Source organism: uncultured Tenacibaculum sp., assembly GCF_947498805.1.
Classification (GTDB): Bacteria; Bacteroidota; Bacteroidia; order Flavobacteriales; family Flavobacteriaceae; genus Polaribacter.
This window is the reverse complement of sequence record NZ_CANMLT010000001.1, coordinates 403,701-519,043: the sequence shown is the minus strand read 5'-3', so window position 1 is coordinate 519,043 and position 115,343 is coordinate 403,701. Positions and strand designations below refer to the sequence as shown.

Below are 115,343 nucleotides of genomic sequence, written 5' to 3'. Positions count from 1 at the left end.
CAGATGACTCTGTTTGATTAATAACATCTTCTTTTGTTACCTCTGCTGTAGGTAAAGCGACATGTCCGCCAAAACCTGCTCCTGTAAGTTTTCCTGCTGTAAAAGATGCATGCAAATCCGTTACAGATATTCCCCAACCTGAAGCGATTCCTTCTTCAATAGAAAAAAGCTCTTCTATCGAAAATTGTCCTGTAAGGCCCTCCCCATCTATGAGTAAGTTTTCTGCAGAAATTTTCAGTCGATTATTCTCTGACCTTTTCATAAACTCAGGAGGTAAAACAACTTTTACTTTTTTAGCATAAACTCCCCTCCAAAGCTCTTCATTTCCAGGAATTAGATATTTTTCTTTATAATTTAGAGGAAATTGAACGCTTTCAGAATTTCTAAAATCACTAAAGTCAAAAACAGCTTTTTCCACTTCAAAGGCAATACCTAACTTACCTTTTTCAGTGTCTATCAAACTATTTGTTATTTGAAAAGGACGATCAAAATTAACTTCTGCCAAAATGTTATTCCAATCATTTACTTTTACTTCAAACGATCCTTTTACTTTCGTTTTCTTAGTTCGATCATCAGGAATTAACTTATAATTTGAATCTAAAGGTTCTATTAAATTTCTTGAAAAGATAACATCTGCTGCGACTCCTATTTCCTTTACCCCACTACAATCAATAGTGACATAGGTTTTATTCGCTACCTTCCCGGTTTTCATATTAAAACCTCCCTTTAACTCCAATAATGTTTTACTTCCTTGAATAGGAATTGGAACATCACCAAATAAAGAAATATTAGCATCACCATAAATACCTCCAGTATGTGATATCTTAACATTGTTTGCTCCAAAAAATAATTCTAGCTGCTTACCATTCGATCCTGATTGTGGAAGAATTATTTTAGCAAAAAGTGTTACCTCTGTATATTCTGGATAAAATTTAGCTTCACTAACTCCAAGTATTGTCGTTAAATTACCCCATTTCTTCTTTACACCAACAGGCAAGCTAATCATATCATCAGCTCCCAACAAAGCCGTATAACTTCCTTTTTCTTCAATAGCATTAAAAACATTTACCATTTTTGCTTTTAAGCTATCAATTTGAGGTGTTGGTTTATAATTTTCTTGAAGATACCTCTGCGTAAATTCCCCTTTATCTTGATAACCAAAATTAAAAACTTTAGAAACGTTTTCTTTGGTAGATAGAGAGTCTGCCGGTAAATTATTTGAAAGAGAATTGGCTTTTACACCATATATATAGATAAATAATGTAAAAAAGAAGAGTATCTTTTTTTTCATAGACTAAGGGGTTTTTAACATTATGCACAGCGGATGCAAAAATAAAATAATTTCTTGTTTTTCAAAGAAATAAATTAGATATATAGGTCAAGAAAACGTACAAGTTAGGTTTTATTGAAATCTTTTTATTAGCTTTAGCAAAACCTTTTTCTATGTTGAACTCCGCAAAGATTACACGCTTATTTGACTTCCCTTATTACCAACTAGATAAGTACCCACAACCACATTGCTTGGTACATAAAACAGACGAAAAATGGGTAAGTACTTCTACTGAAGAGTACATCGAAGAGATCAATAAGGTAAGTAGTTCTTTGTTAAAACTAGGCATTAAAAAAGGTGATAAAATAGCCGTAATTGTTTCGCAAAACTCTCCTAGATGGCATATGCTAGATATTGGTATTTTACAAATAGGAGCTATTAACGTTCCTTTATATCCTACTTTTTCAGAAAAAGATTATGCCTATATCTTAAATCATTCAGATAGTGTTTTTTGTTTTGTTTCTGATGATGAACTTTATCAAAAAGTAACTAAAGTAAAAGATCAAACCCAACTTCAAAAAGTATTTTCCTTTGAAAACTTAGATACAGCATATGATTGGGATTTTTTTGTAAATATTGGCATTCAAACTGATTTCTCTTCAGAAATAAACTCTTTAAAAAACTCTATTCAATCAGAAGATTTAGCCACCATTATCTACACTTCAGGAACTACCGGAACTCCCAAAGGGGTTATGCTAAGCCATAAAAACATTGTAGATAATATTTTTGCAGTTTCAAAACGAATCGATTTACATGACAACAAAAAAAGAGTAATCAGCTATTTACCCATTTGTCATATTTTCGAAAGAGCCTCAGCCTATTATTGTCAAGGAATGGGATTTGAAATTCATTTTGCTGAAAGCATTGATAAAATTGGAGATAATTTAAAAGAAATACAGCCTCACTATATGGCCGTGGTGCCTCGACTCTTAGAAAAGGTTTTTGATAAAATCGTAGACAAAGGAAGTAACTTATCTGGTATTAAAAAGTCATTATTTTACTGGTCTTTAAACCTTGGAGAGAGATACAAACCTTATAAAGAAAATGGCTGGTGGTATGAGTTTCAATTGGGAATTGCAAGAAAGTTGGTTTTTAAAAAATGGCGAGAAGCTTTAGGAAATCATTTACATTTTATGGTAGCTGGTAGTGCTCCAACACAAGCGCGTTTAATAAAAGTTTTTACTGCAGCTGGAATTCCAATTTTAGAAGGATATGGTATGACAGAAACTTCACCTGCAGTATCTGTTTCAGATATGCGTAATAACGGATTTAAAATCGGAACTGTCGGTAGAATCATAGAAGGTGTGGATGTAAAAATTGCTGAAGACGGAGAAATACTTGTAAAAGGCTCACTGGTAATGCAGGGGTATTATAAGAATGAAGCACTTACACAACAAACCATTCAAAACGGATATTTACATACAGGAGATATCGGAACTATTGATGATGATGGATTTCTAAAGATTACCGATCGTAAAAAGGAAATTTTTAAAACTTCTGGAGGTAAATACATAGCTCCGGCGGTATTAGAAAGTGAATTAAAAAAATCACGTTTTATAGAACAAGTTATGGTTATTGGAGAAGGACAAAAAATGCCTGCCGCATTGATCCAAATTGCTCCAGATTTTGTTAAAGAATGGGCGAATCGTCATAATCATACTATTGAAAACATTTCTACCGATGAGAATCTTATTGCTAGAATTCAAAAAGAAGTAGACTATTACAATAGAAAATTTGGTAAATGGGAGCAAATTAAGCGTTTCGAAATCACACCTGATGTTTGGACTATCGAAGATGGTCATCTTACCCCAACATTAAAAATGAAACGTAAAATTATTTTAGAAAAATACCAGAATCTACATAAAAAAATATACAATCCGCAATAAATCAGGCAATAAGATAAATCTTGTACAATCGACGTATTTTTCATACTTTGCAGAGCCCAAAATTTTGAATTTATGTCGATTGAAATTACGCGTCTTTTTGACTTTCCTTATTATCAACTAGAAAAATATAATTTAGAAAAATCTTTATCAACCAAATATGGTAATGATTGGATTTCTTTATCTACTAAAGAATACATTGATCAAGCCAATACTTTAAGTAGAGCTTTGATAAGATTAGGAGTACAAGCAAATGATAAAATAGCGGTTATTTCAACGAATAATAGAACAGAATGGAATGTTTGCGATATCGGTATCTTACAAGTAGGTGCTCAAAACGTTCCTATCTATCCTACCATTTCAAAAGAAGACTATCAGTATGTTTTAAATCATTCTGAAGCTACTTATTGTTTTGTTTCGGATACAACAATTCTTGAAAAGTTAAATCAAATTAAAGATCAAACACAACTTAAAGCTGTATATACCTTTGATGAAATTGATGGCGAGAATAACTGGAAAGAATTATTAGAGCAAGGTAAAGACGAAAGTAATCAGCCTGAAGTAGAAGAAAGAAAAAACAATGTAAAACCAAATGATTTAGCAACTTTAATATATACTTCTGGAACTACTGGAAGACCAAAAGGAGTTATGTTATCTCATAATAACATTGTAGCAAATGTGTTGAGTAGTGAAAAAAGAGTTCCTCTTACCTATGGTAACGAAAAAGGGTTAAGCTTTTTACCTGTATGTCACATTTTTGAGCGTATGATCTTATATCTATATCAATATTGTGGTGTTTCTATTTATTTTGCTGAATCTATTGAAAAATTAAGCGAAAATGCGCAGGAAATTAAGCCAAACGTAATGACTGCTGTTCCTCGATTGTATGAAAAGATTTACGACAAAATTTATGCAAAGGGAGCTGAATTAACAGGAATTAAAAAGAAGTTATTCTTCTGGGCAATTGAATTAGGTTTACAATACAAACCTTATGGTGCTAATGGATGGATGTATGAGCGTAAATTAAGAATAGCTCGTAAATTAATCTTTTCTAAGTGGCAAGCAGCACTTGGTGGTGAATTGAAATTAATGGTTTCGGGATCTGCAGCGTTACAATCTCGTTTAACTAGAGTTTTTGCCGCAGCCGGAATGCCTGTTATGGAAGGATATGGTTTAACAGAAACTTCTCCGGTAATTTCTGTAAATGATGTAAGAAATGGAGGATTTAGAGTGGGTACCGTTGGAAGAATTATAGATGGCGTAGAAATAAAACTTGCAGAGACAGGAGAAATCCTAGTAAAAGGGCCTAATATAATGCAAGGGTATTATAAAGACCCTGAAAAAACAGCAGAAGTTCTAAAAGATGGATATTTCCATACGGGTGATAAAGGAGAAATTAGCGAAGATGGTTTCTTAAAAATTACCGGACGTACTAAAGAAATGTTTAAAACCTCAGGTGGTAAATATGTAGTACCTCCATTATTAGAAGGAGAATTAAAACAATCTCGCTTTATCGAGCAAATTATGGTAGTAGGTGAAGGAGAAAAAATGCCAGCTGCATTAATTCAACCTAACTTCGAATTTGTTAGAGAATGGGCGGAAAGACATCAACTTGAATTAGGAGATAATGCTTCTATAGTAGCCAATGCAAAAGTAATTGAGCGTATTCAAGAAGAAGTAGATGCTTGTAATAAAAAGTTTGGTAAATGGGAGCAAATCAAGCGTTTTGAACTTACTCCAGACGAATGGTCAATTGATGGTGGCCATTTAACACCAACCATGAAAATGAAACGTAAAATTATAAAAGATATTTATAAAGATTTATACGATAAAATTTATAATTGTTAATATATAAAAAGTGTTGCTTAGGCAACACTTTTTCTTTCTCTAGACATGTCTAAATTACACTATTTCTCTTCTGATATTTCAAACCGTGAACTACCAAAGCAGTTTACTTTTCCTTTTAATTATACACCTCATCCCTTGGCTATAATTGCCAGTGAGAAGCTACAGTGTTATTTAAAAACCCAAAAGGACTTCAATCATGATTTTGGAATTGACGATCCAGATTCTCAGAATGCCTTAGGTAAAATGTTTGGAGTTTTAGTTGTTAAAGATCCTAATGGTAAATTAGGGTATATAGCTGCTTTCTCAGGAAAATTGGCAGAAAGCACGCAGCATTCATTTTTTGTACCTCCTATTTATGACATACTTGTAAAAGATGGCTTTTACCGTACTACGGAAAATGAACTAAATAATATCAATAAAGAGATAGAAAGCATTGAAAATAATAATAAATTCCTCACTATTCAAAAGCATTTCGAGCAACAATACCAAAAACACACTCAACTTTTAACTACTGAAAAACAACACATAAAAGCTAGACAGAAAGCCAGAAAACAAGCTTATAAAACATTGCAAGAAAACTTATCAAAGAGTGAAGTAATAAATTATCAGAACAAGCTCAATCAGCTTAAAATTAATGAAAATTTTTATTTAAGAGAGTATGAAGTTTATTTGAACGATAAATTGTCTACCTTAAAAACTGAATTGGATTCTTTTAAATCTCGACTGGAATTTCTTAAAAAAGAACGTGCGCAAAAATCAGCTTGGGTACAACAAGAAATCTTTAAACATTATTCTTTTTTAAATACATCACTTGGAGAAAAAAACCTTCTTGATATTTTTTCTAACACCAAACAAAACATCCCAGCTGGCGCAGGTGATTGTTGCGCTCCTAAGTTGTTACAATATGCTTTTCTAAACAAACTCACTCCCATTTGTATGGCTGAGTTTTGGTGGGGAAAGCCCTTAGTTACCTCTATAAGAAAACATGGTTATTTTTACCCCGCATGTGTAGGAAAATGCAAACCTATCCTAAGTCATATGCTCGAAGGATTGGATATTGAAGAAAACCCTATTTATGATGAGTTAAAAGCGGCAAAAGAGATTGAAGTTATATATGAAGATGATACTTTAGCTGTCATTAATAAACCTGCTGATTTACTTTCAGTCTCAGGGACGGAGATTGAAGATTCTGTATACACTCGTATGAGAAAAAGATTTCCAAATGCCACTGGACCACTTATTGTACATCGTTTGGATATGTCTACTTCTGGAGTTCTAGTAATTGTCAAGACAAAAGAAGCACATCATTTCTTACAAGATCAGTTTAAAGATAAAACCATTCAAAAACGCTATGTAGCTTTATTAGACGGACTTCTACCTGAAAAAACTGGAGAAATTTCTCTCCCTTTAAAAGTAGATTTTCATCATAGACCCAAACAAATGGTATGCTTTGATAAAGGAAAAAAGGCATTGACTAAATGGGAAACTATAGACGTTATTAATGGTAAAACCAAAGTCCATTTTTATCCAATTACTGGTAGAACTCATCAATTACGAATGCATGCTGCCCATCATTTAGGATTAAACACTCCTATTGTGGGTGATGATTTATATGGAAAAAAGACTAATAGACTTCATTTACATGCCGAGTATATTGCTTTTATACATCCAAAAACAAAACAACAAATTGAATTTACAGTGAAAAGTGAGTTTTAAAAACAAAAAATCTCTTAAAACCTCCAACAAACAATACGAGTAACTTTATTTCCTTGACTCATAGGAATTACCTTAAATTCTTTTACTCCTAACTTTTTACCAGAGCTTTGTAAACTTTCTACATTTTCCTTTTTAGAAACCAAGCTCGTAAACCAAGTACTTGCTTTAGGCAACAGTGAACTTTCGTATAAATAGGTATGTAAAAAGGCTTTTTCTCCTCCTACATACCACAATTCATTCGAATTTCCTGCAAAATTACGTACTGCGTTATTTCCTAAATTTCGAGATTTTCTTCTATTCGCTCCCCTCGCCTCTTCAGCTGATTTATAAAATGGTGGATTACACATGGTAACTGCAAACGAATCTTCTTCGCGTACAATTCCTTTTAGAATATGATTTTCATCCTTTTGATATCTCAGCTCTATCTTCTTAGATAAATCATTCTTGTCAATTATCTTTTGAGCATTTGCAAGAGATTTCGAATCTATATCAGAAGCAACAAAAGCCCATTGATATACCGCATTCCCCAACAACGGGTAAATACAGGTTGCTCCAGTACCAACATCTAGTACTTTTACCTGTTGTTCTCCTTTAACTAAATCAGCTATATGATGAATATAATCTACTCTTCCTGGTATAGGCGGACATAAGTTCTCATCAGAAAATTGCCAATATTCAATTCCGTAGTAAGCAAATAGTAAAGCTCTATTAAACTCCTTTACCGCAACTGGATTTGAAAAATCAATAGTAGCTTTTCCATATTTCTCAACAACATATCTTTCTAGCTTTGGGTATTTACTTATTAATACATCAAAATCATATCCCTTGTTATGTATGTTTTGAGAATGTAAACTCTTTTGCTTGCTCATTAAAGTGTTAGTATTGTAAATTCTAACTGCAAAGGTTGTAAATTATCTTTTAATACCGATATAAAATTAGCTCCGTACTCTAAATAATATTCAGAAAAGTTTCGCTGACGTTCTTCTAAGCTTTGATTCGGTAACAACTCATTTTGCAATTCCGTAATTCTAGTAACCAAATCTTGCTGCTTACGTTTTTCTGCTCTTAACAAACGTTTTTCTAAATTATCTAATCCCTTTAATTGCTTTTTTTCTTGAGCATTTACAGCTCCCACAAAGGAAACATCTGTTTGCGCAGCAACTTTACGTAGGTTATCAAACTGATCTTGTAAAAACTTCTTTTGATTTGTAAAATCAACCGTAACCTCAGCATTCTCCAGTACTTTTTTAGCTAACAAATCATTCTGCTTTAAGAACAGTTCTTGAGTAGATACATTTAACTTCTCTAGTTTTTTAGCCTGTTTTTCTGAAACTACTTGTACCGAGTTTCTTAATAATAGTATTGGAAATGGTATTTCAACTGTATTAAAATAATCTTGTAGTTCTAACCAGTATGCCATTTCACCTCCTCCTCCGATATAACAAAGGTTTGGCAAAATAACTTCTTGATATAACGGACGCATTATTACATTGGGTGAAAAGCGTTCTGAAGCACTTTCTACTTCTTCAAACAACGCTTCTTGAGTCCATTGTATATCCGTATTATTTACTTTATATACTCCATTTTCAAAAACAATGCGCTCTCTTAAAGTATCTGTTAAATAAAATAAGTTTATTTCTCTTGGATTTACTTGAACTTTATACTCCTTACCAAACTCTTCAATTGTTTTAGATACCTTTTTAAAAGAAATTTGTTCTTCTAATTCTCTTTTTACATACGGAATAAATTGATTCTTTAAGGTTCTATCATCCGCCTCGACCACAACTAATCCGTAAGTTCCAAATAACTCATTAGCAATAAAACGTGTAGCATCTGCTAAATTTGTGTGATCTACATATGCTTTTGAGAATAACTCTTTTAAATAGGTTGCATTTTTCGAAGTTCCAAGATGCTCAGCAAACACTTCTAAAACTTCTTTTAAACCTTCCGTAGAAAATCGTCCTACACCTCCTGTTTGCTCAGAATTCCATTGTACTTTTTTTCCTTTGAAATTAAAATAATTAATCTCGTCAAAGTCATGATCTTCTGTTGCCATCCAATAAATTGGCACAAAATTCTTTTCTGGAAATTGTGTTCTTAATTCCTCACATAGATTAATAACAGAAACAATTTTATATAAAAAATATAAAGGTCCTGTAAATAAATTTAATTGATGACCCGTGGTAATTGTAAAAGTATTTGAGGCTCTTATCAATTGAATATGCTCTCTTGTCAATTCAGATGCATTTACATCTTTATATTGTTTTTCTAAAGTAGAAACTAACGCCTCGCGCGTTTTTTTCTTAAAAGAACTCTCTTTAGCATTTATTTGCTTTTTAAACCCTTCTATAGAAGGAAACTCATTGTAAAAAGCTGCTATTTTCGGTGACTGTTCTAAATAATCAACCATTGTTTTAGAGAAGAATCCTGTGTCTTTAAAAGGTAATTGTTTTACTCCCATCTATTTTCTCCTTTTAAATAATGAATATACATATGGTCTTTCTCCTCCATAAGGGTTTACAAAAGTGTGATTAAAGCTTTTCTCTAAAGAAAAGTTTGCTCCCAATTTTTCTTGTAACATCTCTGTATTGTATCTCTGTAAATTTAATCCACAGCACTTTTCAGCTCCATCTGTAGCAAAAACAGCTATAATTACATAACCTCCCACTTTTACAAGCTTCTTTAATAAATTAAAATAGGCTTGTTGCTCCTCTTCCTTTAAAAAGAAATGAAGTACAGCTCTATCATTCCAAACATCTACTTTATCTACGTCATTTAAGGCTGTTGGATTCACTAAATCATCTACAATAAAATCAACCTTACTTGCATCTTCCTTTAATCGTTCTTTTATATCATTCAGTGCTTTCTCAGATAAATCATTGGCTATTAATTGTAAATAACCTTCTTGAACTAATTCATCAATCAACAAAGAAGACCCCGCTCCAACATTTAAGATTCTTGCGTCTTTTTCAACCTTAGTTTCTTTTATTAATTCAATGGTTTCTTTTGAACTCTCTTCATACCATCCTAACTTTTCTGTAGTGTTTTTGGTATATGCTGCATTCCAGTGATCTTTATAGTTAATACTTTCTGGAATCGTACAATCATTCTCTTTTGTAGTCATAGTTCAAAAATAGTAAAATTTGATACTCTGTCGTAGTTATAACAATCTTCTAACAGATTTTTAACTAGTTTCATTTTTTTAATCGTCTTTTTATCTATTTTTACATCTAGTTAAAAAATAACTATGCAATTTAAACATCCTGAAATTTTATACTTCTTAGGGCTCTTAATTATACCTATATTAGTTCATTTATTTCAATTGCAACGCTTTGTAAAGGTTCCTTTTACGAATGTGGCTTTTCTTCAAAAATTAGTATTACAAACACGTAAAAGCTCTCAATTAAAAAAATGGCTCATCTTGGCAAGTCGATTGCTATTATTAACTGGATTGATTGTTGCTTTTGCGCAGCCTTATTTTAGCAATCATAGTATTCAAAAAAAGAAAGAGTTTTTGATTTATCTTGACAATTCATTAAGCCTAACAGCCAAAGGGTCTAAAGGTGATTTATTACCAATTGCTAGCCAAGATATTATTGAAAACCTAGATAAAGAAGCAAGTTATTCATTACTAACAAATGATAATTTTTATAAGAACATTTCGGCATCAAGGCTACGAGAATTATTGTTAACCACCAAAGCAACAGGAAGTGTTTCTAGTTTAAAAAATACGTTATTAAAAGTTAATGATTATAGTAGAAACAGTGGCAGTCAAAACATTATCATATCAGATTTTCAAAATGCCAACTTATCAGACTTTGACAATATCACTACAACTACTTCTCTTACACAATTAACTCCTGAATTAAGAACTAATCTTAGAATTGATAGTGTAGTTGTAAATACAGAAAATTCTTCGGCTTTTAAAATTGATGTTTTTGTTCACAATGAAGGAAATTCTAAAGAGAATATTCCGATAAGTATTTCAGGCAACAATACCTTGATCAACAAACAGACTTTTGCTATTGATGAAAATGTCACTAAAAAAGTATCTTTTCAAGTTCAAAAAACTGAAAAATTCTTAGGTCAAGTTACTTTGAATGCAAACGACACCTATTCATTTGACAATACATTTCGATTTGTAATCGATTCTTCCAATAAAACAAATGTTCTTGCCATTGGAACGAATACCGATTTTTTAAAGAGAATATACACTTCTTCAGAGTTCAACTTTGAGAGTTCATCTTTAAATTCTGTAAATTATAATACAATTGACAAACAACAGTTAATTATACTTAATGAGCTAAAAACAATACCCAATGGATTGTTAAATACTCTTGTCAAATTTTCTAATAACGGAGGAAATATTGTTATCATACCAAATTCAGAAATTGATTTAAGTTCTTATAACCAATTGCTAAAAAGTACTCAATTAGGAAGCATTACACAGCAGAAAAAAGATACTTTAAAAATCACTACGATTAATTATGAACACCCAATATTTAAAGGTGTTTTTGAAAAAAGAGTTCGTAATTTTCAATATCCAAATACTACAAGCTACTTCGAAACAACACTTTCAAATGCTTCTAATTTAATAACCTTTGAAAACAATAAAGGGTTTATACAGCAGGTTAGTTTACCGAATTCAAAAATATTTTGGGTAGCATCTCCTTTAAATTCAGAAGTTACCAACTTTACCAATTCTCCCTTAATAGTTCCTACTTTTTATAATATTGGATTGTTAAGTTTACAACACCCTAAACTATTCTATAGAATCGGGAAAGAAAATAGTATTGAAGTATCGAAACAAATAGGAAAAGACGAAATTTTATCTATTAACAATGGACAAACTTCGTTTATTCCATTGCAACAAGCTTTTCAAAATAAAGTAAAAATCATTACTAAAGAACAGCCTTTAGTAGCAGATTTCTACACGATAAACCATAATGACATTAGTATTAAAAACACTGCTTTTAATTATGTAAAAGAAGAAAGTAATTTGTCTTTTTTTAATATTAATCAATTATCAGAAACTAATAATCAGATTAAGGTTTCAACGTCATTATCGGATACCTTGAAAAAAATTAACAATAAAAGTAAAGTTCATTGGCTTTGGAAATGGTTTTTAGCTTTAGCCATTGTATCTTTGCTTTTAGAAATTTTGATTTTAAAATTCTTCAAATCATGACAACGCTGCTAAAATCGGCAACAATTATAGACGCTTCAAGTCCGTATCACAAACAACAAAAAGACATTTTAATTGAAAATGGTATTATTAAGAAAATTGACAATATCATTTCTCCAGAAGAAAATACTACAATTATCGAATTAGATAATTTACATGTTTCTACTGGGTGGTTTGACACCAGTGTTTCTTTTGGTGAACCAGGATATGAAGAAAGAGAAACCATAATCAATGGACTAAATGTAGCCGGTAAGAGTGGTTTTACTGCAGTAGCCATAAACCCGAACACATACCCTATTGTAGATAATAAATCTGCTGTTGAGTTTATCATTAACAAAGCACACAATGCAGTAACTAATATATACCCTATTGGTGCTTTAACGCAAAAAAGTGAAGGTATTGAAATGGCGGAACTTTATGATATGCAACAGTCTGGAGCAATTGCCTTTGGAGACTATAACAAGCCCATAAGTAATGATAACCTTTTGAAAGTGGCTTTGTTATATGCACAAAACTTTGAAGGATTAGTAATGAGTTTTCCTAAAAATAAGTCTATTGCAGGAGAAGGTATTGCCAATGAAGGCGTGAACGCTACTCGTTTAGGTTTAAAAGGAATTCCTGCACTTGCTGAAGAAATTCAATTGTCTCGTGATTTATTTTTACTAGAGTACACCGGAGGAAAATTGCATATTCCAACCATTTCAACTAAGAAATCAGTAGAATTAATTCGACAAGCTAAAGCCAAAGGTTTGGATGTTTCTTGTAGTGTTGCTGTTCATAACGTAGTATTAAATGATGAGGAGTTGTTTGGATTTGATGCAAACACAAAAGTTACACCTCCTTTAAGAACTAAAGAAGACACCGATGCTCTTTTGGCTGGAATTAAAGATGGTACAATAGATATAATTACCTCTGATCACAACCCTATTGATGTAGAATATAAAAAAGTAGAATTTGCCATTGCTAAAAACGGAACTATTGGTTTAGAAACTGCATTTACTGCTTTAAACACCATCTTAGATACAGAAACAATAGTCAAATGTTTAAGTGAAAACCCGAAAAATAGATTCGGATTGGAGTATAATTCAATACAAGAAGATCAAAAAGCTGAGTTATCACTTTTCACTCCTAATGGAGATTATACGTTCGAAGAAGCAAATGTTTTATCTACTTCTAAAAACAGTATTTTCTTTGGAAAACAATTAAAAGGAAAAGTATATGGTAGCATTAACAATAACCAAATAATTTTAGCTTAAATGAAAAATCTATCTGCTCAAGGTGGTAAAACATTAGCAATAGTTAGCTATATTACCGTTATTGGTTGGTTAATTGCCTTTTTTTTAAACAGAGATAAACAGAACTATTTTTCTAAATTTCATATTCGTCAAGCTCTTGGTGTACATTTACTATTAATTCTTAATAGCTATGTTCCAAGAATTCACATTCTATTTTTTGACATTAGAAGTATCATTACAACAATAGGAATAGTTCTATTAGTAATTGGAATTCTATATGCTTCAAAAGAAGAAGAAAAGCCCTTGCCTTTTGTTGGTGAATATTTTCAAGATTGGTTTAAATCAATATAATTCATGAGTTTACATTATTTAATTAGAGAACCTAAAATAGCGAGTGAAAACCCGCCTTTATTAATATTATTGCATGGTTACGGTAGTAACGAACGTGATTTATTTTCTTTTGCAGAAGAACTACCTGATGAACTATTAATTATTAGTGCACAAGCTCCACACAGTATGGGGTTTGGTAGCTATGCTTGGTATGCTATTAATTTTGATGCTGTAAATGGTAAATTTTCAGATTTAAAACAAGCTCAAGAATCAATTGATAGTATTGCTTCATTTATAGATGACATAAAAGAAAAATACAATACTAATCCAGAAAAGACATTTTTACTAGGGTTTAGCCAAGGAGCCATCTTAAGTTATGCAACTAGTTTACAACACCCAAACAAAGTACAGCATGTTGTTGCACTTAGTGGGTATATTATTGAAGAATTGCTCCCGGAAAATGTTTCTTCTGAAATTACAACAGATTATTATATTTCGCACGGGACAGTAGATCAAGTATTACCAGTTGATTGGGCAAGAAAAGCTCCCTTAATACTCGATTCATATAACTTAAAAAGTCAGTATTCTGAATACCCTGTTGGACATGGAGTTGCTCCTCAAAACTTTTACAGTTTTAAAGATTGGATTCTTGAAAGGTTAAAATTATAATTAGTCATTCATAGATTTTAATTATCTCCTATCTTTGCACCCATAAATAGTTATCTATGGAAATTTTCACTCATGAAAACGCTTACCGATGGTTTGTACCTGTTTGTGCACTTGCCATTGCTGTTGAGATGTATTTTAGTTATAAAAGAAAAGCTAAAAACTACGAGTTTAAAGATGTTTCTACCAATGTATATTTTGCCCTTACAAATGTTCTTTTAGATGCTTTAATGTATGGTATTTCATTTATTGTAATGGACTTCTTTTATGATTATCGCTTCATTAACTGGGAAAATACAGGAGTTTTATATTGGATAATAGCTTTTGTTGGTCAAGATTTTCTTTATTATATCCACCATTATGTAGATCATCATTCGCGTTTTTTCTGGGCTGTCCATGTAACACATCACAATTCAGAGTATTATAACATCTCTACAGGATTCCGTTCACCTGTCTTACAACCCTTTTACCGTTTTATGTTTTTAATTCCTTTAATTCTTATAGGAATTGCCCCTTTACATATAATGTTTGCTTATGCAATGAATCAAAACTATGGTACTTTATGTCATACCAATTTCATTAAAAAGAATAAACGTAAAGACTTTATAGGTGTCTTATTAAACATTTGGGAATATATTTTTGTAACTCCTTCACATCACCGTGTACACCACGCTTCTAATATTAAATACTTAGATAAAAACATGGGAATGTTTTTAATTATATGGGATAGAATGTTTGGTACGTTTCAAGCAGAGGAAGATGAAGAAGATTATGAAAAGTTAAAATTTGGTTTAACCAAGTCCTTAGAAGATAAGGGCCCTATCAATATCATTTTTCACGAATGGAAAGATATATTTAAAGACTTTTTTCACAACAAAAAGGATCTACCTTTAGGAATACGATTAAAGTATGTATTTATGCCTCCAGGTTGGAGTCACGACGGAAGTTCTAAAACGAGTAGGCAATTGCAAAAAGAATTACGAGAACAACAAAAGAAAGTTGACAAAGCAGCATAAAAAAAACGAGCATTAAGCTCGTTTTTTTTATTTTAATATCTGAGCGGTGTGCTCTTTTGTTTTTACTTTGGCAATTACATCTTCGATTACTCCATTTTCATCAATTACAAAAGTAGTACGATGAATTCCATCATATTCTCTTCCCATAAATTTCTTAGGCCCCCAAACGCCAAATGCATTAATCACTTCTTTTTCTTCATCTGCTAATAAAGGAAATGGTAATTCGTGCTTGTTAATCCAGTTTTGCTGACGCTTTGCTGAATCTGCACTTACTCCTAAAATTTCGTACCCTTGCGCCAAGAATGATTCATAGTTATCTCTTAAGTTACATGCCTCTGCCGTACACCCTGGAGTACTTGCTTTTGGATAGAAAAATAACACTAGCTTTTTCCCTTTATAATCAGATAGTTTTCTAACTGCCCCCTTTTCATCTTTTGCTTCAAAATTAGGTGCAGTATCTCCTATTTTTAATGTTGTCATAATTTGTATTTTTGTTGAGATAAAGATACTGAAAATGACCAAAGCCGACAAAGTTCAATTTGTAATAGATACTCTAGAAAACCTATACCCTGAAACTCCAATTCCATTAGACCATACAGATCCTTATACATTATTAATAGCTGTATTAATGTCTGCACAAAGTACAGATGCTCGTGTAAACACAATTACTCCATTACTATTTGAAAAAGCTGATAACCCTTATGATATGGTTAAGTTATCGGTAGACGAAATAAGAGAAATCATAAAACCTGTTGGCTTATCTCCTATGAAATCTAAAGGAATTTATGGTTTATCAGAAATTTTGATTGAAAAACATGATGGTAAAGTTCCAGCAGACATGGAAGCTTTAGAGGAACTTCCTGCTGTAGGTCATAAAACCGCTAGTGTTGTAATGGCACAAGCATTTAATATACCTGCCTTTCCTGTAGATACACATATTCACCGACTTATGTATCGATGGAATTTGACCAATGGAAAAAACGTCGTTCAAACAGAAAAAGATGCAAAGCGTTTATTTCCTAAAAAACTTTGGAACAAACTTCATTTACAAATTATTTATTACGGAAGAGAATACTCTCCTGCAAGAGGTTGGAAGCTAGAGAATGATATTATTACCTCAACTATAGGTAGGAAAACAGTTATTGAGGATTATCTTAAATCTAAGAAATAAAAAAAGCCTTAACCAACGGTTAAAGCTTTTTCCACTCTTAATTCAAATTCAATTCAATGAGATAGTTTGATCTGGTTTTAACTACTTTTAGTGTTTTTGAATAATTAATCAAAAATTGAATTGTTTCTTTTCTTGGTTGCATCTGAAAATCAGATGACTTCTCTGAGTAAAGTTGCATCATATAAATTATTTTTCCCTTATTTTCAAGTATTTAACGCCAACTTTACATAAATATTGTTTAGTTGACTAAAATTATTTTATTTTTCTCAACAATCTTACGTAAATTGATTAAAGCATAACGCATTCTACCCAAAGCAGTATTTATACTCACTCCTGTATTTTCTGATATTTCATTAAAACTCATATCATTATACATACGCATAACTAATACTTCCTTTTGCTCTTCAGGCAACTCTTCTATGAGCTCCTTAACATCTTGTAAGATTTGTTCTTTAATAATCTTACTTTCAGCATTCAAACTACCATCACTTAACACAGAAAAAATATCAAATTCATCTGTATTATTAAAGGTTGGCATTCTATTGTTCTTTCTAAAATAATCAATGATTAAATTATGCGAAATACGCATTACCCAAGGTAAAAATTTACCTTCTTCATTGTAGTTTCCTCTTTTAAGAGTTCTAATAACTTTTATAAAAGTGTCTTGAAAAATATCCTCAGTAGTATCTCTGTCTTGGATTTTACTATATATAAAACTATATAGCCTATTTTGATGACGTTTGATTAAAATTTCTATAGCAATTTCTCTTCCGTTAATATAATCTTTTACTAAAGCGCTATCACTTACAAAATCTTTCTGTGCCATAATACATTACTATTTATACAAAAACACTAGGTTTTTGCGGGGTTAAGGGGAAATTATTTTAAATAGTAATTGTATTCTATAAGCTTTAGTATTGATTAATAACTAGTTACAAATATGAAGTTTTTTGTATACAAATACAAATATTCTTCTAAAATTTTCTAAAAAAATTAAGTATTGTATATTCCTTATAAACAATAGATTAAATTATTTTTTATAAAAGTTCTTTCATTTTTACATAAAAAAAACACCTAATCTTTTTTATATTTACTACTTAACTTATTAACCCCCGAAATTATGAATACTAGTGTAAATTCACCTGAATTAATCATTTTTCCTCCTGGAAAAAAAATTGCAACCCTTAAAAAATCTGAATCTGAAATAATTGAATCAGGACATATTCAATTTGAAAACAGGTTTAACCAACCACTCCCCACATTAGTTGAAGCTTTCTTTAACAAATCTAAATCAGCAATCACTGTTAAGGTATTATTTTTTGTCAACTCGAAAGAAGATCTAACCTCTGTAACAGTTAGGCAATTGTTTTCTATCAGTAATTTTGGAAATTACAAATTACAGTTCTTTCTGTCTTGTAAAGATGAAAAACAGGCAGTTACTTTAAGTGATCATTCTAGCGGCTTTCACTATAAGTCATATACTGCAGAGTTCACTACAAACAGTACAAAAGATTTTCCTGAACATATTTCTTTAAGTGATATCGAAATTGTTCAGACATTTATTTGGGATATTGATCCCAAAACATCAAGAGGCACAGAAACAACAGTTCAAACGACTGATTAATTTCTCAACTCTTTTAAATGAAACATATTCAAACGTTTATATGTATAACGTTGTTCTTCTTGTGCTCTCAATCTTTTTCTCAAAATGAGAAAGACAATAGATTTTCTTACTTTAAAAAGAAGATTGAATCGATTGAACAAAAAGAAATCAACTTTGTAAAATCATTCCATTTTTTCCTAAAAAACGAATGGGACTCTACACTGGTGTATACTTCCAAAGCACTTTTAGCAAAACCAAATGAGAATATTGCTAATTACACTCACTATATGAGAGGGTATAGTTTTATGAAGAAAAAATTATATGGTGAAACGATTCGAGAATATGAAAATATAAGTACCTCCTTTATTTTTTATTATAAAGTTTTACGGAATTTAGGGGGTATTTCTTTAGAACGACGAGAATACCAAAAAGCCATTTCCTACTTTGATAGATTTAATAATTCCATTACCTCCATTAGTAACTATAACAAAAGTTCGGTAATTCATGATCTAGGTATTGCTTACTTTCATCTTTCAAAGTATAACAAAGCCTCTGAATATTTAATACAAGCGGCTCAAATACAAGAAAAAAACAAAGACACGCTGAGATTAATTGGTTCTTATATGGATATTGCCAATGTATATTACGAGCAATATAAAGATGATATTGCCATTCCGTACTTTGAAAAAGCCTATCTTCTATCTAGAAAAACTACAGATTTTAATATCAAGAGAAAAGCTTCCTTAAATATGGCTGTGGTTGAAGAAAATAGAAAAGACCTAACGAAATCATTGGTATACAGAAAGGAATATGAAAAATGGAAAGACTCTCTTAACAATCAACAAAAAATATGGAACGTTGCCCAATTTGAAAAAAAACTCGCCATAAACGAAAAAGAAAAGCAAATAAAACTCTTAAAAACAGAAAATAAATTAAAATCTAGTCAAAGAAATAACTTAATCATATCCTCTTTTTTACTAACACTTCTTTTGATATCAGGTACCGTCTTTTATGTTCAAAAAAGTAAAAACCTTAAAACTATACATTCACAAAAAGAAGAACTTGACCTTCTAAACAAAACAAAAGACAAGCTATTTTCTATAGTGAGTCATGACCTAAGGTCTTCTGTTAACTTGATGCAAAAAAGCAATACAAAACTCATTAAAAACATTGAGAGTAAGGATTATGAAACCTTAAGTAGTATAGCCAACAAGAATGCTTCAACCGCAAGTGCAACTTATAATTTATTAGAAAACCTATTGAACTGGGCTACATTGCAAACAAATCAAATTTATTTTCATATTGAATCGGTTGAGCTTCATAATATCATTCAACAAATAGAGTTCAACTACCTTCCTTTGTTTGAAAACAAGAATATTACTTTTTCTAATGAAGTTCAACATCCCAGTTTTATTATGGCTGATATTGATTCTTTAAAAATAATCATAAGAAACTTATTGGACAATGCCATTAAGTTTACAGAACAGAATGGCACTATATCTTGTAAATCATTCGAAAAAGAGAATACTATTTATTTAGTCATAGAGGATAATGGTCTTGGTATGGATGAAAACACCATTGAACAGTTACTTAAAGAAAGTCCATTACTCAATAAAAAGAAGCACCAACAAGAAATAGGAACTGGTTTGGGTATACAATTGTGTAAAACACTTATTGCCAAAAACAATGCTTCTTTTAATATTAAAAGTGAGATTACTGTTGGTACTAAAATCATCATAGGATTCCCTAAATCATAACGTAAATAATGGAAAAGCTAAACATCCTTATTATTGAAGACAATTTAGAATTGGCATATGATATTTCTGAAACTTTAGAAAAAAACAACTATTCCGTTGTTGGTATTGCTAAAGACTATAAAGACGCGCTAACAAAATACTATCAATTCAATGTTGATTTAGTCATCATAGATATTTTTCTAGGAGAAAACCCTGACGGAATTGCTTTTGCAGAAACAATATCCACCGTTCCAAATGCCATTAAGCCATTCCTTTTCCTAACCTCTTCAAAAGATAGACAGATCTTTGAACGCGCTAAACTTACCAATCCTTTTCGTTTTTTATTAAAGCCTTTTAATGAGTTAGAACTATTGTATGCAATAGAAATGGCTATTGAAAAATTTTACAATCAATCCAATGTTTTTGCTAGCAAAGACGAAGATACCGTTATAGCAAACGAGTATTTATTTATTAAGAAAAAGAGTGTCTTAAAAAAAGTAAAACTACAAGACATTATCTATATTGAGGTAGAGAACAGATATTGTAATATTATTACTACTCAAGAAAAATTTGTTATACAAATATCATTGAGTAAAATTAATGAATACTTGGACGCACAATTATTTCAACAAATTCATAGAAGATACATTGTAAACGTTCATACTATTGAAGAAATAACACTATCTAAAGGGACCTTACTGCTCAAAAATGATCATCATATTTCTTTTAGTGATAGATATAAAGATATTATTAAAGGGTTTTCTATTTTAAAATAAACCTTAAACCACTTTAACATCTCGTTTTAAGTAGTACAATTCCTTTTTCACTACACAAAATCTCTGTTTTACTACATCTAACAAAAAATGTAACTGGGCTAAAAGTAACTTCACATCAGAAATAACGATAATTATGAATAAGATAAATTCTATCAAAAGATTTTTCCAAAGCCTCTTTTTAAATAGACAATTCTCTCTTATACTGTTTTTATCCCTTTACATATTCAAAAATTAATCGCTTAGAGCATACTTTTTAAGCCAAGCTTAACTAGTCTATATTTTTAACCTATAAACTTAAAACTATTTACTCATGGAAACCCCGACTATTCAAGACAACATCGACAAATTACTTAAAAACAATATCGACAATTTTTTAAAAGAGCTCGATAACTCCTCTATCTCTAAAAATCAAATTTCCACCAACTGGGGAAGTTTAGATAATGTGTATCAACATTACCAAAACAGTCGAATTTTTAACAGACGCTTACAGTTTAATCCTTTTGTGATTGTATACTGCACGAGCTTATCCGATGTGTATGATACTTTTAATGCTGCTAAAAACAATAAGCTCCCTTTTCGCGTAAGAGCTGGAGGGCATGATCATGAAGGTGAATGTACCGGAACTAATGTTGTATTGATCGATGTTTCGAAAATGAACAAGGTTGAAGTAATAGATACGATTGCCCATATACAACCTGGTATTCGCTTTAAAGATTTAACATCTCAATTAGCCGATAAAGATGTAATGATACCTCACGGAACTTGTGCCACTGTTGGTATTGCTGGATTCACCATGGGTGGTGGCTGGGGGCCTTGGACCCGAAAATATGGTATGTGTTGTGAAAGATTAGTCGGTGCTACTATTATTCTAGGAGATGGTACCATTCAAAAAATAGAACAAGAAGGTTCCATTCATAAAGTATATGAATTAAACAAAAAGGGTGAAGTAATACGTTTGATTTCTCAAAGCTCGGGAATACATGATTTACTTTGGGCTCTTAGAGGTGGTGGTGGAATGAGTTATGGTATTGTAACTGAATTTCAAATTGCAACCTTTGAATTGCCAAACATACTACATCGTTTTAATATTGTTTGGAATCCATACAGTAATACTAATCCAGATGAAATTGTAGGAGACGTTCCTGCTCTAGATGTACTAGAAAAGTGGGAAGAGCTTATTCAACCTAACAATTCTCCTCAACTTATTGGAACCAATCTAAAAATGAGCGCAAGATCTTGGAACCAGAATACTCCAGTTCCTTACAAAACCATCAATCTCAATTGTCAATTTAATGGTTATTGGGAAGGTAATAAAGAAAGTTTGATAGCATTTGTTAACGAAAACTTTAAAGGAATACTTACCGTTACAGAAGAAATGCTTTGTATTGAACCAGCAACGGGAGCGGACTTTAAACACAAAAGCAATTATGGAGAAAACTTAATGAGTTCTTGGGATAGAGAATCTTTCAATGAAATTAGAGCTTCTTTGTTAGATAATTATTTATTAACCGGTACTCCTTTACAACCAGATTTAGATCTTCCTGCTCCGCATAAAATAACTTCAAGATTAGTTGATAAAGTAGGCTTAGGAGAAAAAGGACATCAAAAATTAATTGAAAGTTTATGCTCTCCTTTATTAAACGAACATAATAGAAAAAACACCATCACTTCCTATATTACGCTAGGAGCTATTACAGGTTACTTTTATAAAAACAATCCTGAAACTGATAGTGCTTTTCCCTATAACGATAAGCAATATACTATTCAATATCAATGTTGGTGGGAAGCTTTAGACGCTAACATGAATCCTGAAATGAAAAAGTATATCGAAGAAAAAATAAAGAATTTTCAAGACAATACGTTATATGATTATACCAATAGAGCCTTAGATTGGATTGAAGTTTGTAGAGATTTTGATATCCCTAACACTTCCGGCGCTTTTATAAGTTTCAAAGACAGTTCCATTCCTACAAAAACCTATTTTGCTCAAAATTATGAGGAACTTATTAGGGTTAAAGAAAAGTACTCTAATGATCCTTTTAATCATTTTAGAACTAGAAAAACAATTATATAAATAAAACCCCCCTTCTCTCGAAGGGGATTTTTTTTAGGTACTTTTTATTCATCTTTACTACACCCTATTTCTACTGGTCGTTTTTAAAAACGTAAAAAACGGTTTTCACAACACAAAATCTCCGATTCGTAACATCTATCTCAGCATGTAACTGATTTGAAAGTAATTTCATATCAGAAAACGACTATAGCGCTATCTCAGTTTTCCAATTAACCAAACGTAGAGTTCAGAAACTACAATAAAAAACGAGGCGGAATCTGAAAAGCCATATGAGTAGGAAACTAACCATTTAAATTTTAAATTATGTCAGGAAAACGTAAATGCTTTTTATACGCTACAAACTTAACAACCGATTCAGGAATTAGCTCTCAACCAACAGAAGTACAATCTCATATTGTTTCTGGTCCAAACAATGTAACTCCAAATTCAAATAGAGAACTAATTGTTGAGACAAAAGGTACATCAGGTACTGCAACTGGATCACATGTTGAACAAACAATTGCTATGTCATCTGGTGGATTTATTACCATTGCTATATCTTGTCCTTTTTCTTCTTCTAATTCTTATAAACTAGTAGAGAATACAACCAATTTTGAAGTTAAGGCCGAACTTGAAAGTAAACATGGAGATGCTAAAGTTTACCTATTAATCAATTACCCCGCTAAATAAACTTAGATAAATAAGGAAAGTTTAGTACTTAATTTACTAATAAATAATAAAAAAATAATTTATCATGAAACCAGATATTAAAACAATTGAAACTAACCATTCAATGAATAAAGATCTTCCTAACATTTTTATATTTACCAATAGTCCCGAAGTAGATATATCTGTTGAGAAAAATACAAAAGATGGATATTCTTTAAAAATTGATCATAAAAAGTAAATCTATTTTTTATCATTTATAAACTATCAGCTCTTTATACATTTTGTTTTAAGGGCTGTTTTTTTTACTAAAAAGTTTAACATAAATCTATTTCACAACATATAATTACTCATTCACAACATTCAACTCAATACCTAGTAAGCTTAAAAGTAACTTCACATCAGGAAACAATCATAGCGCTATCTCAATTATCCTATTAAAAAATCGTAGAGATCAGAAACTACTATAAAAACGAGGCGGAACCCGAAAAGCCATACGAGTAGGAAACTAACCCTAAACTTATATTAAAATGAACAAAAGAGTAATATTAAAATTAGAGCAAGACGGGAAAGACTTTGGATATGTTAAATTAAAAAAAGACATCTTCTGTAGTAATGGTTCAAAAGAAGAAGCCGTAGTTTTTGAACTAGAAAACTATAAAAAATCATCTGATACCTTTTATTACAAAGTTGCCAATACAAAAAATAGCTATATGGATGTAAGAGCAACTACCTCAAGAGTACAAGTGGATAAACCATATATATCTTTAAGTGCATCTACTATTTGTACATGGACATTAAAAGATGGTACCTTAAGAATGGTGTTAGCTAGTAGAGAAACGGGAAAAGTTTTATCTAGCAGTGAAGATTCAGAGTCAACAGCTCTTTATGCGAATCTTTTTGACGGAAAACCTTTTACAGTTGTAGAAGAAACTCCTGAAACGGTCTCTAATAAAGCTAATCCAGCATTAGCAAATACTAACAATTAAAAAACCTTAAAACTATGTGTACTAGAGTATTCAACAATTACAATAAAAGATATTTAACTACAGCTAGAAATATGGATTGGGCTACCCAAATGCCGACAACCATTTTTGCATTTAAAGTAGATCCTAATGAGGATATCATAAAATCAGGAACAACACCAGAAAATGAACGTTCTTTAACTTGGACTCCAATATATAACAGTATTGTTACTATGGTAGGTACAGAAGCTCCATTTGGTGCATCTGATGGAATAAATTCTGAAGGACTGGTTGCCAACCTTTTATATGACAGCAATGCTACCTATCATAGAGCAGATGGAAGTTCTTGTAAAAATCTAGATGTTTTAAGATGGGTACAATTTGTATTAGACACTTGCTGTTCTGTGCAAGAAGTAAAAGAGGCTTTCAGTAAAGACGCTCCTACACAAATCCAATTAATTGGAGGTATCGTTCCTGGTTCTACAAAAGAAGCTTCATTACATTTATCTGTGTCTGATATACAAGGAAAATCAGCTATTATCGAAGTCCACAACGGAGAGTTTATCATTTACGATAATGAGAATTTCAGAGTTATGACCAACGAGCCATCTTATGCCAAACAAATTGAATTAAATCAATTCTGGAGATGGCAATGGAATAATGAAAATAACTTCCCAAGTAACACTTTACCAGGAGGTCCTTTCCCGTCAGATAGATTTGCTAGAGCTTCTTATTATTTAAATCATTTATATAAAGCTACAAGCACAGCAGACTCATTAACACAATCACAATCGGTGGTTATGAATGCATCTGTCCCAGTAAATTTTAAATCAACATTAGATAACTATCCAAACATAGCACAAACTTTATGGACATCTATTTCAAGCCATAATGAACTTACGTATTACTTCACAAACGCTAGAACAATGAGTAGTATAGAAGTTGATTTAAAACAAATTGATTTGTTTCCTTCAAATGTTTCTAGGCTAATTGTGGTTTCAGAAATAGACGATGTATTTATAAACCATGAACTAACTGGTTTGCAAAATAAAAACTTTGAAAAAGCGGATGATCCATTTGTATCAAAAGCTGTACTCGTTTAGTTTTTATATGTTCAAATCATAAAAAAACTAAAGGATAAGAGCTCTTAAAAAAGGGCTCTTTTTCTATTTAAAAATGAGCTTCTTCTTATTTTATTTCTAACATAGAAAATTGTATTTTTACCGCTTATTTTTAAGTAAAATGAAGAGAGATATTTCCACTGTAAATCCTAAAGAAAACATCATTATAAAAGGAGCTAAACTCCATAATTTAAAAGATATTGATGTTGTAATACCAAGAAACAAATTGGTAGTTATCACTGGGCTTTCTGGATCTGGAAAATCTTCATTAGCGTTTGATACCTTATATGCCGAAGGGCAACGCAGATATGTAGAGAGTTTATCTTCATATGCTCGTCAGTTTTTAGGAAAATTACACAAGCCTAAAGTCGACTATATCAAAGGGATTGCTCCTGCGATTGCTATTGAGCAAAAAGTAAACTCTACCAACCCAAGATCTACTGTAGGTACCTCAACGGAAATTTACGACTACATTAAATTACTCTATGCTAGAATTGGTAAAACCTTCTCTCCTATTTCAGGAAAAGAGGTTAAAAAGCATACGGTTACTGATGTAATTAATCATGTAAAAACATTTGAAGAGCGTACAAAACTGTTATTGTTAGCGCCAATTGCTATAAACGAAAACAGAGATATTAAAACAGTTCTTCAAGTACTTACTCAGCAAGGATATGCTCGTTTAAAATACAACGATACTGTTTATAGAATTGATGAATTTCCAATGACAGATTTCAAAGGAAATGAGCTTTTGTTAGTTGTCGATAGAATTGTAGTTAAAGATGAAGAGGACTTTTACAATCGATTGGGAGATGCTGTTCAAACTGCTTTTTTTGAAGGAAAAGGTATTTGTTTCGTTGAAAACTTAACAGATAATTCCACCACTGAATTCAGCAATAAATTTGAATTAGACGGAATTACTTTTTTAGAACCTAATACGCATTTATTCAGCTTTAACAATCCATATGGCGCATGTCCTACTTGTGAAGGATACGGAAGTGTTATTGGAATTGATGAAGACCTGGTAATTCCAAATACAGGGTTATCCATTTATGAAAATGCTATTTTTCCTTTTAAAACAGATTCCTATAAAAAATATAAAAACGACTTAATTCTAAATGCCGAAGAGTTTGGTATTTCAATTCACAAACCTTGGTTTGAATTAACCAAAGAACAACAAGAACTGATTTGGAATGGAACTAAAAAGTTTAAAGGAATTAATCACTTATTTAAAAAACTAGAAGAAAAAAGCTATAAAATTCAAAACAGAGTAATGCTTTCTCGTTACAGAGGAAAAACTAAATGTACCGATTGTAACGGAAAACGTCTCCGTAAAGAAGCAGATTACGTTCAGGTATATGGTAAAGTAATTTCTGATTTGGTTACGATGCCTTTAGACGAATTAGCTGATTTCTTTAAGGGAATTCAATTGAATAAGTATGAAGAAAAAATTGGAAAACGTTTGTTAACTGAGATTAATAACCGACTACAATTTTTGCAAGATGTGGGATTAAGTTATTTAACATTAAATAGAACCTCTAATACACTCTCAGGAGGAGAAAGTCAGCGTATTAACTTAGCTACTTCTTTAGGAAGCTCATTAGTTGGATCTATGTATATTTTAGATGAACCTAGTATTGGGTTACATCCAAAAGACACAGAACGTTTAATTAATGTCTTAAAAAATCTTCGTGACTTAGGGAATACTGTAATTGTTGTTGAGCATGATGAAGATATCATGAAAGAGGCTGACTATATTATTGATATTGGTCCAGAAGCAGGTACTTACGGAGGAAATGTTGTTGCTGAGGGTACTTTTAAAGACATTATGAAGTCAGATACACTTACAGCAAAGTATTTATCTGAAGACTTAAAAATTGAAGTTCCAAACCAGCGAAGAGATTCTAAAAACACCATTGATATTGTCGGTGCAAGAGAAAACAATCTAAAAAACATAGATGTATCTTTTCCTTTAAATAATTTAACTGTTATTACCGGAGTATCCGGAAGTGGTAAGAGTACGTTGGTAAAAAAAATTCTTTATCCTGCCATGCAAAAACAATTGATAGGATATGGAAATAAAATAGGGCAGCATACTGATGTAAAAGGTAGTTTTGAAACCTTAAAACATGTTGAGTTCATCGATCAAAACCCTATAGGACGTTCTTCTCGTTCGAACCCTGTTACGTATATCAAAGCCTATGATGATATTCGAAAGTTATTATCCAGTCAAAAACTATCTAAAATAAGAAACTACCAACCAAAGCACTTCTCTTTTAATGTAGAAGGAGGTCGTTGTGAAGTTTGTAAAGGAGAAGGAGAAGTTACCATTGAAATGCAATTCATGGCAGATGTTCACTTAAAATGTGAAACCTGTAATGGTAAACGATTTAAAAAAGAAGTTTTAGAAGTTAATTTTGAAGGTAAGAACATTGATGATATTCTTAATCTAACAATTGATGATGCGGTTGATTTCTTTATGAAACACGACCAGAAAAAAGTAGCTTCAAAACTAAAACCTTTACAAGATGTTGGTTTAGGATATGTACAATTAGGACAGTCATCTTCTACCCTATCTGGAGGTGAAGCACAACGTATTAAACTTGCTTCTTTCTTAATTAAAGGAAATACAAAAGATAAAGCCCTATTTATTTTTGACGAACCTACAACAGGGTTACATTTTCATGATATTAAAAAGTTACTAGCTTCTTTTAATGCCTTAATAGAAAAAGGACATTCTATTATTGTAATCGAACACAATATTGAGCTTATAAAATGTGCTGATTATATTATTGATTTGGGCACAGAAGGTGGAAAAAATGGAGGTAATTTAATTTTTACAGGTACTCCAGAAGAGTTAGCTAAAAATAAAGAGTCTTATACTGCAATTTATTTAGCAGAAAAACTAATCTAAGAAAAGAAAACTTTTTAATTTAACTTTTGATAAAAACACAATATATTTGTGTTCAAAGAAAGCTGCTATGATAAACCTTCTTTAGATTGTCTATTGATAAAACAATTGTCATGCTCTTTCGACAATAAATATTTCAAAATTTTAAATTACACATTATGAAAAAAACTATGTTAAGAGGATTGGTATTATTATTTTCTATTATGACTTTGGTAAGTTGTTCTGAATCTGAAGGAAATGTAAGCTACGATACAAAGGATCTTCTTGGTAAATGGAACTTAACAAACTATACCTATAACGGAAAATTCGAAATTTCTGGAGGACCAGCAGCTATTCCAAATACAACTTTTGCTGGTGAAGGAATAAATATAAACGCTACTACAACTTTTACCGAAAACCCTAATAAAGCTAATGCAGAAGGTTCATATGACATTAAACTTACTACAACTTCTGATGGCGATACAACAACTGACATCCATAAAATTGGAGATATAACTAGTGTTGCTAACTGGGAACTGAATGGAAATGTTTTAAACCTTGCAAATGGTGAATTAGTAGGTGGTAACTTACCTAATCAAATTAGTAGTTTTGTAAATATTGGAAATGCTGATTTTAAAATCACTGAGCTTAATTCAAACTCTTTAAAATTAAGAAAAAGTATTGAGCAAAACATTTCTCAAGGAGGAATAACAGTAAAAATAAACATTGATATTGCTGTAGATTACACAAAATAAAACTTACTTCTGAGTAAAACTATACACGAATCTATATTTTTTAGATTCGTGTTTTTTTATAAAAAAGAATCGCCAAAACATTACTGCTTCGACGATTCTCAAATGTAACAAAAACTAACAAAATTCAATATATTCTATTGAAAACTCTTGTCGCCTACGTTTGGATTATAAACGTAGTCGAATGTATAATATCTTGCATTGGCATTATTTGTTGAATCTTCATCTTTATAGTAACTCTTAATACTCATTTTTGCATAGTTACCATCAACTGTCTTTACAACTATAACCTTTCCAGCAATTCTAGTAATTACACCACCTGCATAAGTATACCATCCATTTCCAGTACCATGAGGTAACGCATAGGTTTTTGATGCATCTTGTTTAAATTCAGTGTCTGTTGGAGCAGTTTTCACATCAGCAAAAGCACTACTTACTAAAGCTAAAGAGGCTTTTCCAGTTCTTGCAGGCTCATCAGTTAAACCAATTACACTTCCTCCGTTTACTAAAATTCTAGTTCCTCTAAAAGCAATATCCCAATTGTCTCCAGTTACTTTCTTTCCTTCTTTAAAACTAAATTTTACAAAGTCTCCTGAAATTACCGGAGGATTTACTGTATAATCAGCATTTTGAGGAGCGTGAAAATTAGTTATCGTTACTGCTTGTACAGGTTGTGAAACATCCCCATCATTATCATTACATGAAGTAAAAACTAAAGCTGATACAGCTACCATTAATAAAACTATTCTTTTCATCTTGTTTTCTATTTGAAGTTATATTTAAAAATTAATCGTTACACGTCCGTAATAGGTTCTTCCTAAAAGCAATACTGCATCATTATTCATGAAATTGCTTGCATTAGAAGTTCCCTTTTCATTAAACAAATTGTCTACACCAAACTGAACTTTTAGTAGACTAAACAACTCTTTTTCAATTGCTGTGTTTACCTGAACATTTCCATTGACAAACTTGTCATTATTGTCAATAATCCCTTGACTGTTGTTTGTATCGAACAAAGCATATTTACTACGATATACTGTTCGAATATTTGCTATAAATTGATGTTCAAAGTTTTCATAAAACAATTTTGCATTTGCTGAATGCTTAGAGCGATTTGCTAACCCAAAATAATTCGAAAGGGTCACCTTACCTTCTCCTCCATTGCTATGATCAAAGAATACTGTTCCTGTTTTTATAAGTGCTTCTTGATCTTTATCTCCGGTATCTAAGAATTGATATCCTCCTAAAAATCTAAAGTTTTGATTTATTCTATAGTTTAGATCTACCTCAATTCCTTGTGTATATACATTATTAATATTTCGGTAAGAAAAGATTCGGGTATTTCTATCTAAACCTGCCACTTGAGGATTAAGCGAATTGACATCAAAAGTGTCTATTAAATCTTGAATATCATTTCTAAATAAATTGATATTCAACTTTAAACTTGATAATGGCTTTAATTGAAATCCAAAATTATATCCAATCGAACTCTCTGGTTTTAATTCTCTTTCAATAGCACCTAACCCAACTTCTCCAGCAAAAAACTCATGTATTGTTTGTGTACCGAATACTGCATATCCTCCAGCTGTATTTCTAAAATTGTAATATAATTGACGAAAATCTGGTGCTTTAAATCCATATCCTACAGATCCTTTCGCGGTAATCCAATCATTGATTTTATAACTAGCTGATACCTTTGGAGAAAACGCAGACTTATACTTATTGTGATGATCAAATCTAGCTCCAATAACAACATTTAGGTTTTCTATAGGGTTTACATCGAACTGTCCAAAAACGTATTGCGCATTGTATCTTTTTTCCCCATCAAATGCACTCCTTTCCAAAGCATCTAAGTTTGCTCCAACTCCAGCTATTAAAGTACTTTTATCGCCGAAGTAAATTTTAGATTTTATCTCTGGTCTAAATAAGCTTCTATTAAACAATGCTATATCTCCATTAAAAACACTTTCAGTCTTAAAGCGTGTACCATAAAATAAGTACTCAACTTCCCACCTATCTGAAATTTTGTGTGTTAATCCTGTATGTACATTCCAATCAGTTTGTGTATTATCAGAAGTAGGTGTGTTCTGTTGTTGCTTGTAAAATCTACCAGAAACCATCGCTTTTAACTTATCAGAAAAGTCATATCCTACTTTCAAATCTCCAGTAAAATTTTGATGTGGATGGGCAGTTATAAAGTCAGTGTTTTCTGGCGATAAATCAAATCCCTTACTAGAATTCAAATTAACGCCAGCCACAACACTTAATTTTTCCTTTTTCGTTGCAACATTTGCGTTTATATCTAACTCGTTTCTTGCTCCTCCTCTTGTTAGGAATTGTAAGGCTCCTTTAAAACTATCTTGCTTTGGACTTTCCGTAATAATATTAATAACACCTCCAAGGGCTTCAGATCCATATAATGAAGAGGACGGCCCTTTAACTATTTCTATTTGCTTTATATTGTTTACAGTCAATCTTCGTAAATCAATATTTCCAGCGGCTCTTCCTACAACAGGTACACCATCAATTAACACTAAGGTATAATCGGCAGCAACTCCTTGAAGTTGTACTCCTTCTGAATTACCAAAATCAGATACCATTACAATACCCGTTTGCTCTAATAAGATATCTCTTAGTCTTACAGAACCTGATTGTTGTAACTGCTTTTTTGATATTAGCGTTACGGGCATTGGCACTGAAGACAACTGTCTTTTAGTTCTAGTAGCTGTAACTATAACTTCATCTAAATCATTAACCTTAACTGTATCTATTTTCTTCTCTTCTTGTGAGAAAACAGTGATTCCAATGAATAGAAAAACAAAAATCGAAACTTTATTTAGAAACATTCTTAATAATTTTCGGCAAATATATACACTTATTTTAAATCAGTCTAAATAAAATTTATATTTTTGTCAAAAAATTTTAAATACATAAAATCAATAGATATAATGAGAAAACTAATTTTAGGAAGCTTACTACTTTTATCTGCCTTTACAATTAGCGCACAGAGTAAGAAAACAAAAGACAGAGAAGCCATCAAAAAAATGTGCGGTTGTTTTGAAGTTACCTTCAACTTTGCTGAAACATTCAATTATTCAAAAGACAGCACCTATAGACCTTCAAAAAATAAAGTATCTAAAGGTTTAGAGTGGGCACAACTTGTAGAAGATGATAAAAACAAAATATCTATTCAACACTTATTACAAGTTGGAAACCCTGCAAGTCCGCATATTGTAAAACACTGGAGGCAAGACTGGATGTATGAAAACCAAGATTTTTATATGTTTAATGGCGATAATAATTGGTTATTTGAAAAGAAACCAAAATCAGCTGTAAAGAAACAATGGACTCAAAAAGTGTATCAAGTAGATGACAGTCCACGTTATGAAGGTTCTGCGACTTGGGTACATGTTGATGGAAAAAGTTATTGGGAAAACACCACTGACGCTCCATTACCAAGAAGAGAGTATACTAAAAGAAGTGATTATAACGTAACGGTTAGAGGAAATCGTCATGAAATTACAGATTACGGTTGGGTACATGATCAAGATAATCAAAAAGTTGTAAGAAAAGAAGGTGAAAGTGACTTCATACTAGCTAGTGAAAAAGGATACAACACTTACAAAAGAGTACCTGATGCTCGCTGTAAAGCTGCTCAAGATTGGTGGAAGAAAAATGAAGCTAAATGGCAGTTAGTTAGAAACAAGTGGGATGAAGTTTATGGCAGAAATCAAAAACTTTCTTTAGAAGCTAAAGTAAAGAACAAGCAATTATTCAAATACTTATTCAAAAAAGATGAGTATAATAAGAAAGAAGAAATTGACGAAGTAATTGAATCTTTTGTAAAAAAATAATTCAGGATGAATTTCTTAAAAACATTTGTATTGATGAGCTTATTAACCATAAGCTCATCAATTGTTTCTCAAAACTCTAATATCTTTTTACAACGAGACTTTTGGAAAACAAAACCTACAATAGAGATTGTAGAGCAGAAAATTAAAGAAGGTAATAGTGCTACCCAATTAAACAGATGGGGATTTGATGCTATTGCATATGCACTTCTTGAAAACACAGAGCTAGATGTTATTAAACATTTACTTACCAAAGAAGGAAATGACATTAATAAACTTACTCATGATGGAAGAACTTATATCTTCTGGGCCGCCTATAAAAATAACATGCCCGTTGTTAAATATTTATTAGCTAACAAGGCTAAAACAGATATTATTGACGATAAAGGATATTCTTTATTAAACTTTGCAGCGGTTGCAGGAGTACAAAACCCTAAGCTATATGATTTATTAATTGAAAATGGTGCGAACGTTTTAACAGAAAAAACACCTAAAGGAGCCAACCCATTATTATTAATTATACCAAACCTACGAGATTTTACTATGGTAGAATATTTCACTAAAAAGGGATTAAGTATAAACGATACAGATAATAATGGTAATGGAGTTTTTAATTATGTAGCTCAAAAAGACAATAGAAAAATGTTAGCGCTATTAATTAAAAAAGGTGTTCCATATAAGAATACTAATAAAAATGGCGGAAATGCAATGTTATTTGCTACAAAAGGATCTCGTAGAGGTTATAACTCACTTGAATATTTTAAATATTTAGAAGGTTTAGGAATTGCTCCAAACATTACCAACAATGATGGTAAAACTCCTTTACACAACTTGTCTTATGGAAATAAAGACCTATCTACCTTACAATACTTTATTGAAAAAGGTGTTGATGTAAATCAAACAGACAATAAAGGAAATACACCTCTTTTAAATGCAGCGGGAAGAAACTCTATTGAGGTGATTAAGTTGTTTGTAAAATCAACAAAAAACATCAATCATACCAACAAAGATGGTCACTCTGCTTTAACATTCGCTTTAAGAAATAACACAGAAGCAGCAACCTTCTTAATAGAAAATGGTGCTGATGTTCATATTAATGATGCTAAAGGAAATCATTTAGGGTATTATTTGTTCAAAACATATAGTTCTAAAAATGAGAAAGCTTTTGATAAAAAATTAAATACTTTAGCCGCCAAAGGATTGATAGTTGAAACTCCTCAAAAAGATGGAAACACATTATACCATTTAGCCGTGGAGAAACAAAGTATTCCAATGCTTGATTTTATTAAAAAGTATAAAATTGATATTAATGCTAAAAACAGTAAAGGTTTAACTGCTCTACAACAAGCCGTAATGACAGGCAAGAATGATACTGTTATAAAGCATTTAATTACTCAAGGTGCTAACACAAAAGTTAAAACCGACTTTGACGAAACCTTATATGATTTAGCCAAGGAAAATGAAGCATTGAAAAATATCGATATTAGTTTTTTAAAGTAAGAAAATGATGAAAAAATTTATTGCCGTTTTAGTAGTAGCATTAGGAATAATGGCATTTACAACATCTGAAAACAACAAATATAAATGTATGATTCAGATGACTAATTATGAAGGTGAAGGTGCCTATGTTGTAATTTCTCTTTTAAATCCAGAAGGAGCATATGAAAAAACATTGTATGTTCAAGGTGATGATGAAGAATGGTACCACGACATTGATGAATGGTGGAAATTTCATGGAAAGGTTCGTTCAGATATTGATGCCATTACTGGAGCAACCATAAGTGGCGGAAATAGAACTGTTAGTGTTATCGAAATTCCGAACGATAAAATTGATAAAGGATATAAAATTCGTTTTGAAACTGCAGTAGAAGATCAAGAGTACTATGCTGATGATGTTCAATTCGAGTTAACTTCAGAAAGTGTAAAAAGTAAAGTTGAAGGTAAAGGATTTATCCGATACATCCGCTTAATGCCACAGTAAAATAGTAAGAATGACAATTTCTATCTGGAGATATAGCCACTTAACATTGGCTATATCTTCTTTTGCGTTTATACTTATTGCCTCAATAACAGGCATCATTTTAGCGTTTGAACCCATTTCAAATCAGCTAAAGCCATATGCTATAAATACAAGTAACGTAACCTTGTCTGAAACCTTAACTGCTCTTCAAAAAGAATACGATGAAGTAGTCATGTTAAAAGTAGATGAGAATAACTTTGTTACCACTTCAGTAATTACCAAAGAAGGAAAAAGCGAAACATTTTACCTAAACCCTTCTACTGGGAAAAAAATAGATAAAATTGCCACCAAAGCTCCTATTTATAAATTCGCTACAAATTTACATCGCTCCTTATTTCTAAAATCTACAGGACGTTTTCTAGTAGCATTCTTCTCTTTTCTGCTATTTCTAATTTCAATAACAGGAACCATATTGATTATAAAACGCCAAGGAGGAGTCATTCGATTTTTTACCAAAATTGTAAAAAAAGATTTTAAACAGTTCTATCATGTTGTTTTTGGTCGATTCTTCTTAATACCAATTATCATCATCACCTTAACCGGAGTTTATTTGTCTTTAGAAAAGTTTTCGGTGTTGCCTAAAACCAAAATCAAACACCAATACAATTATAATTCAAAAAGTAATATAAAGCTTCCTATTCAAGAGTTCCCTCTTTTTAAAGAAACTACACTGAATGAATTAAAAAGCTTAGAATTTCCTTTTTCTGAAGACGAAGAAGATTACTTTTTCTTAAAGTTAAAAACCAAAGAAGTTCTTGTTCATCAATATTCAGGCGAAATTGTTAGTAACCAACAACTCTCTTGGTACAAAATCCTTTCTGATTGGAGTTTAATTTTACATACTGGTCGTGGTACCATTGTATGGTCAGTGATACTCTTAATATCTTGTTTTGTTATTTTGTTTTTTATATATTCTGGTTTTGCCATTACCATCGATAGACGCAAAAAAAGCAGTCTTCCTAAAAATAAATTCCACAAGAACAACGCTGAATTTATTATTCTCGTTGGTTCAGAATCTGGAAGTACTTTCAGTTTTGCTGAAGCCCTATTTAAAGCCCTTTTAAAAGCTAACAAAACCGTTTTTATTGATGTTTTAAACAATTATTCAAGCTATAAAAATGCTGAGCATTTAATAATTTTAACTGCTACCTATGGAGAAGGCGAAGCACCTACAAACGCTTCAAAGTTTTTAAAATTGATTGATATAATTCCGCAGGAACAAAACATAAATCATTCTGTTATAGGCTTTGGTTCTAAAGTGTATACTAAGTTTTGCGAATTCGCTATTGAAATTGACAAAAAATTAGCACAACATTCCAACTTTACTAAGACACTTCCTTTAAAGAAGATTCATAACCAGAGTTTTGCTGATTTTAAAGCCTGGGGAATAGCGTATAGCAAACAAATAACGCTTCCTTTAGATATAAAACAAAAACCTGTTCAACTAAAAAAGCAACAAGACTTTACAGTAATTGAAAAAACCAAGATGAATATTGATGATTCATTTTTAATACGATTACGTCCGAATAAAAAGATTAGATTCTCTTCTGGAGATTTATTAGCTATCACTCCTAAAGAAGATCATATCAAACGATTGTATTCTATTGGTAAGATTGAGAATGATATACTACTCAGTATTAAAAAACATGAATTGGGTGTTTGTTCTAACCTTCTATATAATCTAAACGAAAATCAACACTTGCAGGCTTCTATTGAGAAAAACTCGATCTTTCATTTTCCTAAGAAATCAAAAGAGGTTATTCTAATTGCCAACGGTACGGGAATCGCTCCTTTCTTAGGGATGCTAAATAATGATATCAAAACACATCTTTTTTGGGGAGGTAGAACAAAAGAATCATTAAACTTATATAAAAGCTACTTGAAAAATACCGACATTCATGTGGCCTATTCACAAGAAAGCAACAAACAATATGTACAAGACCTTATTGCTAATCAAAAAGATTTGGTTACTACTGTGTTAAAAAATAAAGGGACCGTTATGATTTGTGGATCTATTACAATGATGAATAGCGTGTTAAAAGTATTGGATCAAATTACCCTAGAAAAGCTCAATACCCCTATCGAAACTTTTCAATATAAAAATCAAATTAAAACAGATTGCTACTAAATAAATTAGACGAAGATTTTTAAATTTTACGGAATTCCCTTACTTTTTTTATGGTTTTTTCTTGCATTTTTTAGACTTAACTATTTAATTTTAAGAAATTTAAATAACCAAACATGTTAAAAAACATTTCAAACTTAGGAACAACTTTAAACAAATCAGAGCAAAAATCTATAAACGGGGGAGCAGGTTGGCAACAATGTGGCACTCATAGATGCTGTCTTACCCTACCTAACGGACACGTCTTAAGAGAACCATGTAGATGTTATGCTTGGGGTGGTTGTATTTTACTTTAATCACATCCCTTAAATTTTTAAATAGCTGGTAGTTCTTTAGTTTAACTTCCAGCTATTTTCTTTTTTACATCCTATCACATTTTCTCTTCTATTAATCGAACTTCAATTACTTTATTTAAGATCTATTCTACGAATTCTAATTTAGATTCAACGAATTCTAATTAACTCCAAATTACACCTTATTCCTACCCTACTTTTGATCATATAAAACAAATAAACATGTGGTCAAATAATAATTATTCATCTATTTTAAAATTATACTTAAACAAGTACAACAGTTTAAAATTAAAGATAAACGCAAACGGACAAATAGCTTCTATTCAAAAAGAAGAAAATGGTATTTGGATAAACGATAGAAATTTACCAAACATTCTTAACAAGCTTTCCAATAGTATCTCTTTAGAAAAAGATGTAACAATTATTTTACAACAATAACGCTAAATATTAACCTTAAAATCTGAAGTCTATGAAGCAAAACATTTTAAAAGTAGGTACAGTAATGGGATTACTACTACTTATCGGAGTATTTACAAGCTGTAACAACGCTAAAACAACAACCTCACAAGAAACACAAGAGTTGGGAACAATTGCTAAAAAAGAAGAAGCCGTAAAAATTGCTATCAAAAAAGCTAGAAAGCCAGTTGTTTTTATTGCTGGGTATGATGGAGAAGATCAACATTTTTACGATGGTGCTCGTGCATATTTTTCTGCAAAAGACTATCAAATCATTAATGAGGCATATTCATTAGAAGAGATTATTAACTGGATGAATAGCAATGCTACTAAAAACCCTTATGGAGAAGTACATATTGTAAATTATGGGAATCCATGGAAAGGTTTAGAACTAGAAACTGTAGTTAAAGGAGAACGTGTAACTCACGAATCTTTAAGTAAAAATTTAGCTCTTGGAAACTTGCCTAGACTTAACAATACAGTGAACAATAACACTAAAATTGTTTTCCATTCGAATGCCCTTGGAAATGACATTGAATTAATGGAAGCCTTAAAAAGTACTTTTATTAGTGAAGAAGTTCCTCAAGTAATATCATCTCCATTCTACAATGTTTTTGGAGGCGAATTTACCGAACATTATTTGGCTAAACCTTATTATGTATTTTATCCAACAGCACATTCACCAGGTAAAGTAGACCTATCTAAAGAAATTGCAAGAAAGTATCCTGACGAAAGAGAAATAGAATGGTTTGCTGCCTTAACAAATGAAAGAGAACGTTATGTAGGAGAAGCATACACAAAACAATTTATAGTGCCTATTAAATGGGAGTTTGACTATCATAATTCAGATAATGAAATTCCAACCTTTATCAATCAAGAAGAGTTAATGGATTGGATTGAGGCTGACCCAGATTTATTAAAAGAAGTTCAAAAACTAGAGATTCCTGTAGACAAATTTAGATGGTCATACAGAATCAAAGATAGTAAGCTAATTATCAAAGGAAAAACCACTGTATTATGCGTACTAAAACCTTTAACAAAACCATATGGAGATCTTGAACATGTAAAACCTGATACGAAAAACAAGCGCTTATATGCAATGAAGTAAGCCAATGTTAATTGTGTACTAAAAGTAACTGTTTAGTTTGAACAGTTACTTTTTTACATTAAGTTTGTTAATTATGATTGCTCTTAAAAAGATTTTAATTGTTCTTTTCAGTATTTGTACAGCAACCATTGCTGCGCAAAATTCTTTGGTGAATTATAACACATACAACGATTTACCAAGTAATAGGGTTTATGATATTGCTCAGGACTCCATTGGATATCTATGGTTCGGAACCAACAAAGGCTTGGCACAATTTGATGGTAAAGAGTTTACGTCTTATACCACTAACAATGGTTTGATTTCAAATAATATTCAAACAGTCTACTCAAAAAATCAAAAACTTTACATAGGAACTGACAAAGGGCTATCCATTAAAAAAGGAAATCAGTTTTTAAACTTTGACTGCAAATATATTTATTCCATTATTGTTCAGAACAATGAGGTTTTCGTGGGTACCTCCTTAGGGGTTTACAAACTGAAAGAAGATTATTTAGGACGCCTACGTATTCATGATAGCTTGGATTTATCTAAAATCAACGACATTCAGTTTGATGGAAACTATTTTTGGGTTGCCACTGACAAAGCTCTTTGGAAAGTTGATAATTTAAGCGCTCCTAAATTAGTAGACAAAATAACTAGCGATGCCGCTTCTCAAATCATTATCAAAGAAAACAAAGTTTTTGTAGCTACCTACACGCAAGGAATTCTACTTTTTGATTCTAAGGTTATCCAACTTACCAAAACTCCAAACTATATCAGTTCGTTTGTTTATACTGCAAATAATGTTTGGGTGAGCACATTCAACGATGGAATCGAAAAATTAAATCCCGATTTTAGCTTCAGTAATAAATTGAATAAATACAACGGTGAAATCTCAACAAACAAAATCAATTCTCTTTTTGTTGATAGTCATCAAAATATTTGGATTGCCACAGACAACAAGGGAACTTTTAAATATAAAAACAGCGTTGCTCAAAACATTCAAAAACCAATTATTGCTTTTGAAGATATTCAAGTAGTTTATAAATCGATCGATAGTATTAATATTAATAACTACCCGAACGAATTTAAATTACCTTCTAATAAAAATCATCTATCATTTACCTTTAAAACAGTAGATATTGAAAAACCTAAAAATGTACAGTATCGTTATAAACTAAATGATCAAACTAGTCCATGGGGATTAAAGAATTCGGTAAATTTTGCCAACTTATCTTCTGGAAATTATACGTTTATTGTAGAATCTAAAGTGAACGACCAAATCAGTAATCCCGTTTCATTTCAGTTTTATATTGACAAGCCTATTTATAAGAAAATTTGGTTTCAGTGGGCTAGTTTCAGTTTGATTTTTCTTGTAACCGGTTTCTTTGTTTATCGAGGTATTAAAAAAGCCAAAGCGAAAGACAAAGCTAAAATTGAAAAGCTGGAAATGGAAAATCATTTACTGTCTTTAGAACAGAAAGCGTTACAGCTTCAAATGAATCCACATTTTATTTTTAATGTTTTAAACGGAATAAAAGCTTTAGGGAACACCGGTAAAACAATTGAACTAAACAATACCATTAGTAAATTTTCAAACTTACTTCGTTCTATCCTTCAAAATTCTCGTTTAGAAGAAATTAGTTTGCAAGATGAAATAAACACCTTAAAAAACTATGTAGAACTTGAACAACAGCTACATAACAATTCCTTTGATTTTTCTATTGATAATAACCTAACTATTGATACAGAGGAGATAATGGTGCCTCCAATGCTGATACAACCATTTGTAGAAAACAGTATTAAGCATGGAATAAAATCTGTTACTAAGGGAGAGATTACTTTAAAATTTTCAATTTTTAATGATTTTTTACATTGTAATATTATCGACAATGGTATTGGCTATTACCAATCTCAAAAAGTAAAAACTCCTAAAAAACATCATTCTCTAGCAGTAAAAGTGACTCAAGAACGTATTGAGAATTTATCTGGAGAACATAGTTTTTCTATTAACGAGTTAGGAAATGAAAAAGACATCCAAGGGACCAAAGTATGGTTTAAAATCCCTTTAAAAACCGATTTTTAAAATGAGTAAACTCACTGCAATATTAGTAGACGATATCCCTGCAGCATTGGAAATGTTAGCACAGGATATTACCAATAACCATCAAGAAATAGAAATCATTGGCACAGCTAAAAGTGTTGTAGAAGCCTCTAAATTATTGAGAAAACAACAACCTGACATCTTATTTCTAGATATTATGCTTGGTGATGGTACTGGTTTTGATGTTTTAGAAATTCATCCAGATTTAAGTTCTAAAATTATCTTTGTTACTGCCAGTGATGAATATGCTATCAAAGCTTTCAAATTTGCGGCCATCGATTATGTGTTGAAACCTTACTCTAATGACGATTTAAGCAATGCGATTGAAAAGGCCAAAGGTCAAATTCAACCAGACAAAGAACAATTATCTGTTTTACAAGAATCCATTGCACAACCCAATACACGTCCTAAAAAGATTTCTTTACATACTTCTGATAAAATTGTGGTGGTAGAACTAGATCATATTGTAAGATGTAAAGCCGATAATAACTACACAGAGTTCTATATGAGCGACGGTCAAAAGATTTTAGTAGGTAAAACTTTAAAATATTTTGCCGATATGTTAAAAGATTTTCAATTTTTACGTGTGCATCAAAGTCACCTCGTAAACCTTCAATATGTAAAAGAATACATCAAATCAGATGGAGGTTACTTACTGTTAGACAACAAAATAACAGTCCCAGTGTCGGTTAGAAAGCGAAACGAAGTGACTGAAGCTCTTAAATTATTATAGAAGGAAAAAGCCTTTTTTTCAGTTATTGTTAGCTAGTTTGTTAATTTTTTATTAAAATTTTATTTATATTAGTAGAAACAAACAAGCGTACATGGTTGCATTAAAACCTCAAAAAGGTCGTTTATTAATTGCTGAGCCTTCTATTCTAAATGATAGCTCTTTTAAACGTACGATTATATATTTGACCGAACACTCAAAGGCTAGTTCTGTTGGTTTTATAATGAACAGACCAACTGATTATGTTTTAAGTGATTTAATCCCCGAAATCGATTGTAATTTCACTGTATACAATGGTGGTCCTGTAGAAAAGGATAATCTATATTTTATTCATAGAGTTCCAGATAAGTTACCTAATAGCATAGAGGTTTCTGATGGAATATATTGGGGAGGTAATTTTAATTTACTTCAAGACTTATTGAACGAACATGAAATAGAACCTGATGAAATTCGTTTTTTCCTTGGATATTCTGGTTGGGAAAGTGATCAATTAAAAAGTGAATTAAACACTGCTTCATGGTTTGTTTCAAAAAATGATTACGAGAATATTTTCTCTATAGAAAATGAAACTCTATGGAAAAATAAGTTGTTACAAAAAGGAGGTAAATACAAGATTTGGGCAAACGCTCCTAGTGATGTGCAATTAAATTAACCTGTAATCATTTTTACCTGTAGGGTCTTCCCTATTTTTTCACCTATTTCTGTTGAAAATTCTTTTTTCCTGTAATTTGTTACGGGTTGAACACCTGTGATTACATTTGTTATAAACACTTCATCTGCTTTTTGAACTTCAAAAGGTGAAATAGTCGTTTCCTCTAAAGTGTATTCTGGATGCTTTTCTAAAATCTCTATAATTTTCTTTCTAGCAACTCCTTTGATACAACCTTCTGTTAATGCGGGAGTTTTTATTATAGATCCTTTCACTACAAATATATTCCCATTAGTAACCTCTACTACTCCCTTACGCTCATTCAACAAAATACAGTTATCTAGATCATTTTCCTTTGCAAAAACGGATGCTATAGTATTTAACATTCTGTTGGTTGTCTTAACCGTTGAAAGCAAACCACTATAGTTATAAAAATCTTTAAATAAGTCTATTCTATAAGTTTCTTTTGTTACTCCTTCAATAGGTTTAATATCAATTAGAAAATCAACTTCATTTGTTTTAGGAGTATAGAGTCCTCCGTCTTTTCTAAAAACCGTTAGTCTTGCTCTAAATGTGCTACCTTCTTGAGTTTGTCCTAACTTAAAGATTTCACTTTCTAAATATTCTAAGGTAAATTCCATTGGAATACTCATACGAAGCATTCGCATAGAAGCCATTAAACGAAAATAATGATCTTCCCAAAAAACAACTTTGTTATTTACAATCTTTACTGTTTCAAAGATAGCGTCACCATATTTAAAGGCTCTATTCTCATGAGAAAATTGCAATTTGCTTTCTGAAATTATGCTTCCGTTAAAATTTACCATTCTTAAAAAATTTGAATGCAAAATTACTAATTTCAAAAAGTATAAGACATAAAAAAGCTCGACAAATTGTCGAGCTTTTAGTATTTCGTAAATTGGTTAGGCACCAATGGTATGTTTTAATTCTTCAATTTGGTTTTCCCATAACATTTTTGCTTCTTCAACTTCATCTTCATCATCAGCAAAATCTGTTACAATTAAAGACACATCTTTAGTTAATGCGTCTACTTGTATTCTAAACTCAAAGTAACTTTCATCTCCTTCACTCTCGGTCCATTTATACTTAATACGCTCGTCTGCTTTGTTAGCTACAATTTTGGCTTCTTCTTCTGAATCATCCCAAATAAACGTAATTAATTTACCTCTTGAATTTACTCTATCGGCAAACCATTCTTCCAATCCAGCAGGAGTTCCGAAGTATTGATATAACATACTTGGAGAAGCATGTATTGGAAACTCTAATTCGAATTTTACTTTACTCATTTATGTTTAAGTTTGCTGGCAATATAGATAAATATTTTTTCAAAAAAAAATTGAAATTTTTTGTTGGGTAAAACAAAAAATCGTCTATATTTGCACCCGCAATCAGGCGAGGTAGCTCAGGTGGTTAGAGCGCAGGATTCATAACCCTGAGGTCGCGGGTTCAACTCCCGCCTTCGCTACAAAGGTTCAAATCATATGATTTGAACCTTTTTTATTTTCTTTTATAATAAACAACCAAAAGATAATCAACTTTTTAGAGATTATTCTCCTTTTAAACTCTTATAAATTGTTTCTCTAATTCGTTCTTCTGTAATCCAACCACTAAAACTTTTATAGTCTTTGGTAATTGCAGCATCATTTTTAACTTCTTCTAATGTTTTTCCTTCATTAATAGCATTCATAACATTCCTTTTTAATCCTTTTAGCATTTTTAAATAAGCGTTCAACTCTTTTTTTGACGTTACATTTCCATGTCCAGGAATGATTTTTGTATCGTCATCTGATAACACCAACATTTTTTCTATTCCTTTTATATAACCGTCTATACTACCTCCAGAACCTAGATCTATATATGGAAACTTTCCTTGAAAATAGGTATCCCCTACATGCAATACATTGCTCGTAGTAAAATATACCAAAGCATCACCATCTGTATGTGCATTGTGCACATGCGTAATGAATATATCTTCTTCATCTATATAAAATCGTATGTCATCAGAAAATGTAATTACCGGTAATGCTTCTTTAGGAGAAGCTGGTCTCTTTTTTCCCCATACCACTTGCTCTGTTCCCATACGCTTTCGAACATTTTCGTGAGATACAATCACAGCTCCTTCTTTTTGCATATTTGCATTTCCTCCGGTATGATCTCCATGCCAATGCGTATTCACCAAATACTTAATTGGTTTATCTGAAATGGTTCTGATTGCTTTTAAAATCTTTTCTGACAAAGGAGCAAATTGATCATCTATCATAAACACCTCATTGTCTCCTACAAAAAGTCCTATATTCCCTCCTCTTCCTTTTAACATATGTATATGATCGGTTAATTTCTCAGTAATAATTTTCACTTCTTTATTCTGAGCATACATGATCATGGTAAGAAAAAAAAGCGATGTAAATAGTATTTGAATTCGTTTCATAATGTATAATAAGTTACTAACCTTTTAAAAGTCGTTATTCTGACCTATAATTTACAGTATTTAAAATTAAAGCAAATTTCCATGCTTCTAGTAGTACATTTCTTAAATTAGCCTAACAATAATACGAGCAATGAATATTCAATTTAAACCAATCGATAAAAAAGAAATCAGTACAATACTTCCATTACTAAAAATCATAAATACAACTACTCCTCACAACCTTTTAGAGGAACGTATTTATAAAATGACAGAATGCTCCCACTATGAATGTGTAGGTGCCTATGACGAAGAGAAATTAATAGGAATTTCTGGATTATGGTACAGTCATCGTCATTATGTCGGTAAAAGCGTAGAACCCGACCATGTAATTATTGATGAATCCTATAGAGGAAATAATATAGGAAAACGTTTTTTTGAATGGATTTATCAGTACACCAAAGAGAAAGGTTGCGAAGCCATTGAATTAAATACCTATACAGGTAACAGAAAATCACATAAATTTTATTACAACGAAGGATTTGAAATTTACGGATTTCATTTTGTAAAAGTTATGAGAGATGACAAAACCTTTTATTAAAAAGCAACTTAATACTTTTACATAACATTATAACATATACTAAACATTAAAAAGCACAGGCAAATAGATCACCTGTGCTTTTTTATCAATACATAAAAATGTATTGAGCGAAGTCCCCCGAGACATCGCACATGACAAAATACGTTTTTTTTACGGGAAACCGTAATTTTCTTTGTTTTTTTTATTGGTTTGGTTAAGCTCTTCCTTAAAAACACTCAAAAAACCAAGGTATCTATTTAACTTCTAAAAAATTTCTGCCACGTTATAATTTCGTTAGCTTTTCATTTTGTGAACGTTACGAGAATCCTCTAAAAAAACTATTAATTTTTCACAAAAAATCTTTGGTAATCTTACAAACAATCTTATATTTGCAACCGCTTTACTGCGGGAGTAGCTCAGTTGGTAGAGCGTCAGCCTTCCAAGCTGAATGTCGCCAGTTCGAACCTGGTCTCCCGCTCTAAATTACATAGCAATTTTATATTGCACAAAGTCTTTACCATGCGGGAGTAGCTCAGTTGGTAGAGCGTCAGCCTTCCAAGCTGAATGTCGCCAGTTCGAACCTGGTCTCCCGCTCTAGATTACATAGCAATTTTATATTGCACAAAGTCTTTACCATGCGGGAGTAGCTCAGTTGGTAGAGCGTCAGCCTTCCAAGCTGAATGTCGCCAGTTCGAACCTGGTCTCCCGCTCAAAAAAAACCGAAACTTTCGTTTCGGTTTTTTTTATTTACTAAGTTTTAATTTATCTCCAAAAAGTAATAGGCCTCCAATAATTATGCCCATTACCAAAATAATTACGGGCTCTCTCGAAATTAGATACGGTTTTAATATTAATGTTAATACATACCCTCCAATTGCCCCTCCTAAATGTGCAGAATGACCAATATTTCCAATATTCTTCTTCATTCCATAAATAGAATATATTAAATATCCTATCCCAAATACATATCCTGGTAACGGAATAGGCAATGGAAACATAATTAAGCTCATATCTGGATACACCAATATAGAAGAAAATATAATTCCTGAAACTGCTCCAGACGCACCAACAGCGCTGTAGTAATATTCCTTTTTATGCTGTACAAATGAATACATACTTCCCGCCAATAAGCTAGCCGCATATATTAAAAGAAAATTAATTGTTCCAAAAGTTTTCACAACCACCCCTCCAAACAGATACAACGCATACATGTTTAATATCAAATGCAACCAATCTACATGTAAAAATCCCGAAGTAATCATTCTCAACTTTTCTCCTGCTTGAATTCTTCCTATTTGGAATTTATATTTATCAAAAAAGCCATAGTCATTAAATCCTTTATAAGAAACTAAAACATTAGCTATAATAAGCAGCAAAATAACTCTATCCATTCTTTATTAATTTTTAACAAACATAAATAAAACAACGCTAATATATTTTAAATATTTAGTCCGATATTTGCCTAAATTTTAAACTTTAATGAAACTACTAGTTTTCGCTCTTGTATATCCTCTAATATGGATACTATCTATTCTCCCTATGAGAATACTATATGTTATTTCTGATTTTTTCCGTTTTATTATATTCAACGTTGTTGGCTACCGTAAAAAAGTGGTGGTTCAAAACATAAAAATGGCTTTTCCAGAAAAAACAGATCAAGAAGTTCATTCTTTATCTAAAAAATTTCAAAAACATTTTATTGATTTAATTTTTGAAAGCATCAAATCTTTTACGATTTCAAAAAAAGCGATTCAAAAAAGATATACCTATAAAAATGTAGAGGTAATCAATAAACTTGCAAGCGAAGGAAAAAGTATTATCCTTACCGGTTCGCATCAAGGAAACTGGGAGCTATCCTTCGGACTTCCATTACATGCAAATATTAGTTGTTATGGTGCTTATACAAGAATTCAAAATCCATATTTTGAAAAAGCTATAAAAGCCTCAAGAACTAAATTCGGTTTTGACGGAGTACCTACTGGACTCTTTAATAAAAAATTAGAAGAGCGTGTAAAAAACGGTATTCAAAGCTTATATATTTTATTAAGTGATCAATCTCCTCAGTTAAAAAGAACGAGATATTGGGCTGAATTTTTAAATCAAAAAGTTCCTGTTCATACTGGAATGGAAATTTTAGCTAAAAAATACGATTTTGCAATTGTAAATATCAATACCACAAAAATAAAACGCGGGTATTATTCTAGTGAATTTGAAGTTATCACTACGACTCCTAAAGAGTTTGATAATTTTGAAATTACAGACAAGTATTTAGCAATTACTGAAAAACATATCAGAAAACAACCTGAGTTTTATTTATGGACTCACAAGCGTTTCAAACATAAAGACAAATACCAAGAATGGCTAGAAGACAGAAAAAATGCTCAATAATTATTGAGCATTTTTTTTATTATTTATGAATTATAAAAATTGTTGGTCTTTTATGTAAATCCGTTTTTGTTTTTTTCCAATCTTTAATAGAAAGTGTTTTTATATACTCTGTAGGTAGTGTTATATCGCAAGCAACACATACCCTAGTATCTGGAGAAAGTACAGACCTTAAATCATCTAACATTTTCTCATTTCTATATGGAGTTTCAATAAAAATTTGAGACTGATTTTTATCTTTTGATAATCGTTCCAGCTCTTTAATTGCTTTTTTTCGATCTCCTTTATCAATAGGTAAATACCCATTAAACGCAAAGTTTTGCCCATTCATACCCGAAGCCATCATAGCCATTAAAATAGAAGAAGGCCCTACTAAAGGTACCACTTGAATTCCTTTTTGATGTGCTAATTTTACAATACTAGCCCCTGGATCTGCCACAGCAGGAACTCCTGCTTCAGACAATAAACCAACGGAAACACCTTCTTCACAAACATCTAAATAATTCTGAGTTTCAAACTCATCAGAATATTTATCTAACAAACGTAATTCTAAAGACGGTTGCGATTTAGATGGAGTGATCTTTTTAATAAATCTTCTTGCCGATTTTTCATTCTCTACAATAAAGTAATTCAAATGTTCTATTACTTTTTTCACAGACAATGGCATTACCTCTAAAGGTTCTGTATCTCCTAATGTTGTAGGTATTAAATAAAGTTTTCCTCGCATGAGTTTATAATTTGGAAGCTATAATTTCACAAGCTTCATCTAACATTGAATATACATTTTCAAATCCCATATCTCCTCCATAATAAGGATCAGGAACATTTCTATTTTCATTTGGATATGATTCATTCAAAATCATCTTAACCCTTCCCCTATCTTCTTCTGTACTAGCCAATGATAAAATATCTCGGTAATTACTTACATCCATAGCATAGATCAAGTCAAACTCTCTAAAATCATTAGCAGTAAACTTTCTCGATCTTTGATTCGTAATATCTATACTATACTTCTTTGCTACAGCTATAGATCTTGAATCTGGTAATTCTCCTTGATGAAACCCAGAGGTTCCAGCAGAATCCACCTTTACTGAATCATTTACTTTAGATTGTAAAATACCCTCGGCCAATGGTGAACGACATATATTCCCCAAACATACCATAAGTATTTTCATAATCTTAATTTTACAGTGTTAACTTTTTCATCAAGTCTTCAACGTACTTTTTAAATTGCTTATCCGTTTCTGTTAAATTATCTACTGTTTTACAAGCATGTAGCACAGTAGCATGATCTCTCTGACCTATTTGACTGCCGATACTTGCTAAAGATGACTTAGTTAAACGTTTTGCAAAGTACATTGCTAATTGACGAGCTTGCACAATATGACGCTTACGAGTTTTAGATTGTAAGGTAGCAACGTCCATATCGAAATATTTAGACACTACTTTCTGTATATAATCTATCGATACCTCTTTCTTCGTATTCTTTACAAACTTATCTACAATTAGTTTTGCCAACTCAATTGTAAATTCTTTTCTATTGAACGATGCTTGCGCAATCATGGATATAATAACACCTTCTAACTCGCGAACATTCGACTTAATATTCTTAGCTATATACTCTACAATCTCTTCTGGCATTTCTACACCATCTCTATAAAGTTTATTTTGAAGAATAGAAATTCTAGTTTCATAATCTGGAGATTGCAATTCTGCAGATAACCCCCATTTAAAACGAGATAGTAAACGTTGTTCAATATCTTGCATATCTACAGGTGCCTTATCTGAAGTTAAAATCACCTGTTTTCCATTTTGATGTAAATGGTTAAATATATGGAAGAACACATCTTGTGTTCCTGCTTTTCCTGATAAGAATTGAACATCATCAATAATTAACACATCAATCATCTGATAAAAATGAATAAAGTCATTTCTAGTATTCGATTTTACAGAATCGATAAACTGTTGCGTAAACTTTTCCGATGATATGTATAAGACAGTCTTATCTGGATATTTATCTTTAATTTCCACACCAATAGCATGTGCTAAGTGTGTTTTCCCTAAACCTACTCCTCCATAAATTAACAAAGGATTAAAAGAAGTTCCTCCAGGTTTATTAGCTACAGCCATTCCTGCCGAACGTGCTAAACGATTTGAATCTCCTTCTACAAAATTCACAAAATTATAATTTGGATTTAATTGCGATTCAATCTTTACCTTTTGAAGTCCTGGAATAATAAAAGGATTTTTTAATTCTCTTTTAGACTCAATAGGAACAGTTACTTTTTGAGGTTTTATTGGATTACGATTTGAACTTGGTATTTTAACCGTTTGAGGACTGTTACTACTATACGTATTTTCCATACGTACATCATAAATCAACTTTGCTTCATTACCTAATTGACGAACTAAAGCCACTCTTAACAATTTGATATAATGTTCTTCTAACCATTCGTAAAAGAACTTACTTGGTACCTGAACAGTTAAAGCCTCCCCTGAAAGCTTCATTGGTTTAATAGGCTCAAACCAAGTCTTGTATGCTTGTGGTTTTATATTATCTTTAATAAAAGACAAGCATTCATTCCAAACTGATTCTGCAGTTTTAGTCATATTAGGTGTAAAAACGTTTAAAATAATGGTTAATTTCCTTCAAATCTAGGGGACTCCAATCATACTCGATTGGATGAACAAAAATGTGAATAAAATTCAGTAAAAAAAAATCGATTTGCTATTGACTTTTAATTATTTTTTATGTAACGTTTGCAATATAAATTTTGAAATCATCAATCTTGCTGAAACATATATCTAATATCCGCGTTCGATATGCTGAAACCGACCAAATGGGCGTTGTTTATCACGGAAATTACGCTCAATACTTTGAAATAGGGCGTACCGAATGGTTACGTTCTATGGGCGTTACGTACAAATATATGGAAAAAACAGGCATAATGCTTCCTGTAATTTCATTAAATTGTAATTTTAAGAAATCTGCCTACTACGACGATCTTTTATCTATTAAAACAACTTTAAAAAAAGAACCTGGAGTAAGAATTGAATTTTCCGTTGAAATTACAAATCAAAACAATGAACTAATCTGTACCGGAAGTACTACATTAGTTTTTATGGACGCTACTACTAAAAGACCTGTAAAGTGTCCTGAATACATTTTAAACACTCTTAAAGAAAATCAACTTATTTAAAATGAAAATATATACTAAAACTGGCGATAAAGGAACCACTGCTTTATTTGGTGGTACTCGAGTACCTAAGTATCATTTGCGAATCGAAAGTTATGGTACGGTAGACGAGCTCAATTCATATATTGGACTTATAAGAGATCAAGATATTGATAACTTAACCAAAGAAGCCTTAACTAGAGTTCAAAATGAATTATTCACTTTAGGAGCCATGCTTGCAACTCCCCCTGAAAAAGAAACTTTAAAAAGTGGAAAAGAACGCTTAAATATTCCTAAAATAAACGAAGCTTCTATTTCTTTTTTAGAAACTGAAATAGATAATATGAACGATACTCTTCCACCAATGACGCATTTTGTTCTGCCGGGAGGGCATCAAACTGTGTCATTCTGTCATGTAGCGCGCTGTGTATGTAGAAGAGCCGAACGTTTATCTGTCGCTTTAAATGACGAAGAAGGTATTGATAATAATGTTTTAATGTATTTAAACCGACTTTCTGACTATCTTTTTGTGTTGGCACGGAAGTTGACCCAAACACTACAAGCTGAAGAAATTAAATGGATTCCTGAAAAGCTTTAAAACGTTCTTTTTATTTAAATTACACATTTTTAAAAAAAAACTTGACTTTTTAAAAAAAAAATATATTTTTGCGAGAAATCTAAAAAAACAAACAGATAAGAAATGTATTGGACACTAGAATTAGCATCTTATTTAGCAGATGCGCCTTGGCCAGCAACCAAAGACGAATTAATAGATTATGCAATTCGTACTGGAGCTCCTTTAGAAGTAGTTGAGAATCTGCAAGATATTGAGGATGAAGGAGAGGCTTATGATTCAATCGTTGAAATTTGGCCAGATTATCCTACTGAAGAAGATTATCTTTGGAACGAAGACGAATACTAAAAAAATACTAATAAAAGTCTCTTACTATAGAGGCTTTTTTTTTGCTTATTTTTAAGCACCAAACAAAAAAAGAAAACAAACCGATTACATACACATGTAATTCGCTTTAAAACAATATTTTACAATGAGCATTTTAAATTCGATTATAAAAATATTTGTTGGAGACAAACAACAAAAAGACTTAAAATTAATCCAACCCATCGTAGACCAAGTAAAATCTATTGAGGGCACTTTAAGTAGTTTATCTAGTGATGAACTACGTTCAAAAACAATCGAATTTAAAACTAAAATAAACCAAGCAACGAAGTCTTTTAATGAGCAAATAACTACTTTAGAAGAAGAAGCTACCTCTGCTGATATTGATCGTCAAGAAGAAATCTATAAAGAAATAGACCAATTAAAAGATGATGCATACGAAGCTTCTGAAAAAGTATTAGCTGATATCATGCCTGAAGCTTTTGCTGTTATTAAAGAAACTGCTAAACGTTTTGCCACTAATACAGAAATTGAAGTAACAGCAACTCCTTTTGATCGTGAATTATCTGGTACAAGAGAACATGTAGTTCTAGAAGGTGACAAAGCTTTTTGGGCAAACTCATGGGATGCATCTGGTAAAGAAGTTACTTGGGACATGATTCACTACGATGTTCAGTTAATTGGTGGATCTATTTTACATCAGGGTAAAATTGCAGAAATGATGACTGGAGAAGGTAAAACATTAGTTTCTACTTTACCAGTATATTTAAATGCTTTAACAGGTAATGGTGTGCATGTAGTAACAGTAAACGACTACTTAGCAAAACGTGACCGTGCATGGATGGCTCCTATCTTTGAGTTTCATGGTTTAAGCACAGATTGTATTGACTATCACCAACCAAATTCTGAAGCACGTAGAAAAGCTTATAACGCAGATATTACTTACGGAACAAACAATGAGTTTGGTTTTGATTATTTACGTGATAATATGGCTTCTTCTAAAGCAGACTTAGTACAACGCGCACCTAACTATGCTATTATTGACGAGGTAGATTCTGTGTTAATTGATGATGCACGTACACCATTAATTATCTCTGGTCCTATTCCACAAGGAGACCGTCATGAGTTTAATGATCTTAAACCTTTAGTTTCAGACTTAGTTTCTTTACAAAATAAATATTTAGTAGGTGTTTTAGCGGAAGCTAAGAGATTAATTAAAGAAGGTGATACTAAAGAAGGTGGATTTCAATTACTACGAGTTTATAGAGGTTTACCAAAAAACAAAGCTTTAATTAAGTTTTTATCTCAAGAAGGTGTTAGACAAATCTTGCAAAAAACAGAGAACTTCTACATGCAAGACAATAACAAATTAATGCCTGAAGTTGATGCTGAATTATGGTTTACAGTTGAAGAAAAAAACAATCAAATTGATTTAACCGATAAAGGTATTGCTCATCTTTCTGACATTACTAAAAATGCTACTTTCTTCGTTTTACCTGACTTAAGTGTTCGAGTTGGAGAAATTGATGGTAGTGAAGTAACTGCAGAAGAAAAAGCTTCTCAAAAAGAAGAATTATATAGAGATTACAGCATCAAAAGTGAACGTATTCACACCATGAATCAGCTTTTAAAAGCGTATACCGTGTTTGAGAAAGATGTTGAGTATGTTGTAATGGACAACAAAGTAATGATTGTAGACGAACAAACTGGTCGTATTATGGATGGTCGTCGTTATTCAGATGGTTTACATCAAGCTATTGAAGCTAAAGAAAATGTAAAAATTGAAGACGCGACTCAGACTTTTGCTACTGTTACTTTACAGAACTACTTTAGAATGTACCGTAAGCTTTCAGGTATGACGGGTACCGCTATTACCGAAGCTGGGGAATTCTGGGAAATTTACAAATTAGATGTTGTAGAAATTCCAACAAATCGTCCGATTGCTCGTGACGACAAACAAGATTTAGTTTACAAAACTACTAGAGAAAAATATAATGCAGTAATTGATGATGTAGTAGAACTAGTAAACCAAGGAAGACCTGTATTAGTAGGTACTACTTCGGTTGAAATTTCAGAATTATTAGGAAGAATGCTTAAAATGCGTAAGATTCCTCATAACATCTTAAATGCAAAATTACACAAGAAAGAAGCAGATGTAGTGGCAGAAGCTGGTAAACCAGGAGTTGTTACTATTGCAACAAATATGGCAGGTCGTGGTACCGATATTAAATTATCTGATGAAGTAAAAGCTGCCGGAGGTTTAGCAATCATTGGTACAGAGCGTCATGATTCTCGTCGTGTAGACCGTCAGTTAAGAGGTCGTGCTGGACGTCAAGGAGATGTAGGTTCTTCTCAGTTCTATGTAGCCTTAGATGATAACCTAATGCGTTTATTTGGTTCTGAAAGAATTGCTAAAATGATGGATCGAATGGGCTTAAAAGAAGGAGAAGTGATTCAGCATTCTATGATCACTAAATCTATTGAAAGAGCACAAAAGAAAGTTGAAGAAAACAACTTCGGAATTCGTAAGCGTTTATTAGAATATGATGATGTAATGAATTCTCAACGTGAATTTGTTTACAAACGTCGTCGCCATGCTTTAGATGGTCAACGTTTACAGATTGACATTGCAAATATGATTTATGACACTTGCGATTCAGTTGTTAGACAAAATAAAGCCTCTAAAAACTTTCAGAATTTTGATTTTGAATTGATTCGATTCTCATCTATGACCTCTCCTTTTTCAGAAGAAGAATTCAATAGTTTACCTGAGCAAGAATTAATCGATAAATTATATGTGATCGTAACGGAACACTATAAGAAAGATTCAGATAGAAATGCTTCTCAAGCATATCCAGTTATCAAAAATGTTTTTGAAAACGAAGGAGATCGTTATGAGCGTATTGTAGTTCCTTTTACAGATGGAATTAAGACTTTACAAGTAGTAACAAACTTAAAAGAAGCGTACGAATCTGAAGGAAAATCGTTGGTAAATGACTTTGAAAAGAATATTACACTAGCCATTATTGACGAGAACTGGAAAGATCACTTACGTAAGATGGACGAGTTAAAACAAACTGTTCAAAACGCAACCTATGAGCAAAAAGATCCTTTATTAATCTATAAGTTTGAGGCTTTTGAGTTATTCCAAGAAACAATTGATAAGGTAAATAAAGAAGTACTATCATTCTTGTTTAAAGGACAGTTACCAACTCAAGATGCTTCTCAAGTTTCTGAAGCTCATGAGCAACAACGTGAACAGTTAGATTATAGCAAAGATGAAGTTCAAAACTCAACGCAACAAGCTATTTCTGACGCTCGTAATCAACAAACACAAGAGCAACAAGTTGTAGAAACGATTGTAAGAGAACAGCCAAAAATTGGACGTAACGAACGTGTTACGATTAAAAATGTAATGAGTGGTGAAGAGAAAGAAGTAAAATACAAACAAGCTATTCCATTATTAGAACAAGGAACTTGGGTATTGTATAACAAGTAATCATTTCTTCTTACATATCATATATATAAAAGTAAAGGCTCGAAATTTCGAGCCTTTACTTTTATATAACTTTATCTTTACAAACAAACAACATTCTAATTACCAATACTTTACCCTAACTTTATTTTAAGTATACATTGAAAAAGTACATTTGATACTATATACAATGTAAAGACTTAAAAATGAAGAAAAGCAAACGCCGTAAATTAGATATTGTAGTAATATCTGACGTACATTTAGGTACTTTTGGATGTAGAGCAACAGCGTTAAACAACTATTTAAAAACTATTAACCCTAAAATTCTAGTTTTAAATGGTGATATTATAGATATCTGGCAATTTAACAAGCGATACTTCCCTAAACCTCATCTAAAAGTTATAAAACAACTAATGTCTTTTATTACCTCTGGTACCAAAGTTTATTATATAACTGGAAACCATGATGAAATGTTAAGAAAGTTCAAAGGTTTTAAACTTGGTTCTTTTGAAATTGTCAACAAAATTGTTCTCAACATAGATGGGAAAAAGGCATGGTTTTTCCATGGAGATGTTTTTGATGTTACCATGCAACATTCTAAATGGCTTGCTAAACTAGGAGGTATTGGATATGACACTTTAATCTTAATTAATACTGCCGTTAATTGGATAAACCTAAAGCTTGGATACGATCGATTGTCATTTTCTAAAAAAATAAAGAACAGTGTAAAAAGCGCCGTGAAATTCATCAATGATTTTGAAAAGACTGCCTCATATATCGCAATTGAAAATGGGTACGATTATGTAGTATGTGGTCATATACATCAACCAGAAATTAGAGAAATTACCAATGAAAATGGTAAAACAACCTATTTGAATTCTGGTGATTGGGTTGAAAACTTAACTGCCCTTGAATACAAAAATAAAACTTGGAAGGTATATGAATATGAAAATGATCTAATCGCTAAAAATTTAGCTTCTGATCAGGAAATCCATGATAAAGAACTTATTGGCAGTGAAGGAAACACTTCTCAAATTTTTGAAGAACTATTGGCAGAATTTAATATTAACAAATCCCTTAAATAATCTATGAGAATCTTATACGCAATTCAAGGAACTGGAAATGGACATGCTAGTAGAGCTTTAGAAATTGTTCCTTACTTACAAAGAAAGGCAGACGTAGACCTATTAATTAGCGGATATCAATGTGACCTTAAATTTCCTTTCAAAATCAAATATAAGTTATATGGACTTAGCTTTGTTTTTGGCAAAAAAGGGGGTATTGACTTTAAACAAACGCTAAAAAAAATAAAGCTAAGCAATCTAATAAAAGAAGTACGATCAATCCCTATTCAAGAATATGATCTTATTATAAATGATTTTGAACCAGTAACGGCATGGGCCGCTAAACTCAAAAACGTTCCCATAATTTCATTAAGCCACCAAAATGCAGTTCTCGACAGTGCCTCGCCTAAATATGGTTTGTATAAAATTGAAAGGTTAATTCTTAGATACTACGCTCCAGCAAAAGTGAAGTTCGGTTTTCATTTCCAAGCTTATTCTTCTGCTATTTTTACACCAATAATTCGAAAAGAGATTCGATACCAAAACAAAACGAACAAAGGACACTACACTGTATACCTTCCAGCCTATAGCGATCAAAAGATTATAAAAGTATTATCAGAATTCAAACATGTTAAGTGGGAAGTATTCTCTAAACATTCTAAAGAATACAAGTTACACAACAACATCACCATACAACCAATTAACAACTCTTACTTTATCAAAAGTATGGCTTCTTCTGCTGGTATTCTTTGTGGTGCAGGTTTCGAAACCCCTGCGGAAGCCTTGTATCTTCGAAAAAAACTAATGGTTGTACCTATGAAGAATCAATACGAACAACAATGCAATGCTTTGAGCTTAAAAGAAATGAATATTCCTGTTCTTAAAAAATTCAATAAAAAACAGTATAAAAAAATTTCAAAATGGCTTAAATCAACTAAAACAATTGAAGTAACATATCCAGATATTACAGAAGATATATTAGAGGCTATTACCTTACCCTACTACAATCAAACCATTCTCCCAAATCTTCTTTCTTAGAATAAAAAAACATGGGTTTTAGATAAAACCCATGTTAGCACTAAAAAAAGCCTGGTTAATCGAATTAAACGAGCTTTAATTATCTCTTTTTACATAGCACCTAACTCTTTCAATAACTTTTCTGAATTTGCTTTTACATTTGCTGGAGGGTTTAAAGCTAGTGCCTTTTTCAATGCCTTAATAGCCTTCTTGTTTTCTCCTGCTGCTTTGTATGCCTCTCCTAAACTATCATATGCATTTGCGCTTTTAGGGTTATTACTCACATTCAATTGCATATATTTAATTGCTCTAGGATAATCTTTTGAATTAATCATTGCATAACCCAATCTGTTTAACTGAGCAGTATTAGCCATTCCTGCGGCTTCGTCTATCATTTTATTGTATTCCTCCTTTTTCCCTAATTTATTCAATATTTGCGCCTTTATCGCAACATTTCTAAAGGTTTTTTGACTATAGAATTGCCCAGAAATTGCGTTGTCAATCCATCCTAAAGCTTCTTCTAAATCTCCTCCATTATTCATTGAAAAGTTTGCTGCTTGCTCCCAAGATTGACGGTTAAAGCCAGCTTGTCCTTCTAGCTTCTTACGAACATAGGTTAGCACATCCTTTGTCACATCAACTCCTATCTTCATTGGAATTTGTTTCTTTTCCCATTTTAAAGAGAGTATAGCAGAGTTTTTAGTAACATCTGTAAAATCATAAGTCAACTGCTCTACATGAGGAATGTCTTTCATATCTACATCTACTCGCAAAGCATCTTCTCCTGGCTTGTAAAAATAGCTTCCCCAAGCACTGTAGTTTTTTGAAAAAATAATTGTTGCCTTATCATTATTATGAATAATCATATGCAAACCGTACTTTCCTGCTTTTAAAGGCTTCCCCTCAACGGTAACATCTGTAGTAAATTTTATAATGGTATTTTCATTGGCGCCTGCACGCCATGGAGATTCCTTAGCAGTCCCGAAGTTTAAATCATTCATTCCATAAGGAACTAATTTCCCCCAAACTTCTCTCTTATTAACACTTGGTCTAGCATATTTTACATAAATATCGGAAACACCAATACGCTGCGAAACGGTAGCCTGCTGACTTCCACGAGGTAAATTTAATTGCGCATACGAGTTAACGCTAATTATTAATAAAAAGCTTAGTAAAATTTTGAAGTAATTGTTTGGTTTCATCTTGAAGGTAATTTTTAGTTAATTAACCTTCACAAATTAGATACTATAAAAAGTTCTTTGTGTTATTAATTAGTTAAAAACCAAACATCTATAGTTAATTAACAGTTCATTAACTTTTCAAAAACCACCTAAAAAAAAACAACTACCAATTGATCTTTTTCATTTTTTTCTGCTCTAAAAACTCATTTGTTTGAGAAAAATGTTTGTTTCCAAACCAATATCCTCTGTTTGCACTTAATGGTGAAGGATGCCCTGAAGTTAATACATGATGTTTTTTCTTATCTATTTTTGCCCCTTTCTTTTTAGCATATCCACCCCAAAGTAAAAAGACCACATCTTCTTTGTTTTCTGATATTTTTTGAATTACAGCATCTGTAAATTGCTCCCATCCTTTTCTCTGATGACTTCCTGCTTCATGGGCTCGAACGGTTAATGTTGCATTTAATAATAAAACTCCTTGTTGTGCCCATTTAGATAAATCACCCGATCCTGGATAAGCTATTCCTAAATCTGTTTCAATTTCTTTGAAAATATTGATTAATGAAGGTGGATGCGCAATTCCATTATGAACAGAAAAACACAATCCATTTGCCTGACCTATTCCATGATAAGGATCTTGCCCAATGATCACCACTTTGACATCTTCAAAACTACAATAATCAAAGGCTGCAAAAATATCAGTTGTTTTTGGGTAGCAGGTATACTGCTGATACTCTTCTTTTACAAAATTGGTTAAGTTTTCAAAGTACTCCTTTTGAAACTCTTCTTCTAAAATATTTTTCCAGCTATCAGCTATCTTTACCTGCATTCTTTTTAAAAATTTAAGCTTTCTGTTTTATTAAATTCTTTTAAATCTATTTTATAAATATTTCCGCTAGGTTCTTTATCAAATTTATTATTTGTAAAACCGCCAATTATATATAAAGATCCCTGATAAACGTGCAAATTACTTTCTTCTAATTCTATTCCGATATAATACTTACGCATTTCATCTTTAAGAGTATCGTATACAAAGACAATATTTTTGTCATAGATAAATATACGATCCTTTGAGGCTGCTAAACCCGGCTTTTTCATGGGTAAAGGTAAGCTTATTTCCTGCTTCCATTGTCCACTAACAAAATCAAAAGATTCTATACCTGACAATTCCTTTCCGTTATATCCTCCAATCAAATAAAATTTATGTTTTACTAAAACTCCTTTTGCCTCCTTCGCTACGGGCATCTGTGGAAGTTCATACCACAAACCTGTTTTGAAATCAAAAAAGTGAGATTCATTTGAGTATTTCACTGCTCCTCGTGCCCTCTTTTTAAAAGAACCACCCATAACAACCATATAGTTTTTATAAACCCCAGAAGCAAAGTTAATTGCTTGATGCGGGTTGGTATCATCTACCTTTGTAGACAACGAGTCTATATTTAGTACCTCTATTGTTCCATTTAAATACTCAAACCGTTTGTTCTTTGAAAGACGCTTTCCTCCAAGAATATAAAAATTCCCATTATAATAGTTCATATTATGATAAGCTCTATTGGAAAGTTTTACTTTGTTCTTAATCCATTTCTTTGATTGTAAATCAAACACTTGAATTTGATCACTGTAGCTATGATTAGAAGACCTATATCTTCTCATTAATCTAACGAAATCCTTAAGTTTAAAATCATGATCTGGCTTTGTTATTTTATTATCCCAAATCTTTGCTCCCAACGCTGTTTTAAAAGAAACATCTCCTCCCATCACATAAACTTTCCCATCAACGATTTGGGATCCAAAAGAAAATACAGGGCTTTTAAGAGTAGCTACTTTTTCATATTGCAGTGTCTTATGTAATTTTCTTTTTCCTTTAACAACAACCTCATTTAAATCTTCGTGTTTTACAGAAGGTTTTTCCTTTTCCTGTCCTTCAACCATTGCTAGTTTAAAAACACATAGGCTAATTAGTAATATCTTTTTCATAAACTTCAATTTAGAAATTATCAAACTCAGTTTTATTAAACTCCTTTAAATCTATTTTATATATATTTCCACTTGGTTCTTTTGTAATTCCATTCATCGTAAATCCACCAATTATATACAAAGCTCCTTGATAAACATGTAGATTACTTTCTTCTAATTCTATTCTAATATAATATTTGCGCATTTCATCTTTACGCGTATCGTAGACTAAAATGACGTTTTTATTATATATAAAGATTTGCTCTTTTGAAACCGCTAAACCCGGATTTTTCATTGGTAAAGGTAAATCCATTTCCTTTTTCCATTCTCCACTTACAAAATCAAAAGACTCTACCCCTGTCAATTCTTTTCCGTTATACCCACCAACCAAATAAAACTTATGTCTTACCAAAACTCCTTTTGTTTCTTTAGCTACAGGCATCTTAGGAAGTTCGTACCACAAACCTGATGTAAAATCAAAAAAATGGGTTTTACAGGAATACTTTACCCTGCTTCGTGCATTCTTTTTAAATGAACCTCCCATCACCACTAAATAGTTCTTATAAACATCAGATGCAAAGTTAATTGCTTGATGCGGGTTGGTTTCGTCAATAGTTGTGGATAAAGAGTTTACATTGACAATCTCTATTTTGTCATTTAAATATTCAAAACGCTTATTTTTTGAAAATCGTTTTCCTCCCAATACATAAAAGTCTCCTTTGTAATAATTTATGTTATGATAAGCTCTATTAGAAAGTTTTACTTCATTTTCTATCCAATTCCCTAACTCTAAATCAAACAATTGTAATTTATCGCTATACTCATGATGGTCTGGACCAAACCTTCTTAATACTTTTAAGAGTTGACCAAAGCTCTCTATGTTCATACCTGACACATCTATAGCTCCTCTTGCTCTGTTTATAGAAGAGGAAGCATCTCCTCCAAAAACATAGAGTTTATCATCAATCACATAAGAGTCAAACGCGTATACTCTTTTTTTTAATTGAGATACCTTTTTAAAGGGCAATGTTTTATGAAGTTTCCTCTTTCCCTTAACAACTACTTCTTTTAAATCTTCGGATTTCACTGAAGAATTCTCCTTTTCCTGCCCTTCAACCATTGCGAGTTTAAAAACACATAGGCTAATTAGTAATATCTTTTTCATAAACTACAATTTAGAAACTGTCAAACTCAGTTTTATTAAACTCCTTTAAATCTATTTTGTAGATATTTCCACTAGGTTCTTTTGCAAATTCATTCTTTGTAAAACCACCAACTATATACAAGGCTTCTTGATAAATGTGCAAATTACTTTCTTCTAATTCTACTCCAATATAATATTTACGCATTTCATCTTTACGTGTATCATATACCAAAATAACATTCTTGTCATAAATAAAAATCTGCTCTTTGGATGCTGCCAAACCAGGTTTTTTCATTGGTAAAGGTAAATTCATTTCCTTTTTCCATTCTCCGCTTACAAAATCAAAAGACTCTATTCCTGCTAATTCTTTACCGTTATACCCTCCTATCAAAAAAAACTTATGTCTTACCAAAACTCCTTTCCCTTCTTTTGCCACTGGCATATCTGGAAGTTTATACCATAAACCTGTTTTAAGATCAAAAAAATGGGTTTTATTAGAATATTTGACAGCACTTTTAGCGCTTTTTTTAGACGAACCTCCCATCACCACTAAATAGTTCTTATAAACATCCGACGCAAAATTAATTGCTTGATGTGGATTGGTATCATCTACTTGAGTCGATAATGAATCAATATTGACAATCTCAATTTTATCGTTTAAATATTCAAAGCGTTTGTTTTTTGAAAGTCGCTTTCCTCCTAGCACATAAAAGTTCCCATCGTAATAATTCACATTATGATAAGCTCTATTGGATAAGGCAACCTTATTTTTTATCCATTCTTTTGATTTCAAATCAAACACCTGTAGTTCATCACTGTATTCGTTCGTATTCGATTTAAACCTTCTTAACAATTTCACAAACTTCTCTAATGTCCCTACTCCTACACCTGCAGTTGCTTCAACCATCCCTTTACCTCTATTGTTAGTAGAAGAGACATCTCCTCCAAAAACATAAAGCGCATCATTGACTACATACGAGTCAAAAGAATATACTCTTTCTTTTAATGCTGTTACTTTTTTATAAGGTAAAGTTTTACGTAGCTTTCTTTTACCCTTTACAATTACCTCATCTAGATTATCAGTTTTTATGAGGGTATCTTTATCTTTTTGAGCAGCAACAACAGCTATAGCTAGCTTAAAAATACATAAACCGACTACTAGTATCTTTTTCATAATCTATATTTTAAAAACTATTAAATGCTGTATTATTAAACTCTTTTAAAGCTATTTTATAAACATTTCCACTAGGTTCTTTGACAAACTCCGTTTCTATAAACCCTCCTATGATATACAAATCTCCTTGATAAACATGTAAATTACTTTCTTGTAACTCTATTCCAATATAGTATTTACGCATCTCATTTTTTTGGGTATTGTACACAAAAATAAAGTTCTTGTTATGTATAAATATGTTTCCGTTAGAAACTGCCAAACCAGGTTTTTTCACTGGTAAAGGCAAATCCATTTCCCTTTTCCATTCTCCACTTACAAAATCAAAAGATTCTATTCCTACTAATTCTTTACCGTTATACCCTCCTATCATATAAAACTTATGTCTTACCAAAGCTCCTTTTCCTTCTTTTGCTACTGGCATATTAGGAAGTTTATACCATAAACCTGTTTCAAAATCAAAGAAGTGAGTTTTGTTTGAGTACTTCACCTTGCTTTTAGCACTTCTTTTGGAAGAGCCTCCCATAGTTACTAAGTAATTCTTATAAACAGTAGATGCAAAATTAATTGCTTGGTGCGGGTTGGTAGCATCTACTTTGGTCGATAAAGAATCAATATTGACGATTTCTATTTTATCATTTAAATATTCAAAACGCTTATTTCTTGAAAGTCGCTTTCCTCCCAATACATAAAAGTTTCCATTGTAATAGTTCACATTATGATAGGCCCTATTAGAAAGCGTTGTCTTGTTTTTTATCCATTCTTCTGAGTTCAAATCAAACACTTGCAATTCATCACTATATGTATGAGTATCTGATTTAAATCTTCTTAATAATTTTACGAATTGTTGTTGCGATTTTATCCTATTCTGTCCAGATGCATGAACAACAGCTCTACCTCTATTTACAGAAGCAGAAATATCCCCTCCAAAAACGTAAATCGCATCATTGACGACATAGGAATCAAAGGAATATACCCTTTCTTTTAATGTAGTTACTTTTTTATAGGATAAAGTTTTATTTAGCTTTCTCTTGCCCTTTACTACTACCTCTTTTAAATCTTCAGATTTTACTGGGGTAACATCTTTAATTTGAGCAGTTAAGAAATAACAAGAACCTAAACACAGAAGTGTTAAAATATTCGTTTTCATGTTTTTATCCCAAATATAACTATTTCTGAGTAAAAAAAGAAGGTGAATAAAGGGAATTCTTTGTTGGTATCTCTTATTTTTGCTTCGGTTTCAATTATAATATTTTGAATAAAAACATTTCAGAAAAAACACTTCAAGATTTAGAGTTTACAACGGTTTTAGAACAAGTTGCAGAATTTTGTATTTCAGATTTAGGAAAACAAGCAACTTTAAATATTCAACCTATAAGCAATAAAAAGAAGCTTTTTTTTGAATTAAACTTAGTGAATGAATATTTAGCTTCTTTTGAAAATGAGAATCGTATTCCGAATCATTTTTTTGAAGATATTACTGAAGAAACTAAAAAATTAGCTATTGAGAACAGTTTTCTAGAAACCGAGAATTTCTTAAAAATAGCCAGTGTTACAGATACCGTAAATGAACTAAAGAAGTTTCTAACAAAATTCGAAAGCTATTACCCTACTTTGTTCTTACTGAGTGATACTATTGAGTTCACTACTTTTGTTTCAGATGCTATAAAAAAGATTATTACTTCTTACGGAGTAGTTGCCGATAATGCTTCACCAACCTTAAAGCGAATTAGAAAAGATATTGGAAATGTACGAGGTAAAATTTCTGAAAGTTTTTCTAGAGCATTAAGTAAAAACATTTCTAGTGGTTACCTAGATGATATTAAAGAAACCATTATTGATAACCAACGTGTATTAGCAGTAACGGCTATGCATAGGAAAAAAATAAAAGGTAGCTTACTAGGTTCTTCAAAATCTGGAAACATTGTTTACATAGCTCCTCAAGCTACTTTAGCACGCAGTAGAGAGCTTCAGAATTTAATTTACGAAGAAAAGCAAGAGGTTGTTAAAGTTTTAAGAGCTTTAGCAGAAGAAATTAGACCTTATGTTTCTTTATTAGAAGCGTATGTAATTTTCCTAACACATCTTGATACTGTTGGAGCTAAAGCAAAATATGCCAAAGAAACAAATGCTTTATTACCTAAGATTACTAAAAACAGAAAAGTTTATTTAAAAGATGCTCTACACCCTGTTTTATGGAGAAAAAATAAAGCGCAAGATATAGAGACCATTCCACAAACGATTCAGTTAAATGACAAACAACAAATCATTGTTATTTCTGGTCCAAATGCAGGTGGAAAAAGTATTACCTTAAAAACCATTGGTCTATTACAACTAATGCTACAGAGCGGATTGTTAATTCCTGTGCATGAACGTAGTGAGACTACTTTATTCAACACAATTTTAACCGATATTGGAGATAATCAATCTATAGAGAACCAATTAAGTACTTATAGTTATCGATTAAAAAATATGCGTTATTTTTTACGTAAGTGTAATGAGAATACTTTGTTCTTAATTGATGAATTCGGAACTGGATCTGATCCTGAACTTGGGGGTGCTCTGGCAGAGATATTTTTAGAGGAGTTTTATGATAAAAAGGCCTTTGGTATCATTACTACACACTATGCTAATTTAAAGGTATTAGCTAATGAGTTAGAAAATGTAACTAATGCTAATATGCAGTTTAACGAACGAACGTTAGAGCCACTATATAAACTATTTATTGGTCAAGCCGGTAGTTCATTTACCTTTGAAGTTGCTCAGAAAAACGGAATTCCTTATAGTTTAATTAATAGGGCTAAAAAACGTGTAGAAACAGAAAAAGTTCGTTTAGATAAAACCATTTCTAAGCTTCAAAAAGAACGTAACAGACTCCAAAAAACTTCAGACACCTTAGAAAAACAAAAATCTAAGGGACAAGAACATATTGAAAACCTACAAGAAAAAGAATCTAAAATCAGAGAAAAACTAGAAGGTTTTCAAGAGTTATACGATAACAATCAGCGTATGCTTTCTTTAGGAAGGAGCATTAATGAAATGCTAAACAAGTACTTTCAAACCAATAACAAAAAAGAACTTTCTGCAAGTTTCTTTAAATGGGCTACTGCTGAAAAAACGAAATTCATAAAGAAAAACCCTCCTAAGAAGAAGAACAAAACCGAAAAGAAACAAGATAAAATAGCGGAACAAAAACAAAAAGAAGCTATTAAAAAAGTGGAGAATGAGGTATTAAAAAAGGTAGTTAAGGTTCGAGAGGAAAAGAAAAAAGAAGCTGCTAAAATTGCTGAGGCAAAAGCAAATTATGTTTTTAAAGTAGGAGATAGAGTTCGTTTAGAAGACGGAAACGCTGTGGGTACTATTGATAAAATTGAAAAGAAAAAAGCTTTTATTAATTATGGTCTTTTCACTACAGAAACTAGCATCACAAAATTAGAACTTGTTCAAGCCGTTAAGAAGAAGTAAAATAGCCTATACAGTATCAATTGGTTAGATAAAAAAGTTTTTATATATTTAACCTTTAATCAAACCTACTAACTAAAATCCCCTAACTAATGAGAAACTTTTTAAAAGCTTTTCTCGTTTTTACTGTATTCGCAATTATTGCACAGTTTGTTCATCAGGATAAAACTGAAAGCACTAATGATGAACATAATGTGTCTGACAAAACTTCAAAGAAGGAAGTTGTCAAAAAGGTAACTACTGTAATAGACACTATCAACAGTAAAAAGAAAGATTCAACACTCAACGTCAAAAAGGTTGTAAAACCTTTATTTAAAAATGAGCTCACCCAACTTAATTTTGCTCATAAGTTTGTTACCTCTTCCAATAACAGCAGAGTACTTTTCCCTAAACAGTTTTACTATTTCAAAGATTCCATTTTTAACTTCTTAAATAAGAATCAGGAAAAAGAAATCATCATTACCGCAGATTATTTACAGGGTGAAACTTTAGATAACGGACAAGACTTAGGTATAGCTAGAGCTACTTATTTAAAGAATAAGCTTGTAAAGTATGGGATAAACCCTAAGAAGATCATTGTAAAAAGTAATCCTAGCAATTACACCTATGATATGGAGGGATTTTATGCGGACGGAATTAAAATATCACATCAAAACATTCATCCAGACAAGTTAAAAACCATTCAAAACGAGATCACAAATAAAACCTTGCATTCTCATTTTGGAAACGAAAACTTTAATCCAGATAGAACCTTGTATGCTTATTTATTAGAAGCTAAAAGCTATCTAAACAAGCATCCAAATAAAAAAATCACTATTACTGGACATACAGATAATGTTGGTGAAGAAAAAACTAACGAATGGGTTAGTTTACAACGTGCTAAAAATGTTGCAAATTATTTTATACAACAAGGCATCGACACATCTAAAATAACCACATTATCTAAGGGAGATTCCTCCCCTATTGCAGATAATACTACCGCTCAAGGTAGAGCTAAAAACAGAAGAATTGAAATAACAATCAACTAATTAAAATAGTAATCAACTAAAACTCCCCATAAATGCATTTTACTAATTTTATAGCAATCTCGTTCTCCATAGAACTCTTTTTATGGATGCTAGGTTCTTTTTTAATAGGCTATCTTTTTGCCATGGTCTTTTATAGCAAGGGTATTTCAAACCCAATTGAAAACTTAGAACCAGAGATACAGAATACCGGTTTACAAGAAAAAAACTTTGATGATGAGCCTCTAGAATTAATTATTAGGGCTCGAAAAACCGTGGATCGAGGTGGTATAGAGGTTAAAAAACCAGAACGATTAAACTTTAAAAGAATCGGAACTGCATCAGAAGATGATAAAGATGATTTGTCTAAAATCAAAGGTGTAGGTTCTTTTATAGAAAAGAAGCTCAACAGTATTGGAATTTTTACTTACAAACAGATAAGTAATTTTACAGAAAAAGATATTGAAACGGTTACCAATTTAATTCAATTTTTCCCTGGAAGAATTAAAAGAGATAATTGGAAAGCACAAGCAGAGCAACTGCTAAAAGCCGAGGAATAAAAAAAGAGAAGTGTACACTTCTCTTTTTTTATTTATTCATATTTACTCATTTCTTCATCGTAGAATTTACCAGCAGCTTCAATTAAAGCTTCCATCTCATTGGCCAAATCTTGTTCATTTTCATTTGACAAGTCTTCAAACCACTCTATTTCATCATCTTTTAAGTTTATTAAAAACCTTGGGTATTCTGTATGTAATACAAAAATATCTTCAGGATGATTGCTATTATCTGCTAATAAAAATTTAGGTAAGTTCATTTTGTTTTGTTCTAATTAATTTCAAAGTTAAATAATTAAATCTCATGTATAATAATATGGAAGCAGAAGTCAATCCAGCTAGTAATCCTAACCAAATTCCAAAGCTTCCATAAGCTTCTTCTTTTCCTAAGAAATAACTTACAGGAAATCCAATTAACCAATAAGCAATAAAAGTTATTACTGTTGGAATTGCCACATCTTGTAACCCTCTTAAAGCTCCTAATACCATTACTTGAATGCTATCGCTAATTTGAAAGAATGCTGCTGCTATTAATAAGGTTGCCGCAATCTTTATCACCTCCATATTATCGGTAAGATTTTCAGCATCATTTAAGTCTACATAAATATTCGGTAGGCTTTTATGGAATATAAAAAAGATTATCGCAAATCCTACTGCCAAAATTATTCCTAATAAAAAGATTGAAAAAGCAATTCTTCTCAATTCAATATAGTTCTTTAAACCTTTTTGATTTCCTACTCTAACCATTGCTGCAACACTTAATCCCATTGCCACCATAAACGTCATAGAAGATAAATTCAAGGCTATTTGATTGGCCGCTTGTGGGTTTTTACCTAACAAACCACTTAACCAAATTGCTGCTGTAAAAATGGCCACCTCAAAAAACATTTGCATTGCGCTTGGTGCTCCTAAACTAATAATCTTTTTAAGCATTAATTTATCTAACACAAAAATCTTAATATTGGTAACAAGTCTTTTAGAACGTTCCTTTTGTGTTAACAACCACCAAAGGTAAAACACCATTATAAAACGAGACAATAGTGTTCCATAGGCTGCTCCTACAATTCCCATTTCTGGAAACCCAAACTTTCCAAAAATTAATAAATAATTCAAAATAACATTTGCTACGTTCGCTATGATAGTAGCATACATAGGATAACGGGTCATGGACATCCCGTCACTAAATTGCTTAAAAGCCTGAAAAACGATTAACGGAATTAATGAAAAAGCTACTAAATCTAAATAAGGAATCGCCAGTTCAACTACTTCTACTGGTTGTTTCATAAAATACAACAATGGCTTTGAAAAGAACACCATTAAAAACATTAATATTCCTAAGGTAGTACATAGGAATAAACCATGCTTAAAAGTTGATTTAGCTTTACCAAAATTTTCTGCCGCATCTGCTTCAGCTATCAAGGGTGTGATTGCAGTAGAAAAACCAATTCCTAACGACATTGCAATAAACATAAAGCTATTTCCTAAAGAAACAGCTGCAAGTTCTGCCGTTCCTAATTGCCCAACCATAATGTTATCAATAAAACTAACAAATGTATGTCCTAACATACCCAGCATTACTGGAGCTGCTAACTGCCAATTATATTTAAACTCAGATGTATAACGTGATAGCCTCAATTTTTATAAGTCGTTTAGAAACGCGAAGATATGACTTTTAAGGCTTGAATGACTTTTCTATCACCAATTTTCAAAATTATTTAGTTACCTTTGAATTCTGATAAAATAAAAAGAAAAATGGCAGCAATTACTTTACAAGGAAACCCAGTAAACACAATCGGAAATTTACCTAAAGTTGGAGAAAAATCTCCTAATTTTGAATTGGTTGCAGGTGATTTATCACGCAAAAGCATTTCTGATTTTAAAGGACAAAAATTAGTATTAAACATCTTTCCAAGTGTAGATACTGGAACTTGTGCTACTTCTGTAAGAAAGTTTAACGAACAAGCTGCTGGATTAGATAATACAAAGGTTTTATGTATTTCTAAAGATTTACCTTTTGCACAAGGTAGATTTTGTGGAGCAGAAGGAATTGAAAATGTAGTAATGCTTTCTGACTTTGTTGATGGTAATTTTGGAAAAAATTACGGTTTAGAAATTACAGATGGTCCTTTAACAAGTTTACACTCTCGTTGTATCGTAGTGGTTAATGAAGAAGGAGTTGTTACACATACAGAACAAGTTCCTGAAATAGTTGACGAACCAAATTACGAAGCAGCTTTAAAAGCATTATAAGTATAGTATGAAAAACCCGAATGATGGTTTTATAATGGGCAGATTACGAAGTATTAAATTTGCCTTAAAAGGTATGTGGCTACTGTTAACTACAGAAGACAGCATAAAAGTTCAATTTTCTATAGCAGTTTTAGTAACCTTATTAGGTTTCTATTTTGAAATTTCTTCAATTGAATGGATGATTCAATGCTTGGCTATTGGATTGGTCTTAGTAGCTGAAGCTTTAAATACCGCTGTTGAAAAAGTTGCCGATTTTATTCATCCTGATTACCATGAAAAAATCGGTTTTATCAAAGACATTGCAGCTGGTGCTCCTGCCTTTGCTGCACTTATATCTATAATTATATTTTTTATTATTTATCTTCCTAAAATTATAGTTATATTTTAACGTTGTAATACACTCAACCTAATTTATATTCATGGCCAAAAAGAAAACCGCAAGAAAAAAAACACCACCTAAAAGTCCTGTTACACCTAAAATAAAATCTTTTATAAGTAATAGACAGAATCAAAGTATTTTTGGTACGTTTTTAATTCTTTTTTCTTTAGCCTTATTAGTGGCTTTTATATCTTTTTTCTTTTCTTGGCAAGAAGACCAAAGTGCATTAAATCAATTTCCAAATAAAGCTTTTAGAGCTAAAAATCTCTTAGGGCAAATTGGTGCAAAACTGAGCAACCTTTTTATATACAAAGGTTTTGGAGTTGGTGCCTTTATGCTTGTTTTCTTATTTTTTATTAGTGGAGCTAGAATATTACTTCAATCTAGAATAAAAAGTATTATTTCCTCTTGGAACTGGGGGTTATTAGGAATGCTATGGATTTCTGTTGCTTTAGGGTTTACAGATAAAAAACTTGCTTTGTTATCTGGAACAATTGGTTTTGAATTAAACGAATATTTACAAACTTTTCTAGGAAAAATAGGACTTGTTATTCTTTTATTGTTCTTATTAGTAGCCTATATAATTCTTCGATTTAAGATAACTCCTGAAGTTGTTGATGAAAAGGTAAAAGCTTCTCAGGAAGAGAAAGAGCAGCTACAAAAAGAGAGTATTCAAACTCCTACTGTAGATGACAATGAAGCAAAATCTGATTTTGAGCTTTCTTTAGAAAATTTACAGCCTACGATTAATAATCATTCGAAAATTAAACCAGAAGAACCTAAAAAAGAAGAGATTCCTTTAGATGTTAAGCCAATAGAGGAACCTACTTTAGTGATTTCTGAAGAAACAAAGAAAGAAGTTGAAGTTGCGATAGAGAAAATTGCCGAAGAATCTCATGTATCTGAAAACTTATCGGATCAATTGGTTAAAGATTTTGGAGAATTTGACCCTAAATTAGAGCTTGGAAACTTCAAGTTCCCAACATTTAATTTATTAAAAGAATACAACGAAAGTATTTCTATTGATCCTACGGAGTTAGAGGCAAATAAGAATCAAATTGTTGAAACTTTAAAGAACTACAAAATTGGTATTGCTCAAATAAAGGCAACCGTAGGTCCAACAATTACATTATATGAAATCGTTCCAGAAGCTGGAGTTCGTATTTCTAAAATTAAAAATTTAGAAGATGATATTGCTTTATCATTATCAGCTTTAGGAATTCGTATTGTTGCTCCGATACCTGGTAAAGGAACTATTGGTATTGAAGTACCAAATAAAAAAGCTACCATCGTTTCTATGCATTCTGTAATTTCTTCTAAGAAATTCCAAGAATCAGCTATGGAACTTCCTATTGCATTAGGTAAAACCATTTCTAACGAAACATTCGTAGTTGATTTAGCTAAAATGCCTCACCTACTTATGGCAGGGGCTACAGGACAAGGAAAATCTGTTGGACTAAATGCTATATTAACATCGTTATTATATCGAAAACACCCTGCAGAGGTTAAGTTTGTTTTAGTAGACCCTAAAAAAGTAGAGCTTACCTTATTTAATAAAATAGAGCGTCATTATTTAGCAAAACTTCCAGATTCAGAAGAAGCTATTATTACCGATAACACTAAAGTAATTAATACATTAAACTCTCTTTGTATTGAGATGGATAACCGTTACGAGCTACTTAAAAATGCCATGGTTCGTAATATCAAAGAGTATAATGCAAAATTTAAAGCACGTAAATTAAATCCAGAAAACGGACATATGTTCTTACCATATATTGTTTTGGTTATTGATGAATTTGCCGATTTAATTATGACCGCTGGTAAGGAGGTAGAAACTCCTATTGCTCGTTTGGCACAATTAGCCCGTGCAATTGGTATTCATTTAATTGTAGCAACCCAAAGACCATCGGTAAATGTAATTACGGGTATTATTAAGGCAAACTTCCCTTCTAGAATTGCTTTTAGGGTAACCTCAAAAATAGATAGTAGAACAATTTTAGATGCTCCAGGTGCAGATCAATTAATTGGTCGTGGAGACATGTTGTATTCTGGAGGAAACGATATCACTCGTATTCAGTGTGCTTTTGTTGACACACCAGAAGTTGAAAAAATCACCGATTATATTGGTTCTCAAAGAGCGTATCCAGAAGCCCATCTACTTCCTGAGTATGTTGGTGAAGAAGGTGGCACAAATCTTGATATTGATATTGCAGATAGAGACAAGCTATTTAAAGAAGCAGCTGAAGTTATTGTGACAGCACAACAAGGTTCGGCATCGTTATTGCAACGAAAGTTAAAACTGGGATACAATAGAGCAGGTAGATTGATAGACCAATTAGAAGCTGCGGGTATTGTAGGTCCATTTGAAGGAAGTAAAGCTCGTCAAGTATTAGTTCCTGATTTAATTGCTTTAGAGCAATTATTGGAAAATGAAAAAAATAAGTAATTAAGAATTGAATTCATAAAATGAAAAAACTAGGAATATTATTAGCAAGTATATTTTTAAGCGTTCAAATGAGCGCTCAAAACACATCTACTCAAGCAAAAGGCTTACTAGATGAAGTATCTTCGAAAATGGGAGCTTATGAAAATATGACCATTGGTTTTAATTCTACCTTAGTTAATAAAGAAGCTGGAATTACAAACGACCCTCCTATTCGTGGTGAAATTACCTTAGCTGGTGAAAAATACAACTTAAATTATCTAGGGAACAACTTTGTTTTTGATGGAAAAAAATTAGTTGTTATCAATACTGAAGAGAAGGAAGTTAATATTACAAATGGTGATTTAGAAGAGGAAGATGGATTTATTTACCCTTCAAAATTATTAACCTTTTATAAAGAAGGATATACTTATAAAATGGGAGATCTGAGAAACAGTAAAGGACGTAAAATTCAGTTTGTTGACTTAACTCCTATTGACAGTAATTCTGATATCATAAAAGTACAGTTAGGTATTGACGCAAAAACAAAACACATTTATAAATTAGTTCAAATTGGTTCTAACGGAGCGGAAACAACCTTTACGATTACCAAGTTTAAAAGTAATCAACCTATTTCTGAAAAGTTATTCTCTTTTGACAAAATTAAGTACGAAAAACAAGGATATTATATAGACTAAATTCTAATATCGAAAGTTTTGTTGATGAAATTGTGAATCATTAACAAAACTTTTGTGTTATTTGTACTAACTAACTAGTAACTTTGCATCTGTGAAAACATTAGACAGATATATATTAAAAAGTTTCTTAATTCCCTTTTTAGCAACTTTTTTTATCATCTTATTCGTATTGGTAATGCAGGCTTTATGGCTTGCATTTGATAATATTGCAGGGAAAGGGATTGGTATTGTTATTATATTAAAGTTCCTTTGGTACACTGCGCTTATAGTAACACCTCAAGCCTTGCCCATTGGAGTATTACTTTCATCAATAATGACTTTAGGTAGCCTATCAGAAAACTACGAGTTTGCGGCTGCCAAATCTGCTGGAGTTTCTTTACAGCGTATGGTTCGTCCATTAGTACTTTTTGCCGTTTTAATGAGTGGCTTAAATTTCATCTTCTTAAATAATGTGTACCCTTATGCAATGCTGAAGCAACTAAACATGAAGGTAAATATCAAAAAGAAACAACCTGCTTTAGCTTTAGTTCCAGGAGGGTTTAATACCGAAATACCTGATTTTCAAATTAAGTTTGACAAAAAATATGGTAAAGATGAAAACCTATTAGAAGGCGTTATGATTTACGACTTGTCTAGTAGAAAAGGGAACAACAAAATTATAACTGCTAAAAAAGGTGAAATTATCTCTGAAGAAGGAAGCAAATACATGACCCTTATTTTAAGAGATGGTCATTATTTTGAACATCATGTAAAAAACGGAAGTTCATATAAAGAACGCCAGAGAATGCCAGCCTCACAAGCAAAGTTTGATGAATATACTATTAATATAGATATCTCTTCTTTTTCGGACAACAATATTGAAGATGAAAAATATAAGAGTAATTTTAATATGTTGAGTTTACAACAGTTAAAAGACACTATTCCAATACTTAAAACAAGTTATGACAATTTTATAGATAGTAGAGCACAAAATCTGTTTTTACCTATTGATATTAAAGACTTACATCAATATCCAGATTCCTTAAAAAACAAGGAGCTTTCTATAGAAGTATTGGATAATTTTGAATTGAACGAAAAAGTAAACATCCTTACTTCTGCCGTTTCTAAAATGGAGCGTACGCTCAATAATAACAGAGCTAACAAAGACACTTTAAGAAATAAAAGAAAGTACTTAAACCTTTACGATATTGAATACTACAACCGTATTGCTTTTTCTCTTTCTTGCTTAATATTATTTTTTATTGGAGCCCCTTTAGGTTCTATTATTAGAAAAGGTGGTATGGGACTTCCGATGATATTGGCTATTGCAATTTATGTATTGTACTTTTTTTCTAATACATTTGGCCGTAATTTAGCAGAAGAAAGCTCATTAACAGCAATTACAGGTTCTTGGTTATCGGTAGCACTTATGTTTCCTTTAGCCTTAACACTAACGATTAGAGCAACACAAGACAAGGGGTTATTTAATTTCTCAAGTCTTTTTGCTCCGATAACACAATTTTTCAAAAAACTATTCTCAAAAGAGAAAACAACATAACAATGACAACACAAACTAAAATACAACTAAACACAATAAAAGAAGCCATTGAAGACATTAAAAATGGTAAAGTAATTATTGTAGTTGATGATGAAGATAGAGAGAATGAAGGAGATTTTGTTGCCGCAGCAGAAATGGTTACTCCAGAAATGATCAACTTTATGGCAACACATGGTAGAGGGTTGATATGTACCCCTCTTACCGAAGATCGCTGTAAAGAATTAGAATTAGGAATGATGGTTAGTAATAATACTGACCCTATGGAAACTGCTTTTACCGTATCTGTAGATTTAAGAGGAAAAGGAGTAACTACAGGAATTTCGGCATCTGATAGAGCTAAAACCATTGAAGCTTTAATCGACGAAGAAACAAAACCTTTTGATTTGGCTCGTCCTGGACACATCTTTCCTTTAAAAGCTAAAAATGGTGGTGTTTTAAGAAGAACTGGTCATACTGAAGCAGCTATTGATTTTGCTCGTTTAGCAGGATTACAACCAGCTGGTGTTATTGTAGAGATCATGAATGAAGATGGTACCATGGCTCGTTTACCTCAACTTTTAGAAGTTGCAGAAAAGTTCGATTTAAAAATTGTTTCAATTGAAGATTTAGTAGCTTATCGTATGGAGCATGACTCTTTAATTGAAAAGAAAGAAGATTTTACAATTGAAACTCGTTTTGGAGAATTTAGATTAAGAGCTTACCAACAAACAACAAATAAGCAAATTCATATTGCGTTAACCAAAGGTACTTGGACTAAAAATGAGGCTATTTTAACCAGAATAAATTCTACTTTAGTAAACAATGATATCTTAGGAACATTAACGAATAATGCCGATAAGAAATTAGATCAAATGTTTAAGGTTGTTAATGAAGAAGGTAGAGGTGCTATTATTTTCATTAATCAACAAAGAGAAGCATTAAACTTACTAAGTAGGTTACGCTTATTACAAGAGAATCAAGCAAACGGAATCATGAAAGCTCCAAATGTGGTAATGGACAATAAAGATTTTGGAATTGGAGCACAGATCTTACACGATTTACACATTCATAAATTACGTTTGGTTTCAAATACGAAACAAACAAAACGTGTAGGTATGATTGGATATGGATTAGAGATTGTAGATTATGTAAATTACTAATCTTAATAATATTATATATTAAAAAAGCAGGAAGTTGAACTTCCTGCTTTTTTATTTTATGAGTTAGCTATCTTCTTTTAAAAATTAGCCTTAACACTATTATATTCTTCTACAATTTCCTCAACAACTTGCTTTGCTGACTTAATTTCGTGAATTAATCCGGCTATTTGTCCTATTTCTAATTCTCCTTCTTCTAAATCACCTTCAAACATACCTCTTTTAGCTCTAGCACGTCCTAACAGCTCTTTAATTTGCTCAATAGTAGGATTACTTGCATACAATTCTTGAACATCATTATAGAACTTGTTTTTAACCAATCTTACCGGAGCTAATTCCTTTAAGGTTAAATGCGTTCCTCCATCTTTAACTTCTACAATGGTGTTTTTAAAATTATCGTGTGCCGAAGACTCTAAAGTAGCTGCAAAACGACTACCTATTTGCACTCCATTCGCGCCTAATACCATTGCTGCCAACATTCCTCTTCCAGATCCTATTCCTCCAGCTGCAATTACCGGTATTTTTACTTGCTCCTTTACCATTGGAATCAAAGTGAATGTAGTTGTTTCTTCCCTTCCATTATGACCGCCAGCTTCAAAACCTTCACAAACTACTGCATCTACACCTGCTGCTTCTGCTTTTAACGCAAATTTCACCGAACTTACTACATGTACCACAGTGATTCCCTTTTCTTTTAAAAAGGAAGTCCATGTTTTTGGGTTTCCTGCAGAAGTAAATACAATTTTCACCCCTTCTTCAACAATAATATCCATTATTTGCTCAATATCTGGATACAGCATGGGTACGTTTACTCCAAAAGGCTTATCTGTTGCTTTTTTACATTTTTGAATATGTTCTCTTAATACATCTGGATACATAGAACCAGCTCCAATTAACCCTAATCCACCTGCATTTGATACTGCTGATGCTAGTTTCCATCCTGAAACCCAAATCATTCCACCTTGAACAATTGGATGTTGTATATTAAATAGTTTGGTAATCTTATTTTGCATAGGGTAAATGTACAATCATTAACTAATAAGCACAAAAAAACCTCGAAATATTCGAGGTCTTAAAAAATATATTTTTTGAAAATCTTTTTATAAAATTAAACCAAAACCGAATAATTCTTCCTTATATCAGTTTCAACACTCTAACTCATTTTTAGAGTATTTTTAATGTATTAAATAAAGAAAAAGGAACAATAAAATAAATGATAATCCAAAAAGTAAGATGATCGGAAAACGTGCTATTTTAAATGTAAAACTTGTAAGTTTTTCAAGTCCCTTAGAAGCACTCTCGATAGTTATCATATAAGATTTCACAACTCCAGATTCACCAGTAGTAAAAGTTTCTTTTGAAGTTAACATATCGGTTTCTTCAAACTTCAACCTATCTGAAATTAACACCAAAACCTTCTTTAATAACTTACTAAGTAAAAAACCAACTATTGGTATTTTGCTCGTTATAATCTCGGTAAACATAGGTATAGTTACAATGTGTAATATCCCTTTGAATAAAAGGGATAGGACATTTTTTTTATTTTCTTCTGTTATTTGGTTATTGACACTTGCTAAATCTTTAACTGCAGATTTCATGATATCTAAAGTGTAATCTACAACACTCCATATATCCTTCTTCATTTTAATCAACAATAATAGTAAACCAAAAGAAACTCCAGCAAAAAGGTATAAAACAAGTCCAATTATCGAATAAATCAAATATTCGATATGTACTAAATTAAGTGTATAATAACCCGCAATAAAAAGCAACAGTGCAAAAAGTATAGGTCTTATCACCCAAGAGACTATATAACTTGGCAAAGAGATTAATTCAGAAAAACTAGCAACTACTTCTTCATTTCTATACTTTCTAACATCTATTCCTAATTCTCTTTTTATCTTTTCATCTAATTCTCTTACATCTTTTTCTGTTCTTATTTTCATACAATTTTCTTTATTCTAAGAAATCACACCAGAACCTAATAACTCTTCATCTTTATACCAAGCTACAAATTGCCCTTCTTGGATTGCTGATTGCGCATTTTCAAACTCCACATAAATTCCTTTATCTGTTTTATGTAAAACTGCTTTTTCTAAAGCTTGACGATAACGAATTCTTGCTTCTACCTCCATCTCCTCTCCAGTATCTAATGCTAAATCTTCACGCACCCAATGCAACTCCTCGTTCGATACAAAAAGTACGTTTCTATATAATCCTTGGTGACTCTTTCCTTCTCCTGTATAAATTACGTTGGTATCAACATCTGTTTCAATTACAAACAAAGGTTCCTTGGTACCTCCTACAGCCAAGCCTTTACGTTGTCCTTTGGTGAAATAATGAGCACCTTGATGTTTCCCTACTACTTTACCATCTTCCTTTTGGTAAACAAACTTTGTTGAATGATATGCCAACTCAGCTTCTTTATCAGCAAACTTTGGTGTAGATTTAGTATACTCTGTATAATCTGAAGGAATTTGTACAATTACTCCTTCTTTTGGTTGTAATTTTTGTTGTAAGAAATCTGGCAATCTCACTTTCCCAATAAAACATAATCCTTGAGAATCCTTTTTATCAGCTGTAATTAAATCTGCTTCCTTTGCGATTTCTCTTACCTCTGGTTTTGTTAATTCTCCAATTGGAAACAAGGCTTTGGATAATTGCTCTTGTGACAATTGACACAAAAAGTATGATTGATCTTTATTTCCATCTTTACCTGCTAATAATTTATATACAGGTTTTCCATCAATTATCTCCTCTCCTTTTCTACAATAGTGACCCGTAGCTACATAATCTGCCCCTAAGCTTAACGCAATATCCATAAATACGTCAAACTTAATTTCGCGATTACATAAAACATCTGGATTCGGAGTACGTCCTTTTTCGTACTCATTAAACATATAATCAACAATACGTTCTTTGTATTGTTCACTCAAATCTACTGTTTGAAAAGGAATTCCTAATTTATCAGCAACAATCATTGCATCGTTACTATCTTCCAACCAAGGACATTCATTGGAAATAGTTACCGAATCATCGTGCCAATTTTTCATAAATAGTCCTATCACCTCGTATCCCTGCTCTTTTAACAAGTATGCGGTAACACTACTATCAACACCTCCAGAAAGTCCAACTACTACTCTTTTCATTTCTCTTTAAATTTGAGGTGCAAATTTACGAATTTGTTTCTGTTTTTTTACATGGAAAGAATCAATGGTATCATTGAAAAAACTGATGGATTCTTTTGTATTCTAATTCTTCTTTTCCATCTGTAGATTTTAATACAAGTTTATCCTTTTTAATATCAAATTTATAGAAGCTAAATACAGGAGTATCACCATAATTTACCATCTGTAATTCAGGTCTGTGTCCGTGTATTTTATAAACTCCATAATCTTTTGAGGTTAAAGTACTTTGTTTCACATAGGTATTATCCCATCTTAAAAACAATGTTACCTTTTTATCTATCTCTAAGTTTGTACTCTTTTCTTCTCCAACTTTATGCAATACCAATTGCCACAACCCAATTAATTTATTCCCTTCAGAAGTGGGTATTTTTTCAGCTCTCTTTAAATGGACGGTAACTTTTTGTCCATCTTCTGTTCTTCTCCACAACATTTTATCCTGATTCAATTCAACCTGAAAAGGCGCTGCATTGTCTTTTATACCATTTAAATTATCAATCGTAAGCCGTTCTTCTTCTAACCTCCATGAACCCACTGAATGTTGTAGCCAGCCATTACCAGAAACTTGTGTTGAATCTGATTTAAAATGCATCCAACGAGCATTTGGAGTCATTTCTTTTTCTCCTACTTGCACTTTTTCAACATTCCAAAGACCAACCATTGAACCTTTCTTTTTCTCTTCTTTTTCTTTATCACAAGAAACTATAACTCCTGCAACAAAAATCAGTATGATAATGGATAATCTTTTAGTCATAAAATTATTTATTTTTTAAATCTGAAAGACTCTTGCGTTTCTTTTTAGTAGCTATTTCTCCATCAATGAAAAATTCCCATTTACCCTTTCTTACACCATTTTCATAATTTCCTTGTTCTTGTAGCTGTCCCTTTAAATTATAATACTTTCCAAAACCATGCAGTTTACCATTTAAATAAGCTACTTCTTCTATAAGAATTCCTTCATCTGTATATACTTTAGAAACTCCATCTTTTTTTCCTTCTATATAATGTGTTTCCTCTGTAAGTTTTCCATTTGGATAATAATTTTTAACAACTCCATCTAACTTTCCATCTTTATAATTTTCTTCAGAAAACACCTTCCCATTGCTAAAATAATACATCCACTTTCCTACTCTATTCTTTCCTATCATCCAACCTTTGCTCTTTACTTTTCCTTTTGGTGTGTGAAATTTCACAAATGCGCTATCTGACTTTGATGAAAATTCTTTTACAATAGATGGAGTTCCATAGGAGTCTATATTATAAAATTTAAATATTCCAACTTCTTTTCCTGCCTTAAATTTACCAGAGTAACGTATTTTTTCATTTTTATAAAACTTCTTCCAAACTCCTGTTCTTTTACCATTCTTATCAAATTGGTTTATTTTTTGAGCTGAAACTGTAGCGGACAAAACCAAAGAACTTATTATTGTTATTGAAAATATCTTTTTTAAATGAATCATTATGATTTCTTTTTTCTAATTTTAACTCTTACTGCATCAAAAGTACACAAACCATACCAATATGAGTGTTGATTTTTTAATTACCGTATTAAACAATATGGACAATCCTGCTAGAGAGAACAGGAAAACTGCTTCAAATATTGTATTACAACAACCTAATTTAATAAAAAAATTAGTTGATTTAACTTTCGATGTGGATAATAAACTCTCTATTAAAGCTGCATGGATATTAGAGTGGATTTGTACACATCATGGAATTAACCATATCATTCTCTACCTAGACACATTTACTCAAAACATACAGAAGGTTCATTTTGATAGTGCCGTAAGACCCTGCGCTAAAATTTGTGAGCATATTGCAAAGGCATATACCTCCAAGAAAGAAAACCTTATTAAAAAAGCCCTGACTGAAAAACATATTGATTTAATTATTGAAACAGGATTTGATTGGTTAATTAGTCAACAAAAAATTGCCGTAAAAGCTTATACCATGCAAACACTTTACCTTTTTGGACGCTCTACCGATTGGGTTTTACAAGAGTTAGATCATGTTATTAGAAATCAAGTTATTCATGAAAGCAAAGGTTGTGAAGCTAGAGGAAGAAAAATACTAGCCCTAATACAAAAAGATCTCTAAAACTTCCTTCTTTTCAAAAAGCATACGGTTTTTTGCAGTTTTAGCTGCGGTATTCCCCTTTTTTAGACATTAACTTGCTGATATATTTGCATATATAATCGAAGCATTATGGAAGAAATTGTTTTCAAAGCGTTAATTTTTAATACTAAAAATATTGAAGTAGATACTTTTATTGATGAAGTGCTGGATTCAAATAATGAAGAAGATATTACTAAAGAAGATGTTAAAGAAGCCATTATCAAACTAGTACTTTATAAATTTATTAAGGTTAAAAAAGTTCCACCTAAAGGGAATTATATTTATAAGGAAAACAACTTCTTTAAAGCTAGAGAATTGGGAAGTGTAGATCGTTGGCTTGAAAAGCAACGATTTATGCAAGCTAGCTAATATTAAACAACACTAAATCTACACATAAAACACAGGTCTTACACTGTGAATTTTAAAGAACTCTGTCAAATTTACCTTTCATCGACAGATAGCATACCATTCGTCTATATAAAAAGACTTCTCAACTATTACCGGTCTCGAACACTATAAGTACGACGTACCTTTACAGTAATAATTTCATTTTTCACACAAAATTGAAGACTTTAGAAGAAAAGACGAATCCTGGGGGGGACGATCTCTTTTCTTCTTTTTTTATATTTATAATTCTTATTCTCTATTGGGTTCCCATAACCTAAAACACAACTAACACACTGGTTATAAGAAAGAAACAAGGAAAAACCATACTTTTTTTACGGATTAATTCTCTACAAATATTTCTTAAAAAATTATATTGTAACCACTTAAAAATCAACCTTATGTTACAAAATATTTTAAATTTAGGAGTAACACTACAAAAAGAAGATCAGAAAAATATTCAAGGTGGTACTCCATTTTTTTGCTCAGTATGTTTCGATTATTGTAGAGCTCAAAACTTCCAAAACAAACCAGAATTTAGTGCTTGCTTCCATGATTGTAGAGAAGTGCATTGTTAAATTTAAAAGGTGGGCCTAGGTTCACCTTTTCTTTTATAAAAAGCCCTACATCTATTACAATTGAATATCCTATTTTAATATTTCTTCGAAAAAAATTAAACCTTCTTTATTTCTTAACATATGTTATCTTTTTTTCATTTATTTCTAATGAGTGAGATTAATATTTGCACATTTACTAAGTAATATTTAGGTTTGCCCGAATTTAATTAAGTGGGGACTATAGTTAAGTTCACCTATTGCACAATCCAATTCTTGGGTTGTGTTTTTTGTTTCTATCTAAAACATTAGACAACTACACTACTTTCTCCTGTTTAAAAAAGCTAAATTTCTTAACATATGTTGTCTTTTTTTTAATTAATTTTTACGTAAATAAGCTCATATTTGGGAGGTAACAACTTAATTTTTAGGTTTGTTAAGAATTGATTTAGTGGGGGCTAGAATTGAATTCAAAAATTGTGCACAGCCCAATTACGGGTTGTGTCTTTATTTAAGCATTAAGTTTTCTATCATTATTTTTTTGAACAAAAAATCAAAAAATTAAAAGTCATATTATTCCTGATATGACTTTTTTTATTTTGGAATGAATACTTCTATTTTATGGTTTACAAATACAATTTGGTATTTTAATCTTTAACTTCTGTCGGTAATTCTTACAATTTTTTGGTTTTCAAACTCAAACTCCGATATTCCTTTCAGTTCTAAAGAATCTCCCTTTTTTAAACCATTTGGTAAATCAATTGCAAGAATTGCTTTATAAGCAATTTCTACAATCACGTTTGAATCATTAAATCTCCATGTCTCCACAGTTTGTTGTCGGCTTTTAAAGTACTTCGTTGCCATTTTAGCTTGTTGTACAAACTCTTCTATTCCTTCAGTTCTCAGTGTAACACTTTCATTAGCTATATTTTCAAAAACAATATTTTCAGCCAAACCTTCTACCATTCCTTCGACATCAAATTCATTATACGATTTTATATATCGCCCTATTATTTTCTTTTTATCTTCTTTCATGTCTTAATTTATTATCTTTTTTTTAATTATTCAAAACTAAATCAACACAGCTCCCTAAACACCTCACTAAATGATAGTTAAACCTCAATACAAATGAGTATTTCTTGCAAAAAATGCATCAAATCACCTCCAAATCTCCGAAGTCATTAAAAAAAATAAAATTTAATTGTGACTTTTTATTCATTTTGGTTTCTTACCCATAGATATTAAATTAATGTCTGGGGGGACGCTTAATTTTAGTATATCTATACAACTCAGGGACTTCGGTCCCTTTTTTTTTATTAAACTTTCTTTCTCTTCAATTCATCGACATATTATGTCTGCTCATCGAAAAACAGCTTATCCCTTCTTAGTTTTCACCTAATTTTATCGTGCAAGCAACTAGTATTAGTTTGATTTTCAATACACTAAGCTAACTATTCATTAAACAACACTGTAAAACAATATTCGATATACAACCCTTATCTTCAACCATTGTGGTTACAATAAGCTCCTAACGGAGCTTTTTTGTTTTACGATTTTTAATAAAAAGTTATATTAAGAGTACTCAGTGACCCTTTATCACTTTTCCTTGTCTTTAGATATCATTAAATTAATTGGACTTTAGTTTATGTATTGTTTTTAAAACTAATCAAATAAATAGTAGAATAAAGAAAATACGACAATCCAAAAAAAACTTGGATAAATATATTTTCTAAAATACATGTTCATTTTATTTTTCAAAAGGAATAATGCTTCGTTATAATCAAGATTATTATTTTCTTTCCATACTACAAAAAGTAATATTGGTAGTGAAATAACCGCAAATAATGTAAGTTCTAAGAAAAAATCGTGCATCATAAAACAAATGTAAACATATTAAACCAATCATAATCTACTTGAAATTTTCATCGCTAACCTTTTCTATTTCTTTGGTTTACTGTTTCTATAATATTTTTTACTTCATCTTTTAATTTACTTTTAAATTTAAGTGATCCTACAATGCTGTTTTGGTACTTACTTTTTTGTAAGTTTTTTCTGTGTCAGCTACTGAGTTTTTAATATCTTCAAATTTTATTACCGATATGTCCGGGGGGACTATCAGATTTCGAAAAGGGACGCTTATGGTCCCTTTTCTTTCATTTATGGAAACCCGTAAGTTATTTTCAGTAAATTTTATTAATTTAACCTTAATTAAAACAAAAGTCCCCCAGACTATGATAAAAATTATTGAGTACCGTGGAAAGCACAGGTTAGTATTAACGCGTGTTTTAAATCAATTTGTTCAACAGAATCCAAATAGTGATTTGAACATTACACCAGACAATTTTATTCTTAAAAGAAAAAGCTGGATAAGGCTTACATTAACTGGAAATGAATTCGATGTAAAAAGCTTAATTCGATCCATAGAAAACGCTTTATGATATTTAAAATAAGTTAAGTTGTATTTCTAACTGTTATTTAAGCTAGATGTTCATAGCCGTTTTTTAACGAATTGTCCATGTCATTTTGCGTGGTATAATTCATAATAATGGTTATACAAACCTGCACAGATAGTGATGATTGTATTATAATCATCACTAAACCTTCTTATTTGTTATGCTACTATTTGTGTTTACACTTTAATTGGTGAGACTTGTTAAAGTTGTATTACCGTCTTTGAATCAATTTTAACTACTTTTTTTTATATCTATTCGATAACTCTTAAAAGACTCCTATTCCTATTAAAGATCTACCCCTATATAACTTACCATTCATCGATACAAATGTCCTTTTCAACAAATACCTAAGTTATACATCTCAGTTCCAGAGTATATTTACAGTATAGTTTAAAATTTGATTTTCATTTTAGTTAATAGTTTAGTTAGTTTAGATAAAAGAAGTATTCCGGGAGGACTGCTTCTTTTTCTTTTCAAAAAGTATATTATCAGTTTGTTTAAAGAAATTCTCAAAAGTTGAAAAACTCACCATATTTATTAATACTAGTTTAACGTATACTTTACTTTAAAACACCTAAGCATTTCTAATTTTGCTTTGCATTTTATCGTTGGAATTATTTTTGAATTAGTAAACATTTGGCCATGCACTAGCGTGGCTTTTTTGTGCTTTTAAAAGAACAAGTGTTCAACTTTAAAATTTTTCCTTGATTTACACTTTTACTAATTTTTGTTAAACAAGGTAAACCCTTACTTTTTTTATGGATTTATAGGCTTATTTTAAATTTCAACTATCTAGTTTTAAAAAATTTAAAATCTAAAATCATGTTACAAAACATTTCAAATCTTGGTCAAGCTTTAAGTAAAAATCAGCAACAATCTATTCATGGTGGTATTTTCTTTTGTTTCATTCATAGTTTCAGCGATTTAGTTGAATGCCAAGAACGTGGAGGAGAAATTGTTTATTGCGCTCCTCATGTTGAATGCGATGCGATAGATTAACTCTCTATTGAAATAATAATGATTAAGCGAACTTCGGTTCGCTTTTTTTTATTTTTTATAGACTCTTATTTCCTTTTATAAGGTAAATCCTTATTTTTTATACGGTTTTATATTATTCCGTCTAACATTATCTATTTAATTTTGAGAAACTTAAAAATTTTAAATTATGTTAAAGAACATTTCAAACTTAGGAACAGCCCTAAACACAGAAGAGCAAAAAACAATTAATGGTGGAGTTATTTACTGCCCGCCTTGTGCTAGAGTTGGTGCTCTAGGTTGTAATTTGAGAAATTGCTTAGATTAAACTTATTAAAGCGAGCTTCGGCTTGCTTTTTTTATTTTCTCTGCTTTCTCAATTCTAATATCTCTCTCAACTTTTTTATTTGACATACGCAAATCTACCATTTACCGATACAAATTGTCCTTTCAACAAATACTCCAGATTACAACCTTATCTTCAGTTTATATTTACGGTATAGTTTAAAATTTGATTTTCATTTTTAGTAGATAGTTTAGTTAGTTTAAATAAAAGAAGTATTCCGGGGGGACTGCTTCTTTTTTTTGTTCCTACAGTTTTATATCATTTTAATTTTAATGTTTGAGTACTATACAGCATCTCTCAAACTACTTATCTTTTCTTTTATTCCAATGAACGATGAATTGACCCCATTCATCGTAAGATCAACATAGGCATTTATATCTTTATGTATCTTCACAGTAGCAATACTATGTTTGAATCGGGGGACTCAAATTTTTAGTAGCAAAAAGGGATTTCGGTCCCTTTTTTTAAAACGATTTTCATTACAGCCTTAAACATAAATTCCCCAATTGATTTTTCCGTGCAAACCCCTTCATTAAGCTCCCTTGGGAGCTTTTTTTATTAAATTATTTAATACTTGACACTTACATTTTAACATAAAAAAACACCTTTATACAGGTGTTTAACTAATAACCACTAAAGGTTCTTATTAATATTTGTTTATATAAAAGACTATGACACTAAATTAGTACTAAACTTTATGAATAATAATATGCTACTTTTGATTTTTTCTATTTTCTCATTGTATAGTTAGTCTTTACTTTAAAGCATACACATATGCTTCCTCCTCTTCTTTTGTTTCTTCAAGAGTTACTATTACTTTTATCCTTTGATATGCTTCTCCTTCAAACTCATCTAGCATTCTCCAATTATCTTTTAACTTATCTGAATAAAACACAAACCCATTAACCATTTCAACTTTATCTTCAAATCGTATCCCAGGATAACCTTTTTCAGCTCCCCAACCTTCTTTGAACAGTTTACCATAGACAAAACCATTTTTCCAAGTTCCTCCTATATTCTTTAATATATGTTCATTTGGTCTTTCAGGACCTAAAGTCCCATATACAAATAGTTTTTCCATTGATAATTTTATTTAGAATGTTTGGCATTTTATTTTCTATGCTGACTACCTATTATGAAATATCATTCTACTATTACTAGTATATAGTATTTGATATATACATATACATCTTTGTAAACTAAAGTTTACTTCTTGATTCCAATTCTTCTTTAATTTTTTTCATCGAACTATACTGTGACGGAAGAATTGCACTTAACGCAATTGGAACAACAACTAGAGAACTAAAAACATCACCCTTATCCTTTGTCAATAACCCATAAATACAAACAATAAAAAGAACTGATAAAATTCCCGCTAATAATCCAGTTGATACCTTGAGTAATTTTAGTTCACTTTCCAATTTTTCTGTTGCTTTTTCCTTTAACTTCATACTTTCTATTATACTTGATTAATTCATTTATAGTTTTATAAGCTAAAATAGAAAGATTATTATTTACTGCAATTATACCTATGCGCTTTTCGATTATGATAATCTTTATAACTCTACTTTTTAAAACTCATTTAAATAAGGTAAATCCTTACTTTTTTTATGGTTTTTTCTTTGGTTTACTTATTAAATTCTAACTATTTTCGCAACCACTTAAGAGACGTCTTAAGTTCTTTTTCATAGCAATTTTCCCACTCAATATTTGAGTGGGTTCTTTTTTTAACACCTATACTAGCACACTAAATTTATATTTATTATTTCTTTTCGTTTTTGAGGATTCGGCCTCCCTATTACTTTTATAGATTTTTACGGATTTACCTTACTTATTATACGGGTTATATCTGCCTTTTAATTTTATATATCCCTAATTTTGAGAAACTTTAAAATTCAAATTATGTTAAAGAACATTTCAAACCTAGGTTCAACCTTACACAAATCACAACAACAATCTATTAATGGAGGAAGTGGATGTTTTCCTTTTAAGTCTTGCGAAGTAGATGAAAAATGGGATTTTGGTTTATGCGAATGTGTACCAACCAATTCGTAAAACATATCAGTGAACTTCGGTTCGCTTTTTTTACTTATAGTTTCAAATAGTACTTTTTTCAGTATATATTACTCTAATTTTAGATTTTCTGAGATGATTTTGATTTTATACGTAACTCTTCAAACCTATCCATCATAATCATTTCTAAACGATGCGGCATTCTTTTGTTTGCTAAGTATTTGTCATTAGCTAAAGACTCTAAACTAAAATCTTTCCTTTCAACACACTTAATTGCATTAACCAGCATTTCTATTTCTGTTTCATAAACTCTGTATGCAAGGCTATGAAAAGAATCTTCGTAATAAATTGGTACTGTCGCTTTTTCAATTAGTTCTCCTTCATCAGCTTTTTCAGAAATATAATGCGTTGTTACCCCTATTGGTTCTCCATGATATATGGCCCACTTTAAAGCATCTAGCCCCTTTACATTGGGTAAATATCCGGGATGCGCATTGATTATCTTATGGTTTTTAACCAGTTCTTCAGGTAATAATCCTGCTCCTGCAATTAGAATATGGTTAAACATCTTTTCTTTAAAAAATGTATTCAAATTACTTACCTCAACTTTTGAATATGATATGCTAAATCTACTTGCTAGTTCTTCAATATTTATATCCACACATTTTGATGGTCTATGTTTAAATATTGGTTCAAAATTTTTTCTTTCAACCCAAGGAATTACTATTAGATGAAGTTTAGAATACCCACAGAGTATTAATTTTGTAATTAAGTCTTGTGTTTTACGGTGTGGCGTATCGTATGTAATGATTCCAATCATAGGATTTCCTTTTTATTCGTTATTGTAATTATGAGGGTTATTTTTCATTCTTCTAATAGCAACTTCTTTTTGTAAGAGCACTAGAATTTCTCTCCTTATTCATATAATGTACTTGGTGCTTTTTCTTTTACAAACTTTTCAAAAATAGATTTCTGGTCATAACTAAAAGCCATCGCTCTGGTTTGAAATATTATCAATTTGTTTCTAATTCTACAGAAATATGGATTTGTATTAAAATATATCGTAAATCCAGGTTGAAAAATTTGTTTTAATGCTTTCTCTGCTTCTTCTTCGGTTTTAAACTCCCATTGTTCAATTACACCATCTGAAATTGAGCTTGTCGCTTTTTTATCTCTATAAAAATATCCCCAAATATTATCAACTCCTTGAAATAGCTTATAATCTAATGAGTCAAAATCGCTATCAAAAATTTCTGCATTATATGTTGTATTGAAACTACTGTTTTCAAAACTAATTTCATAAAAAGGTTTGTCGTTAAAGTATTCAACTTTTTGCCGATCTAACTCTTCATATATGTTAACTTTATGCAATCGCTTATTGTCTGAAACCCAATTCAATTTTTCTATATCGACAACAAATTCTTGAAGCTCAATACACGGTGCTTTTTTGATTAGATATTGCTCAATCGAGTCTACTTTCTCTATTGCAATTTCTTTTATCAATTCACTTGTATCCTTTTTAGTTTCAATTATAGTCTTGTCATTTTTTTGAACATCTATATTTTCCTTTCTAGGTTTGTTTTGAGAACAACTCCATAATAATACAGAGGTTGATATGATTATACTTAGCTGTTTCATATTATCAAATTTGATTCTAATTTATTAGACATAAAACACATTGAAATGTAAAATTTTAGTATTAAAATCGACGTTTACACTAATCAATCCATTCAAAATTATTTACTACAATGTACCTTAAATTGATTTAACTATAGCTATTTTATAATGTTAGTTTCAACAAAACAAGGTAAATCCTTACTTATTGTACGGACTAAATTTACCTTTTAGTTTTATATATCCTTAAGTTTGAGAAACTTTAAAATTCAAATTATGTTAAAGAACATTTCAAACTTAGGTTCTATTTTGAACAAATCAGTACAAAAATCTATTAGTGGAGGAAACCAAGGCGAGCCTGGTTGCGATGGTTGCTATGATGATTTTGGTTTTTGTATTCCTTTTGAACACATGTTTGTGATTCCTGAATCTTGTTAAAAATTTAAACTTATTCAAAAGCGGACTTAGGTCCGCTTTATTTTTTCTTTTTGGTTCCAATAATTATAATTGACCTCCCTCTATACCTTTGCTTTAACACCAATAAATAGTCCAACCAAAATTATGGACAAGGAAGTTTAATTACTCATCATAGTTCCTGTCCCTAAAACTACTCACCTTTTCCTTCCAACCACTTATCGATAGACTCAATCTACTAATCGAATTGCTACAATACAAACTCCTTTCTTTATATATCTTAGAGGTAGAAACTAAGACTATATTGATTCGGGGGACTCAAAACTTTTAGTTAAAAAAAAGGGATTTCGATCCCTTTTTAAATTATGATTCTGATTACAGCCCTTAATACATTCCTAAATTTAATTTTTAAAGCTCCTCTTTAGGAGCTTTTTTATTTACACATTTACTTTTATTAAGTTTTTACTATTTTTATTTCACAAAAACTCATGTTATGAAGAGAAAAACTATTATCTCGCTAGTTTTGTTAACGATTATATCTTCTTTAACTTCCTATTTTTTATTAAAAATCATTACCCAAGATAACTCTTATTCTATATATTTTTCATTCTATATTGTTTTGTTCATCTCTTTAGCTATTGAATCTTGGCATTGGAGATTTAATACAAAAAGCACATTAAGAAATAAAAATTATTTTTTCCTTTATTCTATACTATTGACAGGTATTATCTTTTACTTTCTAAGAACATATTGATTACATAATCATTATTCTATTTTGATAATTGATTCTTTATGATTTTCCCTTACTTATTTTACGGAATATTTATATCTTTTTGATTTTTAAATATTTAGATTTAAAAAATTTAAATTTCAAATTATGACAAAGACCATCGTAAATCTAGGTAATATGCTTAGTAAGCAGGATCAGAAATCAATTAATGGAGGATCTTCACAATGCTTTAAATACTGTAATTCTCAAGGGCAATACATATTTTTTTGTCCTCCAAACTGGAACCCTGTTAACATGGGACCATGTCCTTAAATATATTAGCGAACTTCGGTTCGCTTTTTTCAACATACTTTTCTTAACAGCAGTACAACTTTAATTTATTTGTTTTTGTGATTCAATTTTATACATGAAAAAATTATAATCACTCTTTTTGGTTAATCGCACTCTCAATTATCAGAATAAGAGGAAATTTTATTACTCATAAACTTTTTCAGTTTCATTTAAATTAAACAAAGCTTGCTGATAAACAGGAACTATTAGAAGTATCTAAATTCTTTTATAACATCTTCTCATACCACTATATTCTGTTTATACTAATTACATGGTTTAATTTTCTTAAAACATTGTTTTAATCCTTTTTATAAGGTAAATCCTTACTTATTTTACGGTTCTTAATTCAGTTTTGGTTTTATTTATAATTAAGTTTACAACAACTTAAAACTTATATTATGACAAAGAATATTTCAAACTTAGGTGTGATCTTAAACAAGAATGAGCAAAAATCAATTCAAGGTGGAATTTGGAATTCTCTAGCTGAGTGTCGAGAAAATTGCGGTGGAATTTGTGCCATAGGTTTTTTTGGTAAAAGGTGGGCCTGTTTTGTATAATATTGTATTATTTAAAAGCGAACTTCGGTTCGCTTTTTCTTTTTTACACACTCTTCCTACCTCTAATTTTTGTTATTTTGGTTTTAGTATTTTTATCACATGAAAAACAGCTTTGAACAACTTCATACTCAATATATAGAAACTAAAAAAGTTTCTTCCTCTATTAAATTGGCCGCTATTTTCTTTACTTTTATCTTCACCTTTATCCTTTAGCTGAACTTATTAACGAATTTGATTATCACATTATTAATTCTGAAATAGAAATTGGTTGCTTATATGACTATAACCTTAATGCATATCCTTTACAGTTTGAAGAGCTTCCTTTAAAGAAATAATTATAGGTTTAGTGATATGTTAATTTTAGTTAAATAAGGTAAATCCTTACTTTTTTTACGGTTTTTTAATCTTGAATAATTTCTAACTTGTATAGATTTGAGAAATTCAAATTTTAAATTATGTTAAAGAATATTTCAAACTTAGGTTCAGTATTGAACAAAAATGCACAACAATCAATTAATGGTGGAAACACAAACTGTGGTATTTTTACAAGACCATGTCAAGAAGGTTATGGTTTTGATGAAAACTGTCGTTGTATTCCTGAACCAGGAAATTAAGATTATAAAATTAAAAAATAGCGAACTTCGGTTCGCTTTTTTTATGTCTTCCTTCTAAATTCTCTGCCTAAGATTATACTAAATAAATGTTTTATAATCTTTATCCTTATCTCTATTTAAACTTCCTCTCTAACTCTTTTCTTTATTCGTTTTTAATTTTACTTAGTTTTTCTACAGGTTTTTAACTATATAAAATCAGTGTTTTCACTATGCTTATTTTACTTACCTTTAATCTCCTTTTTAAGAGAATGATCACGATGTTCTTTTTTTGATCATTTTCCCTAAAAAAGTTCCCACTTCGGTGGGTTTTTTTGTTATTAATCTTAGCTTTTCTAATTATCATTATCTTTGTATCATTAATAAAAAGAATCTCCCACAGATTTATTTATGAATGAAAAGGCATAGAACTTCGTTTTATGTCTTTTCTTGTTAAGAAATTGATATATAATTATTTATGTATCTTTGGAAAGCTAGCAAATTTTTTCCTATATGTGCTAATAAAGGGGGTTGCACATTAAGGTATTGGTACAGATGAATATAATATTTATCTGTACTTTTTTATTACCATCGTTCTCACTTATTACAACTATTGATATATTTTCACTTACTTAATTGTAAGCTTCTCTATTTTTTTCGTCTAATAACTTAATGATATAAGGTCGGGGGACTTTGTATTTTGAATAAAAGGAACTAAGAATGGTTCCTTTTTTTATATCTCTTTTCTAAAGTATTAATATGTTTTCTAAAATTTAAGCATAAAAAAACACCTTAAATAAGGTGTAATAGATAACTATGCATTTTATATAGTATTTGCAGCAATCACTTTTAATAATCCGGAAAATATCTTATTCCATTCAAAACAAAATTCTCTCTATCATCTATTGTCACACTTTCATCTTTTTTCATTTCTCCGTCTTCATAGATTACCCAAATTCCATCTTTGTTATCAAAGTCTAGGTATACTCCACTTTCAAATCTAATTATTTCATTACCCCAATACTCCTCTTCCGAAAATGATATTTCTTGTTTTTGTAAAATTTCCTTAACCTCTCTTCTATTCAAATCTTGATTAAGTTTCAAAAACCAAATATCTATCTCAATTTTATCATTTTTAAAAAGAATATTCTCTTTATGTTCTTCACAATCGGCTTGTAAATGATCATTTTGAATTGATTTTAAAATTTTAGTTTTCTTGTCAAAGAAAAATTCATACCAACTATACAAAAGCCCTGTAGAGCCTGAACCAAAATCATTATCAGAATCAGGTTCGCCTAATAGTTCTATAACTTGCTCCTTTGTCATTCCTATTTTTACTGGTCCAAAATCTCCAGTCAGAGCAAATTCTTTTAGATTTATTTTCCTCATTTTTTAATTACTGTCAACATTTAGTGTATAGTACGTATTCTAAAGAATATCCTTTATACACCTGTTGTTCTATTCTTTATTATTCTTATTAAACTTGGGATTACAGAGATAATTGAAGAAAAACCTAAAATTAATCCATAATTCACTTCATTATATCTTAGTTGTCTAATTCCGTCATCACATGCAGTACACTCATATATTTTTAAGATTGCATCAATAGCGCTAATTCCTATAGTCATTATCGCAAAAATTAAAATTGCTGTTACGACATTGATTGTTATATAAACAATTGGTTTAGAAAATAAATCTATAGTTAGTAATGAAAAGGTAATTCCAAAACCAGCATAATAAATCGGGGAAGCAAATAAAAAGAAGTTTTTCCCTACAAACTGAATTCCATTTCTTGTTGTCCATTGATATAAATCTAATACTGTACTTCTCAAAAATGATTCAAGAAATACTGAAAGTCCAATTCCGATTAAAAAGAAGACTAATCCTATTGCTATTTTCCTTTTCATTCAGTTTTTTTGCTTAGGTTCATTTATATATATGTATAAAATACGTCTTTATATTCTCAATTTAATATAGAAATCGACATACCTATATCTCTTTTTCTTTCTAGCTAAAGTAGAAAAATTATCATTTACCACAGTTCTATCAAAGATCTTTTCCCTTATAAATAGTTCAGATAATTGTTCTTTTTAAATTTTATGGAAAAACCTTACTTATTTTACGGATTCCCATCAATATGTTAATTAAAATCTATTTATGTTTGCGCCCCCTTTAATAAACATATTTAATTCCCCTTTTTTTCATAGAAATTTCCCCTATTCCCACTCAACCATTGAGTGGGATTCTTTTTTTATCACACACACCAAAGTCTTTTGTTAGTATTCCCAACAATTTCTAACATAAAAAAACACCTTAAATAAGGTGTTTGTAGCAAGTAAATATTTACTATTTACCTATTCTGTTGTACACATTCGGGTTATGTTTTTCCATATAAAATTCAGGATTAGGTATTTCAGTGAACCCAAATTTTTTATACAGCCATTCAGCAGTATTCGTTAATAAAATCCAACGTCTTAAACCCTGTAGGTTAGGATGTTCTATTATTTCATTTATCAACCATTTACTCAATCCCTTTCCCCTATATTCCTCTAGAATATACACATCTCCTAAATATGCAATAGTTGCATAATCTGAAATTATCCTAGCAAATCCTATTTGTTTGTTTTTGTCATAAAGTCCAAAATTTAAAGAGTTGTCAATGGATGCTCTCAAAGTCTCGATTGGAATTCCGTTTGCCCAATCGGTTTCATTCGAAAGAAATTTATGAATGCTTGAAATATCTAACTTCTCTTTATCAGTTGAAATGGTATAATCATTTCTATGTGTTTCTCTAATTTTCATATTATTTTTTCTTAAACAATACTAACGTTTTGGCTAAGCCGCTTTTTCATTGCAGTTTAGTGTTTGTTATGTGCTTTTATTATCGTTTTTAACTTGTTTTCATAATTCAGACTTTCAAAAAAACTTAATTGCCGCTCGAATCGATATCCGTTTGCAATTAGTTTCATTTCATATTCAGTTGTTTTTAAATTCAATTCCATTTGGTCAATTGAGTATTCTTTAAATCGCCATAAGGCAAAGTACCTAGCATACAATTTCGAAACTCCGAGTTTAAGTAAAATCCACATTGGTGAAAGAAAAAAAGGGTTAATCTTCTCTTTTCCTCTTGTCACTGTAATAACATTTATACTTTCTCTTGAAATTGGAATTAAAGTTAATTTATTAGAATAATTAGCACGTAATAAAATTCCATTAGTCCGCTTTTCAAAGTTGCATTTTGAATCTAGTTTTAGATTTTCCAAATCAGAATTTCTGGCTTTAAATGACTTTAAATAAAATCCAGTACTTCCGATTGCTTTCGGTTTACGAAAATCTATTTCTATAGGTTTCCCTATCTGTTTTGTTATTGCTTGTTCGGTCATATTATTCTAATGCAAATATTTTTTCAGCTTGCACATAAGGGTCTCGGCTATGAGTAGTTGCGTGGTTTAACACTTAACTTTGCAAATACACACCAAGTCGGAAATTCCAAAATAGGTATGAACAAGCAATTCATTGTAAACATTGTTGTGCTTAGTTTTTTATTTTGTTTCATACCACTCCTTATAATCTAAATGTTTGTCGAATTCGTCGTCATTCATTTTGAATAGAACTTTCGAGTATTCCCTTGATTTCGAAATTTCTTTTTCATTTAAAAATTCGATAATCATAAAATGGGCATAAGGATGTTCAATATCATCCATTTTTAAAGTCAAATATCTTTTTCTTGATTTAGGATATTGTTTCCAAAATCTCTTATAGTTACTATAAATTTGGTCTTTTACTTTTTAAATAATTTCATAGAGTAAGTCAGTTGGGACTTGCTTGTATACAGGTCCAACATAATACTCTTTAATTTTTGAGTAAAATATCCTTTTGGGTTCAATCTTATTTTCAGTTTTCCAAAATACCATTTAAGTCAACTGTAAGTCAATATTTTCGTGTTCTTTAATGATTTCAATTATTTCGTTATAATATTTCAGTTCCGATTTGCTTTTTTCACTTCGATGCCATTTTAAAATATATTTTTCGTCAACATCGTGAACTCCAAACCCACCATAAAGTACGTCATTAAACGCATTTAGATTACGTCCAATTTTCCAATTCAGTCCGAAGGTCATTTTCGATTCTATTTCTCGATAAAATCCTTTCATATTTGAAAATTTATTTCCGTTTATCTCTATTATTCGCATTTTATCAAATGTTACATTACTTGTTTATATAGACATAAAATACGTCAACACACGTACTATTTGTAAACAAAAATCAACATATCTATATATCTTCCTTTTCTAGCTAATTTAGAAAAATTATTATTTACTAAGATCTTTAAGATGTCCTTCTAAGTTTACCCTTCCCATTCAGGTTTTAAAACTGACATTATAATTTTATCATGGAATTTATCGTCTCTAAATCAGGCCTCTCGTAGATTTCCTTCATATTTAAAACCATCTTTTTTATATGCCTTCACCCCTCCAATATTTGGTTCTGAAACCGTTAAAAATATTCTGTTTAAATCATATTCTTTAAAACCAATATTTAAAATTTCTTTGGTTACTATATAGACACCAAATCTTAGAATCATTATTACAACTCTCTTGATAATATTGACTTCTAACGATTTTTTTAATTTAGTTTCATATCTATGTATAAATATTTAACAGAAAAAGAGCAAATAGAACTTCTTGAAAAAATTGATTCAAAAACAACAAGCAATCCTTCGAGAAGAAAGCTGTACTATTGGTATTTCGGGATTGAGAAAACTCCTTTTGGAGTATTAACACCACGTTTAACAGAGGAAGAAATAAAAGAGTTATTTTCATAAGGACATTATGTAATTACTCCTTTCTAAAATATTTAACGTTTCGAATAAACTGCCTTTTAATGCTGTTTAGGTGGTGTTTTCCACAATGTTTTATTCAATATTCTTTAAAGGAATATTAAATTCAACTTTTTCTTTTTTTTCAATACTGATTTTAACTGACAAACTATCAGATTCAGTATAATTATTTGGAGCAGTTATTTCCGTTTTCAATATTCCGTTAGAATTTCCAATAATTCGAACTCCTGCTCCATAAATTGTGACATCATTTGGTTCAATATTAGTTATTATGAATTCCGTTTCAGTTGGTTCGTCATAAATTACATAATCTTTCCCATTTGAGATTTTCATTTCTATTTTTTGATTTCCATTTTGATACATAAAGCTGTTTGATGGATGGATAAAATTGTCAAATTTTTCAAAAGCTAATTCTTCAGTCATTTCCATAAGTTCAGAATTCAATTTTTCCAACCTATAGATATAAATTCCTGCAAGAGCAATTAATATTATCGGGAATATTTTTTTCATATTGTGGGCAACGATTTTCGTATGATTGGTTACAATTTTTTTTACCAAATGTAACTAAAAATTATCTGTTATTGGTTTTAACAAATACTTTCTAAAGTTACCTAAACCATTTAATTACACATTTTTTTGTGTATAGTTTTTTTAAAATGTTCGTATAACTTCGTCATAAGTCCGACACCAATCTATTATTTCTCCTTTGTCATTAAATTCAAGATGATAGGTGACATATAGATATTTGTGAGTTTCGTGAATATTCACAAAAATCCGTTCAGTTCCATCAATTTCTTTATGTGGTGCTGTTATGTGTAGCCTTGGATAAGTTCCTTTTCCTCTTTTTTTAACCTTAAATTTCTTTTTGTCGAGCTTCAAAAAGTTCAATTCAAATCTGTCCGAGTCAATTTGCAGTTGGGATTCTACATACTCCTGAATTTCTTTAAACGGATTACTTTTTTTCCAATCAATTCCGAGACAAGTTGGTTGGTAAAAATTTCCTCTGTTTGGATGGAAATCCATAACATATGGATAAACTTTTACTTTCTTTTTCGTCGGAAATGAATCGATTAGTGTTGATTGATAAAAGTCAAACGCAATCTGTTCATAAAATGGAAATTCAGTTTGCGAAATTCCAATTCCGCAATTAAGTAAAAAAGTCAGAAGTATTATTTTTTTCAAATCTCTCCGTTTAAAATTTAATTCCAATTTAATTCAGTCAGTTTATGTAAAAAAGGTCTAATGAGTAAACACTAATTTTCGTTTAGTTAACGGATTTTTAAATTACTGCTAACTTGATTATATACCTATAAAACAAAATGTTACACTAACAATTTAGTTAAGAAACCGACATATTTATATGTCTTTACTTTTCTAACTAATTTAAAAAAATTATTATTTACTACGATGTTTAAGATGTCCTTCTAAGCTTACCCTTCCCATTCAGATTTTAAAACAGACATTATAATTTTATCATGAAACTTGCCACCTCTAAAACAAGCTTCTCGTAGATTTCCTTCATATTTAAAACCAGCTTTTTCATATGCCTTCACTCCTCCAATATTGGGTTCTGAAACCGTTAAAAATATTCTGTTTAAATCATATTTATTAAAACCAATATGTACTATTTCTTTGGTTACTACTTTCGCGATTCCTTTACCCCAAAAGCTCTTTTCTCCAATGAATATATAGTACTCTCCTGATTTATTAAGCCTCGAAATATTACAAATTCCTGCATATCCAATTAATTGACCTGTATCTTCAAGGAAAATACCTAAATTGAGTAATTCGGTATCCTTCAATAATTCAACATACCAAGCATCTATTTCTTCTTTGGTTTTAATTTTTAAAAATAATGGTAAAGAATATTTGATGACCTCATCATCGTTAATCCAAGTATAAAATGGCACTACATGTTCTTTTAAAAGCGGTTTTAGTTGAATCATATCAATTGTGAAGAAATATTAGGTTTTATAATTTATAAAACCGTAAATCTAACAATTAATCAACTCTTATAGGTATGGTTTTATACTTTGAATTTGAAAAACGCTGCTTCTTGGTTACCATTAGTAAAAGTGAAGGTTTGAGTAGCTACTTTAGGTATAAAAATAAAAAAAGCCTTTTCTTTTCAGAAAAGGCTTTGGGTGAAAGACCGGGTTCGAACCGGCGACCTCTGGAACCACAATCCAGCGCTCTAACCAACTGAGCTACAATCACCATTTGTATTGCGGGTGCAAATATATGTCTTTTTTACATTCTCACCAAATAAAAACTTAAATTAATTTACTTAAATTTTCTACTGCAACGTAACGTTCTGAGGTAAAGCCTTCTGCATAATCCACTCCTATAAGCCTTCCTAAATCTCTTGCTCTGTACTCTACACTATCTGTAAAATTCTTGCTTGTTATCGGAGTTTCTGGCTCATTACTCTTTGGATCAAAGAACTGCGATGAGTATGCCATTACCGATGCTACCTTCTTTTCTATAAATCCGGTTACATCAACTACAAAGTCAGGCTCAATGTTTTTCCATTGAATATAGTGATATACTTGCTTCGGTCTCCATTTCTCTTGTTTCTTCCCATCGAGCTCCGTTTCAATCTTTAGTAATCCGCTTAAAAAGCATGCATCCGACACTACTTGACTTCCTTTTGGATGATCAATATGTCTATCGTCAATCGCATTGCACAATACTACCTCAGGTTGATACTTACGGATCATTTTTATGATGGCTAATTGATGTTCTTTATCATTTACAAAAAAGCCGTCTGCAAAACCTAAATTCTCTCGAACACTCACTCCTAAGATTTCGGCAGCCTTTGCTGCTTCTTGATCTCTTAATTCGGCAGAACCACGGGTTCCTAATTCTCCTCTAGTTAAATCTACAATTCCAACTTTCTTTCCTAAAGAAATTTCTTTTGCTATAGTAGCAGCACATCCTAATTCTACATCATCAGGGTGTGCTCCAAAAGCTAATATATCTAGTTTCATGTACTGTTTAATCTCTTTTATTCTTACTAAAAAATATCTGTAGTAATTATTTAGCTAAGGTATAAAACTCTTCCTATACCTGAACGGTTTTCCACTTTCCTTTTCTAAACAACCATATTCCCATGACTGCAATTAAAACCTCAGCCAAGGTAATTGACCAAAAAACTCCTTGAGGTCCAAATTCTAATACAATAGCAGAGATATAAGCCACTGGTAATTGAAACATCCAAAAACATATAAAATTGATTATTGTTGGTGTCTTTGTGTCTCCAGAACCGTTAAAAGATTGAATAATTACCATTCCGTATGCATAGGCAATATAACCCGCCGCCATAATTTGTAGGCATAATGAACCATTTTCAATTACCTCTGGATTGTCTGAAAACCAACTTAAAAAAGTAGGCGCAAATAAGATATAGATCAAGGATACGGTTCCCATGAAATAGGCACATAATCTACTAGTAATCCATACTGATTTTTCTGCTCTGTCGGGTTGTTGTGCTCCTAGATTCTGTCCTACTAAGGTTGCTGCTGCATTGCTCATTCCCCAAGCTGGCATTAAGGTAAACATCATAATACGAATGGCAATGGTATAGCCTGCCAACACTTCACTACCAAACTTTGCCATGATCCACATTAAAAACACCCAGCTTGAAGTACCGATAATGAACTGTCCGATACCTCCTAAAGAAGTTTTGATCAAGTTGATCATCACATTTGCTCGCAACACTAAGTCTTTTAGAGCTAGTTTTATTTTTCCTGATCCGAAAAACAACACCAATAATTGGGTTACTACCGCCACTCCTCTACCTGTAGTGGTTGCAATGGCTGCTCCTTCTACTCCATAAGCTGGTATGGGTCCCCATCCGAAAATAAAAATCGGATCTAAAATAATATTCAATCCATTGGATAGAATCAGCGTCCACATGGCAATAGATGCATTTCCTGCTCCTCTAAAAACGGCATTGATTAAGAAGAGTAACATTACGGTAATATTTCCTCCTAATATAATCTGTGTGTACTTATACCCTTCTTCAATTAAGGCAGGCTCTCCTCCCATTAATCCGAGTATTTCTTTTGGATATAGGATTCCAATAAAACTAATTAAAATAGAAAGCAGTATTCCTAACAATATTACTTGTACAGCCGTTTGTTTGGCTCCTTCAATGTCTTTCTCACCTGTTCTTCTGGCTACTAAAGCGGTTGCTGCCATACTTAACCCGATGGCTACTGCATATACTAAGGTTAATACCGATTCTGTAAGCCCTACGGTTGCTACTGCATTTACACTTACTCTTGATACAAAAATGATATCTACCAAGGCAAATATCGATTCCATCATCATTTCAAGAATCATGGGTATGGCCAGCATAAATATGGCTTTGTTAATGCTTCCTGTGGTAAAATCTTGTTGTTTTCCGAAAACGGCGTCTTTAAAAAGAGAGAATATGCTTTGTTTGATTGTTTGATTGTTCTCTGTCATCATTAATTTTTTTGATATAAAGAATGTTCCTTAAAAGTTTTAAGGAAGAATTGGGGTCGTGTTATATACGACAAGTCTGAAGTAAAAACTTAAACAATCATAATACTACAAATATGCAAAAAATATTTTTAAGTGATTTCTCTTCCATAAAAATATCTATATCTTCGCTTCTATGATTCGTGTTTGTATTCTTGGAGGAGGTAATGTTGCTACACATTTGGCCAAAGCTTTTTTAAAGGCTTCTGGTGTTCAATTGGTACAAATCTATGCACGCACCATAGCTCAAATTGATGCTTTTAAACAGCTAACTTCTATTACCAATTCTTTAGAGTTATTAAACGATGCTGATGTATACATCATCTCTGTTTCTGATGATGCAGTTGTAAAAGTGTCTGCTGAACTGGTTACCAAGAATAAATTGGTAGTGCATACTTCGGGTTCTGTATCGTTAGATGCGCTTCAAAAACATGCTCGTTCTGGTGTGTTTTATCCGCTTCAAAGTTTTTCTAAGGAAAAAGAGGTTGATTTTACTTCGATTCCTTTTTGTTTAGAAACATCTCATGAAGAAGATTATGCTTTGTTGGAGCAATTGGCTTCTTCTATTGGAAAGAATAGCTATGCCATCAATTCTGAGCAACGTAAGTGTTTGCATGTAGCGGCGGTTTTTGTAAATAATTTTACGAATCATATGTATAAAATTGGGAACGATATTTGCAATCAGTATGAAGTTCCTTTTGAAGTCTTGGCTCCTTTAATTCAGGAAACGGCTCAAAAAATAACAGCCTTAAGCCCTGAAGAGGCACAAACGGGACCAGCAAAGAGAAATGACAAAAAAACGATTGATAATCATTTAGGGTTACTAGATGAGCATCAACAAAAGATATATCAACTTATTACTAAATCAATCCAAAACAATGGAGAAAAGTTATAAAGAATTACTACCTCAAATAGATACCTTTATTTTTGATGTAGACGGTGTGTTAACCAACGGTATTGTTACTGTTTTCCCTAACGGGGAATTGGTTCGCCAAATGAATATTAAAGATGGATATGCTTTAAAAGCTGCGGTAAAAGCGGGTTATAGAGTGTGTATTATTTCTGGAGGAAAGAATGAGGGTGTACGTACTCGTTTGGCTAATTTGGGAATTACTGATATTTATTTAGGGGCTCATAATAAGACGGTACAATACAATGAATTGGTTGCCAAATACAATTTAGCGCCAGAGAACGTTATGTATATGGGTGATGATATTCCTGATTTACCTGTAATGCAGCGCGTAGGTATGCCTTGCGCCCCAAATGACGGAGTAAGAGAGGTGTTACAAGCTTCTAAATATATTTCTGATAAAACCGGTGGTAATGGTTGTGCTCGTGATATTATAGAACAAGTAATGCGTGTACAAGGGAAATGGAAGGACAATTTTGATGCTCAATATGATTAATTTATAAAACCTCTTATTATGAAGAAAAATAGTTTATTTTTTTTAGTTCTAATGCTTAGTTTTAGTGTGAATGCACAGACTATTTTTGGAAAATGGGAAAATAGAGACGAGGAAACTGGTAAGGTTGATAGCGTAATTGAAGTGTACCAAAAAGATGGTAAAGCCTATGCTAAGATTATTGAAATTACCGATGCAAACAGACAGGATGCTGTATGTGATAAATGTACTGGAAAAAATAAAAACAAGCCTATTTTAGGAATGAACATTTTAACTGGTCTTAAAAAGGATGGTGAAGAATGGAATGGTGGAAAGATTTTAGATCCTAAAAATGGTAAAAAATACAAGTGCTTTATTAAACTAGAGGAAGCAAACAAACTAAAAATTAGAGGATATATTGGATTCTCTTTATTAGGAAGAACTGCTTACTGGTTTAGAAAAAAGTAAGAAAACTAACAATATTCTAAACTTGTTTGAAAAGTTGTTTTTTGGAATGAAATAGAAAGTCATCCATATTTAAGTTGCCATTTGTAAAATGACCTTTATTTTTTTCTAAAAAACGTTATCTGCCAATTAACTTTTCAGACAAGTTTTTTTTATTAGTAAAAAACTAATAAACAACACATTATCACCCTATCCTAGCATATAAACTGGCTATTTTCATATTTTTTAAAAATAAAATGTAACATTTTTTGATTTCCGCATCTAAAGGAAAATTAAAACTTAAAACAATGAAAAATGTTATCTTATTAGTAGTCTTATTTGCCTTTTCTTTAACTACTTATTCAAAGAATAAAAATCAACCTATCCATGTAGAGGTTACAGGAAAAGGTAAACCAATTGTATTAATTCCTGGTTTTACGGTTCCTGGCGATGTTTGGAATCCGCTTGTACAAAAATTAGAACAGAACTACGAATGTCATATAATCACTTTAGCTGGTTTTGGAGGAAAAGCCCCAATAGAGTTTCCTTGGTTACCTAAGGTTAATGAGTCTTTAAAAGATTATATTCTAAAAAACGATTTACAAAACGCTACCGTAATTGGACATAGTTTGGGTGGAACCATTGCTACCTGGCTTGCTGCACAAAAGGATTTAAAATTATCAGAAATCATACTTATTGATGCGCTACCAGCTTCAGGAGCTTTAATGATTCCTAATTTTAATCCGGACAATTTGGTGTATGAAAATCCTTATAATAACAGACAATTAGCCATGGATGCTACCACTTTTGAGCAAACTGCTACTGCAATGTCGAAAGGAATGAGTCTGAAAGAGTCAGGGCAAAAAAGAGTTAAGGATTGGATTCTAACCTCTGACCGAAAAACCTATGTTTATGGGTATACCGATTATCTTAAATTAGATCTTAGGGAAGATTTAAAGCATATTTCAATTCCAGTTACTATTATTGCAGCAGCACAACCCTATGGTAAAGAAATGGCGAGTAAAACTTATAAAAATCAATATGCAAATTTGAAAGATTATAATTTTATCATAGCAGAAGACAGTGCGCATTTTATAATGTTCGACAAACCAGATTGGTTCTTAGAACAAATACAACTGATTTTATCATCAAAATAATGAATACAGAACAGGAATTTACTGAAGTCTATAACACATGTGCTTCTAAAGTTCATAAATTATGTTTAGGCTATGCATCTGGTAACAATGAACTTGCCAACGAATGGCTTCAAGAGACTTTTATAAAGGTTTGGAAATATCGAAAATCATTTAATAATAAGTCTTCTATTGATACTTGGATTTATAGAATTGCAGTAAATGTATGTTTGGGAGATTTACGTAAATCCAACAAAAGTATCGCTATAAACGAAGAGATTTTGTCAAGTAATACGAACGATGATATTACTGACAATGAAAAAAACATCAAAAAAATGTATCAGTGTATCGATCAACTCAACGATCAAAATAGAACCTTGATCTTATTAGAATTGGAGAACACTCCTCAAGCTACGATTGCAGATACGGTTGGTTTGGCACATGGCACATTACGAACACGCTTAAGTCGTATTCGAAAATCACTTTTAAAATGCATTAAAAATGGAAAATGATCACTTAAATAAATTATGGGAAACGCAGGCTGTTGACAGTCCAAATTTTAATCCCAAAGACCTAATTACAAAAGCAAAAAAACAACGTAATAGTCAATATATCAGCATTACTGTTATGCTGTTAACGGTACTCATATTAATTGCGTATACTTTTTATTATGCCTTCAATCAATGGAATAGCTTTAATCTAGGGTTAACTTTAATGATTTCGAGTCTTACATTACGAATTATTTTAGAGTTCTATACATTATATCGAAAAGAGAAACAACTGGTTTCTATGACTCAGAAATCATATCGAAGCTATCTTAAAAAGTATTATAAAACGCGATTATTCATCAATTATATCATTACACCCATCTGTATTGCAGTTTACATCCTTGGTTTTTATTTACTCTTGCCTTACTTCAAATCGTATTTTTCTGAAGGATTCTATACCTATATTATAATTTCAGGTATTGTTTCATTGAGTATCGTTATTGCTATTATTATCAAGAGTACTATCAAAGAACAGCGCTTTTTAAAGGAATTACATAAAAGATAACACAAAGCGGAGTTAGTGCTAATCAAATATCTTGCACTGACTCTGCTCACTTTTTTGTAACTTGAACGGTAGACATCAATCGTATCATTATGAAAGAACATAAAGGGTGTATTATCCCAACCATGCACTACAAAAAAGCGCGTATCGCAATTGACTGGTTATGCAATGCATTCGGATTTGAAAAACATCTTGTCGTTGAAGGAGACAATAATACCATTGCACACGCACAACTTACCTATGGTAATGCTATGATTATGTTAAGTTCTGAAAACGAAAACGAATATGGAAAACTAGTAAAAACCCCCGAAGATCTTCATGGAAATAATACGCAAGCTCCTTATATTATCGTAGAACAAATTGATGAACATTATAAAAGAGCGGTTGCTGCGGGAGCAAAAATTCTTATTGACATTAAAGATGAAGCTTATGGCGGACGAGGCTATACATGCAAAGATAACGAAGGTTATATCTGGAACTTTGGTTCATACAATCCTTGGGCTGAAAACGAATAGCTAAATGCCAACAAGCAACATTGGTTGTATTCAAAACTATTAGACCACTCTTCCTAGTCTTTTGGCTTCGGCATCCTTTTGTGCTCCATAAAGCATTCCAAACAGCATTCCTATACCTGTTCCGAGAGACATTCCTAAACTTATTCCCAAAGCAGAGCTGATTGCTGTACCGAACGACACTCCTATTCCTGAGCCAAACACCATTCCATATGCCATGTAAATTCCTGCGTAGTGCTTTTCAGTAGTAAAAGAAAACTCGTCCTTTAAAAAGGTTTTAAATTCATTCAATCGCAGACTGTACAACTTCCTTCTATTGGCTCTTATTTCTTTTAAGTTTAAAGAAGTCAGCTTATCATTAATACGATCTATTTGCTCATTCGTTAGTTCTTTCTTTTCTAAAGAAGCTTATATTTGAATAAAGTAGTTATAAATTCTTCTTTCTGATTTCTTATGAGTTTGAGATAGTAAGTTTTTGAATAGTTTGGTAGTATCGTTGATGTTCATTGCTTATGCTATTTATACTATCTGTCGCTGATAATTGGAGTTTGTTACGTTGAGTTAAAGATTCTATCTAATTTTTAGAAGTTGGCTAGAAAACGTTATTAGTCATAGTAACGTTTTGCTTAAGTTACCTTTTAATACTATTTACGTTTTGTTATATATTCTTTTACTTTAAAATTATATTTTTATTATTATCAGAAAAAACCTCTAAAATCCCTTTAAAATGTTCATGGAATTTCTGTTTGTAAATTTCATGATTTAGCCATTCCAAGGTAAAATTACCTTTTATACCAAACCCACCATTAAAACAATCGTCAAGAGCTCCTAAACCTCTTCCAAAATAACCTCCAATTCCATTAACAGCTTCGCCTAATGCACAATAGAATTTATCTTCAGAGTCAATATTATTACTATTGATAGTTACAAACTTATTAGACACATCTTCACCGTAGGTACCTAGTCTTAAAGCTGATTCCAACCAGCCTTGAACTTTTTCAGTAGGTAAGTCTTTCCATTCACCATATTTCTTGATACCGGAAGTAAGACGCCGCTTAGTTATTTCATAAGAACCCTTACTAGATTCTAACAACCAACCTCTCATTACAACATTTAAGCTATTAAAATTATCCTTAAATAACTTTTCTATTTTAATATCTGATATAAAATCTGAGGTAACTATCTTATCTTCTGACGATAATACATATAAGTATCCCGATCGGTCGTATAATTCACTTTCTTTATTGAATTTCTCAACAAATTCTTTTTCTTCTAAATTACATTTATATAATGTAAGCTCACATAGATTAATAGGATTCCCATCTTGCGAATACTGAATTATATTCTCTCCTTCAATTCCATTTATCTCATCAAAAGTCGCTATCCAGTCATATTCTTCAGGATATTTGTCAAATCCAAATCCGATTTTCATAGTTTTTAATACTATCCACAACAATTTTGTGTATTATTTTAATTCATGTAGAGTACTTAAAAATGTTCCAAGTACAGAAACTACAATGTACACAATATCTATTTTAATCCCAATTATAATTGTTCTGTAATTAGTCCTTTAATTATATTAATAATATTTTCTGCTCCAAACCTGTTTAAAACTGTGTGGTTTAGAGATGGTGACCAAAAACTGCTAATCCAAAGAGTATGGTAATCATATTTGTTTGCAACTTCGTCAACTTTTTTTACTGTCATTCCGTTTGTTCGCGTAGCGCAAATAATTATATCACATTCTTCAATCGCTAATTTTTCAATTGTATTGTCATAAATCATTCTACTATTTGGGTCTCCTTGACTTTCAAAACCAATCTTTATTTTACCAATAATAATTGTAAGAAAAATATCTCCATTATAATTAATATTTGAAATTGAAGGTTTTGCATTAGGGTATAGATCTAAAATTAGTCTACAAACATTTTTTATAGTCTCTGATTTCCCATGATTGGATTTTCCAGAAACAGCAATTATAGTTTTATTCATATCTTTTTTAATTAATACTAACGGTCTAGTGTATAATTTCGTTGCGTGTTTAAGCACTTAAGTTAGCAGATAAATCACAGATAGAAAGTCTGCGAGGACATTCGTAAGTAGGCTCTAACTAGTGAATGAATTATACACATTGTTAGCTACTCTTTTTTATGAAATCATGTCTAAATTTCATCCATTCAAAAGCTTCTTTTCTAAAAGTTCTTGAATATAATTCCTTGTCAATTATTTGCCCTAAATATAATTCCATTGTCTTTGTAAATTCGCTAATGTAGTCGAGCAAATTAATATAATCAGCTTCTTCGTTTTTTCTGACTATAAGTATTCCATTTGCTTTTTTGTCCAATGATGATTGAGCTACTTTATAATAATGAAAATTATTGTTTTCATCAATGTAACTTGTTGTGTGAGAAGCTATTTTATTTCTTAATTCAATTGCGTTTAGCTTTTTCAATTCCTCTCTAATTTCTTTTTGATTTTGGAAGTTGAACAACCTTATTAAATCCGTTATCACTCCAACTTGTAAATAACAAGCATTTAAAACTCCATAGAGCCTTAAATACATTTCTCCTTGTCTCTTTTCGCTTATATATAAGCCATTCTCTGCAAATTCATTAATTGCATATTGAGCGTCTTCCATTTGATCAATACAAGCTCTAAACAAATCGAAATCATATAAATTCTGAAATTTTAGCTTTTTAGTTAGTTGCTTTACTTGCTCTTCTTCTGTGGGATATGTTTTAACATTCGTATATCTCAAAATTCCAAGTAGGATTTCACAATAGATTTCAACTTTTGATATTTGACTTAAGTATTCTTCGTCGATCATTTTTCAAATTATAGCCATTATTCGCTACAGTTTTTTCATTTCGTTATTTATTTCCGAAATCATTTTATCAGCATCTTCACTCTCTACAAGCATTAATTTTTCTCGGTTAATTCCGACTTCTTGTAATTCTTTGAATATTGTCTTTTTAGCTTCGGCAGGTACTTTTACTCGAAACATCATATTTTTCCAAAATTCCTTTTTATTTAATGGAACATCAATATCAGAATCGGATGAAACAAAAAGTCTACCGTGTTGTCTAAATAATCTAAATTGATAAGTTCTTTCGTCAATATCATCGATGTATGTGGGAACGTTACAAACAAACGATTTGTCTAAACTATATGGGTTTTGTAATGGAAAAAGAGTTTTCTCATAGTCAGAAGTTTCATTAAAAATAAATTCAGATGGTACAAGTAACCCCCAGAGTTGTCCGTCAGATTTTTCGTGTTTTTCAGAAGGCTCACACATAAAGAATGAAGACATAACACTCGAAGTTGATAAATCAATTAAGTTCGTTTTCACTCCAGCGTGTTGTGCTTGAAATAATAAGTCCCAAATTTCGCCATAAGGTTCTTTACTATGTTTAAATAAATGTTTTGATCCATATTTCTCAATTACTTTCTGTTTAAAGATTTTAGCTCCGTTTTTTTCTATTTTCCGAGCTTGACTTAAATCAATTTCATTTGAAAAAGGTGGTCTGAAAATACCAGGTAATATGTCCCATCCATAATTCTGTTCGCCTCTGTAATGCGGCATAACATCAATTCCGACTTTGAATCTTAAATCAACTCTAACTTGGATTAATTTTTCGTGAAAGTCTCTTATGTCTTGTAGATTTTTAATCTCGAAACTTTCTAAAGGATTCAAATATTCCTCTTTTATATGTTCTGAAATTTGATAGTAGTTCATAGGTTTGTTCAAATTGTAGCGAACGATCTCGTATAACCGTCAGTTACGGATTTAAAGTTATTAATTTTCGGTTTAGAACTGTAGTTAACAATAGCTATTTTCCACAAAGTCTGCATTTTTGGCTTGAGCTTGTAGGTCCAGTAAATAGTCCTTTTTCTATATTTGTACTCGGACCTGTAAAATATCCTTCATTAGTAGATTGAATATTATTATTGAGAATATACTGTATTATTTCTTTCTTTTCATTCTCATTTAAGGCATTATACCAAAGTTTAAATTTTTCTACCATATTTTATTTAGTTTCCGTGTTTCCACAAAGTTCACAATTTCCTTTTTTAAATTTCCAAGGTGAAGAATTACACAATGGACATTTTATCCTATGATTACCAGGTTCAATTTCCTTTAATGCTTCTCGGTATGTTTCTTTCTTTATTTCATTAGATATACCAGCAAAAATATCCGTATCACTATTGTCAATTTCTGTAACATAACGAAAGAACCATTTTTGTTCATTCTCTGGAAGTTCTGCAATTCGGTCGCATTCATTTGCAATGAAAATGTTGTTTTTCATTCCAATTTTATGAAGGGTAATCTTGTCATTTACTTTAATAATCAAAGACCAAATTGAAATTCCAATAAGTATTAATGATAGTCCAAAGCTTATGTAATTCATTAAAGACTCGTATTCGGTAGATTTTGACACGTACTGTGCAATTATGAAGAATAATGGAACGATTAAAGTCAGAACTAAAAAAGTCTTATTCAGGTTTTCATATTTATTTTTTCCTTTTCGATGTAAAATCTTAGCTGAAATAGCATTCAATTTCGTTTGTTCAATTTTGTTCTGCATTTGGTTTTAATTATTGCCAACTCGTATACATATGCAACTATTATTCGTGTATACTTCCTAATTTGGTTGGCTATGTGCATATTTTTTTACACTTATTTTTTAATTTTCTAAAACTAAATAAAAGCAATAAGTTACCCTTACGGGAAACCGTATGGAAAGTAAGTTTTTTCCTTAGTGTTAATTAATTTGAGTAAAATTGGACATAAAAAGATTCTTCCTCTTCTAGAAACCTTTTTAAATCATCCCCTTTGCCTTAAACTCTAAGTATTTGTTAATTACGTTTACCGACAAGTATTGTGGTTTGGTTAAGATGGCATTTAATCCATTTTTCTCTAGCTCTTTTACCATTAAACGCTTTTCATAGGCATATTTTTCAGCAATGGTTTTATGGTAAACTTCTTGTAAGTCTTCTGCTTTTTCCGAGATAAGATTGTCCAACTCTGTATTTTCAAAAAATATGGTTACCAATAAGTGTTTTTTGGCAATAGATTTTAAATAAGGTAGCTGCCTTTTTAAAGCAGAGATATGTTCAAAATTGGTATATAAGAGCAATAGACTTCGTTGGTTTATTTTTCGTTTCACCGTAGCATTTAACAAGGCAAAACTAGAATCTGAGAAGTTGGTATTGGTATGATACAACTCTTCATTTAAGAGATGTAAGTTGGTTTTCTTATTACTGGCAGGTACTATCTTTTCTACTTTCTTGGCAAAAGTGATCATTCCTGCTTTGTCGTTTTTCAATAAGGCTATATTAGAAAATGCCAAGGTAGAGTTAATGGCATAGTCTAACAATTTCAATTCTTCAAAAGGCATTTTCATTACCCTTCCTAAATCGATAATTGAATAAATAGGCTGTGATTTTTCATCTTGGTACTGGTTCACCATTAATTCTGCTCTTTTTGCAGTAGCTTTCCAGTTAATGGTACGGACATCGTCACCAGGAATATAATTTTTGATTTGCTCAAATTCCATAGTATGCCCTATTCTACGAATCTTTTTCAATCCAAATTCGGTCAGCTTATTGTTCATTGCCATAAATTCATATTTTTTCATTTGAACATATGACGGATATACCTTTACATTTTCTTCTTCTGAAAAGGTATATCTTCTTCCTACCACTCTTAAAATAGAAGAAGTGTACACATTTAACTTACCAAATTGATATTCTCCTCTTTCTACCGGTCGTACCGTATAGTTAAAGGTAGCTTTATCATATGATTTTATATTTTGTTGAACGTTAAAGTCTCTTTTTTGAAACTGAAAAGGAAGTTCATCAATTACCCTAGTAGTAACATCAAAGGGATAGTTGTTTTCTAATTGTACATGAATTTCATTGGCATCAGAATTTGAAAGCTTTTCGCTCACCATTCTGCTTCCTTTGATTCCGTTTTTAAATCGAAATAAGATCACCAAATCAATGATAAAAGCAATGGACAATAACCATACTAGCATCCATGCCAAACCATACAATGGAGCAAACCAAAACGACAGTAAAAATACTGCGGAGATGATTGCAATGTATACAAAGAATCGATTGTGTAGGTATAACGATTTAAAAAATTGGATCACTATCTTGGTACTTCTACAGATTGTACAATAATTTCAATAACCTTATCAGTCGTCATTCCTTCCATTTCTCTTTCAGGAGTTAGCATTACTCTATGTCTTAACACAGGATATACACTTTTCTTTACATCTTCAGGAATTACAAAATCGCGTCCGTTAATAGCCGCAAAAGCCTTTGCTGCCATTAATATAGCAATACTTGCTCTTGGAGAAGCTCCTAAATACAAGTGATTGTTATTTCGTGTGCTTGCGGTGATTTCTGCAATGTACTTTACAATCTTCTCCTCTACCAATACATCAAATACTTTGTTTCTAAAATCAACTAACTCACTTTCGGTCAATACTGCTTCAATTTGTGCTTGTGGTAAAGCTCCTTTTCTAGCATTATGAGAGGTTAATATTTGTACCTCCTCTTCTAAAGATGGATAACCAACATTAATTTTAAATAAAAATCGGTCTAACTGCGCCTCAGGTAAGGCATAGGTTCCTTCTTGCTCAATAGGGTTTTGCGTAGCCAATACCATAAATGGTGGATTCATTGCATAGCGCACCCCGTCCATGGTAATTTGCTTTTCTTCCATCACCTCAAACAAAGCTGCTTGCGTTTTTGCTGGCGCTCTGTTAATCTCATCAATCAATACCAAATTAGAAAAGATAGGTCCTTTTTTAAATTCAAAATCAGAAGTTTTCATATTCAACACAGAAGTACCCAATACATCCGAAGGCATTAAATCTGGCGTAAACTGAATACGATTAAAATCGGTTGCAATGGTTTTGGCTAATAACTTTGCTGTGACTGTTTTTGCCACTCCTGGTACTCCTTCAATCAATACATGACCATCTGCCAATAAGGATACTAACAATAGCTCTATAAATTCTTCTTGTCCAACAATTACTTTAGACAATTGTTCTTTTATGTTAGAAACGGCTTCTTTTAAACCTGATAAGTCTATTCTACTTGAAAAAACTTGATCGTTCTCATTCGCTGCTGTATTTTCTTCTGTACTCATATTCCTAATTTATGTTGCTTTAAAAGCTTCAATAGCTTTGTTTAAAGCTATCAATTCTTCTTTGGTTATGTGTTCTTTTTGCTGAATGCTTGCTATGTTGGCAAACAAGGCTTTGACATCTTCTAAAGTATTACCACTCCTACTTGCCAAGTTTGTATAAAAATCTTCGTTGATATTCAAAGTAGACATACGGTATTGTGTTCTAATATACTCTAAGAAATAATCTATTTTATGTTGTGCTATATTTTTGTGTTCTGACTTTTCGTAATACATATTGGCAATGGTTCTTGTAAATGCCAATGTTTGGTTTTTAAGCGGAGTAATTACCGGGATAATACGCTGATTTCTTTTTCCTTTGAAAATAATAAAAAACAACACCCCTATCAACCCGATATAATACGCCCATTTTAAAGAGTCTGTACTCAGTAAATATTGCATTGGAGAGGTAAATCTGCTCTTTCCTGTTTTATAATACGCATCCCAATACACCGTTTCTTCATCATTTAAATACGACAGTACCGAAGAAACATATTCGTTGTTATCTTCTAACAACATGTTATAATTTGTAAAAGCTTCAGGAAATGTATGCAAATAGAAGTTTCCTTCTCCGTGTTTTACCTTGATAAAGTTTGGTGCTGTTTTTACAATTGAATCTTTTTCGTCTTTAATGACCAATTCTCCTAAAACAGTAGTTTGTAAAGTATCAACTTCAGTAAAATAATCTTTTCCAAATTCTCTATCAAAAACAAACTCTTTGTTTCTAAAAGCTGGATTGACTAATTTCTGATAGGTGTTTTCTTCAAAAGCCGAAGTATACGCTCCTTTGGTATGTACCTGTAAGGTATCAATATCCATTCCACTAGAAGCAATAAAAACATCATTTCCTCTTTCTGTAAATTCTAATAATTCATCCAACTCTTCTTTTCCGATATTGATGTAATTATTAATAAACAGATAGCTTCCTCTATGGGTAGTATCTTTTAAAAATAAATAAGGTTGTAAACGAATATCTTCTATTTTCTCTGGAAACAATGTATTCAGTTCTGTTCGCAACACATAGGTTCCGTATGGAATCTTATGTTTTGCAGCATAACTAGGAAACCAATTAATTTGCTTAGGCTTGCTTCCTTCAAGAAATACAATTCCTAATCCAACTAAGACCAATATCGCTATGTATATTTTTACTTTTTTATCCAAGCTTAATTGATTTTAGTTATAAAATTTTTGAACTGCTTTTCGGTAGTGTAATATTCTGTTTCTGAAATTTCAAAATTCCCATACCACACATAGTCATACAAATACGTAATTGTTTTAAAATCTGCATACAAGCGAGGTTGCTGATGCATCTCTTTTATATAATCTTCATTTGTTTTTTCTTGTTGCCAAACAATGGTTTCTTTAGCTACTAGTTTTTTCAGCACCAACAAATAATAATATCGAATGGCTAACTGGTAATTCTTTACATCTATGGCTTCTTGAATTAGCTTTGGTAAATCTTTTTCTTTAATCAACGCTTCTTCTTCGCTAAAAGAAACAATCGGAGATTTACCCTTACCGCTTACTATATTGCTCGCATTCACCTTTAAAAAGAACTTTATAAGTAAATACAATACAACTCCTGCAATAACATAAGGAAGTGCACTTAAAATAAAACGTAGCACTCCTACAGCTGGAGCAATATCATCAAACAAATAGCCCAGTAGCTTTTTGATCATTCGCTTAAACCAATCCCAAATCGCTTCTAAAACTCCAGGTTCTCTTTTTTCGACAGTATAAATAAACTCTTTTTGCTCTTTATACGCATCGATTTTTTTTGGATCAAACCTTTTAAGCTCAATTGCATCGGTGTCATATACGACCTCCTTCTCTTTCTGAGCAAA

Annotated in this window: 120 protein-coding genes and 5 tRNA genes (2 of these 125 cut by a window edge); 69 read left to right on the top strand and 56 right to left on the bottom strand. The window is 31.3% G+C overall.

Features of this window, described 5'->3' with window-relative positions:
• Nucleotides 1-1,291, bottom strand: partial view of a hypothetical protein gene (locus Q0873_RS02670; RefSeq protein WP_299104227.1) — the 5' portion only. The gene continues 3,452 nt to the left of window position 1, outside the view; 1,291 of the gene's 4,743 nt are visible here — the first part of the coding sequence; it begins with the start codon at nt 1,289-1,291; the stop codon falls past the left edge of the window.
• Between the two features lie 152 nt (nt 1,292-1,443).
• Between Q0873_RS02670 and Q0873_RS02665 the strand changes: the two genes are divergently transcribed.
• The 3 genes from Q0873_RS02665 to Q0873_RS02655 all read left to right on the top strand — a co-directional run bounded on the left by Q0873_RS02665 (nt 1,444) and on the right by Q0873_RS02655 (nt 6,777).
• Nucleotides 1,444-3,216, top strand: a complete 1,773-nt coding sequence (locus Q0873_RS02665; RefSeq protein ID WP_299104226.1) for a long-chain fatty acid--CoA ligase — start codon at nt 1,444-1,446, stop codon at nt 3,214-3,216.
• A 72-nt stretch (nt 3,217-3,288) separates the two neighbouring features.
• Nucleotides 3,289-5,061, top strand: a complete 1,773-nt coding sequence (locus tag Q0873_RS02660; protein ID WP_299104225.1) for a long-chain fatty acid--CoA ligase — start codon at nt 3,289-3,291, stop codon at nt 5,059-5,061.
• 45 nt (nt 5,062-5,106) lie between these two features.
• Nucleotides 5,107-6,777 (top strand): pseudouridine synthase, encoded by a 1,671-nt coding sequence (locus Q0873_RS02655; RefSeq protein WP_299104224.1) that lies wholly within the window; start codon nt 5,107-5,109, stop codon nt 6,775-6,777.
• A gap of 14 nt (nt 6,778-6,791) precedes the next feature.
• On the opposite strand, the gene rlmF is transcribed toward Q0873_RS02655, so the two are convergent.
• From rlmF to Q0873_RS02640, 3 genes are read right to left on the bottom strand one after another with little or no spacing between them, the layout of a single operon-like run.
• Nucleotides 6,792-7,646 (bottom strand): 23S rRNA (adenine(1618)-N(6))-methyltransferase RlmF, encoded by an 855-nt coding sequence (gene rlmF / locus Q0873_RS02650; protein WP_299104223.1) that lies wholly within the window; start codon nt 7,644-7,646, stop codon nt 6,792-6,794.
• Nucleotides 7,646-9,238, bottom strand: a complete 1,593-nt coding sequence (gene bshC, locus Q0873_RS02645; protein ID WP_299104222.1) for a bacillithiol biosynthesis cysteine-adding enzyme BshC — start codon at nt 9,236-9,238, stop codon at nt 7,646-7,648. The genes rlmF and bshC overlap by 1 nt, the downstream gene beginning before the upstream one ends.
• A complete protein-coding gene (locus Q0873_RS02640; protein ID WP_299104221.1) occupies nt 9,239-9,901 on the bottom strand; it encodes a class I SAM-dependent methyltransferase in 663 nt (220 codons plus the stop codon). It lies immediately after the preceding gene.
• Between the two features lie 123 nt (nt 9,902-10,024).
• On the opposite strand from Q0873_RS02640, the gene Q0873_RS02635 reads away from it, so the two are divergent.
• From Q0873_RS02635 to Q0873_RS02615, 5 genes are read left to right on the top strand one after another with little or no spacing between them, the layout of a single operon-like run.
• Nucleotides 10,025-11,965 (top strand): BatA domain-containing protein, encoded by a 1,941-nt coding sequence (locus tag Q0873_RS02635; protein WP_299104220.1) that lies wholly within the window; start codon nt 10,025-10,027, stop codon nt 11,963-11,965.
• A complete protein-coding gene (locus tag Q0873_RS02630; RefSeq protein WP_299104219.1) occupies nt 11,962-13,218 on the top strand; it encodes a dihydroorotase in 1,257 nt (418 codons plus the stop codon). Before Q0873_RS02635 ends, Q0873_RS02630 begins: the two co-directional genes overlap by 4 nt.
• The gene (locus Q0873_RS02625; RefSeq protein WP_299104218.1) at nt 13,219-13,548 is read left to right on the top strand and encodes a hypothetical protein; all 330 of its coding nucleotides are present in this window, start codon (nt 13,219-13,221) and stop codon (nt 13,546-13,548) included.
• A gap of 3 nt (nt 13,549-13,551) precedes the next feature.
• Nucleotides 13,552-14,196, top strand: a complete 645-nt coding sequence (locus Q0873_RS02620) for an alpha/beta fold hydrolase (RefSeq protein ID WP_299104215.1) — start codon at nt 13,552-13,554, stop codon at nt 14,194-14,196.
• Nucleotides 14,197-14,252: 56 nt separating this feature from the next.
• A complete protein-coding gene (locus Q0873_RS02615) occupies nt 14,253-15,209 on the top strand; it encodes a sterol desaturase family protein (RefSeq protein WP_299104214.1) in 957 nt (318 codons plus the stop codon).
• Between the two features lie 27 nt (nt 15,210-15,236).
• Here Q0873_RS02615 and bcp read toward each other — a convergent pair whose 3' ends face one another.
• Nucleotides 15,237-15,689, bottom strand: coding sequence for a thioredoxin-dependent thiol peroxidase (gene bcp, locus Q0873_RS02610; protein WP_299104213.1), 453 nt, complete (start codon nt 15,687-15,689; stop codon nt 15,237-15,239).
• A 34-nt stretch (nt 15,690-15,723) separates the two neighbouring features.
• Between bcp and nth the strand changes: the two genes are divergently transcribed.
• Nucleotides 15,724-16,380 carry an endonuclease III gene (nth, locus tag Q0873_RS02605; RefSeq protein WP_299104212.1) on the top strand — a complete coding sequence of 219 codons (657 nt, stop codon included), beginning with the start codon at nt 15,724-15,726 and terminating at the stop codon, nt 16,378-16,380.
• A 238-nt stretch (nt 16,381-16,618) separates the two neighbouring features.
• On the opposite strand, the gene Q0873_RS02600 is transcribed toward nth, so the two are convergent.
• Nucleotides 16,619-17,206 (bottom strand): sigma-70 family RNA polymerase sigma factor, encoded by a 588-nt coding sequence (locus Q0873_RS02600; protein WP_299104211.1) that lies wholly within the window; start codon nt 17,204-17,206, stop codon nt 16,619-16,621.
• Between the two features lie 294 nt (nt 17,207-17,500).
• Here Q0873_RS02600 and Q0873_RS02595 point away from each other — a divergent pair, with 294 nt between their 5' ends.
• The 10 genes from Q0873_RS02595 to Q0873_RS02550 all read left to right on the top strand — a co-directional run bounded on the left by Q0873_RS02595 (nt 17,501) and on the right by Q0873_RS02550 (nt 28,942).
• The gene (locus Q0873_RS02595; RefSeq protein WP_299104210.1) at nt 17,501-18,004 is read left to right on the top strand and encodes a hypothetical protein; all 504 of its coding nucleotides are present in this window, start codon (nt 17,501-17,503) and stop codon (nt 18,002-18,004) included.
• Nucleotides 18,005-18,021: 17 nt separating this feature from the next.
• Entirely contained in the window at nt 18,022-19,740 is a 1,719-nt protein-coding gene (locus Q0873_RS02590; RefSeq protein ID WP_299104209.1) for a tetratricopeptide repeat-containing sensor histidine kinase, read from the top strand.
• 8 nt (nt 19,741-19,748) lie between these two features.
• Nucleotides 19,749-20,495 carry a response regulator transcription factor gene (locus Q0873_RS02585; protein ID WP_299104208.1) on the top strand — a complete coding sequence of 249 codons (747 nt, stop codon included), beginning with the start codon at nt 19,749-19,751 and terminating at the stop codon, nt 20,493-20,495.
• Between the two features lie 310 nt (nt 20,496-20,805).
• Complete coding sequence (locus tag Q0873_RS02580; protein WP_299104207.1) at nt 20,806-22,569, top strand: FAD-dependent oxidoreductase; 1,764 nt, start codon at nt 20,806-20,808, stop codon at nt 22,567-22,569.
• 303 nt (nt 22,570-22,872) lie between these two features.
• Nucleotides 22,873-23,238: a hypothetical protein gene (locus tag Q0873_RS02575; RefSeq protein ID WP_299104206.1), complete on the top strand. Its 366-nt coding sequence runs from the start codon at nt 22,873-22,875 to the stop codon at nt 23,236-23,238.
• Nucleotides 23,239-23,302: 64 nt separating this feature from the next.
• Nucleotides 23,303-23,455 (top strand): hypothetical protein, encoded by a 153-nt coding sequence (locus tag Q0873_RS02570; RefSeq protein ID WP_299104205.1) that lies wholly within the window; start codon nt 23,303-23,305, stop codon nt 23,453-23,455.
• A gap of 289 nt (nt 23,456-23,744) precedes the next feature.
• Nucleotides 23,745-24,203 (top strand): hypothetical protein, encoded by a 459-nt coding sequence (locus Q0873_RS02565; RefSeq protein ID WP_299104204.1) that lies wholly within the window; start codon nt 23,745-23,747, stop codon nt 24,201-24,203.
• Between the two features lie 14 nt (nt 24,204-24,217).
• On the top strand, nt 24,218-25,282 hold the full coding sequence (locus Q0873_RS02560) for a linear amide C-N hydrolase (RefSeq protein WP_299104203.1): 1,065 nt from the start codon (nt 24,218-24,220) through the stop codon (nt 25,280-25,282).
• Between the two features lie 139 nt (nt 25,283-25,421).
• Complete coding sequence (uvrA, locus tag Q0873_RS02555) at nt 25,422-28,211, top strand: excinuclease ABC subunit UvrA (protein ID WP_299104202.1); 2,790 nt, start codon at nt 25,422-25,424, stop codon at nt 28,209-28,211.
• Between the two features lie 155 nt (nt 28,212-28,366).
• On the top strand, nt 28,367-28,942 hold the full coding sequence (locus tag Q0873_RS02550; RefSeq protein WP_299104200.1) for a lipocalin family protein: 576 nt from the start codon (nt 28,367-28,369) through the stop codon (nt 28,940-28,942).
• Between the two features lie 134 nt (nt 28,943-29,076).
• Here Q0873_RS02550 and Q0873_RS02545 read toward each other — a convergent pair whose 3' ends face one another.
• Together Q0873_RS02545 and Q0873_RS02540 are read right to left on the bottom strand one after the other, a co-directional pair.
• On the bottom strand, nt 29,077-29,694 hold the full coding sequence (locus Q0873_RS02545) for an HmuY family protein (RefSeq protein ID WP_299104199.1): 618 nt from the start codon (nt 29,692-29,694) through the stop codon (nt 29,077-29,079).
• A gap of 24 nt (nt 29,695-29,718) precedes the next feature.
• The gene (locus Q0873_RS02540) at nt 29,719-31,785 is read right to left on the bottom strand and encodes a TonB-dependent receptor (protein ID WP_299104198.1); all 2,067 of its coding nucleotides are present in this window, start codon (nt 31,783-31,785) and stop codon (nt 29,719-29,721) included.
• 102 nt (nt 31,786-31,887) lie between these two features.
• Between Q0873_RS02540 and Q0873_RS02535 the strand changes: the two genes are divergently transcribed.
• From Q0873_RS02535 to Q0873_RS02490, 10 genes are all read left to right on the top strand, one after another.
• Nucleotides 31,888-32,793 (top strand): DUF6607 family protein, encoded by a 906-nt coding sequence (locus Q0873_RS02535; RefSeq protein WP_299104197.1) that lies wholly within the window; start codon nt 31,888-31,890, stop codon nt 32,791-32,793.
• A gap of 6 nt (nt 32,794-32,799) precedes the next feature.
• On the top strand, nt 32,800-34,290 hold the full coding sequence (locus Q0873_RS02530) for an ankyrin repeat domain-containing protein (protein ID WP_299104196.1): 1,491 nt from the start codon (nt 32,800-32,802) through the stop codon (nt 34,288-34,290).
• Nucleotides 34,291-34,294: 4 nt separating this feature from the next.
• The gene (locus Q0873_RS02525; protein ID WP_299104195.1) at nt 34,295-34,771 is read left to right on the top strand and encodes a DUF2271 domain-containing protein; all 477 of its coding nucleotides are present in this window, start codon (nt 34,295-34,297) and stop codon (nt 34,769-34,771) included.
• A 10-nt stretch (nt 34,772-34,781) separates the two neighbouring features.
• Entirely contained in the window at nt 34,782-36,938 is a 2,157-nt protein-coding gene (locus Q0873_RS02520; RefSeq protein WP_299104194.1) for a PepSY domain-containing protein, read from the top strand.
• 113 nt (nt 36,939-37,051) lie between these two features.
• Nucleotides 37,052-37,231, top strand: a complete 180-nt coding sequence (locus tag Q0873_RS02515) for a hypothetical protein (RefSeq protein ID WP_299104193.1) — start codon at nt 37,052-37,054, stop codon at nt 37,229-37,231.
• A 219-nt stretch (nt 37,232-37,450) separates the two neighbouring features.
• The gene (locus tag Q0873_RS02510) at nt 37,451-37,666 is read left to right on the top strand and encodes a hypothetical protein (RefSeq protein WP_299104192.1); all 216 of its coding nucleotides are present in this window, start codon (nt 37,451-37,453) and stop codon (nt 37,664-37,666) included.
• A gap of 31 nt (nt 37,667-37,697) precedes the next feature.
• The gene (locus Q0873_RS02505; RefSeq protein ID WP_299104191.1) at nt 37,698-38,792 is read left to right on the top strand and encodes a hypothetical protein; all 1,095 of its coding nucleotides are present in this window, start codon (nt 37,698-37,700) and stop codon (nt 38,790-38,792) included.
• A gap of 73 nt (nt 38,793-38,865) precedes the next feature.
• Nucleotides 38,866-40,857, top strand: a complete 1,992-nt coding sequence (locus Q0873_RS02500; RefSeq protein WP_299104190.1) for a sensor histidine kinase — start codon at nt 38,866-38,868, stop codon at nt 40,855-40,857.
• A gap of 1 nt (nt 40,858) precedes the next feature.
• A complete protein-coding gene (locus Q0873_RS02495; RefSeq protein WP_299104189.1) occupies nt 40,859-41,608 on the top strand; it encodes a LytTR family DNA-binding domain-containing protein in 750 nt (249 codons plus the stop codon).
• Between the two features lie 91 nt (nt 41,609-41,699).
• Nucleotides 41,700-42,257, top strand: coding sequence for a YqgE/AlgH family protein (locus Q0873_RS02490; RefSeq protein ID WP_299104188.1), 558 nt, complete (start codon nt 41,700-41,702; stop codon nt 42,255-42,257).
• Here the strand turns inward: Q0873_RS02490 and Q0873_RS02485 are convergent.
• Entirely contained in the window at nt 42,254-43,081 is an 828-nt protein-coding gene (locus tag Q0873_RS02485) for an aminotransferase class IV (RefSeq protein WP_299104187.1), read from the bottom strand. The two genes, Q0873_RS02490 and Q0873_RS02485, sit on opposite strands and share 4 nt — an antisense overlap.
• Nucleotides 43,082-43,177: 96 nt before the next feature.
• Nucleotides 43,178-43,561 carry an START-like domain-containing protein gene (locus Q0873_RS02480; protein WP_299104186.1) on the bottom strand — a complete coding sequence of 128 codons (384 nt, stop codon included), beginning with the start codon at nt 43,559-43,561 and terminating at the stop codon, nt 43,178-43,180.
• Nucleotides 43,562-43,666: 105 nt separating this feature from the next.
• On the opposite strand from Q0873_RS02480, the gene Q0873_RS02475 reads away from it, so the two are divergent.
• Nucleotides 43,667-43,740 (top strand) — tRNA-Met (locus Q0873_RS02475).
• A gap of 81 nt (nt 43,741-43,821) precedes the next feature.
• On the opposite strand, the gene Q0873_RS02470 is transcribed toward Q0873_RS02475, so the two are convergent.
• Nucleotides 43,822-44,703, bottom strand: a complete 882-nt coding sequence (locus Q0873_RS02470; protein ID WP_299104185.1) for an MBL fold metallo-hydrolase — start codon at nt 44,701-44,703, stop codon at nt 43,822-43,824.
• 130 nt (nt 44,704-44,833) lie between these two features.
• On the opposite strand from Q0873_RS02470, the gene Q0873_RS02465 reads away from it, so the two are divergent.
• The 4 genes from Q0873_RS02465 to Q0873_RS02450 all read left to right on the top strand — a co-directional run bounded on the left by Q0873_RS02465 (nt 44,834) and on the right by Q0873_RS02450 (nt 45,969).
• The gene (locus Q0873_RS02465; RefSeq protein ID WP_299104184.1) at nt 44,834-45,280 is read left to right on the top strand and encodes a GNAT family N-acetyltransferase; all 447 of its coding nucleotides are present in this window, start codon (nt 44,834-44,836) and stop codon (nt 45,278-45,280) included.
• Between the two features lie 384 nt (nt 45,281-45,664).
• Nucleotides 45,665-45,737: transfer RNA gene (locus tag Q0873_RS02460), tRNA-Gly, on the top strand.
• Between the two features lie 43 nt (nt 45,738-45,780).
• Nucleotides 45,781-45,853 (top strand) — tRNA-Gly (locus tag Q0873_RS02455).
• 43 nt (nt 45,854-45,896) lie between these two features.
• Nucleotides 45,897-45,969: transfer RNA gene (locus Q0873_RS02450), tRNA-Gly, on the top strand.
• A gap of 33 nt (nt 45,970-46,002) precedes the next feature.
• Here the strand turns inward: Q0873_RS02450 and Q0873_RS02445 are convergent.
• The gene (locus Q0873_RS02445) at nt 46,003-46,650 is read right to left on the bottom strand and encodes a rhomboid family intramembrane serine protease (RefSeq protein ID WP_299104183.1); all 648 of its coding nucleotides are present in this window, start codon (nt 46,648-46,650) and stop codon (nt 46,003-46,005) included.
• A gap of 88 nt (nt 46,651-46,738) precedes the next feature.
• On the opposite strand from Q0873_RS02445, the gene Q0873_RS02440 reads away from it, so the two are divergent.
• Complete coding sequence (locus Q0873_RS02440) at nt 46,739-47,647, top strand: lysophospholipid acyltransferase family protein (RefSeq protein WP_299104182.1); 909 nt, start codon at nt 46,739-46,741, stop codon at nt 47,645-47,647.
• 19 nt (nt 47,648-47,666) lie between these two features.
• On the opposite strand, the gene Q0873_RS02435 is transcribed toward Q0873_RS02440, so the two are convergent.
• From Q0873_RS02435 to dnaA, 3 genes are read right to left on the bottom strand one after another with little or no spacing between them, the layout of a single operon-like run.
• Nucleotides 47,667-48,371, bottom strand: a complete 705-nt coding sequence (locus Q0873_RS02435) for an SAM-dependent methyltransferase (protein WP_299104181.1) — start codon at nt 48,369-48,371, stop codon at nt 47,667-47,669.
• A 4-nt stretch (nt 48,372-48,375) separates the two neighbouring features.
• Nucleotides 48,376-48,819, bottom strand: a complete 444-nt coding sequence (locus tag Q0873_RS02430) for a low molecular weight protein-tyrosine-phosphatase (RefSeq protein WP_299104180.1) — start codon at nt 48,817-48,819, stop codon at nt 48,376-48,378.
• A 10-nt stretch (nt 48,820-48,829) separates the two neighbouring features.
• Entirely contained in the window at nt 48,830-50,254 is a 1,425-nt protein-coding gene (dnaA, locus tag Q0873_RS02425) for a chromosomal replication initiator protein DnaA (RefSeq protein ID WP_299104179.1), read from the bottom strand.
• 164 nt (nt 50,255-50,418) lie between these two features.
• Between dnaA and Q0873_RS02420 the strand changes: the two genes are divergently transcribed.
• The 6 genes from Q0873_RS02420 (at nt 50,419) to Q0873_RS02395 (ending at nt 57,295) form a co-directional block, all read left to right on the top strand.
• Nucleotides 50,419-50,844 carry a thioesterase family protein gene (locus Q0873_RS02420; protein WP_299104177.1) on the top strand — a complete coding sequence of 142 codons (426 nt, stop codon included), beginning with the start codon at nt 50,419-50,421 and terminating at the stop codon, nt 50,842-50,844.
• 1 nt (nt 50,845) lies between these two features.
• The gene (locus Q0873_RS02415; protein ID WP_299104176.1) at nt 50,846-51,418 is read left to right on the top strand and encodes a cob(I)yrinic acid a,c-diamide adenosyltransferase; all 573 of its coding nucleotides are present in this window, start codon (nt 50,846-50,848) and stop codon (nt 51,416-51,418) included.
• Nucleotides 51,419-51,520: 102 nt separating this feature from the next.
• The gene (locus Q0873_RS02410; protein WP_299104175.1) at nt 51,521-51,742 is read left to right on the top strand and encodes a DUF2795 domain-containing protein; all 222 of its coding nucleotides are present in this window, start codon (nt 51,521-51,523) and stop codon (nt 51,740-51,742) included.
• 124 nt (nt 51,743-51,866) lie between these two features.
• On the top strand, nt 51,867-55,217 hold the full coding sequence (gene secA / locus Q0873_RS02405) for a preprotein translocase subunit SecA (protein WP_299104173.1): 3,351 nt from the start codon (nt 51,867-51,869) through the stop codon (nt 55,215-55,217).
• Between the two features lie 182 nt (nt 55,218-55,399).
• On the top strand, nt 55,400-56,278 hold the full coding sequence (locus Q0873_RS02400; protein WP_299104171.1) for a UDP-2,3-diacylglucosamine diphosphatase: 879 nt from the start codon (nt 55,400-55,402) through the stop codon (nt 56,276-56,278).
• A gap of 3 nt (nt 56,279-56,281) precedes the next feature.
• The gene (locus Q0873_RS02395; RefSeq protein WP_299104169.1) at nt 56,282-57,295 is read left to right on the top strand and encodes a glycosyltransferase family protein; all 1,014 of its coding nucleotides are present in this window, start codon (nt 56,282-56,284) and stop codon (nt 57,293-57,295) included.
• 89 nt (nt 57,296-57,384) lie between these two features.
• Here the strand turns inward: Q0873_RS02395 and Q0873_RS02390 are convergent, their stop codons facing one another.
• From Q0873_RS02390 to Q0873_RS02365, 6 genes are all read right to left on the bottom strand, one after another.
• Nucleotides 57,385-58,476: a DUF2911 domain-containing protein gene (locus Q0873_RS02390; RefSeq protein ID WP_299104167.1), complete on the bottom strand. Its 1,092-nt coding sequence runs from the start codon at nt 58,474-58,476 to the stop codon at nt 57,385-57,387.
• Between the two features lie 142 nt (nt 58,477-58,618).
• Nucleotides 58,619-59,284, bottom strand: a complete 666-nt coding sequence (locus tag Q0873_RS02385; protein WP_299104165.1) for a uracil-DNA glycosylase — start codon at nt 59,282-59,284, stop codon at nt 58,619-58,621.
• A gap of 5 nt (nt 59,285-59,289) precedes the next feature.
• Nucleotides 59,290-60,432, bottom strand: coding sequence for a hypothetical protein (locus Q0873_RS02380; RefSeq protein WP_299104164.1), 1,143 nt, complete (start codon nt 60,430-60,432; stop codon nt 59,290-59,292).
• Nucleotides 60,433-60,442: 10 nt separating this feature from the next.
• Nucleotides 60,443-61,576, bottom strand: coding sequence for a hypothetical protein (locus Q0873_RS02375; RefSeq protein WP_299104163.1), 1,134 nt, complete (start codon nt 61,574-61,576; stop codon nt 60,443-60,445).
• A 10-nt stretch (nt 61,577-61,586) separates the two neighbouring features.
• A complete protein-coding gene (locus tag Q0873_RS02370) occupies nt 61,587-62,729 on the bottom strand; it encodes a kelch repeat-containing protein (RefSeq protein ID WP_299104162.1) in 1,143 nt (380 codons plus the stop codon).
• Between the two features lie 10 nt (nt 62,730-62,739).
• Nucleotides 62,740-63,876 (bottom strand): hypothetical protein, encoded by a 1,137-nt coding sequence (locus Q0873_RS02365; protein ID WP_299104161.1) that lies wholly within the window; start codon nt 63,874-63,876, stop codon nt 62,740-62,742.
• 104 nt (nt 63,877-63,980) lie between these two features.
• Here Q0873_RS02365 and Q0873_RS02360 point away from each other — a divergent pair, with 104 nt between their 5' ends.
• The 3 genes from Q0873_RS02360 (at nt 63,981) to Q0873_RS02350 (ending at nt 67,752) form a co-directional block, all read left to right on the top strand.
• The gene (locus Q0873_RS02360; protein WP_299104160.1) at nt 63,981-66,191 is read left to right on the top strand and encodes a DNA mismatch repair protein MutS; all 2,211 of its coding nucleotides are present in this window, start codon (nt 63,981-63,983) and stop codon (nt 66,189-66,191) included.
• Between the two features lie 89 nt (nt 66,192-66,280).
• Nucleotides 66,281-67,216, top strand: a complete 936-nt coding sequence (locus tag Q0873_RS02355) for an OmpA family protein (RefSeq protein ID WP_299104159.1) — start codon at nt 66,281-66,283, stop codon at nt 67,214-67,216.
• 32 nt (nt 67,217-67,248) lie between these two features.
• Nucleotides 67,249-67,752: a hypothetical protein gene (locus tag Q0873_RS02350; protein ID WP_299104158.1), complete on the top strand. Its 504-nt coding sequence runs from the start codon at nt 67,249-67,251 to the stop codon at nt 67,750-67,752.
• 32 nt (nt 67,753-67,784) lie between these two features.
• Here Q0873_RS02350 and Q0873_RS02345 read toward each other — a convergent pair whose 3' ends face one another.
• Together Q0873_RS02345 and Q0873_RS02340 are read right to left on the bottom strand one after the other, a co-directional pair.
• On the bottom strand, nt 67,785-68,009 hold the full coding sequence (locus Q0873_RS02345) for a hypothetical protein (protein WP_299104157.1): 225 nt from the start codon (nt 68,007-68,009) through the stop codon (nt 67,785-67,787).
• Nucleotides 67,996-69,384, bottom strand: a complete 1,389-nt coding sequence (locus Q0873_RS02340; protein WP_299104156.1) for an MATE family efflux transporter — start codon at nt 69,382-69,384, stop codon at nt 67,996-67,998. Before Q0873_RS02340 ends, Q0873_RS02345 begins: the two co-directional genes overlap by 14 nt.
• Before the next feature lie 117 nt (nt 69,385-69,501).
• Between Q0873_RS02340 and tpx the strand changes: the two genes are divergently transcribed.
• From tpx to ribB, 6 genes are all read left to right on the top strand, one after another.
• Nucleotides 69,502-69,999, top strand: coding sequence for a thiol peroxidase (tpx, locus tag Q0873_RS02335; protein WP_299104155.1), 498 nt, complete (start codon nt 69,502-69,504; stop codon nt 69,997-69,999).
• Between the two features lie 7 nt (nt 70,000-70,006).
• Nucleotides 70,007-70,387, top strand: a complete 381-nt coding sequence (locus Q0873_RS02330) for a diacylglycerol kinase family protein (RefSeq protein WP_299104154.1) — start codon at nt 70,007-70,009, stop codon at nt 70,385-70,387.
• A gap of 31 nt (nt 70,388-70,418) precedes the next feature.
• Nucleotides 70,419-72,824: a DNA translocase FtsK gene (locus tag Q0873_RS02325; RefSeq protein ID WP_299104153.1), complete on the top strand. Its 2,406-nt coding sequence runs from the start codon at nt 70,419-70,421 to the stop codon at nt 72,822-72,824.
• A gap of 20 nt (nt 72,825-72,844) precedes the next feature.
• The gene (locus tag Q0873_RS02320) at nt 72,845-73,498 is read left to right on the top strand and encodes an outer membrane lipoprotein carrier protein LolA (protein ID WP_299104151.1); all 654 of its coding nucleotides are present in this window, start codon (nt 72,845-72,847) and stop codon (nt 73,496-73,498) included.
• Nucleotides 73,499-73,589: 91 nt separating this feature from the next.
• On the top strand, nt 73,590-75,035 hold the full coding sequence (locus Q0873_RS02315) for an LptF/LptG family permease (protein ID WP_299104149.1): 1,446 nt from the start codon (nt 73,590-73,592) through the stop codon (nt 75,033-75,035).
• Between the two features lie 2 nt (nt 75,036-75,037).
• On the top strand, nt 75,038-76,174 hold the full coding sequence (gene ribB, locus Q0873_RS02310) for a 3,4-dihydroxy-2-butanone-4-phosphate synthase (protein WP_299104146.1): 1,137 nt from the start codon (nt 75,038-75,040) through the stop codon (nt 76,172-76,174).
• 77 nt (nt 76,175-76,251) lie between these two features.
• Here the strand turns inward: ribB and Q0873_RS02305 are convergent, their stop codons facing one another.
• From Q0873_RS02305 to Q0873_RS02285, 5 genes are all read right to left on the bottom strand, one after another.
• Nucleotides 76,252-77,184: a nitronate monooxygenase gene (locus Q0873_RS02305; protein ID WP_299104144.1), complete on the bottom strand. Its 933-nt coding sequence runs from the start codon at nt 77,182-77,184 to the stop codon at nt 76,252-76,254.
• A gap of 162 nt (nt 77,185-77,346) precedes the next feature.
• On the bottom strand, nt 77,347-78,117 hold the full coding sequence (locus tag Q0873_RS02300; RefSeq protein WP_299104142.1) for a hypothetical protein: 771 nt from the start codon (nt 78,115-78,117) through the stop codon (nt 77,347-77,349).
• Nucleotides 78,118-78,132: 15 nt separating this feature from the next.
• On the bottom strand, nt 78,133-79,320 hold the full coding sequence (gene mnmA, locus Q0873_RS02295; RefSeq protein ID WP_299104140.1) for a tRNA 2-thiouridine(34) synthase MnmA: 1,188 nt from the start codon (nt 79,318-79,320) through the stop codon (nt 78,133-78,135).
• Nucleotides 79,321-79,390: 70 nt separating this feature from the next.
• Nucleotides 79,391-80,110, bottom strand: coding sequence for a hypothetical protein (locus Q0873_RS02290; RefSeq protein ID WP_299104138.1), 720 nt, complete (start codon nt 80,108-80,110; stop codon nt 79,391-79,393).
• 4 nt (nt 80,111-80,114) lie between these two features.
• Nucleotides 80,115-80,816, bottom strand: a complete 702-nt coding sequence (locus Q0873_RS02285; RefSeq protein ID WP_299104136.1) for a toxin-antitoxin system YwqK family antitoxin — start codon at nt 80,814-80,816, stop codon at nt 80,115-80,117.
• 61 nt (nt 80,817-80,877) lie between these two features.
• Between Q0873_RS02285 and Q0873_RS02280 the strand changes: the two genes are divergently transcribed.
• The 3 genes from Q0873_RS02280 (at nt 80,878) to Q0873_RS02270 (ending at nt 82,433) form a co-directional block, all read left to right on the top strand.
• Nucleotides 80,878-81,453: an adenylosuccinate lyase gene (locus Q0873_RS02280; RefSeq protein WP_299104134.1), complete on the top strand. Its 576-nt coding sequence runs from the start codon at nt 80,878-80,880 to the stop codon at nt 81,451-81,453.
• Between the two features lie 108 nt (nt 81,454-81,561).
• Nucleotides 81,562-81,840, top strand: coding sequence for a hypothetical protein (locus Q0873_RS02275; RefSeq protein WP_299104132.1), 279 nt, complete (start codon nt 81,562-81,564; stop codon nt 81,838-81,840).
• 416 nt (nt 81,841-82,256) lie between these two features.
• Nucleotides 82,257-82,433, top strand: a complete 177-nt coding sequence (locus Q0873_RS02270; protein WP_299104130.1) for a hypothetical protein — start codon at nt 82,257-82,259, stop codon at nt 82,431-82,433.
• Between the two features lie 630 nt (nt 82,434-83,063).
• Here the strand turns inward: Q0873_RS02270 and Q0873_RS02265 are convergent.
• Nucleotides 83,064-83,444, bottom strand: a complete 381-nt coding sequence (locus Q0873_RS02265; RefSeq protein WP_299104128.1) for a nuclear transport factor 2 family protein — start codon at nt 83,442-83,444, stop codon at nt 83,064-83,066.
• A gap of 1,196 nt (nt 83,445-84,640) precedes the next feature.
• On the opposite strand from Q0873_RS02265, the gene Q0873_RS02260 reads away from it, so the two are divergent.
• From Q0873_RS02260 to Q0873_RS02250, 3 genes are all read left to right on the top strand, one after another.
• Entirely contained in the window at nt 84,641-84,847 is a 207-nt protein-coding gene (locus tag Q0873_RS02260; protein ID WP_299104125.1) for a hypothetical protein, read from the top strand.
• A gap of 837 nt (nt 84,848-85,684) precedes the next feature.
• The gene (locus tag Q0873_RS02255; RefSeq protein WP_299104124.1) at nt 85,685-85,861 is read left to right on the top strand and encodes a hypothetical protein; all 177 of its coding nucleotides are present in this window, start codon (nt 85,685-85,687) and stop codon (nt 85,859-85,861) included.
• A gap of 166 nt (nt 85,862-86,027) precedes the next feature.
• The gene (locus tag Q0873_RS02250; RefSeq protein ID WP_299104123.1) at nt 86,028-86,165 is read left to right on the top strand and encodes a hypothetical protein; all 138 of its coding nucleotides are present in this window, start codon (nt 86,028-86,030) and stop codon (nt 86,163-86,165) included.
• Nucleotides 86,166-86,937: 772 nt separating this feature from the next.
• Here the strand turns inward: Q0873_RS02250 and Q0873_RS02245 are convergent.
• Both Q0873_RS02245 and Q0873_RS02240 read right to left on the bottom strand, forming a co-directional pair.
• Nucleotides 86,938-87,264, bottom strand: coding sequence for a gamma-glutamylcyclotransferase (locus Q0873_RS02245; protein ID WP_299104122.1), 327 nt, complete (start codon nt 87,262-87,264; stop codon nt 86,938-86,940).
• Nucleotides 87,265-87,382: 118 nt separating this feature from the next.
• Nucleotides 87,383-87,634, bottom strand: a complete 252-nt coding sequence (locus Q0873_RS02240; protein ID WP_299104120.1) for a hypothetical protein — start codon at nt 87,632-87,634, stop codon at nt 87,383-87,385.
• Between the two features lie 451 nt (nt 87,635-88,085).
• Between Q0873_RS02240 and Q0873_RS02235 the strand changes: the two genes are divergently transcribed.
• Nucleotides 88,086-88,238, top strand: coding sequence for a hypothetical protein (locus Q0873_RS02235; protein WP_299104118.1), 153 nt, complete (start codon nt 88,086-88,088; stop codon nt 88,236-88,238).
• Nucleotides 88,239-88,317: 79 nt separating this feature from the next.
• Here Q0873_RS02235 and Q0873_RS02230 read toward each other — a convergent pair whose 3' ends face one another.
• Together Q0873_RS02230 and Q0873_RS02225 are read right to left on the bottom strand one after the other, a co-directional pair.
• Nucleotides 88,318-89,016, bottom strand: coding sequence for a formyltransferase family protein (locus tag Q0873_RS02230; protein ID WP_299104117.1), 699 nt, complete (start codon nt 89,014-89,016; stop codon nt 88,318-88,320).
• Between the two features lie 95 nt (nt 89,017-89,111).
• Nucleotides 89,112-89,834, bottom strand: a complete 723-nt coding sequence (locus Q0873_RS02225; protein ID WP_299104116.1) for a hypothetical protein — start codon at nt 89,832-89,834, stop codon at nt 89,112-89,114.
• A gap of 252 nt (nt 89,835-90,086) precedes the next feature.
• On the opposite strand from Q0873_RS02225, the gene Q0873_RS02220 reads away from it, so the two are divergent.
• The 4 genes from Q0873_RS02220 (at nt 90,087) to Q0873_RS02205 (ending at nt 92,455) form a co-directional block, all read left to right on the top strand.
• Entirely contained in the window at nt 90,087-90,248 is a 162-nt protein-coding gene (locus Q0873_RS02220) for a hypothetical protein (protein WP_299104115.1), read from the top strand.
• 853 nt (nt 90,249-91,101) lie between these two features.
• Nucleotides 91,102-91,266 (top strand): hypothetical protein, encoded by a 165-nt coding sequence (locus Q0873_RS02215; protein WP_299104114.1) that lies wholly within the window; start codon nt 91,102-91,104, stop codon nt 91,264-91,266.
• 416 nt (nt 91,267-91,682) lie between these two features.
• Nucleotides 91,683-91,841 (top strand): hypothetical protein, encoded by a 159-nt coding sequence (locus tag Q0873_RS02210; protein WP_299104113.1) that lies wholly within the window; start codon nt 91,683-91,685, stop codon nt 91,839-91,841.
• A gap of 455 nt (nt 91,842-92,296) precedes the next feature.
• Nucleotides 92,297-92,455, top strand: a complete 159-nt coding sequence (locus tag Q0873_RS02205; protein ID WP_299104112.1) for a hypothetical protein — start codon at nt 92,297-92,299, stop codon at nt 92,453-92,455.
• Nucleotides 92,456-93,280: 825 nt separating this feature from the next.
• Here Q0873_RS02205 and Q0873_RS02200 read toward each other — a convergent pair.
• The 6 genes from Q0873_RS02200 to Q0873_RS02175 all read right to left on the bottom strand — a co-directional run bounded on the left by Q0873_RS02200 (nt 93,281) and on the right by Q0873_RS02175 (nt 97,016).
• Nucleotides 93,281-93,820: a hypothetical protein gene (locus Q0873_RS02200; protein WP_299104111.1), complete on the bottom strand. Its 540-nt coding sequence runs from the start codon at nt 93,818-93,820 to the stop codon at nt 93,281-93,283.
• Nucleotides 93,821-93,873: 53 nt separating this feature from the next.
• A complete protein-coding gene (locus tag Q0873_RS02195) occupies nt 93,874-94,338 on the bottom strand; it encodes a hypothetical protein (RefSeq protein WP_299104110.1) in 465 nt (154 codons plus the stop codon).
• A gap of 439 nt (nt 94,339-94,777) precedes the next feature.
• A complete protein-coding gene (locus tag Q0873_RS02190) occupies nt 94,778-95,233 on the bottom strand; it encodes a GNAT family N-acetyltransferase (RefSeq protein ID WP_299104109.1) in 456 nt (151 codons plus the stop codon).
• A gap of 56 nt (nt 95,234-95,289) precedes the next feature.
• Nucleotides 95,290-95,814, bottom strand: coding sequence for a hypothetical protein (locus Q0873_RS02185; RefSeq protein ID WP_299104108.1), 525 nt, complete (start codon nt 95,812-95,814; stop codon nt 95,290-95,292).
• Nucleotides 95,815-96,345: 531 nt separating this feature from the next.
• The gene (locus Q0873_RS02180; protein WP_299104107.1) at nt 96,346-96,624 is read right to left on the bottom strand and encodes a barstar family protein; all 279 of its coding nucleotides are present in this window, start codon (nt 96,622-96,624) and stop codon (nt 96,346-96,348) included.
• Nucleotides 96,625-96,845: 221 nt separating this feature from the next.
• Nucleotides 96,846-97,016, bottom strand: coding sequence for a GNAT family protein (locus tag Q0873_RS02175; RefSeq protein WP_299104106.1), 171 nt, complete (start codon nt 97,014-97,016; stop codon nt 96,846-96,848).
• Between the two features lie 60 nt (nt 97,017-97,076).
• Here Q0873_RS02175 and Q0873_RS02170 point away from each other — a divergent pair, with 60 nt between their 5' ends.
• Nucleotides 97,077-97,256 carry a hypothetical protein gene (locus Q0873_RS02170; RefSeq protein ID WP_299104105.1) on the top strand — a complete coding sequence of 60 codons (180 nt, stop codon included), beginning with the start codon at nt 97,077-97,079 and terminating at the stop codon, nt 97,254-97,256.
• 90 nt (nt 97,257-97,346) lie between these two features.
• Here the strand turns inward: Q0873_RS02170 and Q0873_RS02165 are convergent, their stop codons facing one another.
• The 6 genes from Q0873_RS02165 to Q0873_RS02140 all read right to left on the bottom strand — a co-directional run bounded on the left by Q0873_RS02165 (nt 97,347) and on the right by Q0873_RS02140 (nt 101,744).
• Nucleotides 97,347-97,781: a hypothetical protein gene (locus Q0873_RS02165; RefSeq protein WP_299104104.1), complete on the bottom strand. Its 435-nt coding sequence runs from the start codon at nt 97,779-97,781 to the stop codon at nt 97,347-97,349.
• A 141-nt stretch (nt 97,782-97,922) separates the two neighbouring features.
• Nucleotides 97,923-98,453 carry a hypothetical protein gene (locus Q0873_RS02160; RefSeq protein ID WP_299104103.1) on the bottom strand — a complete coding sequence of 177 codons (531 nt, stop codon included), beginning with the start codon at nt 98,451-98,453 and terminating at the stop codon, nt 97,923-97,925.
• Between the two features lie 248 nt (nt 98,454-98,701).
• Nucleotides 98,702-99,217, bottom strand: coding sequence for a GNAT family protein (locus Q0873_RS02155; protein WP_299104101.1), 516 nt, complete (start codon nt 99,215-99,217; stop codon nt 98,702-98,704).
• A gap of 196 nt (nt 99,218-99,413) precedes the next feature.
• Nucleotides 99,414-99,489, bottom strand: a tRNA-His gene (locus Q0873_RS02150).
• A gap of 55 nt (nt 99,490-99,544) precedes the next feature.
• Nucleotides 99,545-100,261 (bottom strand): bacillithiol biosynthesis deacetylase BshB1, encoded by a 717-nt coding sequence (bshB1, locus tag Q0873_RS02145; RefSeq protein ID WP_299104100.1) that lies wholly within the window; start codon nt 100,259-100,261, stop codon nt 99,545-99,547.
• 73 nt (nt 100,262-100,334) lie between these two features.
• The gene (locus Q0873_RS02140) at nt 100,335-101,744 is read right to left on the bottom strand and encodes an MATE family efflux transporter (RefSeq protein WP_299104331.1); all 1,410 of its coding nucleotides are present in this window, start codon (nt 101,742-101,744) and stop codon (nt 100,335-100,337) included.
• Between the two features lie 172 nt (nt 101,745-101,916).
• Here Q0873_RS02140 and Q0873_RS02135 point away from each other — a divergent pair, with 172 nt between their 5' ends.
• The 7 genes from Q0873_RS02135 to Q0873_RS02105 all read left to right on the top strand — a co-directional run bounded on the left by Q0873_RS02135 (nt 101,917) and on the right by Q0873_RS02105 (nt 106,304).
• A complete protein-coding gene (locus Q0873_RS02135) occupies nt 101,917-102,675 on the top strand; it encodes a Rossmann-like and DUF2520 domain-containing protein (RefSeq protein WP_299104099.1) in 759 nt (252 codons plus the stop codon).
• Nucleotides 102,659-103,186, top strand: a complete 528-nt coding sequence (locus Q0873_RS02130) for an HAD-IIIA family hydrolase (protein WP_299104098.1) — start codon at nt 102,659-102,661, stop codon at nt 103,184-103,186. Before Q0873_RS02135 ends, Q0873_RS02130 begins: the two co-directional genes overlap by 17 nt.
• An 18-nt stretch (nt 103,187-103,204) precedes the next feature.
• Nucleotides 103,205-103,630, top strand: coding sequence for a DUF2147 domain-containing protein (locus tag Q0873_RS02125; RefSeq protein ID WP_299104097.1), 426 nt, complete (start codon nt 103,205-103,207; stop codon nt 103,628-103,630).
• Nucleotides 103,631-103,914: 284 nt separating this feature from the next.
• Entirely contained in the window at nt 103,915-104,763 is an 849-nt protein-coding gene (locus tag Q0873_RS02120; protein WP_299104096.1) for an alpha/beta hydrolase, read from the top strand.
• Entirely contained in the window at nt 104,763-105,251 is a 489-nt protein-coding gene (locus Q0873_RS02115) for a sigma-70 family RNA polymerase sigma factor (RefSeq protein ID WP_299104095.1), read from the top strand. The genes Q0873_RS02120 and Q0873_RS02115 overlap by 1 nt, the downstream gene beginning before the upstream one ends.
• The gene (locus Q0873_RS02110; RefSeq protein WP_299104094.1) at nt 105,241-105,792 is read left to right on the top strand and encodes a hypothetical protein; all 552 of its coding nucleotides are present in this window, start codon (nt 105,241-105,243) and stop codon (nt 105,790-105,792) included. The genes Q0873_RS02115 and Q0873_RS02110 overlap by 11 nt, the downstream gene beginning before the upstream one ends.
• Nucleotides 105,793-105,881: 89 nt before the next feature.
• Complete coding sequence (locus Q0873_RS02105) at nt 105,882-106,304, top strand: VOC family protein (RefSeq protein WP_299104092.1); 423 nt, start codon at nt 105,882-105,884, stop codon at nt 106,302-106,304.
• 39 nt (nt 106,305-106,343) lie between these two features.
• On the opposite strand, the gene Q0873_RS02100 is transcribed toward Q0873_RS02105, so the two are convergent.
• The 11 genes from Q0873_RS02100 to Q0873_RS02050 form a co-directional block, all read right to left on the bottom strand.
• Nucleotides 106,344-106,607 (bottom strand): hypothetical protein, encoded by a 264-nt coding sequence (locus Q0873_RS02100; protein ID WP_299104090.1) that lies wholly within the window; start codon nt 106,605-106,607, stop codon nt 106,344-106,346.
• Between the two features lie 364 nt (nt 106,608-106,971).
• Nucleotides 106,972-107,733 carry a barstar family protein gene (locus Q0873_RS02095; RefSeq protein WP_299104089.1) on the bottom strand — a complete coding sequence of 254 codons (762 nt, stop codon included), beginning with the start codon at nt 107,731-107,733 and terminating at the stop codon, nt 106,972-106,974.
• Nucleotides 107,734-107,846: 113 nt separating this feature from the next.
• A complete protein-coding gene (locus tag Q0873_RS02090) occupies nt 107,847-108,293 on the bottom strand; it encodes a hypothetical protein (RefSeq protein WP_299104088.1) in 447 nt (148 codons plus the stop codon).
• Nucleotides 108,294-108,435: 142 nt separating this feature from the next.
• A complete protein-coding gene (locus Q0873_RS02085) occupies nt 108,436-109,128 on the bottom strand; it encodes a hypothetical protein (protein WP_299104087.1) in 693 nt (230 codons plus the stop codon).
• Nucleotides 109,129-109,152: 24 nt separating this feature from the next.
• A complete protein-coding gene (locus tag Q0873_RS02080; protein ID WP_299104086.1) occupies nt 109,153-110,037 on the bottom strand; it encodes an FRG domain-containing protein in 885 nt (294 codons plus the stop codon).
• Nucleotides 110,038-110,131: 94 nt separating this feature from the next.
• Nucleotides 110,132-110,326: a hypothetical protein gene (locus tag Q0873_RS02075; protein ID WP_299104085.1), complete on the bottom strand. Its 195-nt coding sequence runs from the start codon at nt 110,324-110,326 to the stop codon at nt 110,132-110,134.
• A 3-nt stretch (nt 110,327-110,329) separates the two neighbouring features.
• Complete coding sequence (locus Q0873_RS02070) at nt 110,330-110,887, bottom strand: mobilome CxxCx(11)CxxC protein (protein ID WP_299104084.1); 558 nt, start codon at nt 110,885-110,887, stop codon at nt 110,330-110,332.
• Nucleotides 110,888-111,121: 234 nt separating this feature from the next.
• Nucleotides 111,122-112,453, bottom strand: a complete 1,332-nt coding sequence (locus tag Q0873_RS02065; RefSeq protein WP_299104330.1) for a DUF58 domain-containing protein — start codon at nt 112,451-112,453, stop codon at nt 111,122-111,124.
• Between the two features lie 2 nt (nt 112,454-112,455).
• Nucleotides 112,456-113,463: a MoxR family ATPase gene (locus Q0873_RS02060; RefSeq protein WP_299104083.1), complete on the bottom strand. Its 1,008-nt coding sequence runs from the start codon at nt 113,461-113,463 to the stop codon at nt 112,456-112,458.
• Nucleotides 113,464-113,472: 9 nt separating this feature from the next.
• Nucleotides 113,473-114,660 (bottom strand): DUF4350 domain-containing protein, encoded by a 1,188-nt coding sequence (locus Q0873_RS02055; RefSeq protein ID WP_299104082.1) that lies wholly within the window; start codon nt 114,658-114,660, stop codon nt 113,473-113,475.
• A 2-nt stretch (nt 114,661-114,662) separates the two neighbouring features.
• Nucleotides 114,663-115,343, bottom strand: partial view of a DUF4129 domain-containing protein gene (locus Q0873_RS02050; protein WP_299104081.1) — the 3' portion only. 48 nt of this gene lie beyond the right edge of the window; 681 of the gene's 729 nt are visible here — the last part of the coding sequence; its start codon lies off the right edge, out of view — the gene reads right to left on this strand; it ends in the stop codon at nt 114,663-114,665.

Coding starts and splice junctions, on each gene's coding strand:
- Q0873_RS02250 (WP_299104123.1), top strand. CDS start 86,028: ATGTTAAAGAACATTTCAAACTTAGGAACAGCCCTAAACACAGAAGAG.
- Q0873_RS02585 (WP_299104208.1), top strand. CDS start 19,749: ATGGAAAAGCTAAACATCCTTATTATTGAAGACAATTTAGAATTGGCA.
- Q0873_RS02570 (WP_299104205.1), top strand. CDS start 23,303: ATGAAACCAGATATTAAAACAATTGAAACTAACCATTCAATGAATAAA.
- Q0873_RS02230 (WP_299104117.1), bottom strand. CDS start 89,016: ATGATTGGAATCATTACATACGATACGCCACACCGTAAAACACAAGAC.
- Q0873_RS02085 (WP_299104087.1), bottom strand. CDS start 109,128: ATGATCGACGAAGAATACTTAAGTCAAATATCAAAAGTTGAAATCTAT.
- Q0873_RS02635 (WP_299104220.1), top strand. CDS start 10,025: ATGCAATTTAAACATCCTGAAATTTTATACTTCTTAGGGCTCTTAATT.
- Q0873_RS02080 (WP_299104086.1), bottom strand. CDS start 110,037: ATGAACTACTATCAAATTTCAGAACATATAAAAGAGGAATATTTGAAT.
- Q0873_RS02445 (WP_299104183.1), bottom strand. CDS start 46,650: ATGGATAGAGTTATTTTGCTGCTTATTATAGCTAATGTTTTAGTTTCT.
- Q0873_RS02540 (WP_299104198.1), bottom strand. CDS start 31,785: ATGTTTCTAAATAAAGTTTCGATTTTTGTTTTTCTATTCATTGGAATC.
- Q0873_RS02530 (WP_299104196.1), top strand. CDS start 32,800: ATGAATTTCTTAAAAACATTTGTATTGATGAGCTTATTAACCATAAGC.
- bshC (WP_299104222.1), bottom strand. CDS start 9,238: ATGGGAGTAAAACAATTACCTTTTAAAGACACAGGATTCTTCTCTAAA.
- Q0873_RS02120 (WP_299104096.1), top strand. CDS start 103,915: ATGAAAAATGTTATCTTATTAGTAGTCTTATTTGCCTTTTCTTTAACT.
- Q0873_RS02260 (WP_299104125.1), top strand. CDS start 84,641: ATGATAAAAATTATTGAGTACCGTGGAAAGCACAGGTTAGTATTAACG.
- Q0873_RS02590 (WP_299104209.1), top strand. CDS start 18,022: ATGAAACATATTCAAACGTTTATATGTATAACGTTGTTCTTCTTGTGC.
- Q0873_RS02110 (WP_299104094.1), top strand. CDS start 105,241: ATGGAAAATGATCACTTAAATAAATTATGGGAAACGCAGGCTGTTGAC.
- secA (WP_299104173.1), top strand. CDS start 51,867: ATGAGCATTTTAAATTCGATTATAAAAATATTTGTTGGAGACAAACAA.
- Q0873_RS02285 (WP_299104136.1), bottom strand. CDS start 80,816: ATGATTCATTTAAAAAAGATATTTTCAATAACAATAATAAGTTCTTTG.
- Q0873_RS02640 (WP_299104221.1), bottom strand. CDS start 9,901: ATGACTACAAAAGAGAATGATTGTACGATTCCAGAAAGTATTAACTAT.
- Q0873_RS02410 (WP_299104175.1), top strand. CDS start 51,521: ATGTATTGGACACTAGAATTAGCATCTTATTTAGCAGATGCGCCTTGG.
- Q0873_RS02655 (WP_299104224.1), top strand. CDS start 5,107: ATGTCTAAATTACACTATTTCTCTTCTGATATTTCAAACCGTGAACTA.
- Q0873_RS02180 (WP_299104107.1), bottom strand. CDS start 96,624: ATGCGAATAATAGAGATAAACGGAAATAAATTTTCAAATATGAAAGGA.
- Q0873_RS02600 (WP_299104211.1), bottom strand. CDS start 17,206: ATGGCACAGAAAGATTTTGTAAGTGATAGCGCTTTAGTAAAAGATTAT.
- Q0873_RS02365 (WP_299104161.1), bottom strand. CDS start 63,876: ATGAAAACGAATATTTTAACACTTCTGTGTTTAGGTTCTTGTTATTTC.
- Q0873_RS02130 (WP_299104098.1), top strand. CDS start 102,659: ATGGAGAAAAGTTATAAAGAATTACTACCTCAAATAGATACCTTTATT.
- Q0873_RS02330 (WP_299104154.1), top strand. CDS start 70,007: ATGAAAAACCCGAATGATGGTTTTATAATGGGCAGATTACGAAGTATT.
- bshB1 (WP_299104100.1), bottom strand. CDS start 100,261: ATGAAACTAGATATATTAGCTTTTGGAGCACACCCTGATGATGTAGAA.
- Q0873_RS02205 (WP_299104112.1), top strand. CDS start 92,297: ATGTTAAAGAATATTTCAAACTTAGGTTCAGTATTGAACAAAAATGCA.
- Q0873_RS02270 (WP_299104130.1), top strand. CDS start 82,257: ATGTTACAAAATATTTTAAATTTAGGAGTAACACTACAAAAAGAAGAT.
- Q0873_RS02225 (WP_299104116.1), bottom strand. CDS start 89,834: ATGAAACAGCTAAGTATAATCATATCAACCTCTGTATTATTATGGAGT.
- Q0873_RS02575 (WP_299104206.1), top strand. CDS start 22,873: ATGTCAGGAAAACGTAAATGCTTTTTATACGCTACAAACTTAACAACC.
- uvrA (WP_299104202.1), top strand. CDS start 25,422: ATGAAGAGAGATATTTCCACTGTAAATCCTAAAGAAAACATCATTATA.
- Q0873_RS02565 (WP_299104204.1), top strand. CDS start 23,745: ATGAACAAAAGAGTAATATTAAAATTAGAGCAAGACGGGAAAGACTTT.
- Q0873_RS02235 (WP_299104118.1), top strand. CDS start 88,086: ATGTTAAAGAACATTTCAAACCTAGGTTCAACCTTACACAAATCACAA.
- Q0873_RS02325 (WP_299104153.1), top strand. CDS start 70,419: ATGGCCAAAAAGAAAACCGCAAGAAAAAAAACACCACCTAAAAGTCCT.
- Q0873_RS02125 (WP_299104097.1), top strand. CDS start 103,205: ATGAAGAAAAATAGTTTATTTTTTTTAGTTCTAATGCTTAGTTTTAGT.
- rlmF (WP_299104223.1), bottom strand. CDS start 7,646: ATGAGCAAGCAAAAGAGTTTACATTCTCAAAACATACATAACAAGGGA.
- Q0873_RS02240 (WP_299104120.1), bottom strand. CDS start 87,634: ATGAAGTTAAAGGAAAAAGCAACAGAAAAATTGGAAAGTGAACTAAAA.
- Q0873_RS02500 (WP_299104190.1), top strand. CDS start 38,866: ATGATTGCTCTTAAAAAGATTTTAATTGTTCTTTTCAGTATTTGTACA.
- Q0873_RS02170 (WP_299104105.1), top strand. CDS start 97,077: ATGTATAAATATTTAACAGAAAAAGAGCAAATAGAACTTCTTGAAAAA.
- Q0873_RS02630 (WP_299104219.1), top strand. CDS start 11,962: ATGACAACGCTGCTAAAATCGGCAACAATTATAGACGCTTCAAGTCCG.
- Q0873_RS02165 (WP_299104104.1), bottom strand. CDS start 97,781: ATGAAAAAAATATTCCCGATAATATTAATTGCTCTTGCAGGAATTTAT.
- Q0873_RS02345 (WP_299104157.1), bottom strand. CDS start 68,009: ATGAACTTACCTAAATTTTTATTAGCAGATAATAGCAATCATCCTGAA.
- Q0873_RS02210 (WP_299104113.1), top strand. CDS start 91,683: ATGACAAAGAATATTTCAAACTTAGGTGTGATCTTAAACAAGAATGAG.
- Q0873_RS02430 (WP_299104180.1), bottom strand. CDS start 48,819: ATGAAAATACTTATGGTATGTTTGGGGAATATATGTCGTTCACCATTG.
- Q0873_RS02185 (WP_299104108.1), bottom strand. CDS start 95,814: ATGACCGAACAAGCAATAACAAAACAGATAGGGAAACCTATAGAAATA.
- Q0873_RS02520 (WP_299104194.1), top strand. CDS start 34,782: ATGACAATTTCTATCTGGAGATATAGCCACTTAACATTGGCTATATCT.
- Q0873_RS02465 (WP_299104184.1), top strand. CDS start 44,834: ATGAATATTCAATTTAAACCAATCGATAAAAAAGAAATCAGTACAATA.
- dnaA (WP_299104179.1), bottom strand. CDS start 50,254: ATGACTAAAACTGCAGAATCAGTTTGGAATGAATGCTTGTCTTTTATT.
- Q0873_RS02535 (WP_299104197.1), top strand. CDS start 31,888: ATGAGAAAACTAATTTTAGGAAGCTTACTACTTTTATCTGCCTTTACA.
- Q0873_RS02355 (WP_299104159.1), top strand. CDS start 66,281: ATGAGAAACTTTTTAAAAGCTTTTCTCGTTTTTACTGTATTCGCAATT.
- Q0873_RS02280 (WP_299104134.1), top strand. CDS start 80,878: ATGAGTGTTGATTTTTTAATTACCGTATTAAACAATATGGACAATCCT.
- mnmA (WP_299104140.1), bottom strand. CDS start 79,320: ATGAAAAGAGTAGTAGTTGGACTTTCTGGAGGTGTTGATAGTAGTGTT.
- Q0873_RS02440 (WP_299104182.1), top strand. CDS start 46,739: ATGAAACTACTAGTTTTCGCTCTTGTATATCCTCTAATATGGATACTA.
- Q0873_RS02580 (WP_299104207.1), top strand. CDS start 20,806: ATGGAAACCCCGACTATTCAAGACAACATCGACAAATTACTTAAAAAC.
- Q0873_RS02200 (WP_299104111.1), bottom strand. CDS start 93,820: ATGAGGAAAATAAATCTAAAAGAATTTGCTCTGACTGGAGATTTTGGA.
- Q0873_RS02135 (WP_299104099.1), top strand. CDS start 101,917: ATGATTCGTGTTTGTATTCTTGGAGGAGGTAATGTTGCTACACATTTG.
- Q0873_RS02515 (WP_299104193.1), top strand. CDS start 37,052: ATGTTAAAAAACATTTCAAACTTAGGAACAACTTTAAACAAATCAGAG.
- Q0873_RS02615 (WP_299104214.1), top strand. CDS start 14,253: ATGGAAATTTTCACTCATGAAAACGCTTACCGATGGTTTGTACCTGTT.
- Q0873_RS02115 (WP_299104095.1), top strand. CDS start 104,763: ATGAATACAGAACAGGAATTTACTGAAGTCTATAACACATGTGCTTCT.
- bcp (WP_299104213.1), bottom strand. CDS start 15,689: ATGACAACATTAAAAATAGGAGATACTGCACCTAATTTTGAAGCAAAA.
- Q0873_RS02385 (WP_299104165.1), bottom strand. CDS start 59,284: ATGCAGGTAAAGATAGCTGATAGCTGGAAAAATATTTTAGAAGAAGAG.
- Q0873_RS02255 (WP_299104124.1), top strand. CDS start 85,685: ATGTTACAAAACATTTCAAATCTTGGTCAAGCTTTAAGTAAAAATCAG.
- Q0873_RS02220 (WP_299104115.1), top strand. CDS start 90,087: ATGTTAAAGAACATTTCAAACTTAGGTTCTATTTTGAACAAATCAGTA.
- Q0873_RS02070 (WP_299104084.1), bottom strand. CDS start 110,887: ATGCAGAACAAAATTGAACAAACGAAATTGAATGCTATTTCAGCTAAG.
- Q0873_RS02155 (WP_299104101.1), bottom strand. CDS start 99,217: ATGATTCAACTAAAACCGCTTTTAAAAGAACATGTAGTGCCATTTTAT.
- Q0873_RS02190 (WP_299104109.1), bottom strand. CDS start 95,233: ATGAAAATTAGAGAAACACATAGAAATGATTATACCATTTCAACTGAT.
- Q0873_RS02665 (WP_299104226.1), top strand. CDS start 1,444: ATGTTGAACTCCGCAAAGATTACACGCTTATTTGACTTCCCTTATTAC.
- Q0873_RS02140 (WP_299104331.1), bottom strand. CDS start 101,744: ATGACAGAGAACAATCAAACAATCAAACAAAGCATATTCTCTCTTTTT.
- Q0873_RS02090 (WP_299104088.1), bottom strand. CDS start 108,293: ATGAATAAAACTATAATTGCTGTTTCTGGAAAATCCAATCATGGGAAA.
- Q0873_RS02290 (WP_299104138.1), bottom strand. CDS start 80,110: ATGACTAAAAGATTATCCATTATCATACTGATTTTTGTTGCAGGAGTT.
- Q0873_RS02480 (WP_299104186.1), bottom strand. CDS start 43,561: ATGAGTAAAGTAAAATTCGAATTAGAGTTTCCAATACATGCTTCTCCA.
- Q0873_RS02275 (WP_299104132.1), top strand. CDS start 81,562: ATGGAAGAAATTGTTTTCAAAGCGTTAATTTTTAATACTAAAAATATT.
- Q0873_RS02545 (WP_299104199.1), bottom strand. CDS start 29,694: ATGAAAAGAATAGTTTTATTAATGGTAGCTGTATCAGCTTTAGTTTTT.
- Q0873_RS02435 (WP_299104181.1), bottom strand. CDS start 48,371: ATGCGAGGAAAACTTTATTTAATACCTACAACATTAGGAGATACAGAA.
- Q0873_RS02560 (WP_299104203.1), top strand. CDS start 24,218: ATGTGTACTAGAGTATTCAACAATTACAATAAAAGATATTTAACTACA.
- Q0873_RS02245 (WP_299104122.1), bottom strand. CDS start 87,264: ATGGAAAAACTATTTGTATATGGGACTTTAGGTCCTGAAAGACCAAAT.
- Q0873_RS02095 (WP_299104089.1), bottom strand. CDS start 107,733: ATGAAAATCGGATTTGGATTTGACAAATATCCTGAAGAATATGACTGG.
- Q0873_RS02195 (WP_299104110.1), bottom strand. CDS start 94,338: ATGAAAAGGAAAATAGCAATAGGATTAGTCTTCTTTTTAATCGGAATT.
- Q0873_RS02490 (WP_299104188.1), top strand. CDS start 41,700: ATGGTTGCATTAAAACCTCAAAAAGGTCGTTTATTAATTGCTGAGCCT.
- Q0873_RS02625 (WP_299104218.1), top strand. CDS start 13,219: ATGAAAAATCTATCTGCTCAAGGTGGTAAAACATTAGCAATAGTTAGC.
- Q0873_RS02595 (WP_299104210.1), top strand. CDS start 17,501: ATGAATACTAGTGTAAATTCACCTGAATTAATCATTTTTCCTCCTGGA.
- Q0873_RS02075 (WP_299104085.1), bottom strand. CDS start 110,326: ATGGTAGAAAAATTTAAACTTTGGTATAATGCCTTAAATGAGAATGAA.
- Q0873_RS02415 (WP_299104176.1), top strand. CDS start 50,846: ATGAAAATATATACTAAAACTGGCGATAAAGGAACCACTGCTTTATTT.
- Q0873_RS02305 (WP_299104144.1), bottom strand. CDS start 77,184: ATGCAAAATAAGATTACCAAACTATTTAATATACAACATCCAATTGTT.
- Q0873_RS02320 (WP_299104151.1), top strand. CDS start 72,845: ATGAAAAAACTAGGAATATTATTAGCAAGTATATTTTTAAGCGTTCAA.
- Q0873_RS02215 (WP_299104114.1), top strand. CDS start 91,102: ATGACAAAGACCATCGTAAATCTAGGTAATATGCTTAGTAAGCAGGAT.
- tpx (WP_299104155.1), top strand. CDS start 69,502: ATGGCAGCAATTACTTTACAAGGAAACCCAGTAAACACAATCGGAAAT.
- Q0873_RS02485 (WP_299104187.1), bottom strand. CDS start 43,081: ATGGTAAATTTTAACGGAAGCATAATTTCAGAAAGCAAATTGCAATTT.
- Q0873_RS02380 (WP_299104164.1), bottom strand. CDS start 60,432: ATGAAAAAGATATTACTAATTAGCCTATGTGTTTTTAAACTAGCAATG.
- Q0873_RS02395 (WP_299104169.1), top strand. CDS start 56,282: ATGAGAATCTTATACGCAATTCAAGGAACTGGAAATGGACATGCTAGT.
- ribB (WP_299104146.1), top strand. CDS start 75,038: ATGACAACACAAACTAAAATACAACTAAACACAATAAAAGAAGCCATT.
- Q0873_RS02505 (WP_299104191.1), top strand. CDS start 37,698: ATGAAGCAAAACATTTTAAAAGTAGGTACAGTAATGGGATTACTACTA.
- nth (WP_299104212.1), top strand. CDS start 15,724: ATGACCAAAGCCGACAAAGTTCAATTTGTAATAGATACTCTAGAAAAC.
- Q0873_RS02060 (WP_299104083.1), bottom strand. CDS start 113,463: ATGAGTACAGAAGAAAATACAGCAGCGAATGAGAACGATCAAGTTTTT.
- Q0873_RS02105 (WP_299104092.1), top strand. CDS start 105,882: ATGAAAGAACATAAAGGGTGTATTATCCCAACCATGCACTACAAAAAA.
- Q0873_RS02375 (WP_299104163.1), bottom strand. CDS start 61,576: ATGAAAAAGATATTACTAATTAGCCTATGTGTTTTTAAACTCGCAATG.
- Q0873_RS02300 (WP_299104142.1), bottom strand. CDS start 78,117: ATGAAAATAAGAACAGAAAAAGATGTAAGAGAATTAGATGAAAAGATA.
- Q0873_RS02620 (WP_299104215.1), top strand. CDS start 13,552: ATGAGTTTACATTATTTAATTAGAGAACCTAAAATAGCGAGTGAAAAC.
- Q0873_RS02390 (WP_299104167.1), bottom strand. CDS start 58,476: ATGAAACCAAACAATTACTTCAAAATTTTACTAAGCTTTTTATTAATA.
- Q0873_RS02495 (WP_299104189.1), top strand. CDS start 40,859: ATGAGTAAACTCACTGCAATATTAGTAGACGATATCCCTGCAGCATTG.
- Q0873_RS02370 (WP_299104162.1), bottom strand. CDS start 62,729: ATGAAAAAGATACTAGTAGTCGGTTTATGTATTTTTAAGCTAGCTATA.
- Q0873_RS02175 (WP_299104106.1), bottom strand. CDS start 97,016: ATGATTCTAAGATTTGGTGTCTATATAGTAACCAAAGAAATTTTAAAT.
- Q0873_RS02400 (WP_299104171.1), top strand. CDS start 55,400: ATGAAGAAAAGCAAACGCCGTAAATTAGATATTGTAGTAATATCTGAC.
- Q0873_RS02550 (WP_299104200.1), top strand. CDS start 28,367: ATGAAAAAAACTATGTTAAGAGGATTGGTATTATTATTTTCTATTATG.
- Q0873_RS02265 (WP_299104128.1), bottom strand. CDS start 83,444: ATGAAAGAAGATAAAAAGAAAATAATAGGGCGATATATAAAATCGTAT.
- Q0873_RS02470 (WP_299104185.1), bottom strand. CDS start 44,703: ATGAAACGAATTCAAATACTATTTACATCGCTTTTTTTTCTTACCATG.
- Q0873_RS02350 (WP_299104158.1), top strand. CDS start 67,249: ATGCATTTTACTAATTTTATAGCAATCTCGTTCTCCATAGAACTCTTT.
- Q0873_RS02525 (WP_299104195.1), top strand. CDS start 34,295: ATGATGAAAAAATTTATTGCCGTTTTAGTAGTAGCATTAGGAATAATG.
- Q0873_RS02510 (WP_299104192.1), top strand. CDS start 37,451: ATGTGGTCAAATAATAATTATTCATCTATTTTAAAATTATACTTAAAC.
- Q0873_RS02660 (WP_299104225.1), top strand. CDS start 3,289: ATGTCGATTGAAATTACGCGTCTTTTTGACTTTCCTTATTATCAACTA.